This is a genomic window from Bifidobacterium choladohabitans, from assembly GCF_016102005.1.
GTDB classification, from domain to species: domain Bacteria; phylum Actinomycetota; class Actinomycetes; order Actinomycetales; family Bifidobacteriaceae; genus Bombiscardovia; species Bombiscardovia choladohabitans.
Genome location: NZ_JACFPL010000001.1, coordinates 576,082 through 691,424, shown reverse-complemented (window position 1 = coordinate 691,424; position 115,343 = coordinate 576,082). Strand labels below are relative to the sequence as shown.

Genomic DNA, 115,343 nt, shown 5'->3' with positions numbered 1-115,343 from the left:
GGCGAAGGCGAGGACAATCCCCATGGGGTGGGGATGCGCGGTCATTTCCAGCGCTTCAAAGCCTGAGTTAATCAGAGACTTGGCGAATGCGGGCACCAGCAGGCATCCCGCCAAACTGCCCACGAGGGCGGCCAAACCTACCGGAATCATGAATTCCAACAGGGAGATGAGTCTCACCGTGCGGGGAGAAGCGCCTGAAAGCCGCATCATGGCGTACTCGCGACGACGGCGCTCGATCAGGAACCCCACAGAGGTGATGACGAGGAAGATGGAGACGAACCCGCATATGCAGGCGTACATTATGGATATTAGTGTAGCGCCGTCTTGTAAGGACAGGGTCATAGCGCGGTCGTAGGAATTCATTGCGCGAGTATCTGGCATCCCGTCGCCCTTCCGGGCGGCAATGGCTACCTGGGCCCAGGCGCTGGTAAGGACCGAGGCGGCCATGACCGCCAGGACCATGACCGTGTAGGAGGACCGATGCTCATGCAGAAAGGATCGCACCAGGGAGGCCAGGCCAGGAGTGCGTGCCTTGGCTCGACCTGCGGTTTGCGAGCCACCCCCGCCTGTCGGTCCTGCGGCCCCGGTTCCTGCCAGTGATCTACCCAGGGAAAGGGACTTGCCCTCCATGGTGTGCTCCTTTCTCACCCTTGAATGCTGCTGTTCTTATTGCAACACCGGGAGATAGCCCACTCAGGGTGTTTTCAGGGTCAGACCAGGGGAGAACCAGGGTGGCGACGAGCGATTAGGCGCCCTTGTGCAAGAGGCGGGGCAAGAGGATAGAGGTCGGGAGGATAGAGGTCGGGAGGATTACAGACCATGGGGATCGGTCCGCCAAGCTCTATGGCATCGCAGAGTCAGCAGTTTCTATAGCGACGTTTCATAGCCAGCCTATCCTCGCTGACGGGGTAGGGGAGGAAAGCCTGGTCCATCTTGCGCAGCGTCCGCCGGGAGGGCCATCGAATACCGCTGAAAAAAGGACCCGAATCGCGCAGGATTCAGGTCCTTGTCAGGGATGGGATTCGTGCCCCCATCAATTCGTTGATTCAGTCGATGACGCCATAGAGGCGGTCGCCGGCATCGCCCAGGCCGGGCACGATGTAGGCGTGCTCGTTCAGTTTCTGATCGACTGCGCAGACCACCACCTTGAGGTTGATGGAGGGGTCCATCTCCTCTTTGAGGCGGTTCAGGCCTTCGGGAGCGGCCAGAATGTTGATGGAGGTCACATCCTTGGCGCCGCGCTCGGCCAGGTACTTGGTGGCGGCGATCAGGGTGCCACCGGTTGCCAGCATGGGATCCAGCAGGAAGCACTGACGGCCGGAGAGGTCCTCAGGCAGGCGGTTGGCGTAGGTGATGATGTCCAGGGTGTTCTCGTCGCGCTTGAGACCGAGGAATCCGACCTCAGCGGTAGGCAGCAGACGGGTCATGCCGTCAAGCATGCCCAGTCCGGCGCGCAGGATGGGGACCACCATGGGGCGCGGGGAGCAGAGCTTCTTGCCCACCATGGGAGCGACCGGGGTCTCGATGGGGTGGTCCTCGATGTCCAGATTGCGGGTGGCCTCGTAGGCCTCAAGCATGACCAGTTCGCTGATCAGCTCGCGGAAGGTGTTGGAAGGGGTGTTTTTGTCCCGCAGTACGGTCAGCTTGTGCTCGATCAGCGGGTGTTCCAGTACGTGAAGTTCCATACCTCTCAGCGTAGCTCAGCGGGTCGGCTTCTGGTAGCGACCGGCAAGCCATGCTGGCTTCGATTTGGGAATGAAAATGAAAACGCCGAACCATGCAAGCGCCTGTCGGCGCAAACGCCGCTCGCAGCGGCAACAAACGGAGCCCGGGGCTTAGCCATGGTCCGACGCAGTCCTCATTGTAGGGCATGCCGGGGTCTGATCCGTGTTCACGGCGCGCTTACGCTTCCGGCATGAAAGGGTGGCGGATTCTACTCCAGCCGTCCCCGCCGCCAGAGCGATGCGCCCCGCATGAAGTCACGGGCCGTCTGGTTGAGGGAGTTGACGGTGCGCTGGGCCGCGTCCACCTCCTTGGCCTCCTGACCGTCCAGCTGCCGGCTCTGGGCATCCCGGATGGTGGTCTTGATGCCGCGGGCGATCACGTCGCAAAAGGCTCCGGCCCGTTCCAGGGCTATGGCGAAGTCGCCGGTGAAGGCTCCGGAGAGGATGGAGTCGGCGGTTCGGATGATGTCGTCGGCCTCCGGGGCCTGATCCACCCCGGCTATAGCTGATGCGGCGGTGTCGGTGGGTTCGCCCAGCCTCCACAGACGACTGATTCCATCAGCGTCCTTACGCATCCAGCTGCGAAGCATGTAGAGTCGCCAAAGAATGCCGGGCAGAGAGTCGGGGTCGCTGTCGCTCCAGAGCTCGGCTACGACATCCACGCCCTCACGGTCTACCAGGGTCAGAACCCGTTTGACGATGGCTGGATCGGTGCTGTGGTGGACCCGGTCCAAGAGGGAGGCCGCCGAAACATGGCTCATTTCGCTGATCTGCTGGGGGTCCATGCCTCCGGAGAGCTGATCGGCGATGGCCGGGTCCAGCTGGCCTGGGCGTGAGGGCCGGGATGCTCCGGTGCCGGAGGCCACGAATCCTGTGCGGGAGGAGCGGATTGAGGATGAGCCGATTCTGGAGTTGCTGTCAGTAGACAATGGGAGTCACCTTCTGTATGTCGATGATGGTCGGATGATTGGGATTGCCGGTCAGACTGAGGACGATGGCGTTGCCGGTGGGCATGAAAGGGGAGTCGTCGGGCAGCCGTTTGGACAGCGATCCGCTGGAGCAGAGCCCGCGCAGCTTTTCAAAGATACCTCCCAGGACCGGGCGATGCATGCAGATCATGGTGGTCCGGTTGCCTGTCAGCAGGTCGGCCATCTGCCTGTCCAGCCAGCTGTGGGCCTGGTCCGGGCGTCGGTGGTAGGAGGTCTCCGTCAGGCAGGCCACCATCTCCATGGGCAAGCCTACTTCGTCGGCGTAGGGTCGCAATGTCTGCACACAGCGGATCCAGGGGGAGGACAGGAGGCGGTCGGGCGCGAAGCAGGCCAGTTCCCGAGCCAGGGCGTAGGAGGTGCCAGCGCCCTTGGGGGTCAGAGGACGATTTGCATCCTTGCCTGTCCACTCCTTCCGGGCAACTGCCTTGCCGTGGCGGACAATGATCAGCTGACGAGCCCGGATGCCGCCCTGCTCCACCCGGTCCACGAAGGCGTCCAGTATGGTTCTGTCGCTGGGGTGGGTCAACAGTTTGCGGGCTTCGGAGGCTCCGACCCATCGTATCTGGTCGACTTCCCTGGAATCAGGCCGGTGGATGGGCCCCAGCAATGCGCTCTGACCGGCGGCATGTTCCGGGTCGGTCGGTGTGGCCATCCAGTAGCAGATATGTTTGAGCCTGCCGCCTTTGCCGCCCCTGCGCCGGCCCTCGTTGTTCAGCGGATATTCGGCATCCCCCAGATAGGGCCCAAGCCGGACAAGACAGCCTGTCTCCTCACCGACCTCGCGCACGGCCGCCCGCATGTGGGTCTCACGATTTTCCAGTTTGCCCTTTGGCCAGCTCCAGTCGTCGTACTTGGGACGATGGACCAGGCAGAGCTCCAGCTCATCGAGGTCGGATCGGGGGCTGGCTCCAGGGGCTGCCCGGCCGTCGTCGCTGAATTTCATCCATCCCTGGAAGTTTGTGCGCCACCGGTAGAGGATGGCTCCGGCTGCCTCGACCGTCCTGCTCATGGTTGGGTGCCATTCCTATTGTCCACCTTGGCGGCGGACCTGCCGGCCTGGAGGCGCATCATCATCGCCTGGCCCTGGGTGTTCGGGCGTGACGGTCGATCAGATACTCCTGCGAATCGACCAGAGGCCGACCCTGATCATCCCGGCTGTGTCGTACGTAGGTGCCGTCAGGCTGCATGTGCCAGGAGCTGGTGCTGTCGGCCATCTGCAGATCCACGTAGTCGATCAGTCCCTGCACCTGCTCGGGCGCAGTGATGCGGACCAGCGCCTCTACACGGCGGTCCAGGTTGCGGTGCATCAGGTCGGCAGAACCTATCCAGACCTCCGGCCCGGCCAGGGGGCCCTCGCCAATCTGGGGACCCTGGGAGTTGGCGAAGGCGAAGATACGGCTGTGCTCCAGGAACCGTCCCAGGATGGAGTGGACTCGGATATTCTCGCTCAGCCCGGGCACACCTGGCTTCAGGGCGCAGATGCCCCGCTCCACGATGTCGATGCGGACCCCCGCCTGGCTGGCCCGGTAAAGGGCGTCGATGATCTTTTCATCCACCAGGGAGTTGACCTTGATCCGTATCCACGCAGGCTTGCCGCTCAGAGCGGTCTCTTCCTCGCGGGCGATTCGCTGCAGCAGCCCCGAGCGTACCGTGCGTGGAGCTACCAGCAGACGGTGGAAGGAGGACTTGGGCGCATAGCCTGACAGCTGGTTGAAGAGCCGGGTCAGGTCCTGCCCCACCACCGGGTCGCAGGTGAGCAGGCCCAGGTCGGTGTACTGGCGGGCGGTCTTTGGGTTGTAGTTGCCGGTGCCCACGTGGCAGTAACGACGCAGGCCGTCCTGCTCCTGACGGACCACCAGGGAGAGCTTGCAGTGGGTCTTGAGCCCCACGATTCCATAGACCACATGGACGCCGGCCCGTTCCAGCTGACGGGCCCAGGCGATATTGGCCTCCTCATCGAACCGGGCCTTGATCTCGACCAGGGCCAGGACCTGCTTGCCGGCGTGCGCGGCATCCACCAGGGCATTGATGATGGGCGAGTTGCCCGAGGTCCGGTAGAGGGTCTGCTTGATGGCCAGCACTCGCGGATCGGCCGCCGCCTGCTCCAGGAAGGCCTGGACCGAGGTGGAGAAGGAGTCATAGGGGTGGTGAAGGAGGATGTCATGCTCGCGGATGGCCGCGAAGATGTCCTGGGCCTGGCTGGATTCCACCTCGGCTATCTGTCGGTTGGTGGTGGGAATGAAGGGACGGAATTTGAGATCCGCCCGGTCGATGGACTGCAGCTCGAACAGGACCGTGCAGTCCAAGGGGGCTGGAAGCCGATAGACCTCTTCCTGGTTGACCCGGAGCTTGCTGGCCAGCAGCTGGGAGAGGAAGGGAGAAGCGGAGTCGGAAATCTCCAGGCGGATGGGCGGTCCGAACCGCCGCTGCAGCAGTTCCTTCTCCATGGCGTTGAGCAGGTTTTCGGCGTCGTCCTCCTCCACATCAATGTCTTCGTTGCGGGTGACGCGGAAGGAGCGGGCCTCCTTGATGATCATGCCTGGGAAGAGGTATTCCAAGTGGGCGATGATCAGGTTCTCCATGGTGATGAATCCGTAGCGTTCTTCCCGGCCCTCCTCATCGGTCAGATCGTCCACAGGAACCAGACGGGAGAGGTTGTCAGGAATCTTGACGCGGGCGAAGTGGGTCTTGCCCGAGGTCGGGTTCTCCACCAGGACCGCCAGATTCAGGGAGTTGCCTGAGATATAGGGGAAGGGATGGGCCGGGTCGACAGCCAGCGGGGTCAGCACCGGAAAGACCTGGTTGCGGAAGAAGTTGGTGAGCCGTTCCTGCTCCTGGCTGCTCAGTTGTGTCCAGCTCAGCAGAATGATGCTTTCGGTGGCCAGATCCGGCAGGATGTGGTCGATGACATAGTGGGCATGCTCGTCCTGAAGCTTGTGCGCCTGCTCGGAGATGGCCCTCAGTTGCTGGCGAGGGCTCATTCCGCTGGCTGCCGTCACAGCGATGCCGGTGTCTACGCGACGCTTCAGACCCGCCACGCGGACCATGAAGAACTCATCGAGATTGCTGGCGAAGATGGCGGCGAAGTTGGCACGCTCCAACAGTGGCACGCTCTCGTCTTCGGCCAGTTCAAGCACGCGTTTGTTGAACTTGAGCCAGCTCAGCTCCCGGTCGAAATAGCGGTCCTCAGGCAAGGGCGAGACCGGGTGATCCGAGTGCCTGGATACATGTCGTGCCTGGCCGTCGGTCTCGGCAATATGCTCCGCGATCTGGCTGCGTAGCAAGGCCTTGGAGGGTGCGTCAAATTTCTGAACCATACCATAGCACTCTATTCGCAGGTGCCGTCCTCTGCAATCGTTGATAAAGCTTGTGGATAAATAGGAACGGCCCCCCGCAGGAGGCCGTTCCCACAAGGTCGGTCCAGATGGAATCTCTGCACAACATCATCGTTGCAACGGTCAAGTCTTATACACCCGTCCAACGTATCGGTCCTAGTGGCCATACACTTTGTGGGCTTCCGTGCTCTCGAACCGTCCTTGTATAAGCTATTATGCCAGGTTCGAGGCCGATGGCAAGCATGTTCATCCCGTTGGAGCGCAGAAGGCTACAGGCTTGGTCTTTTGTGCGATTGCGTGCATTCAGGCAGGTCGAATACGCCGGTTTTGGAGGAATCTGTCGCTTCCATGTGAGCATCTGTGGCCTTTCATGGGTATGGTCTCAAAAATGCTGCAATTCGAGGCGTGTCGCGGTGTTGATGCATTTGTGCACAGAGAGGGAGCAGCAATGTGGAAGCATACGGTCGTTCGACCACATCGGCTCCGTGGACTGGTGCTTATGCCAGGAGGCGGGTGTACTGGTAGCCATGACTGGAATGAGCATAGACAGACCGCCGACGATGATAAAAGGCCACATGAAAGGGCGGGAGCCTGAATGGACTCCTCGCTCTTTTAATGCAGTCGGGTCGTCTTTGGAACACCGGCCAGAGAGGGCGGCGGGCGGAGATGCCCGCATCGGACGGAGTGGCTCAGAAGCAGAATATGGGTCCGCTATGACGGGGCTGGTCTTTCTCTCAGCCTCGGGAGGCATTGGGCTGACGACCATGACGGCCCTGATGGCCAAACAGCTTCGGGACATGGCCCTGTCATGCGCTCTGGTGGATCTGGACCTGGATGGCGGAGGGATGGATGTCCTGGTCGGCATCGAGGGGGCGCCTGGAATGCGGCTGGGACGGATCCGCGCTCCCCTGGGCCGGGTGGATCCTCAGGCCCTCCGTGAAGAGCTGCCGGTCTGGGATGGCATCCCGCTGCTCAGCAACGATCCCTGGAGTGCTCTGCCACAGGGCTGGTGGGACGTGGACGCAGCCGTGAGCGCTATGGCTGGATTTGCTGATCTCCTGCTGATTGATGCCGGTCGGGGCCAGGGCCTGGGTAATCTGCGCTCGCTGAAGGGACTTCCTTCGTTGTTGATGGTGGACATGACCGTGCTGGGCCTTGCGCGGGCGAAGGCGCTTCTCCATGCTCTGAACGGCCGCAGAGGTGCTGGTGATCGAGACCAGGACAGTCAATTGGTCTCCTGTAGACCTCCCATGGCTCTGATTGGGATGATGCCCACTCAGCATCGGGTCAGCCATGGCGTCGACCCGGAACAGGCGGAGGAGTTTCTGGGCCGATCGGTGGACGTGGTCCTCAAGCCACAGCCGAAGCTGTCGGCATCCGTTCTGGATGGTCGTGGCCTGGAACGGGTCCCTCGTGCTTACGCTCGGGCCCTTCAACCCCTGGTGGAGCGGATCGCGGGGATGGTCGTCGTCGGCGAAAGAAAGGAAGAGCCGGTCTCTTCTCGCGGATTGACTCGGTCTGAGGCTGTCAAATGAGCAGGGGAGGTGGGGAAATCCTTGAAGGTTCATTCCCCGATGAAGATTCGGTTCAGCCGCCTACGTTCGGCTACTTGGATGGGCTGGTGAGCGATTCTGCGGTGACTGATATCGCGGTGACCGGGCAGGGCGATGTCTGGATCGACCGGGGTTCGGGCATGGAGGAGGTTCTGATTCGGCCCGGGTTTACTGGACCTCGAGCTGTAAGGGACTTCGCTGTGCAGTTATGTGCTCAGCTGGGGCGTCGCCTGGACGATGCTCGCCCCATGGCTGATGCTTCCAGCAGGGAGGGGATCAGAGTCCACGCCGTGCTGGCCCCGCTTGTCCCCGAGGGTGCCGCCATTTCCATCAGACTGCCCAACAGGCACCCGCCCGGCCTGGAGGAGCTGGCTGCTGCCGGACTGTGTCCCGCCAGCTGGCTCTTCATCCTTCGGGCGCTGGTGGTCAATCGGGCCAGCATTCTGGTGACCGGTGGCACGGGTGCCGGCAAGACCACGCTCCTGCGGGCCTTGCTGGGCATGTGTCCACAGGAGCAGCGGCTGGTCGTTGTGGAGGAAGTCCGTGAGCTTGGTCGTATCGCCGGCCACAGGAATACGGTTTCCCTGGCTGTAAGAGAGCCCAACGTTGAAGGGGCAGGGGGCGTGGGGCTGGTCGACCTGGTCAAGGCCACACTGCGCATGCGGCCCGATCGGATAATCCTGGGTGAGTGCCGGGGTGAGGAGATAGCTGATTTGTTGCGGGCTTTCAATTCTGGTCATCGGGGCGGCATGGCGACTCTGCATGCCGACAACGTGGAACGTGTTCCCGCGAGACTGGCAACCCTGGGGTTGCTGGCGGGGCTGCAGCCGAAGGCACTGGCGGCTCTGGCCCAAGGGGCGTTTGACGTTGTTGTCCATCTGGAACGTTCCGGCGGCCATAGACATATCGCTCAGATTGGCCGACTGACAACTGCCGCCGACGGTCGGCTTATCGGGGAGGCCGTCTGTACCTGGACGGGCCGAGGGACCGCTACTTACGGAACGGCTTGGTCGAAGTTTGCCAGGCGGTGGGGCATTGTGACCAGCGCCTCGGCGAGCGATCCCTAGTTGAGGTGGATTATGAATGACGAGATTGCAGCCTGGCTGGCTGCGATGATGACGACTATTGCCTGTCTGGCCCTGCTTGCGCATAGCGGCGATGCAGCTACAAGACTGAAGGCCATGTCTGTCAGGCCCTCCGCACAGTCGGACCGGCCTGGTATGGCGGTGCTGATCACTTCCCTGCTTGCCTATGTCGACAATGGAGGAGGTCTGGTAGAGGCTTTCGAGGAGGCATCCGGGCGACGTTTCGCCACCCGGGAGGTCACGCCGGAACATGTCATGGCCATGTTGGAGAACCGATGCCTGCCCCAGGAACGGGGGCCGACTCTGACGATTATGGCCCAGGCTCTGATGGCCTGCTATGGGCTCAGCGCCATCCTGGGTTGCCGGGCTTCGGATGGGCTGCGGACCGTGGCAGCCATGCAGAGGCGGCGGGCGGCACTGGATGAGGCCCGGGAAAAAGCCTTTGCTGTGCCCAAGGCCACGATTCGTCTCCTGTCGACCCTGCCAGCGTTGACAATCATCATGGGAGAGTTTATGGGTGCGCGACCACTGGCCTTCCTATGTCGCCCAGGCCCGGGAACCATCTGCCTGATCCTTGGTGCGGCCTTCTATGTTCTTGGTCTGGTTTGGATGCATCTGCTGATGAATGATCTGGACAGGGAGGATCTATGGATCTGAAACCGCTGATTGTTGCTCTGTCGACCATAATGGCCCTTCTGCTTATGGAATTCGACGGCTCGAGTGAGCGATTAGTCGATGAGCAGGTCTCCCCGCCGCCCTTGAGCCTGGTGCTGGCCCTGCTGGGAGTCGCTGTTCGTCAGGGGGCCTCCCTGCCCAGGGCCCTGGGTGTGGTTGGCAGTCTGCTGCCAGGACCTTATGGGTTTCGAATGGTTCGCGTGGCTCACCTGCTCGCAGGTGGCAACGGATGGGATCTGTCCTGGTCAGGAGCGATTGGCGATCCTGATTACGGGCGGTCCATGCAGGTCCTGGCTGACTGTCTGGAGCCCTCCTGGCGTTTGGGATCATCGCCTTTAACACGTATCGAGACGACCATGCGCCAGCTGGATCACCGTGCCCGCAGCGTGCTGGCCCGGGCCACGGCGACGATCACCGTCAGGCTTCTGGTGCCGACAGGGCTGTGCATTCTGCCGGCCTTCGTGCTGATCGGAGTCATTCCCTGTATTGCGGCTTTTGCGGGTGGGATGTCCTGAGGGTATGGAGCTCTTGCGGGCACAGTTGTCCACAGGCTGGCGGTCAAAGCTCCGCTCGTCCACATGTATCTGACAAGTCGACCGAAGCGGACAGGAACGGGCACAGTGAAAGGTACCGGATGCCGATTCCCTGAGGAACGGCCATTCGCCGGGGCGGGGAAGACAAGGAAAGGCAAAGGTGAGAACGATGACATATTCACAGGAGGTTGCGACGGTCTTCCATCTGCAGAACAGGCAGGCAGGAGGTCAGTTGGTGCCGGCTGCGACATGGCCTGCTGCAGGTGCTGGATCCGGGTTGTTGCAAAGAATAAGGCAGCGTTCTAACCGGTACATGACGGCTTTGTATGTTCGCATCAGCCAGGCTGTGGATTCTGGAGTGCGCACCCTGCATGCGCGGCTGAGCGTGGTGCTGGCCAGGCCTGAATCGGGGGCTATCACTGCTGAATATGCCGTGATCATGGTGGTGGCCGCCACGCTGGCCGGTGTACTGCTGGCCATCGTCAAATCCTCTTCCACACGCACTTTGCTGATGGGACTGGTGAAGAAGGCACTCAGTGCCGTCGGCTGAAAGACGGTCCGAGCGGAGACGACGGTGGCGATCCGATAACGGTACGGTGACAGCCGAGTTCGCCATCGTTCTTCCCGCTGTCATGGTTCTGGCTCTCATACTGCTGACGCTGACCCAGACAATCAGGGTCGGCATGGTCTGTCAGGATGCAGCCAACGCGGCTGCCAGAGACCTGATCGTCACCCAGGGCAAGGGCGATTCCCAGGAGCTGGTGAACAGGATGGCTGGGCCACATGCCCAGGTGAGGTTGAGTCCATCAGCCGGACAGACGGCAGTCAGGGTGTCATGCCCAGTGGTTTCCGGCCCCATGGGCGTGCTGCCTGCACAGGTCCATGGCGACGCCGTAGCCATATTGGAGGAATGAGTCATGCCCGAACATGCCAGAAAGACGCGAGTCGAGCGTGCAGGTTCATGGATTAGGGGTTCGGATCCGGGCTCCGGCACGGTTCTGGGCATCATGCTGATGGCCCTGGTTGGCCTGGGTCTGGTTCTGGCGGCGCTGCTGGGCAATCTCATGATCTGTCGGACGCGTGCACGCACCGGCGCCGATATTTCGGCTCTGGCTGCAGCTTCTGCCCTGGATGAAGGACAGACGAAGCCCTGTACTCTGGCTTCCCGGGTCGCCCATCTCAACCGTGGGGTCATGACGGACTGTCAGGTGGATGGCGGCGATGTGAGGGTCTCGGTGAGTGTAGACACCGGAGTCCCGATGATACCCCGTCTGGTCCAGTCTGCCCGGGCAGGCCCCGAGCCCTGTGGATGAGAGGAGGAAGCGGGGCGAAAGCCCTAGGAAGGAAAGTGAACGTGTCTAAAGAAATGGATAGCCTTGAACCATGGCACTAGCACTCTATCGGCGGTATCGGCCTGACACTTTTGACGGAATCATCGGTCAGAAGCAGGTCACGGTGCCCCTTACCCGAGCTCTGGATGAGAACCGGCTGACCCATGCCTACCTCTTCTCCGGCCCCAGGGGATGCGGCAAGACCAGCAGTGCCAGGATTTTTGCCCGCTGCGTCAACTGCGCCAAGGGGCCGACCAGCCATCCCTGCGGCGAATGCGACAGCTGCAGGGATCTGGCCACAGGAGGCCCTGGTTCCATCGATGTGGTGGAGATTGACGCCGCCAGCCACAATGGAGTTGACGATGCTAGGGAACTCAGGGAGCGAGCAGGCTTCGCCCCCGTGCGTGACCGCTACAAGATCTTCATTCTGGACGAGGCTCATATGGTCACCCAGCAAGGATTCAATGCCCTGCTGAAGATCGTCGAGGAGCCGCCGGAACATGTCATGTTCATCTTCGCCACCACAGAGCCGGAAAAGGTGATTGGCACCATCCGCTCCCGTACCCACCATTACCCCTTCCGTCTGGTGCCTCAGGAAGTCATGGGGCCTTACTTGGAGGGCATTTGCGATAAGGAGGGCATTAAGGCCGAGCCCGGTGTACTCAAGCTGGCCATGCGGGCCGGAGGCGGATCGGTGCGTGACACCCTTTCCGTGCTGGATCAGCTCATGGTAGGCGCTGACGAGCACACCATCACCTATGATGCTGCGGTTGCTTTGCTGGGGTTCACTCCTGCCGCGCTCATCGGCGAAGCTGTGGATGCACTGATCGCCCACGATGGAGCTGGCCTCTACGGGGTCATTCAAAAGGTGGTCGTCGGCGGGTTTGAACCCCAGCGCTTCGTTGAGGATCTGCTGGCCCATGTCCGCGACCTGCTGGTTCTCAAACTGGCTGGAGAACGGGCTGAAAGCGTGCTTAGCGAGGATGCTGACGACGACCAGGTGGCCGATCTGCATCGTCAGGCGAATGCTTTGGATTTGCAGGTCCTGACCAGAATGGCCGACATCATCAATGATGCGCTGGCGGGAATGAACGGGGCCACCTCGCCCAGGATGCGCTTGGAGCTGCTGGCCGCCAGGCTGCTGGCAATTGGCTGCGAACCTATGGAGCAGGCACCGGCCGAAGCGGCAGCTTCCAGCGCTGGTGCAGCCCCGTCGCCCGCCCGCGGCGGGTTCATTGGCGCCAGCAGGTCTCAGCAGAATGGTCGGCCGTCCAGAGCATCCCAATCTGGTCGTACTGACGGGGCTGAACGCCCCGAACAGCCTGACAGGGCAGGCTCGCCGTCTGCTGCAGCACCCACGACCCTTGCCGGGCCGCAGAACATGGCCGGTTCCCATTCCGATTCCTCTGCTCAAGGACAGCAAGAGGGCGAAGGACGGCCCACCCATTCCGGCTCAGGGTCTGCCCAATCCGAGCGCAAGGAAGCCCCCTCCTCGGCGACTCGACGGCCGGCGGGGCAGGCCGGATCACCCAATCCTGTCCGGCCCGCCCGATCTGTTGAACAGCCTCGGTCGGCCCAACAGGAGGCTACGCAAGGGCAGACAAACGAGGTGCCGACCGGTACGGAACTGGATAAGCGCTGGGATGCCCTGGTGGCTGCCCTACCCGATGAGGTACGCCAGTATGTGGTGCGGGACCGGGTGCCTACCGTAGCCATGCAAGCAGACCCCTCCGGTCGCAAGCGACTGTCTATGACCTTCGACCGTCCACTCAGCCAGCATGCCTTCGCCATGGCCGTGGCTGCGCAGTCGGTTGACGGGGAGACCAAGGTGCCGCGTATCGTCATGGTCCGCGCTCGCCAGGAGTTTGGACAGGCCACCATGATCGCCCCATCAGGGACGGCTGCCAACGGCGAGACGGTGGAGTCCGTCAACAGGATGTCTCCGCAGCGTCGGGCAGAGGTCAAGAAGGAGGTGGCTCTGGCGCGGGCCGGCTTGGCCACCATGAACCTTGGAGCGGCGGTCATGCCTCATGCAGCCACGGAGCAGGGGCATGCCCCTAGGGAGATGACGGCCTCGGCTGGTCATCAGGGTGAGACCGGAACATCGGCATCAGCGCCGGAGGGAAGGTCCACCCCTGGGGAAGCTGCAGGCGACGGGAATTCCGACGACGCCCACCACCCGGTCGGCGGTCCGGTCCAATCGTCTCCGGAACCGCTGCCGGCGGCAGGCTTTGGCTCAACGGCTTCTACCGTGTTGCCTGACGATGATCCCTGGGCCCACCCCATGCCAGCGACTCATGCGCCGCAAAAGACTTGGCAGCCCGGTGAGGGCAACGACGGATCCGATGGACGGAAAGACCATGAGTCCAAAAAGGTAGCTCTGCCGGACATGAGCGATGACACGGATCCTTGGGCCGTGCCCGGTTCCGGGACCAACGCCGCAGCCTTTGCAGAGTCCTCCGACAGTCAGGGCCATGAAGCTTCGGATCAGGGGCTTGAAGTTTCGAAGTCGGTTGATTCGTCCGGTCAGGGAAGCGCTACGGGTGTAGCCTCGGCTCCGGTATTGGGGACCGAATCGGTTTCCGATGAAGGGGCCATGGCGACTGGCGTATCAATTTCGCCGGACCTGCAGAGCGACGAACACAGTTCCGATGCTGTCGGTGGCCCGGATGGTCCTCAGGCAATGGCAGATGCATCCGGATCTGATGACAGGAAGATGCCAGCAGGCTTCGCTAGTGCAGCCTCTGGCGGTTCTGGCCAGGATGGAGCGTCGTCTGCCTCAATCTCCTCCCAGATTTCGAGGCCTTCCGTGGATCCCGAGGACGATGTCTATTCCATGGACGATGCCAGGCTCGGGGCGGACAATGCCATGAACCAGGATGAACTGACCAAAATGTTCGATGTGACCAAGGTGGAGGATTTTGCTGCTGACGATCCCCAGAATCCGATCAACGTCCAAAAGCGCCGGCAGGAACAGGCGCAGCGACAGGGAGGTGAATGATGGCTGCTACCTATGATGGGGCCATTCAAGAGCTGATTGATGCCTTTGCCCAGCTGCCGGGCATTGGTCCCAAGGGCGCACAGCGCATCGCCTTCTACATTCTGGGAGCCGATCGGCGCAGCGCTCAGGATCTGGCCGATGCCATCGTCGCGGCCAAGGAGAAGGTTCGGTTTTGCGAGATCTGCGGCAATGTTTGCGAGACCAGCCCATGCCCCATCTGTCAGGATCCGCGACGTGACCGCAGCATTATCTGCGTAGTCGAGGAGCCCAAGGACGTCATGAGCATCGAGCGTACCGGAGAATACCGGGGTCTTTATCATGTGTTGGGCGGGGCCATCGACCCTATGTCCAACGTCGGGCCGGGAGATCTGCGCATTCCCGAGCTCTTGAAGCGGTTGGGCACCGATCAGGTCAAGGAGGTCATGCTGGCCCTGGATCCCAACATCGAAGGTGAGGCCACCACCACCTACCTGGGACGGCTGCTGGGTCCGCTGGATCTGCGGGTCACCAGGTTGGCCAGCGGTCTGCCTGTCGGTAGTGATCTGGAATACGCTGACGAGATCACCCTCGGCCGGGCAATATCTGGCCGTCGCGATCTGTAAGGCCTGCAGTTATTGTTTCGCATGTTGGTGGAGAGGGTCTGATAGAACGGTGTCGTTCGTATAATCCATATAATCAACATGTTGCAGATGATGGTCTAGTGGCTTAACCGTCGCGGGATGGAACAGCAGTGGCACTTATCGTTCAGAAATATGGCGGGTCCTCAGTGGCGGACTCGGACTCCATCAAGCGTGTGGCCAAGCGCATCATTGATACCAAGCGCGCTGGTAATGACATCGCAGTGGTGGTTTCCGCCATGGGGGACACCACTGACGATCTGATCGATCAGGCCATGGATGTGGATTCCAATCCTCCGGCCCGCGAGATGGACATGCTCATGACGGCGGGGGAGCGCATCTCCATGAGTCTGCTGGCCATGAGTATCCATGCACAAGGCGAGCATGCCCATTCCTTCACAGGTTCGCAAGCGGGGTTCATGACTGATGCACGTTACGGTGCAGCACACATCCGCCATGTCCGCCCCCAGCGGGTCATGAAGGCTTTGGACCGAGGCGAGGTGGGGATTGTGGCAGGCTTCCAGGGGGTCAACGCCGACGGCGATGCGACCACCCTGGGCCGTGGCGGATCGGACACCTCGGCTGTGGCCCTGGCTGTGGCACTCAAGGCGGATGTCTGCGAGATCTATACCGATGTGGACGGCGTCTTTACCGCCGACCCGCGCATTGTGCCCACCGCCAGAAGAATCGCTCGCATCTCATACGAGGAGATGCTGGAGATGGCGGCCGGCGGATCCAAGGTGCTGGCTCTGCGCTGCGTGGAGTATGCCCAGCGCTTCCGTATGCCCATCCATGTGCGCAGCTCCTTTTCCCATCGTCCGGGCACGCTGATCATGCCCGACGATGTCGATGTCGACAAGATTCCCAATCTGGAGACCGGCCAGCTGCCGGATCGCCCCGCTGCGCACACCGACAGGCAGCGGGATTTGACGGAAGGAAGGTCATGACCAACGGCGAATCCATGGGCGACTTGTTCCCGGACCTGAACGGCCCCGAGTCACCTATCATCTCAGGGGTTGCCCACGACCGCAGCGAGACCCAGGTCAGCCTGCGGGCTGTGCCCGACCGACCCGGCGTGGCCGCACAGCTCTTCACCATCCTTGCCGAGGGCGGCATCAACATTGACATGATCGTCCAGGCTGGGGCGGCCACCGGAACCGTGGACATCTCCTTCACCCTGCCGTCCGCCCAGGCTGATCAGGTGGTTCCCATGCTGGATGACTCCCGTGAGCAACTGGGGTTCCGCTCGGTCGACATCAATCCCGAGGTGGGCAAGGTGACCCTGGTAGGGGTGGGCATGAAGACCCACTCAGGCATCACCGCCACCTTCTTCCGGGCCTTGAGCGACCGGCATATCAACGTGCTCATGATCTCGACCTCCGAGATCCGCATCTCCGCCCTGGTGCCCATCCAGGACTTGGACGAGGCGGTACGGGCCATCCATACGGCCTTCCACTTGGATGCCGATCAGGTAGAGGCGGTCGTTTATGGCGGCACGGGTCGCTGAGAGGAGAGAGAGCAATGACGGATAAGGCTGATTTGGCGAACAATGGTCGCCGTGGCATCAATGTTGCCGTTCTGGGCGCCACCGGCCAGGTAGGCATGGTCATGCGCCGCATGCTGGACGAACGGGACTTCCCCGTGGCCGACCTGCGATTCATGGCCTCCTCCCGGTCTGCCGGCGAACAGTTGCGATGGCGTGACAGGACCATCACGGTCGAGGACGTGGAGCAGGCCGACCTGAGCGGTATCGATCTGGCCATCTTCTCCGCCGGCGGTTCGACCTCAGGAACCTGGGCTCCTCGTTTCGCTGAGGCCGGAGCCTACGTGGTCGACAACTCCTCCCATTGGCGGATGGATCCCGAGGTCCCCCTGGTGGTGTCTGAGGTCAACCCCGAGGATCTGGACCTTATCCCCAGGCGGATCGTGGCCAATCCCAACTGCACCACAATGGCCTGCATGCCGGTGCTGAGCCCCCTGGCCAAGGCATACGGTCTGCGCCGCCTGATCGTCTCCTCCTACCAGGCTGTGTCGGGGGCTGGTCGTGCCGGCGTACTCCAGCTGCGCGACGAAGCCAAAACGGCCGTGGAGCAAGGTGCTGACCGGCTGGTCTTTGACGGATCGGCCATCGAGTTCCCCCCGCCCACCAAGGTGGTGCGCACCATCGCCTTCAACGCTGTTCCTTTTATAGGCGACTTGGTCGATGACGGCAGCGGGGAGACCGACGAGGAGCAGAAGCTGCGCAATGAGAGCCGCAAGATCCTGCACCTGCCCGATCTGGCCGCCTCCTGCACCTGTGTGCGGGTAGGGGTCTTCACAGCCCACGGCATGAGCATCAATGCCGAGTTCGAGCACGACGTCACCCCTGACCAGGCCCGCGACCTGCTGTCCAAGGCCCCCGGAGTGAACCTGGCGGAAATACCCACTCCTCTGGACGCAGCCGGCAAGGACCCCAGCTTCGTGGGCCGCATCCGCCAGGACCAGGCCGTGGAAGGCAAGAGGGGATTGTCCATGTTCGTGGCCAACGACAACCTGCGCAAGGGGGCGGCCCTCAACGCAGTGCAGATCGCCGAGCTGATCGTCCGTAAGCACTTCGCCGACAGGATCTGAGATGCCCGGTTCGCTTGCGGGCACCGATTAGACTGGAGACCATGACCAGATCTTCCCAAGAAGTGCAGCGGCAACTGGATCGGATCGTGGCCCTGGGCTATCCGGATGTGGCGGACATCAGCGCCGCCGCGTTCAGAGCCTTGGCCCAGCCCCTGATCTCCGCGCTGGAGTCCACTGAGCTGGGCGAGCAGATCCTGCTCATCCCTACCAGGGAGCTGGTCTCACCCGAGTCGCTGATCGCCCGGACCAGCATCAATCGCATGGCCGGCTTTACCACTATGCCGCCGCGCGACATCGCCAGCTTCCTGCCCCAGAACGGGTTCGAGCCGCCGGAGGGGCCCTTCTACCTCGTTCTGGAGCCACATACCGGCACCTGCTACACCAACCGTGAGCCTGATGTGGCCCGCAAGCTGATCGACTCCGATGATCGTCTTCCCCTGACCTTGGAGGAGGGTCTGGCCATCGCCACCCAGCATCCCGATTGGCTGGCGGTCAAGAACGGCTTCAACCTGCTGGGTTCCCACAGCGCCGATGGGCGCGTGCCCAGCATCTGGATGAGCCAGAACGCACCCCGTCTGGGTTCGGTCTGGCCCAACTCGCGCCACACCTGGCTGGGCAACGCCTACTGCGAGGGCCGTCGCGGCGTCTCCCTCTTCCAGTGAATCTCTTCCACCGAATCTTATGAATCCTATGCAGTGAGCACTCTGTCAGTGCTTGCATTGTGTAGTGTTCGCACCCTTGGCAACCTTGCGAATTATGCCAGGCTCTGTGCGCTCGCCTTCCCCTGCGTCGGAATGCGGACCCGGACCGCATGTCCCGGCTCTCCTCCGGTAAAATAATGGCACCCCCGGCACGGTTTTGGTCTGCCCGAACACCCATGGCCGGGTGACATTGTGGTTTCCGACGAACGAAAGAAGGAGGAGAGATGGATCAGGATCGTGCATCCGTGTTTGATCTTGCGGCCCAGGCCGCGGCATCCAATGGAGGGAACAACGACCTGCTGCTGCCTCCCCCCAGGTTCGTGGGTTCGCCGCAGAAGCCCAGTGCCATGCCCTACAACAAATATGTGGCCTACAACAAGCAGGTCCCCTTTGACTATCCGCAGCGCACCTGGCCGGGCAAGACCCTGAAGCGGGCGCCCCGTTGGTGTTCGGTCGATCTTCGCGACGGCAACCAGGCCCTGGTCGACCCCATGGATTCCGAGCGTAAGCTGAGATTCTGGAATCTGCTGATCTCCATGGGCTTCAAGGAGATCGAAGTGGGCTTCCCCTCGGCCTCCGAGACCGATTACGACTTCATCCGCCTCCTGATCGAGCGCGAGCTGATTCCCGACGACGTGACCATCGTGGTCCTGACCCAGGCCCGCGAGCACCTGATTCGCCGCACCTATGAAGCCCTGCGTGGGGCCAAGCGGGCCGTGGTCCACTTCTACAACTCGGTCTCGGTCCTGCAGCGGGAGGTCGTCTTCCACAAGGACAAGGCCGGGATCAAGAAGCTGGCCACCGACGCCGCCGAACTCTGCCGCTCCCTGGAGGCTGATGCCGGGGGCACTGATCTTTCCTATGAGTATTCGCCCGAGTCCTTCTCCGGCGCAGAGCCGGAGTATTCCCTGGAGGTCTGCAACGCGGTCATCGACGTGATCCGGCCCACGCCGGAGCACCCCATGATCATCAACCTGCCCAACACCGTGGAGATGACCACCCCCAACGTCTTCGCCGACGAGGTGGAGTATATATCCACCAATCTCAAGGACCGGGATGCGGTGGTGCTCTCCCTGCACCCCCACAACGACGAGGGCATGGCTGTGGCTGCCACCGAGCTCAGCCTGCTGGCCGGGGCCGACCGGGTGGAGGGCTGTCTGCTGGGCAATGGCGAGCGCACCGGCAACGTCGACATTTGCACAGTGGGGCTGAACCTGCTGGTCCAGGGGATCGACCCCCAGCTGGACTTCTCCGACATGCCCGGCATCCGTCGGACGGTGGAGTACTGCAATCAGATCGCCGTCTCCGAGCGGCACCCCTACGTCGGCAACTTCGTCTTCACAGCCTTCTCCGGCTCCCACCAGGATGCCATTAAGAAGGGCCTGGATGCCCGGCAGCAGGCGGCACTGCGCGCCAACGCCAACCCCGACGACTTCCTCTGGCTGGTGCCCTACCTGCCCATCGATCCCAAGGATGTGGGCGGCAACTACGAGGCCATCATCCGGGTCAACTCCCAGTCGGGCAAGGGCGGCATGGCCTACCTGCTCAAGGCCAACCATCATCTGGATCTGCCCAAGCGCCTCCAGGTGGAGTTCGAGCGGCTGGTCCAAAGCTATGCTGACAGGACCAAGCGCGAGGTCAAGGATGCCGACATCTGGCGGCTCTTCAAGGACGAGTACCTGCCCGTGGAGGCCGGCGGGAGCGTGGTCGGCGGCGAGTCCATGGCCGACCAGCGCGACGAGACCCTGCAGCAGTGGGGCCGCTTCAAGCTGCTGAATGTGGCAGTCACCTCCGGCGAGGACGGTTCCGACACAGTCCTGGATGCCACCCTGCTGGACCGTGGGCTTGCCCCGGGCGATCCCGAGGAGCGTCGTCGTGTTCAGGGACATGGGAACGGTCCTATTGCGGCCTTCCTGGATGCACTCAAGTCCCTGGACCAGACCGTCTCGGTCCTGGATTACGCCGAGCACGCCATGACCGCCGGCACGGATGCTCTGGCGGCTTCCTACGTGGAATGCCAGGTGGGCGAACCGGCCAGGTCCCGGGTGATCTGGGGTGTGGGCATCGACTCGTCCATCTCCACCAGCTCCCTCAAGGCCATCATCTCGGCGCTCAACCGCTTCCAGCGCGGCTGAGGGCCAGAAAATCCAATACCCGTCATTCAGGTCCGATCCGGACGCACAGCTACGCCCGGGTCGGACCACATTGTCTGAACTGGTATACCGCTGGCTGGTTTACTCCTGGGTTGACTCGGTCCCTGAGTTGCCCTGAGTGCTGCCTTCGTTGCCGCCCTCATTGCTGCCGCTGTTGTCTTCGTTCTCCGTTCCACCTCCAGCGCCAGCGCCTGAACCACTGCCGGATCCGGACTGCCCCTGCTCGGAGTTCTGGCGCTGGGAGCGCTGCTGGGGGGCGTATGAGTATTCACGGTTGCGCGTGGACGAGCTGCTCTGCCTGGATCCGGTGCCCCAATTGCCTTCCGGGCCACCGACCTTGCCGTGGTCCTCTGCATCCGGGAAACGCTCCACCGGACTGTTGCCCAGGGCCGACTTCATGTATTGGGTGAAGAGCTGGACCGCATAGAAGTCGTCGTGATAGCGATCCGGCACCTTCAGGGCCCCGCCGTCCTGCCCCTGGTTCCAGACGGCGAAGGTGGTCAGGAGCGAGGGGGTGAATCCGATGAAGGAGATGGCGGTCTGGTCATTGGCCGTGCCGGTCTTGCCGGCGATGGGCCTCCCCAGGGAACGGGCATAGGACGCAGTGCCACGCTGGACCGTGGTGGTCATGGCCTTCTGCAGCAGAGCCACCTGATCGGCGTTGAAGACCTGATCAGACTGGATTGCGGCCGTGTAGAGCTCCTGATCCTTGGCGTCCTTGACCTGAGCGACCAGGTGCAGTTTGGGTCGTTGCCCCCCGTTGGCCAGAGTGGCGTAACCCTGGGTCACGTCATAGACCGAGAGAGCGTCCACACCCAGGGTGTCGAAGGTGGTCGTATCGTCGATTTTCCCGGTGATGCCGGCTGTGTGGGCCACTTGGGCAACCTTTTGCGAGGTCACGTGCTCGCCCAAGTCCATGAAGACCGTGTTGACCGAATTGGCGAATGCCGAGTAGAGGTTGATGTACCCGTAGCTGACATTACCGGCGTTGGCGACGGACTTGCCCACGCTGGAGAAGGTACGCGGTGAATTGCCGTTGAAGACCGTGTTCAGGCTGACCCCGTCCTGGATGGCGCCCAGGAGTGTGTAGGCCTTCATGGTCGAACCCACCTGGAAGGTCGCCTGATCCACGTTGTTGAGCTGGTGGGTCAGGTAGTCGTCACCGGCGTACAGGGAGATGATGGCCCCGGTCTTGGGTTCGACCGAGAGCCCTCCGATCTGCAGGGTGGGCGGCAGATGCTTGTTGCCTGTGGACGGACTGGCCACCTGGAACATCAGATCCTGTTTGTCCTTTTGTATGGTGGTGATGATCCGGTAGCCGCCTGTATCCAGGTCGTCCGCAGTGAAGGGGGCCTTTTTGCCGGAGGACAGCTCGTTGCGGACCATGCGCAGCAGGTAGCCGTTGGGTCCCTGGTAGACGTTCTGCGGCATGTATTTGATGGTCTGCGGCATTTGGGCGCTGGCCCGGTCCTGATGGCTGATGTAGTGGTCCTCCTCCATGATGGCCAGCACGCGGCGGAAGCGCGACTCGGCCTGCTTGGGGTTGACCGCCGGGTCCCAGGAGGCCGGGGCGGGGATGATGCCAGCCAGCATGGCTGACTCAGGCATGGTCAGGTCCTTGGCGTCCTTGCCGAAGTAGTTTTGGGCGGCGGCCTGGATCCCGTAAGCGCCACGGCCGAAGTAGATGGTGTTCAGGTAGTTGCACAGGACGGTGTCCTTATCCTCTGTCCTGGAAATCTTCAAGGAGAGAATGGCCTCGCGCAGCTTGCCCTTGTAGGTGGTGGTCTCGCCCAGATAGTAGCGCTCGGCATACTGCTGGGTGATGGTGGATCCGCCCTGACGGGTGCCTTTGGTCACGTTGTTGAAGAGCGCTCGGCTGATGCCTTTCAGGTCGATGCCGTTGTCCTTGTAGAAGGTGCGGTTCTCCGAGGCGACGACCGCGTTGCCCACATACTTGGGCAGGACCGAGCAGTCGATGATCTCCCGGTTCTGGTTGGCATAGGTTCCGATGGGGGTGGTGCCGTCCGCATAGTAGACCGTGGTCTTCTGTGCCAGGGCCTGCTTCTCAGGCGGGATGATTTCAGTGGTCAGATACAGGTATGCGAAGGCCGCCGCCCCGGCGACCAGCACCAGTCCCAGCAGGGCCAGGGTCCACTTAAGCACGCGATGCGACTTGTGGGGCCGTCTGCGACGTGGTCCGCCGCCCCGGGGATTCCGGTCGGCATGCCGCGAGGTGAGCCTGTCGGCACGATTCCTGCTGCCGCGCGCTTCGGACCGGGTCCTGCGTGTGGGCGAGGTCGAACTGACTGAACGAGTCTGATTGGCCATGCCAACCACGCTAACCGGCGGGGCTGAAAACTGTTCGACCTAAGGCTGAACGTTCATCATTTTCGTACGTTTGCGCCATCCTTGGCGGTCTGTACTGCCCATTCCACCATCCTATCTACAGGGAGAAGGTATGCTTAGGTTGGAATAACTCAGTAAATCAGAGGAGTTTGTATGAGCATCCGTGTAGCTATAGCGGGCGTGGGCAACTGCGCTTCCTCGCTGGTACAGGGAGTCGAATATTATAAGGACGCCAAGGATGATGACAAGATCCCGGGCATCATGCACGCCAATTTCGGCGGCTACCGCATTCGTGACGTGGAGTTCGTGACCGCCTTCGATGTGGATTCACTCAAGGTCGGCAAGGACCTGAGCGAGGCCATCTTCGCCTCGCAAAACAACACCTACAAGTTCTGCGACGTTCCCAACAAGGGCGTGGAGGTCCTGCGCGGGCCGACCGGCGACGGGCTGGGCGAGTACTACAAGAAGATGATCACCGAGTCGGATGCCGAGCCCGTGGATGTGGCCCAGGTCCTGCGCGACAAGAAGGTCGATGTGCTGGTCTCCTACCTGCCCGTCGGCTCTGAGCAGGCCGACAAGGCCTACGCCACCGCCGCCATCGAGGCCGGGTGTGCCTTCGTCAACTGCCTGCCTGTCTTCATCGCCTCCGACCCCGAATGGGCCCAGAAGTTCCGCGATGCAGGTCTGCCCATCGTAGGTGATGACATCAAGAGCCAGGTTGGCGCAACCATCACCCACAGGGTCATGGCCCGCCTCTTCGAGGACCGCGGCGTGCGCCTGGACCGCACCTATCAGCTGAACGTGGGCGGCAACATGGACTTCATGAACATGCTGCAGCGCACTCGCCTGGAGTCCAAGAAGGTTTCCAAGACCCGTGCAGTCACCTCCATCGTCCCTCACGACATGGATCCCCACAACGTCCACATCGGTCCTTCCGACTACGTGGCCTGGCTGGATGACCGCAAGTTCGCCTTCGTGCGTCTGGAGGGCACCACCTTCGGTGACGTCCCGCTGAATCTGGAGTACAAGCTTGAGGTCTGGGATTCGCCCAACTCGGCCGGCATCGTCATCGATGCCCTACGCGCCGCCAAGATAGCCCTGGACCGCCATCTGGCGGGTCCGGTGCTGGCACCTAGCTCCTACTTCATGAAGTCCCCCGCTGTCCAGCATGAGGACAACGAGGCCCGTCAGCTGGTCGAGGATTACATCGCCGGCAAGGTGGAGGGCGACGAGAGCGCCCTGGATGCCGATGTCAAGGCCGCCAAGGAGAACGGCAAGGACGTCTGGCACGCCTGAGTAGAACTCCGCCAGTTGCCATCGGGCATCTGATATGGACATGTGGCCGATCCCCCGAAGGAGGGACCGGCCACATGCTGTTTATATGGTTGGTTTGTAGATTTGAATCGGCGGATTGCAGGCATGGTGCCCAACCCAGCCGATTGCTGCTGTTGACCCTCAGACCATGGCCAGGTCAAGCACATTCACTGAGGCCGGATCCAGGCGGACTGTAATTTCACGTCCTTCGGGGATGTCCGAGACATCGGCCTGGCGGGCCCTGACCTGGTTCGGGTCGGATCGGGTGTTGCAGGCATGTGGATCCTGCGTTGAAAGGCTTTGCATGCCCGCAGGACGCACAGGCTCGGGCAGGGTCAATGTCGCTTCGGCGGCCGAGGCCATGTCGGCGTTGACCAGATCCACCATGATGTGTCCGTCCTTGACCGAGGCAAAGACGTGCAGGGAAGGGTTGTCGGCCTCCGGCAGGCTCTGTATCGCGCGGGCCCCCTGGTGGCACCGGTACATCATGAAGACGTCGTAGTTGGGGGTCAGGATGGTGGCGTCGTCCTCGGTCAGGATCAGCGAGTTGAGGACGTTCAGGGTCTGGGCATTGCAGGCCATGGACACCTTGTCGCACCTGGATTGGAGGATATCCAGCGTCAGGGCCGAGGTGACCGCGTCGCGCATGGTCACCTGCTGCCGGAGCGCCGGACGAGCCGTGAAGGCATCGCCATGCCAGTTGCCCCATTCGCCCATGACCAGATCGACCTTTGTCAGCCTGGAATCCATGGTGCTCTCAGGGTGGGGCATGGTGGCCAGACAGGCCTGCATCAGATTCCACTGCTGGTCGATCACCTCACCAAGTTCGAGGGCGCCTTGAATCACCCGATCCCAGCCGTCCTGATCAAACCGGGTGGAAGTGTCGTCGGGATGGTCGATGTTCCAGTTGTAGAAGTGCAGGTCGTAGGCGGCGATGGGCGGCTGGCGGTACTGGGCCAAAGCCTGGAAGAAATCCCTGGTCCAGCGCACCCGTTCCATGGGCTTGTTGCCGTCCGGGCCGCAGGCGATGGGCCGGATCATCGGGGGCTGGTCCCCGTTCTCGGCGAAGGTGGGCATGGCCGAGGCGAACATCCGATAGCGGTCCGCGTACATGGACGGGGTCATCGTCCCCCCGCCGGCCCAGGGCTCGTTGCCCAGACCCCAGAACTTCACGCCATAGGGGGAGGGGTGGCCGTTGGCGGCCCGCATGGCTGACATGGCCGTGCCCGATGGACGGTTGCAGTACTCCATCCAGTCGCGCATCTCGGCCACGGATCCGCTCAACATGTTCACGTTGATCCAGGGTTCGGCGCCAACGGCCTGGCACAGTCTGAGGAATTCGTCGGTGCCGAAGCCGTGTCCGTCGGGTTGGTAGGTGCCGAAGTTCTCGTTGTACCCCACCGGACGCTGATCGCGTGGCCCGACCCCCTGACGCCAGTGGTAGGTGTCGGCATAGCAGCCGCCGGGCCAGCGCAACAGGGGAGGCTTCAGTGCTTTCAGGGCCTTGAGGGCGTCCGTGCGGATGCCGTCGGTGTTGGGAATGGAGGAATCCGTTCCCACCCATAGTCCCTGATCGATGCACTCGCCGAGGAATTCGATGAACTGGCCGTGCAGGTAGGGGCTGATGGTGCCGGTAGTCAGGCGCGGGTCGATGTGGATGCTCACTGTTTGGACTCCTTACTTGATGGTGCGGATGCGGCTGATGAAGATGCAGGCCAGCAGCACCAGGACGATGGCGGTGGGGAAAACCAGCTGGTAGGACTTGGTCACCGAGACGATCAGCGATGTCACCATGGGCCCCACCATCTGGCCCAGGGTGGTGGCGATGTTGAGGATGCCCAGATCCTTGCCGGCCTCCTCGGCATTGGGCAGGACATCCACGTTGAGTGCCTGGTCGACCGACCCATACATGCCGTAGCCGAAGCCGCCGATGGCGGTGAACAGGATCATGCCCAGGGGGCTGTGGATGATCCAGGGCATGGCATAGCCCAGGGCCAGAAGCAGGCTGGCGATGACCACGGGCATCTTCCTACGGCCGATCCTGTCGGAGACCGGGCCGGCACCCAGGGCGGCGATCATGGAGACCACAATCAGCACCAGGGACATGGTCGACATGGTGGCCGCCGAGTCCTTGACGGACTGGCCCATGTAGTCCTGGAGGATGAAGAGCTGGTAGTTGAGGATCATGTAGTAACTGAACAGGAGCAGGGAACGTCCCACGAAGGCCATCCAAAAGTCGGGCGCATGGCGAGGCGGGCGGAAGGATTCCAGAATGGAGCGCAGGCTGCTGCTCAAGGCGGGCATGTCCTTTGATGAGGGCTCCTTGGGCCAGATGACCACTGTGACCAGTCCGGCCACGCCCATGACCATGCCGGACATGATCCAGCCTGGGATCTGCATGGTGATGAAACGGGCGCCGACCAGCGTACCCAGGGAGTTGCCCACCAGATTGCCTGCCGATATGAATGCCGACATGGTGGCCCGCTGTGACTCGGGAACACGGTCGGAAAGGGATGCGACCACTGGCGAGATCATCATGTTCAGGCCGACCATGGCCAGGCAGTAGAAGATGCCGATGGCCCAGACGTTGGCAATGATGCCCATGAGGAAGAGCGAGATGCCGGCTATAAGGCCGCCGGAAACGACCCAGGGGGTTCTGCGGCCAAAGATGGAACGGGTCCTGTCGGACAGGTTGCCCACGATCAGGTTGGACACCAGGGAGGTCAGGGCCGTGGTGGCGTTGAAGACCCCGGATATGGCCACCTTGGACCCCGGAGCGATGTCGGTCAGGCGTTGGGGCAGCAGGACCGAGGCGACGATGGACAGGGCCATCATCCAGAACAGATTGAAAACGAAGAAGGCAATGCAGTATCGGCTTTTAGCTGCGGTGCCGAGCTCTTGCCTGCCTGCTGAATCGGCTTGTGTCATTATCCAACTCCCTCTCTTTCGGTGCGTCTGTGCACAGTGGGGAAGCGCCGTGCTTCCTGTATTGTTTTATATCTTAAATATATGAAATAAGCAAGAGGGCAGGTCATTGTGGGCGGTTCCGTCAAGGGAGCGTCTAGGGAAAGGGGCTATGTACGGCTTAGGACGGTCTGTCGGCCAACGGTATGATGATTCTGATGAGTGATGCGAATAGGAAGACCACCAGTAGGGCGGGCGGAGATCAGGTTGGACGCCTTCCGGGCCGCCCGATTGGCGCCCGCCAGCGGATGGCCCCCGGTGAACGCCGCAGACAGATAGCCCAGGTCGCCGCCCAGATGATCGCCTACTATGGCACCTATGGTGTCTCCATGCAGGCCATTGCGGATGCCGTCGGTCTGACCTTGCCGGGACTGCGTCATTACGTCCGCACGCGCGAGGAGCTGCTCTCCCTGGTCATCCAGGTCTACTACGACCAGGGTTCCTTCACCTTTGGGTCCAAGCCCGGCGAGCGCGATGAGCTGGCCATTGGTCGAGACCGGGAGGGGCATCCCCTCTATTCGCTGCCGGGTTATCTGCGTCGTCTGGTCAAGGAGAACGCCGAGCGTATGGTCCTGGTCATGCTCTTCATGCATTTGGCTGTAGAGGCTCACGATCCGGCTCATCCCGCACACGAGTACTACCGTAATCGCCATGCCCGGATGATCGACTTTATGGATGGGATCCGTTGGAAGCTGCCTGAGCCCTATCGGGATCGGTCGGCCTTCCACCGGTTGATTAGAACCGTTTATTGCACCATGGATGGAGTGCAGATCCAGGCACTGACCAATCCCGACGACGACATGATCGCCCTGTGGACAAAGGCGGAACCCATTCTCTTCCCGTCACCCCAGTGGGATGATTGCCGCTAGAGGGTCGACAGGAATCGGGTGCTGTTTCAGTCCTTGGCGGGGCCTACCAGGGGAGCGATCCGCTTGTCCCAGGCATCCAGGGCCGAGTTGATGACCTGGTGCATGTCATAGTAGGCGTAGGTGCCCAGGCGGCCGCCGAATACCACCTTCGGCTGTTGGGCCGCCAACTGCTTGTACTGGGTATAGAGGGCCCGGTCGTCGCTGGTGTTGATGGGGTAGTAGGGCTCGTCGCCCTTGCCGGCGAAGCGGCTGTATTCCTCCCAGACCACAGTGCGCTCATGGTTCTGCCGGTCGTAGCGTTCGGGGTTGAAGTTCTTGAACTCGATGGCGCGGGTGTAGGGCACGTCAGGATCGGAGAAGTTCATGACCGGGCAACCGAAGTGGTCGTCCTCGTCGTAGCGGCGCTCCTTGAAGTCCACGGTCCGCCACTTGAGCTCGCCCAGACGATAGTCGAAGTAGCGGTCGACCGGGCCGGTGTAGACCACGGGGACCTGTCCCACCAGAGCATCCCGATTCCAGGGCTGGGAGTTGTCGAAGAAGTCGGTTTGCAGACTCACCTGGATGCGGGGGTCGTCGATCATCCGCTCGAACCAGGCCGTGTAGCCGTCCTTGGGCAGTCCCTCCCAGGTGTCCTTGAAGTAGTGGTTGTCGTAGTTGAACCGCACCGGAAGCCGCTTGATGATGGAGGCGGGCAGCTGGGAGGGGTCGGTCTGCCATTGCTTGGCCGTGTAATTCTTGATGAAGGCCTCGTACAGGGGCCGGCCGATCAGAGAGATGCCTTGGTCATTCAGGTTGCTCGGGTCGGTCCCTGCCAGCTCGCCAGCCTGCTCCCGGATCAGTTCCCGGGCCTGCTGGGGGGTGTAGTGGGCGTGGAAGAACTGGTTGATGGTGCCCAGGTTGATGGGCAGGGGGTAGACCTCGCCCTTATGGGTGGTGTAGACCCGGTGGGTGTAGTCGGTGAATTCGGTGAAGCGGTTGACGTACTCCCAGACCTTGCGGTTGGAGGTGTGGAAGAGGTGGGCACCGTACTTGTGGATTTCGGCTCCGGTCTCCTCATCCATGTAGGAGTAGGCGTTGCCGCCGATGTGGTCGCGCACGTCGATTATGCGTACCCGGGCTCCGCTGTGCTCGACGGCCTGCTGGGCCACGGTCAGACCGAACAGGCCAGCACCCACAATCACCAAATCAGCATCCATATCAGCCATTCGTCTTCAGCCATCCATCCCTTGTCGCTGTGATGCCGGGCTATTTACTATCTATTGCCATCGTCCGGCATGATCCGTGATCGACCGCTGGATTACGGCGATCCTGTTGCCTACATGTTAGCGAACAGGTCTGGTCAGGGAAGCTGCGGGCGGCAATATCGACCGAATACGCACCTGACATGGATGGGTCGGCGCTTTCCAGTGGACAAATGGAGCCCGTCTGCTATCATAGTGACTTGCTCTCACGTGGCGTTATGTCACCCAATCCCCCCAGGGCAGGAATGCAGCAAGGGTAAGTGGCCTCTGGCGGGTGCGTGGGAGTTTTCCATGTGTGTCCTGCCCGAGCTGGCTGGAGTCGTGAAAACAACGCGTTAGTCGGACGGGGTGTCGGCTGTCGACCCAGGGGTTGGATAGAGTCTTGAGGTATGACCAACAAGCACAAGCAGGGCGAAGCGCAGCAGACCTGGTACCGGAGCCCGAATGAGCAGACCGAAGAGGATGGCAGTCATATTGACCGGGATCCCTTGACGTCTCGCCCCCGGATTTCAGCCCTGGTCCTGTGCCTGGTCGCCGGCCTGGCCTGCCTGGGTCTGTCAGTTTTGGTTTGGTGGGCGGCCGTCTGGACTGTGCCCGGGCAGACCTATGACGACATGGCCCTGACCAACTTCCGAGGTTTCCTTGACCAGGCGCCCCTGGTCAAGGCCTACCTGGGACTGTTCACCATTCCTTATGTGACTGTGGTGATCTGCGTGGTGCTGGGTCTTGCAGCCCTGGCGGTACTTCTGGTCCGACGCCGGTGGTGGCTGCTTGGCCAGGTTGCGGTTTATGCTCTGGTGGTTTACGGGGCTGCACGCATTCTCAAACGCTTCCTGCCTCGCCCTGTGCTGATTCATGCCCAGGCCTCCGCAGCCAATTCGGCTCCTTCGGGGCACACCATCCTGGCTCTGGCGGTGGTCCTGGCCCTGCTCTGTGTGGTGCCGCGCGTTTGGAGGGCCCCGGTCGCCTTGATAGGGTTCGCCTTTGATCTGTCCGTGGGCTGCTCGCTGGTGCAGGGTGGCTGGCACCGACCCTCAGACGTGATCATGGGCATTCTTATTCCGGCCGGCCTCTGTCTTATTGCTTTGGCCGTTACCCGGGGAAGCGGGATGGATATCCCTGGGACCAGAATGTCATCGGCTTCGATCCAGATTGTCTCCACACTGATGTTGGTTGCGGGGTTCCTGGGAGTTCTCTACGCCTGCTATGTCATCTGGCAGGTCAGTCCTGGTCTGGAGATTGGAGCCCGGTGGACGGCCTATGGGGTGCACTGCTCGGCTGTCATAATGATGGCCTCGGTTCTGTCGCTGACCCTGGGACTGGTTCTGGCAATGAGGCAGATCACGGCCTCGCCTCTGACCAGGATGGGCCTTGTCGGTCGGCCTCCGGCTCCGCCTCAAAATGACTGAAACCAATCCCTGAGCGTACTGAGCACCTCTGATTCATCCACCATCGGACTCAGGGATCCACAGCCGTGCACATAACCCCTTGATTTGCATGGTGACGGAATCTCGTGAGTAAGATGGCGTGCGAAAGACCACAATATAAGGAGAGGCCATGGCATCCGGCAATAAGCTCGTCATTGTTGAGTCGCCAACCAAGGCAAAGAAGATCGGCGGGTACCTGGGCAAGGGCTATACGGTCATGGCCTCAGTGGGCCATATCCGCGACCTGGCCCAGCCATCGCAGATCCCGGCCTCCCAAAAGAAGGCTTACGGCAAGTTCGGCGTAGACGTGAACGATGGTTTCAAGCCCTACTACATCGTGGACGACAAGAAGAAGCACACGGTGTCCGAGCTCAAGAAGGCGCTGAAGAACGCCGACGAACTCTATCTGGCCACTGATGAGGATCGCGAGGGGGAGGCCATCGCCTGGCACCTGGTCCAGACCCTCAAACCCAAGGTGCCGGTAAAGCGCATGGTCTTTCATGAGATCACCCCGGAGGCCATCAAGAATTCGCTCAAGCACACCAGGGACGTGGATGCCCACATGGTCGATGCCCAGGAGACCCGCAGGGTGCTGGATAGGCTCTATGGCTACGAGCTTTCTCCGGTGCTCTGGCGCAAGGTGGGACCGGGGCTGAGCGCCGGGCGTGTCCAGTCTGTGGCGACCCGGCTGATTGTGGAGCGCGAACGTGAGCGCATGGCCTTCGTCAAGGCCTCCTACTGGGATTTACTGGCGCGTCTGATGCAGGAGGATGCCGGGGAATCGGCGTCGTCGAACGGTTTTCAGGCACGGATGATCGGCCTGGGGGAGCAGCGGCTGGCGGTCTCCAAGGACTTCACCTCCGAGGGCAAGCTGACACAGGCCGCTGCCAAGGAGCAGGTCCTGCAGTTGGATGAGCAGGATGCCCGGAACCTGGCTGAGGCGCTGAAGGATCAGGACTTCACGGTGACGGGTATGGAGACCAAGCCCTATCGGCGGCGTCCCCAGCCCCCATTCACCACGTCTACCCTGCAGCAGACGGCTGGCAACCGGCTGGGCATGAGTTCACGGGCCACCATGCGCGCAGCCCAGGGGCTCTATGAGAACGGGTTCATCACCTACATGCGTACGGATTCGGTCACCCTCTCCCAGGAGGCCATTGCCGCTGCCCGCAAGGGGGTCGAGCGTGAGTATGGTGCTGAATACCTTTCGGCTGAGTCCAAGCAGTATGTGACCAAGACCGCCGGCGCCCAGGAGGCCCACGAGTGCATCCGGCCCGCCGGCTCCACCTTTCATAGGCCCCAGGATTTGGCCGACCGTCTGGCTCCTGACCAGCTCAAGCTCTACACCCTGATCTGGCGGCGCACCCTGGCTTCGCAGATGGCCGACGCCACCGGGTCCACGGCCACCATCCGCCTGGCGGCGAAGGCCGGCAAGGAGGGAACGGCCCTCTTCCAGGCTTCAGGCACCGTCATCAAGTTCCCTGGCTTCCTCAAGGCCATGGGCGCAGGCTCTGAGCAGAACGATGAGGATTCATCCCTGCCTCCGGTCCAGCAGGGGGACGTACTTCGTGCTGCCTCGGTAGAACCTGAGGGGCATGAAACCCAGCCGCCGGCCCGTTACACCGAGGCCTCTCTGGTCAAGACCCTGGAGGCCAAGGAGATCGGCAGGCCTTCCACCTACGCCAGCATCATTTCGACCATCATCGACCGCGGATACGTCTACGAGCGTGGCCGTGCCCTGATTCCCTCCTGGTTGGCCTTTTCGGTAGTCGGATTGTTGGAGACCAATTTCCCCAAGTACGTGGACTACCAATTCACGGCACAGATGGAGAACGGTCTGGATATGATCGCCCACGGCAAGGAGCGAGGCAAGGACTGGCTGACTCGGTTCTACTTCGGTTCGGGCCTGGGTGCCGCTCAGAACGCCGACCAGGCCCATCAGGGTCTGCAGGAGCAGGTGGCCCAGCTGGGTGACATCGACGCCCGCAAGATCAACACCATCGAGATAGGCGATGGCCTGCAGGTGAGGGTCGGCCGCTATGGCCCCTATCTTGAGGATACGGCCGACCTGGATGCCGACGGCAACCCCAAGCGGGCCTCACTGCCGCCCACCATGGCTCCGGACGAGCTGACCGTGGCGGCGGGCCATGAACTGATTGCATCCAACGCCGGCGGTCCCCGTCAGCTGGGCAAGGATCCGCAGACCGGCGGTCGGGTCGAGGTGCGTAAGGGCAGATTCGGACCCTATGTGGCCCTGATCAGTCCCGAGGAGGAAGCTTCTGAGCAGAAAAAGCCGACCGGCAAGACCGCACGGACAGCCAAGCAGACTGGTCCTAAGCCCAAAATGGCATCGCTCTTCAAGACCATGGATCCGGATACGGTCACCTTGGAGGATGCCCTGAAGCTGCTCAGCCTGCCCAGGACGGTGGGCAGCATCGAACTGACCGATGCCAAGACGGGAGAAACCAGTCAGGCCACCGTCACAGCCAGCAACGGCCGTTATGGCCCCTATCTGACGGCCACCAAGACAGACGGCGGCACCGAAACACGTTCGCTGACAGACGAGGGGCAGATCTTCACTATCGACCAGGTCGGGGCCAAGGCCCTTTTCGACCAGCCCAAGTACGGACGGCGTTCCCGAAGCGCGGCCAAGCCCCCTCTTCGTGAGCTGGGTACGGACCCTGACAGCGGCAAACCCGTCACCATCAAGGACGGGTTCTACGGCGTCTACATCACCGACGGGCAGACCAACAGGACCCTGCCCAAGCAGTACACGGCCCAGTCCATCGAGCCGGAGGTGGCCTTCCGCCTGCTGGCAGAGAAGCGCGCGGCCGGACCCACCAAGCGGCGCGGCCGGACCACCCGCAAGTCGACTGCCCGCAAGTCGACAACGCGGAAGTCGGCGTCCAGCAAATCTACAGCTGGCAAGTCGGCCACCCGCGCCCGCAAAACCACAAAGAAGACTAAAACTACCAAGACTTCCAGGACTAGGGAGCATCAGGCATGAGCGATGGTTTGTTCATTTCCTTCGAGGGCGTGGATGGTGCAGGCAAAACCACCCAGGTCCAACAAGCGCACAACTATCTGCAGGAACGTGGCCTGCGATCCCTGGTTACCCGCGAGCCGGGCGGCACCCCTGTCGGCTTGACCATCCGGGAACTCGTCCTTCATGGCTTGGCCGCTTTTCCCTCGGTGGCCGTGACCGGGGGCACCGACGTGGTTGACGCCTCCGACGATCTTGCCCCAAGGACCGAGGCTCTGCTCTACGCGGCGGACCGGGCCGAGCATGTGGCCCAGGTGGTGCGTCCGGCTCTGGATCGCGGAGATATTGTGCTCTGCGACCGTTATCTGGATTCCTCAGTGGCCTATCAGGCCGGAGGCCGTGATCTGTCGGAGGACGTGATTCGTCGGCTGAGCCTGTGGGCCAGTCAGGGCCTTATGCCCAAGCGCACCTACCTGCTGGACGCGGATCCGTCCCAGTCCGAGTCGCGTCTGGATCATGAGCCCGATCGGCTGGAGTCGGCTGGCGATGACTTTCAGCAGCATGTGCGTCAGGCATTCCTGCAGTTGGCTCAGAATGAGCCCGACCGGTTCCTGGTTATCGATGCCACCCAATCCATCGACCAGGTCTGGCAGATCATCCAGGACGATTTGGACAAGTTGGTCGAAGGGCGCGAGCCAGATCTGCCACAGGTCGACGATGAACTCCCGGATGTCGATGATGACAATGACGACGCTGACACCCATGACGATGCCGACGCGGATGAATCGACGGCAGGCTATGAGGACGATGAGCAGGATGCCGAGTCGGATTGGACCGAGGCTATGGATACGCCCGATCAGGCACCGGAGGCTGATGCCGACCAGGACGACCAGGACATGGAGGCAGCGACAGTCGGAGGGGATGCTGACGACGATTCGGTTCCTGTAGGTTCCCGCGCTCGGCGGCTGCTCCGGTCCCGACTCCTGCGGAAGACCCGATGAGCGTCTGGGATGCCATTGTGGGCCAGCAGCCCACGGTTGATCTGCTCAAGCGGACGGTGGCCGCTCAGGCGCAGGGTCATGACGAGGTGGCGCAGTCCTGGCTGATCTGCGGCCCGCCTGGATCAGGGCGATCCAATCTGGCCAGGGCTTTCGCGGCGGCCCTGATCAGTCCGGATCAGGGACTGAGCGACCAACCCACCCGCGTCACCCAGCAGGTCCTGGCCGGAACCCATCCGGATGTGACCATACTGTCCACCAACAAGGTCACCATCGGCATCAACGAGGTCAGGGAGCTGATCATGACCTCGGAGCAGATGCCTTCAACCTCGCCTTGGCGGGTCATCATCATCGAAGACGTGGACCGGATGCTGGAGCGGACCACCAATGTGCTGCTCAAGGAGATCGAGGAGCCTGCCGAGCATACAATCTGGCTTCTGTGCGCACCCAGCGCCCAGGACGTGCTGCCCACCATCCGATCACGGACCAGAGTGCTCAACCTGGCGGTGCCGTCCAACACCGCAGTGGCCGATTTCCTGACTGACCAGGTGGGGGTGGACCGGCCCCTGGCCACCAAGGCCGCCCGTCTGGCCCAGGGGCACATCGGCATCGCCCGTCTCTACGCCACCAAAGATCAGGTCCTGGCAGACCGTGATGAGCTGGTAGTGGGCCTGCTGGGCCTTAGACGCGCTTCGGATGCCGTGATCCTGGCTGGCCGGGTGGTGGATGCGGCCCGGGACCAGGCCACTGCCACCGTGGACGATGAGGTGGCCAGGGACGAGCGGGAGTTTCGGCAGATCAACGGTCTTAGGGACAAGGAACGTATTCCCCGTCAGCTTCGTGGGGCCTATCATGCCTTGGGTGGCAAGGATCAGGTTCGCCGTAGGGTCACCAGACTGACCCGGGATGTGCTGGATCGCAATTTAAGCACCCTGTCCAGCGTCTACCGGGATGTGGGCGTCCTGCAGAACGGCGCTGAGGAGAAGGCTGGCCTGGTCAATTTGGAGAATCGGGCGGCAATTGCTGATCTGTCCGTCAGGCTCTCCAGGCAGGGGGCCATTGAACGCATCCAGCTGATTGCCCGGGCTCGCAGGAGACTGGCTGCCAACGGTTCGCCGCTCCTGGTCTTCGAGGCTCTCTTCTGCACTCTGCTGGTCTGAGTATGACACAATTGCCGCAATTGTCGGCCAAGGATGAACTTGACCTCGTCGGCTGGGCGGGCGAGAATCGAATCATGAGGATTATCACTGATTTCGGCACTATTCCCGATCGGTACGCCAAGCGCGCCCCTCAGTCCCTCACGCGCAAGGGACGTCCTGTAGTCTCCTTCCCCTTTCGGCTCGAGGATGTGCCTCGGGAGGCCCGCTACCTGCACTGGATGCTGGTGGACCCTGACTCCGTGCCCGTGTGTGGCTTCCCCTGGATTCACTGGTCCCTGGCCAACCTGCCCGTAGACGCTCTGGCTGCCCTGCAGTCTGATGTGGGCGGAAGCTCCGTTTTGGCCATTCCCGAAGACTTCTCCAGGAATCTGTCTAATCTGATTCCCGGCGTGCCCCAAGGACGTACCTCGGCGGCCTCACCCCTGGTCATGGAGGAGGAGATCGCTGACGACCCCGCCGTGCTTATGCGTTACAACGGTCCTACGCCTCCGGACCGGGTTCATGACTATGTGCTGTCGGTCTGGGCTACACAAGAGGCTCTGCCGGGTCTGGAGGAAGGGTTCTGGCTGAATGCCCTGGCCCATGCCATCCATTCCGCCCAGCCTGTGGCCGCAGCGGCTCGTGCCTGGCTGCCTGCCGATGCATGAGAATTTGATTTAGCGCACATCCTCTGATATTGGGACTGATATTGGGGTTGTCTGGCACTAGAGTGAGGCCATGCCCCAAGTGCGCAGACGGCCGTCATCCCTGTCTGCACACGCAGTCGGGTGGGACAGGGGTCCCCCGACCTTTGGGCTGGTGATGACAGTTGACCGCGACCAGATAAAGGAAGACGTTTACATGCCCTGCACCACGCTTCTGATAGGCAAGCACGCCAGTTACGACGGGTCCACCATCATCGCTCGGAATGAGGATTCAGCCAACGGGGAGTTCCGTCCCAAGCGTTTCGTCCTGGTCACTCCCGACCAGCAGCCCCGACACTACCGCAGCGTGATCAGCCACCTGGAGATTGATCTGCCCAAGGATCCCATGCGTTACACCTCGGTGCCCAACGCCGTGCTCGATCAGGGGCTCTGGGCCGAGGCGGGCGTCAACAGCGACAATGTGGCCATGTCGGCCACCGAGACCATCACTACCAACGAGCGCGTTCTGGGCGCCGATCCGCTGGTGGAGCTCACCCCTGCACAGGGCCGTCCCGGCGATGAGGGCTACCTGGCCGAGGTGCCCGGAGGCATCGGCGAGGAGGATCTGGTCACCATCGTCCTGCCCTATATCCACTCGGCACGGGAGGGTGTCCAGCGGTTGGGCTCCCTGCTGGAGCGCTACGGCACCTATGAGATGAATGGCATCGCCTTCAGCGACGTGGATGAGATCTGGTGGATGGAAACCGTGGGTGGCCACCATTGGATAGCCAAGCGGGTGCCCGATGACTCCTATGTGACCATGCCCAACCAGCTGGGCATCGACGAGTTCGATCTGGACGACGCTTTCGGGGATCAAACCGACCACCTCTGCTCGGCCGACATGCGGGAGTTCATTGCCGACAACCACCTGAACCTGGCTGTGGAGACAGCTTCGCCCTTCAATCCCCGCGATGCCTTTGGTTCCCATAGTGATTCAGACCATGTATACAACACGCCTCGCGCCTGGTACATGCAGCGTTTCCTCAATCCCTATGACGAGATTTGGGATGGGCCGGACGCCGATCATGCTCCCACCAGCGACAACATCCCCTGGTGCCGCCAGCCCGAGCGTCTGGTTACAGTGGAGGATGTCAAATACTTGCTCAGCTCCCACTATCAGGGCACGCCCTACGATCCTTATGGGCGGACCGGCGACGAGCACACCAAGGGGCTCTACCGGCCTATCGGCATCAACCGCAACGACCAGCTGGCCCTGATCCAGCTGCGCCCCTACCGGCCTGAATCCTGCCGGGCCATCCAGTGGATGTCCTACGGGTCCAACGCCTTCAATGCCTTGGTTCCCTTCTATGCCAATGTGGAACGGACGCCTGATTATCTCGCCAACGCTACGGATCGTGTCTCCACCGACAGCCTCTACTGGTCCGATCGGTTAATTGCTGCACTGTGCGACTCGGCTTTCGCTGGCACTTCAGCTGCAGTCGAACGCTACCAGCAGAGCGTTGGAGGCGAGGGCCATCGTCTGATCGCCGCTGCGGATGAACAGGTGGCCAGGCTGGAGGGCGCCGATAAGGGCACGGATAACCCCGAGGTCCGCCAGGTGCTGGAGGCTGCCAATCAGGACATGGCCGACCGTCTGCGCAAGGAGACCGACGACCTGCTGAGCCAGGTGCTCTATACGGTCAGCATGGGCATGCGCAACGGCTACCACCTGTCCGACAACTGAGCCATCCGATTGACAAGGATCATAAAGGAGGAGAGCCTCATGACGGGCTTCGACGATTACGTCAGGCCGTACGGCCTGTTTGACAAGATCGACGCCTTCGGCTACCTGAAGGATCTGCAGGATCATCCGGATATGCCGCGCAAGCATGGCCGGGTGCTGCTGGTTACCGCAGACACCCCGCTCAAGGCTTCGCGAGGGGAGGGCAAGACCACGACCACCATCGCCCTGATCGACGCTCTGCGCGCCCGGGGGGTGGACGCCGCAGCCGTCCTGCGTCAGCCCAGCATGGGCATTACCGCTGCCGGGTCCAAGGGTGGCGCCTCCGGTGGCGGCAAGTCCTCCCTGACTCATCCCGAGCTGGTGGACTGGGGTCTGTGCGGGGAGATGGCGGCCATCGAATCCGCCCAGAACCTCTTGGTCTCCTTTGCGGAGAAGGCTGTGGACGAGGGCCGGTTGGACACCGTCCTGGTGCCCCGCGTCAGTGAGGTGCCCTCACGGTCCTTGCGGCAGATCACCGTGGACCGAGGCAAGGGCGACCTGCCTGAGCGGACCGTGCTCACTCCCACCTGTGAGCTCATGCAGATTGTGGTGCTCTCCCGGAGCATGGAGGAGATCGAACGGCGTGTGGCCGCCATGATCGCAGGGACCTTGGATGGCCGTCCGGTCACCTTCGGTGAATTTGTGGACCTTTGGCGTATCACCGGCATTCTGACAGACGCGGTCAAGCCAGCCTTCACTCAGACCTTGGAGGGCTCTCCGGTCTATGTGCATGGCGGGCCATTCGCCAACGTTTCCATCGGCATCCCCAGCCTGGTGTCCGTGGAGATGGCCTGCGCCAGGCACGATGTGGTCGTCGTCGAGGCAGGCTACGGAGCCGATGCCGGCGCCCAGAAGTGGCTGGACATCGCCGCCCGCGAGTATGGGGCCCAGTGGCCGGCCGCAGCCGTGGTCGTCACCCGTGCCACCACCTGGCGGGACGATCCCAAGCTGAGCTGGCGCTACCCCTTCCACGTGCACCGTCTGGAGGGACTGGGCATCCCCACCTTCCCGCTGATCAACCTCTGGGAGGGTGAGGACGACCAGGTGGATTCCCTGCGACAGACCGCCGACGGCCTGGGCTTCCGCAGGCCCATCGCGGGCAATCTCTTCCGTGACGGGGGCAAGGCCCTCGAGCCTCAGCTGGACGATCTGATCAAGGCCTTGCAGGAGCCCGTGAACGCCCAGGCGGATACAGCCAGCCTGCATGATATGTCCGTGCCGGATCGGATTCGCTGGATCGCCCAGAGCGCCTACGGTGTGCCGGCTGATCGGGTCGTTGAGCGTGAGGGCTTCCAGGACAGCCTCCAAGCGGCCTCCGACCTCTGCAACAAGGCAGGCATCTCCCTCGACGATTTGGTGGTGGTGGCGGTCAAATCGCCGGCTACCATGACCGACGACGACCGGGCCGACCAGGACAAGCGCACGGTCACTCTGAAGAAGGTCGAGGCCCATACGGGCGCCGGCCTCCTGCAGGTGAACCTGACTACTTCCCTGACCACGCCCATGCCCAAGATCGTCTGAGCAACCTATGCATGGATTCGACAGGTCTGTGACGCGCCGTGTTGCGGGCCTGCCGAAACCGTGTATAGTATCTACTTGGCTCTTGAAAGTGCCCTGCCCCTATAGCTCAGTTGGCTAGAGCAGCTGACTCTTAATCAGCGTGTCCGGGGTTCGAGCCCCCGTGGGGGCACAGAGTCAAAGCCCAGCAATCGCAGTGGTTGCTGGGCTTCTTCATATCCTGGCAATATTCGAAGAATCCAAAATGTATGCTAAATGTATACCAAATAGCATCAGGGGAATTCTGGCACTCTCGGCCTAAAACGAGACCTTGCCGAAACGGGACACACTGGGGTCTGACGATGAATCGGGTGGCGTGTTCCTCGCGTCGCCTGTCTGCATCCTTCACGGGCACGGCGGTGGTCGTGAGGTATCTTGATGATGGCAGAAGAGTAGGGAGCCTGCTCTCTTGGGTAGGCATAAGGGGGCTGGCGTTGACGTATGTGACCATTCGCGATGTGGCTGAACGGGCGGGGGTATCACCCACCACCGTCTCGCAGATCCTGCACGGCAAAGGCCGCTTTTCGCGCAAGACCAGAGACTTTGTGCTGAGCATGGTCAAGTCCATGGGCTACGTGCCTGATTCCCGGGCCCGGGCCATGCGTTCTGATCCGGTCAAGACCGTGGGGCTGTTGGTGCCGGACTTGCGCAATGCCTATTTCGCAGACATGGTTGCCTCCATGGAGGAGGAGCTCTATGCCCGTGGCATTTCGACGCTGATTGGTTCTTTCGGCGAGGATTCGGCCCGACAGGATTCCTTTTTGCGCAACATCATGGGACAGCGGATCGACGGGGCCATCGTTGTGCCCAAAGGGGTGCCCACCCACGGCATTGAGGATGTGGTCAGGTGGGGGCTGCCCCTGGTCTTCGTGGACCGGCGGGTGCCTGGTCTGACTTCGGTGCCCTACATCGTTTCAGACCCCGGTCAGGGTATACGTCAGGCCCTGCAGGCTCTTTACCGGAAAGGCCATCGCCGCGTCGGCTTCGTCTCGCATTCCTCGCTGGCTTCGACCACCCTCTATGAGCGGGAGAGCGCCTTCCGTGAGCTGACTGCCGAGATGATGCCGGACTGTGACTGCCCGGTCGTGGATTGCCAGGGGGAGTACGACTCGCGTGTGGCGGGTCTGGATGTGCTGATGGCCCACCATGTCACGGCTGTCATCTTCGGCTACTCGCCGGACGCCATCACCATGATCGGGTTGATGCAGAAGCGTCAGCTCGTCATCGGGGCGGATATCTCGGTGGTTTCCTTCGATGACATCGAGGTCTTTCGGCTGATGACCCCGCAGGTGTCGGTCATATCCCAACAGGCCCAGGAGATGGGTCGCCGAGGTGTGCGGGAGGTGCTGGAGCTGATCGGGGCCCGTGAGGATGCCGCTGACGATGACGGGAAGGTTGCTTCGCCACAAGAGGCCAACGACAGCATGGAGCGGCACATGGTCGCTATTCCTACCATCTTCATTGCCAGGGATTCGATCGGCCCGATGCTTCGGAACTGATTGCAAGGCCATATACCATACCTGATATTGGACATCCGGTATTGACGCGCCGCTGTTGACAGCGATGATTTAACGTTTTATCGTAATCATACGACAGCGGTAAAACGTTAAACCAATGGCGTGAACGCTGTACACCGGATGATGACGAAGCGTCGACTTTCCGTGGAATTGCGGGGGAGAGTAATGCCGGCCATCAAGCCTCACGGTCACGACGACCGGGCGGTGGATGACTGCGGATGCGGGAATCGATGCTGACGAGAATGTCGCGTGGCAGCTCGTCTGATTCCGGTTGACGGAAGTTCCGAGAGGAACGGAAACGAGGAAATCAATGGAGAGCCGGAAGAAATCAATTCTATGCGTTGACACGGGTGTGGACGATGCCCTCGCACTTTGCTATGCCCTGTCTCACGAGGATCTTGACCTGATCGGGATCTGTGCCTCCTATGGCATGGCTACTGTCCCCAAGACCTACTCCAACACCAAGCACATTGTGAACAGTCTTGGCAAGGGCGACCAGATTCCGGTTTACATGGGATCTGAAAAGCCATTGCAGCGTGATCGAGAATATTCGGGCACTTTTCATGGCATGGATGGACTGGGCAATCAAAACCTTCCTGATATCAGTGGCGATGCCACTCCGGAAGAGTCGGTCGACTTTATCGTTGACAGCATCAAACGTTACGGGGAAGACCTGCAGATCATCACCACTGGGCCCATGACCGACATGGCCAAGGTGTTGCTGCGATTCCCCGACGGTCCCCTTCCAGGTTTCAGCATGGTCAGTATGGCTGGTGCAGCTATAACCCCGGGGAACTGCAATCTTTATTCCGAGGCGAATGTGATGGTGGATCCAGAAGCGGCCAAGATCTGCTTCGAATCGGGAGTCCCCATCACCATGGTTGGCTTGGATGTCACCAGGAAGACTCTGCTTACTGGGAAGGAATTGAAGGTCTGGCAGGGTTATGACAGTGAAAGCGCCAAGATTCTCAGTAAGGCCGTGGGGTTTTATCTTGAGGCCTACCGGGTTCACCACCCCTATCTGGCGGGCTGTGCTTTGCATGATCCTCTGGCTGTTGGTGTAGCCATGCATCCTGATCTGGTCACTACCATCCCGATGAACATCACCGTCGTGACTTCTGGGGAAGCCGATGGCGATACCGTGGAGAACCTCGACAAGGTGGCCGAAGAGCCTACCACCAAGGTGGCCCTGAGCGTGGACGGCGAGCGGTTCATGAAAGACTTCTACGCCCACATGGACGCGGTACTTCGCTAGGAAAGGCAATTGAGAGCAATGAACGAGAAATCTACCGACGAGCTTGAGGAGTCGTTGATCCTCAAGGCTATGCCTTTCATGATCTTCATCTGCTTCATGCAGGTCTTCAGCGATAAGATGTTTGGCATTGTTTCGCCTGACATTGCCGGGACTTTCGCTCTTTCCCCGGCTCAGGTGGGTTGGCTGACGACCATAGCATCCCTGGTATTCGGCGTGGGCGGCGCCATCTATTCCACGCTGTCGGACGATGTATCGCCGCGTAAGCTATTCACTGTCGGAACGGCTATGTTCGGCATCGGCTCCATCCTGATGGTTGCCTTCCAGTTCTCTTTCTGGCTGATCATCGCCGCCAGATCGGTGCAGGTAGCCGGCGCTGCTGTTATTCCTGGATGTTTCGTAGTCTTCGTGCGCAAGTATCTGTCTGCCGATAAGCAGGCCAAGTACCTTGGTTTCAATACAGCCATGTATCAGCTGTCAGCTGCCTTGGGTGCTGTGTTCGGCGGATTCGTCAGCAAATACCTGTCATGGCAGATGACCATGATCGTGCCTGTTATAGTGCTCATCGCCCTGCCGGCCGTTCGCAAATATCTTCCTGACAAGGCCAAGGAGACCGGCAAGCAGCCTGCCGAACGCATGAATGTGGTTTCCATTGTGATCTTTTCGATCGCTTTTGCGTTGATTCTTATGGCCATCAACAAGAATACGATTATGTGGTGGGGCTTGGCGCTTGCATCCGTCGTGGTCTATGTGATCTGCTCCAAGATGGTCAAGAACCCCATTATTGATATCACCCTGTTCAAGGTACCTAAGTTGGTGTCGGGTTCGCTGGTCGGCGCCATCGTCTATGGGGTACAGATGTCTTTCTTCTTCGTCTTCCCCTTCCTTATCAAGGCCAATTACGATGTGAGCAGCGCGACAGTCGGCATGATGTATTTGCCCGCTAACATCTGTGCATTTCTCTCTGGTATGTCATCAGGATTCATCACCAATAAGATCGGGTCGAAGAAAGGCTTCCAGTTGGGATGCCTGATCATCCTGCTCTCACAGTTGATGTTCGGATTCTGCCTGGGCGGAAACATCATCTTCATGTGGATAGCCCTTGCTCTCTTCGGGGTTGGATATACGGTTATCTACCCGGCATATAATTCGATTCTGCCGAATTCTCTGCCCAATGATGTTGTAGGGCGGTGCATGGCGGTCAACAATCTGCTCAACCGACTGATCAACACGGCCATGATAGCCGTTGCAGGCGTGCTCATGTCGGGCTCTGGTCTGGCCAAGAAGATCATTCCTGCCATGGGCCACACAGATAAGTCATTCATCTATTCCAATGTCTGCTTCATCTTTGCGGTGGTCATTGTCATTGGCATGGTGTCCTACTACTTCGTCTTCAGGAACGTGAAAGAGGACAAGCAGCAGGCCTGACGAGAATATTGCGAATTCATCGGCATTTCCATGACCGGTTCCCTGCTGTCCCTTGGACTGGTGGGGAACCTGGCATGGACCCGTAGCGCCGGGAGTGTACCTCTTGGCGCGGGAAGGAACCATGATGAAACGTGGTTTGCGATATGACTTCTCGCTGTTGGCCCTTCTGCTCATACCAGTAGGCGTCTCGGTCAATGTGGTGGGCTATCAGCTGTCCTCGATTCTGAAATTCCCTATCTTTATCGACCAGATAGGCACCCTCTTTGTGTCAATGCTCGGCGGCCCTTGGGTGGGCTTGGTGACGGGGCTCATGGGCAATGTGATCAACGGCATGCTCAATCCTGTGGCCTTCCCCTACGCATTGGTTGCCATGGCTACAGGGTTTGTGGCCGGGCTGCTCTCCCGCTGGCGGTGGTATACGAACATCGTCGGCGCAGTGGCTGCCTGCTTCGTGATCAGCATTGCGGCGGCCGTGGTCAAGGCGCCGGTCACCATAGCTGTCTTCGGCGGAGTCACCGGTGCCGGCAGCGATCTGCTCACGGCAGCCTTGCTGGTGACGGGGACCAGCCTGATCAAGTCGGTTTTTTCGACCAGCATCTTTACTGCAGTGGCCTCCACAGCCATCGACGTCTCGGTCAGCTGGGTGATTCTGCGCAAATTGCCGGACAGGTTCCTGATCAAGTTCAATTACGGATCCCCCTATGTCAGGAAGGTTGCCGCGGCATCATGACTGGTTTCATAGACCGACTGTATCCGTCCTCCAAGGCGGCCCTGGTGCTGCTTGCCATTATTGTCGGCATCTTCACCCCTGGGTACATTCTGCAATATGCCATGTTCCCGGTTTTCTTGTTGCTGGCGATTATGGCCGGTAACGGCATGAGGTTCTTCAAGGCCTTCCTCTCATCCGTGGGCACTGTCGTTCTGGTAATCTTCCTGGTGCAGGTCTTCATCGTCCGCTATCCAGACAGCGCGCATATCTGGGCATTCATTGCCTTGTCTCCGACGGGTCTGGACAAGAGCCTGGGAATCACTTCCAGAATCGTATCCAGCGCTTCGGCCATCATGTGGTACTTCCAGGTGACCACGCCCAAGGACATGGTCTACGCCATGGAACAAGCGCATCTGCCCAAGAAGGTCACGTTCGTGATCATGTCGACCATTGGCATGGTCCCTCAGGTGATCAACCGTTCCAGGACCATTATGGATGCGCAGAAATCCCGCGGCATCGAGACCGAGGGCAACGCCTGGGCACGGGTGAAGTCCTTCGTGCCCATGCTGGGACCATTGATTTTCTCCTTGATTCAGCAGACCGAGGAACACGCTCTGGCCTTGCAATCCCGTGCTTTCTTGGCGCCTGTTCCCAAGACCTCCCTCTATCGCCTGGACAAACACACGATCGACCGGGTGATTCAGGTGATCTGCTTGCTGCTGTTGATCCTGTTCATCGTATGGAGGGTCTGGAAATGAGTGTCATCAGTCTGGAACATGTGGGTTACCGTTATCCTCTGGGCCGTGAGGATGCCGTGCGTGATGTCTCCTTCCAGGTGGAGCAGGGGCAGGTCTGTGCGCTTCTGGGTGCCAACGGATCGGGGAAGACCACCATCTGCAATCTGATCCGCGGCTTCATACCGCGCTTTTATCGGGGAGAGCCAACGGGTCTGGTTCAGCTGGCCGGAAGGCCTGTGGAGCAATACGATGACGCGGAACTGACCGAAACCGTCGGCTACTCCTTTCAGAACCCTTTTACTCAGATGTCCGGTGTCAAGGACAATGTGCGGGAGGAGATCGCCTATGCGCTGGAGAACCTTGGCATAGAGAGGGAGGCGATGGCCGCACGAGTGGATGCCATGATAGAGCTGCTTCACCTGGGCGACATCGCCGATGCCAATCCGCTGGAGCTTTCCGGCGGGCAGCGGCAGCGCGTGGCCATTGCTGCGGTGTTGGTGACGGACCCGCCCATCGTCGTTTTGGATGAACCCACCTCCCAGCTGGATCCGCAGAGCACCGAGGATGTATTCAACATCATCGCTCTGCTCAAGCGCCAGGGCAAGACCGTCATCCTGGTTGAGCACAAAATCGATCTGGTGGCCCGTTATAGTGACCTGGTCATCCTCATGGAAGGCGGCCGGGTGGCCATGAGTGGGCCAGCGCGTCGTGTGCTGACCGATCCGCAGGTCTTGGATCATGGTGGTCAGTTGCCCGAGGTCACCCGCTTCTTTCTGGAGCGCAACAAGAAGCTGGGGTTGAATGATCCCGCGCCGCTCTCGGTCGAGGATGCCATAGAACGCTACGGACGGAAAGGGGCCTGAGGATGGCCTATCTTGAGTTGGATAAGGTCAGCTATACCTATCCAAATGGATATCAGGCTTTGCGGGAGGTCAGCCTGTCATGCGAGCTTGGGGAAGCTGTTGCCATCATAGGCCGCAATGGGGCCGGCAAGACCACCATGGTCAAACTCATGAATGGACTGCTCAAGCCCACTCATGGTCGCGTCATGGTGGACGGGACCGCCACGGATCAAGAGGATGCCGCCCATGTGGCAGCCAAGGTCGGCTATGTCTTTCAGAATCCGGACGATCAGATCTTCCAGGACAGCATCCGCCGGGAAATAGCCTATGGGCTGGTGAAAAAGCATGTTGCCCGGGAACGTATCGGGGGGCGGGTCGCTTGGGCCGCTGAAGTCTGCGGTTTGGAAGACAGCCTGGATTCCCATCCCTACGACCTCCCGTTCTCGCAGCGGAAGTTCGTCACCATAGCATCGGCTTTGGTCATGGATCCCCAGGTGCTGATTCTGGACGAGCCTACCGCCGGTCAGGACAGGGCTGCTACGGACCTGCTGGCAGGGATAATCCAGCAGGTGACGGCAATGGGTAAGACTGTCATCACCATCAGCCATGACATGGAGTTTGTTACCCGTCATTTCCAGCGTGGCGTCGTCATGGCCGACAGACAGATCCTCATGGATGGGCCCATCGCTCGGATCTTCAGGGATGATGATCTGCTTGAACAGGCCCATCTGGCCCGTCCCTACCTGGCGCAGCTAGCTCAGGCCTGGGGCTTCCATGACGTGCTCACCTCCGAGGATTTCATGGCAGCCCTGCCGCAGACATCGTTACTGACGAATCGGTGACACTGCCCCCCCCCCCCCCTGGGGTAATGTTCCTGCAGTTTACGCAGTCCAAGTGATTGGTTGAGTGGAATTCAACGAATTATTCGGATCAATGGGGATCGTGAGCGCTTCTCGGACTGGTGTCACCACATGTTTTTATTGAATGATGCCCATGCCTTGGCCCATGTATGACCGGTTGGTGTGAAGGATCGAGTGGAATATTCGCTCATGACCAGGTTGGCCGCTGAATGTGTCGGGAACGACGCGGTCGCCGACGTGGATCTGGAGGGCGCCAAGGGCCACCATTCCGGTTGGCTCACTATTGCCGTGGCATGGGATATGGCTTCGGAGTCATGTTTCCCGTGCTCATGCCCGGTGGGATATCCGGAGCCCACATCAATCCGGCCATGACTTTGGGGCAAGCCATCATCGGCATCTTCCCATGGAGCCAGGTTCTGCCTTATATTCTGGCGTAGCTGGTCGTCTACGTCTGCTACTTCCCGCACTACCGCGTAACCAAGGATCCTGCGCCGATTCCGGGCACCTTCTGCACCACTGATGCCTCGGAATCGCCTGTCGATTATTTTGTCAATGAGTTCTTTGGCTTGGCACCCCCGGTGCTGGTCCTGGGAGTCCTCTGCTGTCTGCAGGGCCATGGGGATCTAAGGGGTTGGCTGCCGCCTCCATCGTCGTCGGCTTGATCGTCTGGGGGGGGGGGCACCTCTCTGGGCGGTCCCACCGTCCCCGGTCTGAACCACACAGGCGATTTGGTGCTGCGCTTCCTGCACTGGATTCTGCCCATGCCCAATAAGGGGGACTCACGCTGAGGCGAGGCTTGGATTCCGGTGGTGGCGCCCATCATCGGTGCCATCGTCGGAGCGATGATTTCCAAGAATCTTTTCGCCGCCTGATCAGCGGTTTGGTGACAAGGTCCCGTGCTTCATTTTGGAGGCTCAGGACCTTATTCATTGCGTAGTCAAGCCTGTGTGTAGTCAAGCTTGAATGGTTCGTACTGGCATGGATATGATTGACCATATATGCCCGATTCCTCGCAATGAGTGCATCGGAGATGGGAAGGCAGGTACGACCATGGGGCGTCTTCAAGGCAGGAAAAAGCGCGAGCCGTTTGTGCTCGAGCACGCCAGTATCGCGACCGGTGATGAAAAAGGCACGGTCCAGAAGGATATGTCTGTTCTGGTGTCCGCGGACGGCCGGATAGAGCAGGTCTGCCCAACCCCGCTGGCCTACGTGCCTTCCGGATACCACCGGATCAACGCTACGGGCAAGTTTGTGGCACCTGGACTCATCAATGCCCATACCCATCTCTTTGCCGACGGCAAGCCCCTGTCTGGCGGTACGGACCTGTCGCCGCGTGTGGTCGACGCAGCCTTGAAAGTGGTGCACAGCCCTGCCGGCAGAGTCCTTATGGATGCCAGGATCAAAGGCACCGTTTCCACGTTGCTCAACTCGGGAGTGACGACCATTCGCACCCTGGGTGATGTGGGTTATGAGGCGGTTCGTCTGCGTGACAGGATTGACGCCGACGAGCTGACCGGTCCACGCATGCTGGCCGCCGGCCCCCTCCTGGCGATTCCCGGAGGACATGGCGATCCCTTCATCGCCCTGTCCTGCTCCTCTCCAGAAGAGGCTAGGCGTCGGACCAGGGAGAACCTGGACCATGGGGTCAATGCCATCAAGGTGGCTGCGACCGGAGGCGTCACCGATGCCACCAAGCTTGGTGAGGCCGGCAGTCCGCAGATGACCGAGGAGGAAATGGCTGCCGTCTGCGATGAGGCCCATGAGTTTGGCGTGCTCGTCGCAGCACATGCTCAGAGCCCCGAGGGGGTCAAGGCCGCTCTCAAGGCAGGCGTGGACACCATCGAGCATGGCAGTGTTCTTGACGACGAGATGATCGGGCTCTTCCTTGACAATCCGCGCTCGCTTCGCGGCTTCTCAGCCCTGGACCCCACGCTGTCCGCCGGACTGCCGCTGGTCAAGATCAGCCAGCAGGAGCTGGGAATCAGCGACATAGTTCGTGGCAACTCCGAACTGGTCGTCGACGGCATGGTCAAGAGCGCCAAGCAGGCTCATGAGAACGGTATTGCCGTCGGTGTCGGCACCGACACCGGCATGACCTTCGTGCCCCAGTACGGCACTTGGCGGGAACTCGACTATCTGGTGCGGTACGCTGACTTCACTCCGGCGCAGGCCTTCCACGCCGCCACCCAGGTCAATGCCCGAAACCTGGGCTTTGACAATGTCACTGGCTCGGTCGACACGGGTAAGGATGCGGATCTGATCGTCCTTGACGAGGACCCTGCCAAGAATATACGGACCCTGGCTGATCCCAAGCTGGTCATCGTTCGTGGCAAGCCGGTCTGGCGTCCTGAGGTCAAGCACTTCGAGGAAATCGATCGCCTGCTCGACAGCTTCTGATCATTTGCCTTGCGCGACCATTCAGGGGCGCGTGGCAGTTTGGCTGCCTGATGGTTTCCCGATGACCGGATGGTATGCAAGCATGTCGGTATGCACAAGGGAGAACCGAGAGTGGACCAGGCCGGCCAGGCCAAGGTCGTAGGAAGGTTGGCGCCTTCGCCGACCGGGCGAATGCATCTGGGCAATATCTATGCATGTCTGGCGGCCTGGCTTGGTGTCAGGTCACAAGGGCCTGGCGGGGTTCTGCGGCTTCGTATTGAAGACATAGACACGCCGCGGGTGGTCAAGGATGCCGATTGCTGGATCATGGACGACCTGGCCTGGCTGGGATTGGATTGGGATGGCGAGGTGGTCTACCAGTCCCAGCGCGCCGATGCCTACACTCAGGCATTGAATCAGCTGGAATCGCAGCAATTGGTAGGCGGGCAGCCGCTGATTTACCCCTGCTTCTGCTCCCGTGCCGACATCCGTGCGGCATCGGCGCCGAATGAAGGCGACGGATTCATCGTCTATCCGGGCACTTGCCGAGGACTTTCCCCTCAGGTGGTCAGTGAAAGGCTGGCTCGGGCGCAGAGGCACAGCCTGCGAATCGCAGTCCCTGATCAGCCCGACGAATCGGATGCCACCTGTCGTTTCGACGATTTGGTTTTTGGCCCCCAGTCCTTCGATTTGTCCAGGCAGGTCGGTGATGTGGTCGTCAGACGTTCGGATGGTTTGGTTTCCTACCAGCTGGCGGTGACGGTGGATGACCTGGCCATGGGTGTCAACCAGATTGTGCGGGGAAGGGACCTGCTGAGGTCCACGGCCATTCAGATGTGGATCCGGAATCATCTTCAGCCGCAGGCTTCTCGCGTTCAGTATGCCCATTTGCCGCTGATCGATGGCGTGGACGGCAGGAGGATGTCCAAGCGTTTCGGCTCACCGGACCTGGGATCACTGAGAAGAGACGGCTGGTCGTCCAGGCAGGTGTTGGGGGTCTGTGGCTGGCTTCTGGGACTCCTGGACCGTCCCAGACCTGCCAGTGCGCAGGAACTGTTGGATGGTTTCACGTGGAACACTCTGGCTGCTGACCGCAGGGACCGACAGCTGGATCTGAGCAAACTGAATGTTGCTGCCGCAAAGCCGAGTCTGTAAGCTCTTCGACCTGAATTTCGTCGTTGATTCCCTCCTTCTGCTTTCTTCCGGGCTTGTGGGATTGCCGGTATGAGCCACTGGCTACCATGGCCTCAGTCAAGGCTTCCGGATTTTTAAGGAGGTAGCCGGTCATGGTCGCCTATATGGACCACAAGGATCTGGGCAATCGGCAGGTCAGCCAGGAACGGGCCAGGCAGATTGCGGATGGTGTCAAGCGCGTGGCTGAAAGGATCGCCAAAGCGGAGGACTCCGCCGGTCGAAAAGAGGGCTCGGTAACCCTGCTGGCGGCCACCAAGACCCGCGATGTGGGCGAGATCATGGCAGCCATTGATGCAGGGGTGCGTCGGATCGGCGAGAACCGTCCCCAGGAGGTCACCGCCAAGGCCCAAGGATTGTTGGACCTCTGTCGGGATAGGGAACTGGCTCTTGGCGCCAATGCAGCAGACAGTGATTCACTAAGCGCCAGCGTGGGCTTCCATCTGATCGGGCAACTCCAATCCAACAAGATCAATAAGATCCTGCCATATGTCGACACGGTAGAGTCGGTCGACGGGCTCTCGCTGGCCCGGAAGCTGGCCACGCGGGCACTGGCTGTGGGCAGAACGGTGGGCATACTCCTGGAGGTCAATGAGTCCGGCGAGCAGGCCAAGTCGGGATGCGCTCCAGACCAGGCCCTGGATCTGGCTTATGAACTGGCTGCTATGGAGGGAATCCGGCTTAAGGGCCTGATGACCGTCGGTGCACATGTGGACGACGAGGCTGTCATCAGGAGCGGATTCGCCCATCTGCGCGGTCTGCGCGACCGTATCAGGGATTCTGGAGAGCCGGGCACCGACACCTGCGCCATGCTGTCCATGGGAATGACCGGAGACATGGAGTATGCGGTGGCTGAGGGGTCGACCGAGGTTCGTGTAGGCACAGCTATTTTCGGCCCAAGGGCTTTTATCTGACCAGCCACCATCTGTTTGGGAGCCCGATTCTGTCAAGAGGCCCGGTCTGGGGCTAGACTGTGCCCTATGAGAATCGCGCGTTTTTCCTACAAGGACACCCCACGATACGCCTTCGTGCAAACCGACAAGCAGGACGGCAAGGATTATCTGGTCGAGCTGAGCGGCTACCCCCTGACCGGTCAGCAGGTCGAACCCACCGGCAAGCGTTACCCCCTGGACGACGAGGATGTGCGGCTGTTGGCCCCGGTCATCCCCTCCAAGATCTACGGGGCGGCCAAGAACTACCGCGCCCATGCCGCCTACATGGCTGAGCATGGCCAGTCCTCGAACCCGGAGCCACCGGAGAAGCTCATGCTCTTCATGAAGCCCTCCACCTCGGTCATCGGTCCTGACGACCCCATCGTCAAGCCCTCTTACAGCAAGGACATGAATTACGAGCCCGAAGTAGCCGTTGTCATAGGCAGGATGGCCCGGAAGGTGAGCGTCAACGAGGCCATGGACTATGTGCTGGGCTACACCTGTGTCAATGACGTAACCCTGCGCGACCTGCAGAAGAACGACCCCATGTGGACCCGTTGCAAGGGCTTTGACACCGCCTGCCCCCTCGGGCCTTGGATCGAGACCGACCTGGACTATCGGGATGCGAAGATCTCCTTCAAGCTCAACGGGGAAGATGTGCCTGAGGCCAGCGGTACCACCGCCAACCTGATCCACTCCATCCCTGAGCAGATCGCCTTCATCTCCAGCTTCGCCACCCTGCTGCCTGGCGATGTCATCATGACCGGTACCCCTAACGCCACAGGTTCGTTGAAGAACCGTGATGAGGCCACGGTCCAGGTGGAGGGAATCGGATACCTGCGCAATGTGGTCATCGATGAGTAGCAAATAATAAGGAAAAAAGCAAGGTAAAAACTTGAGTCGTTTAGGCTCAAGTTTGGGAATAGGTATCCTCCTTTCGCTGTTGTAGAAGACAGATGAAACCGTGACGAGGCCGGGTGAGTGATTTGGCTGGCCCCGCCAAGAATGTTGGAGGATGCTCTATGAACGAAAACTTCACCACCATGGCTCAGCAGGCCATCGGCGATGCCATCCAGTCGGCCTCGGCGGCCGGCAACCCCCAGGTGGATGTGCTCCACCTGCTGGACTCCCTGCTGCGTCAGCAGTCTGGCGTAGTCCCCGGACTGATTCAGGCAGCAGGTGGTGACAGTCAACGGGTCGGAGCCGAGGTCCGTCAGGCCCTGGTGGCTCTGCCGTCAGCCAGCGGATCCACGGCTTCGCAGCCCGATGCCAGCCGTCAGCTCAGCATGGCTCTGGCTCAGGCCGAGAAGGAAATGCAGGCCATGGGGGACGAATACGTCTCCACCGAGCACCTGCTCATCGCCATCGCCCAGGGTCCCTCGCAGGCCGCCGATATCCTGAACCGGAACGGCCTGCAGGCCGACACCCTGCGCAAGGCCGTGCCCCAGGTGCGCGGCGGTGCCAAGGTGACCAGCCCGGATGCCGAGGGCACCTACAAGGCCCTGGAGAAGTACTCCACCGATCTGACCGCCCAGGCCAAGGAGGGTAAGCTGGACCCGGTCATCGGCAGGGACCAGGAGATTCGTCGTGTCATGCAGATCCTGTCCCGGCGGACCAAGAACAACCCGGTCCTTATCGGCGAGCCCGGTGTGGGCAAGACAGCCGTGGTCGAGGGTCTGGCCGAACGCATCGTGGCCGGTGATGTGCCCACAACTTTGCAAGGCAAGAGGCTGATCTCCCTGGACCTGAGCTCCATGGTGGCTGGCAGCAAGTACCGTGGCGAATTCGAGGAGCGCCTCAAGGCCGTCCTCAACGAGATCAAGAGCGCCAACGGTCAGGTCATCACCTTCATCGATGAGATCCACACCATCGTCGGGGCGGGTGCCGCCGAAGGGTCCATGGACGCAGGCAACATGCTCAAGCCCATGCTGGCCAGGGGCGAACTGCGCCTGATCGGCGCCACCACCCTGGACGAGTACCGTGAGAACATCGAGAAGGACCCGGCTCTGGAGCGCCGCTTCCAGCAGGTCTTCGTGGGTGAGCCCTCCGTGGAGGATACCGTGGCCATCCTGCGTGGTCTCAAGCAGCGTTACGAGGCCCACCACAAGGTGACCATCGGGGATGATGCCCTGGTGGCTGCGGCCACCCTGTCCAACCGGTACATCTCGGGTCGTCAGCTGCCTGACAAGGCCATCGACCTGGTTGATGAGGCCGCTGCCCACCTGCGGATGGAGCTGGATTCCCAGCCTGAGGAGATCGACGAGCTTCAACGCCGCGTCACCCGTCTGGAGATGGAGGAGATGCAGCTGAAGAAGGCCGATGACCCGGCCTCCAAGGACCGCCTGAGCAAGCTGCAGGCCGAACTGGCGGACTCCCGCGAGAAGCTGGGCGGTCTCAAGGCCCGTTGGGAGAATGAGAAGGCCGGTCACAACAAGGTCGGCGACCTGCGTGCCCAGCTGGACGCCAAGCGGGTCGAGGCCGACAAGGCCACCCGCGAGGGTGATCTGGAGAAGGCCTCCCGCATCCTCTACGGGGAGATTCCTGGCATTCGCAAGCAGCTGGCCCAGGCGGAGAACGCCGCCGAGCAGGCCAAGAATACCGCCAATGATGCTGGTCCCGATGGGGCTGACATCGCCGGCGGTCCGGCGCAGGAGCCCATGGTTCCCGACCATGTTGATGCGGATTCCGTGGCTGAGATCGTCTCTGACTGGACTGGGATTCCCGTAGGACGGCTCATGGAGGGCGAGAACGAGAAGCTCCTGCATATGGAGGACTACCTGGGCAAGCGGGTGGTCGGCCAGCAGGAGGCCATCCATGCGGTATCCGACGCGGTCCGGCGCTCGCGTGCCGGCATCGCCGACCCTGACAGGCCCACCGGATCCTTCATGTTCCTGGGCCCCACCGGAGTAGGCAAGACGGAGCTGGCCAAGGCCCTGGCCGACTTCCTCTTCGACGACGAGAAGGCCATGGTCCGCATCGACATGTCAGAGTACATGGAGAAGGCCTCGGTCTCTCGTCTGATCGGTGCTGCTCCCGGCTACGTGGGCTATGAGGAGGGCGGCCAGCTGACCGAGGCCGTACGTCGGCGGCCCTACTCGGTGGTCCTCTTCGACGAGGTGGAGAAGGCCAACCCTGAGGTCTTCGATCTGCTCCTGCAGGTTCTGGACGACGGCAGGCTGACCGATGGCCAGGGCAGGACGGTGGACTTCAAGAACACCATCCTGATCATGACCTCCAACCTGGGCTCGCAGTTCCTGGTCCGGGACGACCTGGATGAGGAGGCCAAGCGCAAGGCCGTTATGGACGCGGTGCACGCCAACTTCAAGCCCGAGTTCATCAACCGGCTGGACGATCTTGTCATCTTCCATCCGCTGACCCGCGACGAACTGGGTTCCATTGTGGACATCCAGGTCAAGCAGGTGGCCCAGCGGTTGACCGACCGGCGCATCACCCTTGATGTCACCGACTCCGCTAGGGAGTGGCTGGCCAACATGGGCTACGATCCGGCCTTCGGCGCTCGTCCTCTGCGTAGGTTGGTCCAGACCGAGGTGGGCGATCAGCTGGCCAGGATGCTGCTGGCTGGCAAGGTCCACGACGGCGACACGGTCCTGGTGGACCAGACCGGTGGCGACCATCTGGAGTTGACCGCCTGGCCCACTGAGAATCTGGTCGATGACTCGGTCACGGTCGACGATGTGACTGCTGATGGCGATGCCGATGCCGGCGATGGCGGACACGATGGTGGTCGTGGCCGTCATGCCGCGCGGGGCGACGATCAGGATCAGACCCAACCTCGCTGAGATCAGTGGGGGTCGGCGCCGGGATCATTCCCGGATGCCGACCCCAATTTGCATCCTATGGTTTTTGCCGATTCAATCCATGGCTGCAGCCGGGTCCTTGCCCTCTTGCATGGACTCCCACTGGCTGTCGACGATGATCTGAGGGCGCCGTGCAGCGACTGTCGGAAGCTGGTCCGTGTCGATCAGGGCGAGGTGCAGCCAGCGGCGGCGCAGGTGCCGCAGCCGGTGCAGACGACGAACGTTGAGCATGGCCAGGATGGTGGATAGGGCCCCTGTTACTGCTGCGATCATGGGGTTGAGCATCCAGCCCAGGAAAGGTTGGCAGATTCCGGTGGCAATCACCAGGGCGATGATGTTGTAGATGGTGGACCAGGTCAGGTTCTGCCTGATGACCCGGGTGGTGGCTCGGCTCAGTTCTATGGCCCTGCTGGTCCCGTCCAGGTCGCCCTGGTGCAGGATCAGGTCCGGCTGCGGCAGGGCGATGTCGTCTGCGGCATCGTCCGTGTCAGCCTGGAGTTTTGGACCCAACGTGATGCCCACCTGTGCTCTGTCCGTCAGCCCGGGATCCGCTGTGGTCCCAGCCGCCAGAGCCACCAGGCTGGTTCGCCCCTGCTTTGCGGCGGAGGCGGTGTCTTGACCGGTCCGATCCGCTGGGATGCCTCTGCTGGTCCGGGTCAGGTCGTGATTGAGCCGATCCATGCACTCGCGCTTGCGCTCGGGGGTCAGACGGGTGATCAGCATATCCACACCCGCCTGACGGGCTGCCCGCTCAATCCTGTCGTCCGGCTGTCGGCTCCCATCCAGGATCAGGCTGCGTACCCGCAGGGAACGTAGATGGGTGGCGGTCCGGGTCAGGGATTCCGCCTTGACCCCCTGGCCCTCCGAGTCGCCGGGATCCAGCAGAGAGGAGTCGTCCAGGATCAGGCTGCGTACCCGGCCCAGGTGGTTCATGGCCCGTGGCGAGGTGAAGAGCAGACCATGGGCCAGGCCCGTCTCCAGGCTGGTTCGGAAGGCCATGGGGATGGTCATGGCTGCGACGGCGGGGCAGGCGATGGTCAGCACACAGACGGCATTGCCTACAGCGTGGGCCAGGTGAGGTTGCGGTCCCAGCATGAGCCAGAGCATGAAGGTCCAAGCAGCCAGAATCATGATCAGGGCGATGGCTGTATGGACGATACGATCCAACCTGCGCATGGCGGGGGATCGCTCGACCAGGGCCTGGGGGATGATTTTCACGAGCCTGGCTGCATAGGTGTTGTCGCCTGCGGCATCCACGCGGATGGACAGTCGGCCCTCCAGGACCTTGCTGGAGGCCAGGATTCGGTCGCCGGGTCCGCATGGCCGGGGTCGTTCACCGCCGGTCAGCTCGCTGTCGTCCACCAGGGCCGACCCTGACTCCACAACCCCATCGGCGGCTGGACGCTCTCCTGTGCGTACCAGGAGCAGATCGCCTGGGCGGATCCGGTCACGTGCACGGATTTGGGCGGGAACCGTCTGCGGATGTTCGGAATCGGCCACCAGACCTGAGGCTGGACGGATCTCTGTCAGGTGGTTCAAGGAGGCCACCAGGGAGGCTTCCATTCTGGTGCCGATGACCCGGGCCAGTAAGAGGAGGGTGATGACCACGCCGACCAGATCGAAGTAGGGGGATCGGGAGCCCTCAGGCAGCAGGGACCCGGCCAGGCAGGTGGCAAGGCTGTACAGGTAGGCCAGGCTTGTGGCCAGCATGGCCAGAAGATCGGGGCTGCAGCGGTGCTCGGTCATGGCCGTCCACCCGTCCATGAGTATTCCGCGGCCGCAGTAGAAGATGACCGGGGTTATCAGAATGGCCTGGACCCAGGGGCTGGTCAGCCAGGAGGGAATCAGATCGGGGCCGAAGCGGTCGAACAGATCCAGAACCAGAACGGGCGCGGTCAGCAGGGCACTTACGATGGTCGGCCTGAGCAGACGGTGGCTGCGGGAGTCCAGATCGGCCCCCCATTTGCCCCAGTCCTCGGGATCGCGCCAGGAGCGGTTGGTCGGGGAGTCCGCGGCTGCATCCTGGTCGCTGGTGTGGGCCGACGGCATAAGGAAGTACCAGATGATCAGCCAGGTGACCGCACAGGCCACGACCAGATCGGCTATCGCCAGGAAGATATCGATACCCACGGATCTCCTTCGGTCTTGCTCCAACCCCTTGATATTTCCTATTCTGCCCTTTATTGCGGTCCGGCACCGGTCTTAAGGCCGATTCCTTGCGGAAAAAACGAATTCTCCAATTATCACCGGCAGCCTGCCGCGCCGATCTGGTTTCCGGGTCCAGTGCAGGAGGTTTACTAGAACATATGTTCGATTCTACGTCATCGGTGGTCATGGTGGTGCTTCTCCTGCTGATCGGTATAGTCCTGGGAGGACTGGCCGGATATGTGCTGGGTCGCGCCCAGGGTCGAAGGGCCGTCGGCATGGGGTCCGACGGCCAGGTGGATGAGCTGCGCTCGCAGCTGGATCAGGCCCAGGAACGGCTCCATGGATCCGATGCGGCTCTGGTGGAGGCACGGACCAAGGTGGACGGCCTGAACCGCGAGCTCTCCTTTGTCAAGTCCCAGCTGGCCCAAGCCCAGCAGGCCGAGCAGATCAGAATCGAGCAGGAGCGCCGCCGTGCACAGGCTCAGGAAGAGGAGAAGCGGCGCAGGCAGGCTCAGAATCTCGAGGAGGAGAGCAAGGTGCTCTCGGCTCTGGCCCCAGTGCAGAAGAATCTGGACGCCCTCCAGCACAAGGTGGCCCAGATCGAGGAGGGCCGCAAGCAGGAGATGGGCTCCCTGGGGCAGCAGCTGAAGAGTCTGGGCGAGCAGCAGGGGAGACTGGACAAGGAGACCAGCTCTTTGGCTTCGGCCCTGCGCAACAACAAGGTACGCGGCGCCTGGGGCGAGGCTCAGCTCAGGAATATTGTCGAGTCTGCTGGGCTCTTGGAGCATGTCGACTTCGACACCCAGGTTGTGGTCACCGCCTCGGATGGCCGCGTTCTGCGTCCCGACATGGTGGTTCATCTACCCGGCGGCAAGACCATTCCTATCGATGCAAAGGCTCCCTATTCCGACTATCAGCGGGCCTGCGAGATCCCCGACGCCGCTTCCGATGACGAACTGCACCGTCGTGACGAGCTGCTCAAGGCGCATGCCCGGGCCCTGCGCGAGCACGTCAAGGCCCTGGCCGACAAGGAGTATTGGAACGCCTTCGATACGGCCCCGGACTTTGTGGTGGCCTTCATCCCCAACGACTCCCTTCTGCAAGCCGCCCTGGAGGTGGATCCCACCCTGATGGACGACGCTTTCGCACAGAAAGTGGCCCTGACCTCGCCGGTGACCCTCTGGGCTGTGCTCAAGTCGGTGGCCTACGCCTGGCAGCAGCAGAACCTGTCCGAGGACGCCCGCACCCTCTTTACGCTCACCCACGAGCTCTATGACCGTTTTGTGGTTCTGGGCGATCGGGCCAACAAACTGGGCCGTTCCATCACCGCCACGGTGACCGCCTACAACAAGTTCGCCTCCTCTTTGGAGTCGCGCGTTCTGGTCACCGCCCGCAAGCTGCAGCAGATGGATCCCTCCAAGGTCATCGATTCGGTCGACATGATCGATTCAGACAAGGGCAATATCAGGGAGCTGACCGCTCCGGAAGTTTTGCCTGACCAAGGGCAGTGAGTGCCGCTTAGGGGCCTCCGGCGCTAGTCTGATAAGCATGAACGAGGCAACGAAGAGACAAGAGGGTTCATCCTTCAGGCCCACCGGGTCGCCTGATCTGGTCGGGCGCAAATCCGACGTGGACCTGCCTGAGCCGGTCGATCAGCTGCGTGAACTCCTGACCCAGGAGATTGGCGGGCGTCCCTTCACCGAGCTGAGCGGGGTTACCTTCCACCACCGCGGGGCCGAACTTGCCGGTCATGTGCTTCTGGACACCCTGGAGGATGCGGGCTATTCAGTCGACGATTTCGATGCGGTCGGGGCCCTGACCGCCGCTGCCGTGCCACTGGCTGATGCCATGCTCCATGCGGCGGCTTCACGCGGTCAGGATCTGGACGCTTTCGTTATGGACTTCGTCTACCCCTCCATCAAAGGCCCCTCCATCGAGGGCAGGCGGGTCATCCTGCTGGATGCCTGGCTGGGCCGGAAATCCTATGTGCAGACCTCGTCCCTGGTTACCTTGGGCAAGAATAACGAACTCAATCTTGACTGCGGGATTATCCAGCGTCAGGGTGCCAAGACGCTGGCCATCGCCTCGCTGGTGGGTGGCCGGACCGATGGCAGCATCCAGGTGGTCGATCCGGTGGACGAATCCCGGCAAAGGCTGCCTTTCATCTGTGCCTACCAGGAGGATCAATTCGTCGGTGCCGCCGATGACTCTCCGGAGCGGTCATGAGGGAGCCTGACCCGGTGACCCGAGCAGCCATGGCCTCAGATGAGCCTGTTTTCCGGGAGGTGGGGGTCGGCCCTTGGCGGGAGGAGCATCCCGAGCGGCCCCTGCCGACGGAGCCGTGCTATGACCCTGAACTGCTGGAGCAGGGGGATCGGCGCAACGTCCTGGACCGGTACCGCTATTGGAGGGTCGAGGCCATTCGGGACGACCTGGATCGCCGGGGTCGCCATGATTTCGAGGTGGCTGTGGAGAACTGGACCCACGATTTCAATATCGGCTCCATGGTCCGAACCGCCAACGCCTTCGCAGCTCGCCGCGTCCATATAGTCGGTCCTCACAAATGGAATCGCAAGGGGTCGTTGATGACCGAGCTCTATCAGCATGTGGTCCACGACCCCGACATAGCAACCATGACGGCCACCCTGCAAGAAGAGGCGGCCGGACAGGGGGAGCCCGCCCCCCGCATAATCGCCATCGACAACGTCCCCGGGGCTATCCCCATGGAGACCTACCGCTTTCCTCGTCGCTGCCTGCTCATGTTCGGCGCCGAGGGGCCGGGGCTGTCCAAGAAGGCCTTGGAGCTGGCCGACGATGTGGTTTACATCTCCCAGTTCGGATCGGTGCGCTCCATCAACGCGGGGGCTGCGGCTGCCGTGGCCATGCACTCCTGGATCTGCCAGCATGCCGGAGTTGCGGGTCAGTCGGACCGGGGGACTCTGCCATGATTGTCGTCGACTCGCTGACCAAGCGCTTTGGCTCCCGCAAGGCGCTGAACCGCGTCTCCTTTACGGCCAGGGACGGTCGGGTGACCGGGTTTGTGGGGCCCAAAGGGGCCGGCAAGTCGACAGCACTGCGCATTGCTCTGGGGCTGGTTCGCCCTGACACAGGCAAGGCCCTGTTCGATGGCCAGCCCTTCGTCCGGCTTTCATCGCCCATGCGGACAGCGGGAGCGGTACTGAATCCACGCAACGCCCATCCTGCCTGCAAGGCCAGAGATCACCTGCTGGCCTTGGCTGTGGTCAATGGCATTGATCATCGTCGGGTGGACCAGGTGCTTGAGATGGTCGGTCTGCAATCGGTCGCCGACAGGCCGACGGGATCCCTTTCTCTGGGGATGAGTCAGCGGCTGGCCCTGGCCGCTGCCCTGCTGGGTGAACCGCACAACCTGGTTCTGGATGATCCCCTTGACGGTCTGGATCCGGAGGGAGCCGACCGGGTGAGGGACATCTGGCGCGGCCTTGCCTCGCAGGGCAGGGCGGTCCTCCTAAGCTCCCGTAAGATAAACGAGGTGGCTCAAATCGCCGACGATCTGGTCATCATCGCCAAGGGAAGGGTCCTGGAGAGAACGACAGTGGCCCGATTCATCGGCGAGCACTCCCGGGACTCCATCTATGCGGTAACGCCGCAGCCCGACCAGTTAAGGGCCGCCCTGGCCACGGCTGCCGGAATCAGCATCACCCGTCTGCCGCCAGACGAGAGCTGTCCGCCGGATGCCGCCCGTTTCCGCATCCAGGGCGCGCCCCTGGCTTCGACAGCCTCGATTCTGGCCCAGGAGGGCGTGGTGCTCTACGACTTCCAGCCGGAGAAAGCCTCCTTGGAGCAGGCCTACAAGGACATGATTCACGGCAGAAGGGATGCGCGGCCATGAGTGCCGACAGCGGCCGCCGAGTCCGCCGGAGTCGGCGAGAGGTACCCGCAGGGCCTGATAATGCAACCCCACGGCATGGCTCCGCCTTCACGCGGCTGCGTCGGACTTCGGTGCTGTCCTTCCTGGATTCGCGTCGTCCGTCAGGTCAGCTGACCCTTTTCGGGGCGGTCCGAGGGGAGCTGCGCAAGATGCTCTCCCTACGATCTACCTGGGTCCTCCTCCTGATCGTCATGCTGTTACAGCCATTGAGCGCCGGCCTGATGGCCTGTGCGACCCGGGTCCTGGCTGGCCCGGGTCGGCAGACCAATCACCTTCCGGATCACCTGCTGCCTGCCTCCGGTGACGTTTTCCGGTCGGCCGTCGTTTCGGGCCTGTTCCCGGCCATGATTGTGGCGGGCATTCTGGGTGTTCTGGTCCTTACTCGCGAGTTTTCCGGAGCCAACATTGAGAGCACGCTGACGGCCAATCCTCGTCGGGGCATGGTCCTGATGGCCAAGGGTCTTGCCTTGGCCTTATTGACTTGGTTGGCGGCACAGATAGGCCTGCTGCTCAGCTGGATTTTGGCGACACTGCTTCTGTCGGGCGGATCGGGGGCCTTGCCTGCCTACAAGCCCGGGCTGGTCCTGATTGATTTGCTGGGTGGCCCGCTCATGGTGGTCCTCTTTGCTTTGATGGCCCTGGGTCTGGGGGCCGTGAGCCGCTCCAAGGCTGGTGGGATCGGCCTGTTCCTGGGGCTGACCGTGATTCTGCCATTGATTCTGGGACTCCTGGCGGGTTTGGTCCCTCATGCCGACTGGCTGCAGATTCCCTTCAGCCTGACCCCAACCAGCCTGCTGAGCACCTTCCTTTCAGGTCTGGGCCAGGCAGCAGGGGCAGGCAGCGGATGGTGGCCCACCTGGTGGCAGTCGGGCCTGATCATGATGGTCTGGACGGCCCTATGCTGTGCTCCGGGAACCCTGGTCTTTCGGCGCGCAGACATCGGTTGACCCTGTCTTCTGCGTGTCATAGAGCACCCATATGATAAGTGGTATGCCAACTTTTACACGTGAAGAGATCAAGCACTTGGGCGATCTGGCCCGGATTGCCTTGACCGATCAGGAGGCTGACCGCCTCAAGGGCGAACTCAACGTGATCGCCGATTCCATTACCAAGGTCCAGCAGGTGGCCGGCGACGACGTGCCCCCCACTGCCAATCCCATTCCTCTGGAGGCCTACCTGCGCCCCGACGAGGCTGAGGAACCGCTGACCCAGGAGGCTGCCCTCTCGGGGGCGCCGGTCACTGAATCGGGCATGTTCGTGGCCCCGCGCATTCTGGGTGAGGAGTGAGACGATGAGCGCACAGGAAGAATTGGTCAAGCAATCCGCCTCCGACATGGCAGCACAGCTGCGGTCGGGGCAGGTCTCCAGCCGCGAGCTGGTTCAGGCTCATCTGGATGTGATCGAAGCCGCCGAGCCCAGCATTGATGCGTTTCTGCAGGTCAGCGCCGATCAGGCCCTGGAACAGGCTGACGCCTTCGACCAGCGCCTGGCCAATGAAGGCGCCGAGGGGCTGCCGGAACTGGCCGGCGTCCCCATTGCCATCAAGGACATGATCGTCACCAAGGGCATTCCCACCACAGCAGCCTCCAAGATCCTCGAGGGATGGGTGCCGCCTTACGACGCTACCGTCATCAAGAAGCTCAAGGCCGCAGGCATGCCCATTCTGGGCAAGACCAACCTGGATGAGTTCGCCCAGGGATCCTCCACTGAGCACTCGGCCTTCAAGCCCACACACAATCCCTGGGATACCGAGCGGGTTCCGGGCGGCTCGGGCGGTGGTTCGGCCTCGGCCGTCGGCGCCTTTGAGGCCCCGCTGGCTCTGGGTACCGACACCGGCGGGTCCATTCGCCAGCCCGGATCACTGACCGGCACCGTGGGCGTCAAACCTACCTATGGTGGTGTCTCCAGGTTCGGGGCCATCGCCATGGCCTCCTCCCTGGATCAGATTGGTCCGGTCTCCAGGACCGTGCTGGATGCGGCCCTGCTGCAGGAGGTCATCGGTGGCTATGACCGCCGAGACTCCACCTCCATTCCCAAGCCGGTTCCCCCTCTGGCCCAGGCCGCTCGTCAGGGCCAGAAGCGCGATTTGAAGGGCCTCAAGGTGGGGCTGGTCAAGGAGTTGGGCGGCGAGGGCTACCAGCCCGGCGTCGAGGCCCGCTTCAACGAGGCCGTCTCGTTGCTGGAGTCCATGGGCGCCGAGGTGGTCCAGGTCTCCTGCCCGCACTTCCCCTATGCGCTGGCCGCCTACTACATCATCATGCCTTCCGAGGTCTCCTCCAATCTGGCCCGTTACGACGGCATGCGCTACGGACTGCGGGTCATGCCCCCAGAAGGCGTTCCCCAGACGGCTGCCAACATGATGGCCGCCACCCGTGAGGCCGGGTTCGGCGACGAGGTCAAGCGCAGGATCATCCTGGGCATCTACGCCCTGTCCGCCGGGTACTACGACGCCTGGTACGGCTCGGCCCAGAAGGTTCGCACCCTGGTCATCCGCGACTTCGAGAAGGCCTTTGAACAGGCCGACGTCCTGGTCTCGCCGACTTCGCCGACCACGGCCTTCCGCTTTGGCGAGAAGATGGACGACCCGCTGGCCATGTACCTGAACGACGTGGCCACCATTCCGGCTAATCTGGCCGGCACTCCGGCCATGTCGATCCCCGCCGGGCTCAGCGACGACGGGCTGCCTGTCGGCTTCCAGTTCTTCGCCCCCCAGATGCGCGACGAGGTCATGTACCGGCCTGCCGCAGCTCTTGAGGCGGCACTGGAGGAGCAGTGGGGTGGGCCCATCTCCAAGAAGCTGTCCACCCCCTGGCTGGATGGCCTGGCTCAGGATTCGACCAAGTAGGCATCGGAAGGAAACGGAATCACAATGGCTGAAAAACTTATGAAGTACGCCGATGCCGTGGCCAAGTACGACCCGGTGTTCGGCCTGGAGGTCCATGTCGAGCTCTGCACCAACACCAAGCTCTTCTGCCCGGCCCATATCGAGTTCGGCGGCGAACCCAACACCCAGCTGACCCCGGTCTCCCTGGGCCTGCCCGGCAGCCTGCCCGTGGTCAACAAGACCGCCATCGACTATGCGGTCAAACTGGGCCTGGCCCTGCACTGCAAGGTCAACGAGTGGAGCCAATTCGCCAGGAAGAACTACTTCTACCCGGACATGCCGCGCGACTACCAGATCTCCCAGTATGACAAGCCCCTGAATGGCGAGGGCTACCTGGATGTGGAGCTGGACGACGGCAGCATCTTCCGTGTGCCCATCGAGCGGGCCCATGTGGAGGACGACGCCGGCAAGAACACGCACGTGGGCGGGGCCGATGGCCGTATCGAAGGCGCCGACCACTCTCTGGTGGACTACAACCGTGCCGGTGTCCCCCTGGTCGAGATCGTGACCAAGCCCATCGAGGGTGCCGGGGCGCGTACCCCCGAGGTGGCCGGGGCCTACGTCCGGGCCATCAGAGACATCGTCCGGGCCCTGGGCATCTCCCACGCCCGGATGGAGCAGGGCAACATGCGTGCCGACGTCAACGTCTCCCTGCACGCCGGGCCGGATGCCCCTCTGGGGACCCGGTCGGAGACCAAGAATGTCAACACCTTCAAGGGCATCGAGAAGACCCTGACCTATGAGATCCGCCGTCAGGCCGCCCTGCTGGAGTCCGGTGGGGAGGTGCTGCAGGAAACCCGCCACTGGGACGAGTCCACACAGACCACTGCCGGCGGCCGGGTCAAGACCGATGCCAACGATTACCGCTACTTCCCTGACCCTGACCTGGTCATGGTCCATGTGACCAAGGATCATATCGAAGAGCTCAGGGCCCAGATGCCTGAGATGCCGCGCGAACGTCGCGCCCGTCTCAAGAAGGAGTGGGACTTCACGGACCGGCAGATGCAGGACGCGGTCAACGCCGATGCCGTGGATCTGATCGAGGATACGGTCAAGGCCGGCGCCACAGCTGCCGGAGCCCGTAAGTGGTGGCTGGGCGAGATCTCCCGCGAAGCTAACGCCCGTGGGGTCAGCCTGCAGGAGCTGCCCATTTCGGCTCAGGATGTCGCTGATGTGGAGCAGCTGATCGCTGATGGCAAGCTCAATGACAAGCTGGCCAAGCAGACCGTCTCCGGCGTGTTGGCAGGCGAGGGCAAGCCGGCCGAGGTCGTCAAGAAGCACGGCTACCAGGTGGTCTCGGATGACGGGGCCCTGGATGCAGCCGTCGATCAGGCCCTCAAGGACAACCCGGACATCGTGGCCAAGCTCAAGGGCGGCAATATGAAGCCCATGGGCGCTATTATCGGAGCGGTCATGCGGGCCACCAAGGGTCAGGCCGATGCCAAGGCGGTCAGCAAGATCGTCATGGAGCGCATCGCCAAGTCCTGACCGCGCCCGGTCCGCCGGCCCGGTCCCATCGGGTTCGGACCGGCGGATTGCCTGGCTTCTCATGGTTTTCCCAGGGGCGAGGGATTACAATTGATTGCCATCGCAAGGTGGCGATCATGGAGGTGACGTGATGTCTATGAGCGGCAGGGGCAATGACCAACCGCAAACGCAATCCGAGGGATCCGAAGACGCAGCGAACAGACAGCTGCCCGACCGGATCGAGATTCCCTACATCCGCGGCGAAATGTTGCACCTGCGGCCGGCCGTCATCGCCGATCTGACGGCAATGGACCAGTTGGAGGCTTTCTACAATTCCACCGGCATCACCGGTAAGGGGCCTAGTGCCGAACGAGCCGTGGTCAATGCCTGGGTGCGTCGGTCGGTGGCCTGGTCCAAGGGCCTGGCTGCCCGTGATTCGGGTGTGGGCGATCCCGAGTCCCGCCGCACCCTGGCCTGGGCCATGGTCACTGACGCGGACACCGACCAGGACGGCTCTCCCGATGCTGATGCCACCAAGGGGGTCATCGGCATGATCTTCCTGATCGACGTGGACGGCTGGTCCCGTTCGGCCAGGATCCAGGTGGTCCTGGGCAGGCACTTCCGCGGACGCGGCTACTCCCGGGATGCCATGCCCAGAATCATGACCTACGGGTACGCGGCTGCTCCTACAGGGCTGGGCCTGCACCGGATCTGGGTGGCTGTGCCAGAGAAAAACACCCGCTCGATCTCCGTCTATCAGTCCCTGGGATTCATGATCTCGGGCACCTCCCGTGATGCGCTCTGGGACGCCGAGAACGGCAAGTATCAGGATCAGATCGTCATGGATGCCCTGGTCGACGAGTACGATCCCATCCGTTCTTTGAATGCTTTCGGCATGCATGTTATCCGTGAAAATCCCGGTGTGGCCGAAGCCCTTGTCGCACACGGGTACACCGCGGATGAGGATGGCGACATAAGCGGGTCCGAGTCCGGGGAGTCCACTCCGGCATCCCAGAATTCACAGACATCAGGTGACCAAGCCAATCCGTCCCCGAAAAGTAGTTCACATTCAGGGAAACCTGCTGAGGACCATGCAGGCTCCAACAGCAGGACTGACAAGACGGCGGGCCCTGGTCAGACGGACGCCAAGGATGCGGGGAAGAAGTCCGGTTCCGAAGAACCCGTTGCCGAGCAGTCTGGCGAGGAGCATACAGCGTCGGATTGGGCCTACGGGTCGGCTGAGGCCAAGCGATCCAAGCGCGCCTGGTGGCGTACGCTTGGCCATGGCCGTGATCGCGCGAATGGAGGTAGTCGATGAGTGCTGAGGATCTCGACAACTACGAGACCAATGCCGAATTGGCCTTGTATCGCGAGTACCGTGACGTGATCAAGCTGTTCACCTACGTGGTCGAGACCGAACGGCGGTTCTACCTGGCCAACAAGGTGGACTTCAACGTCCGATCCGCTGGGCAGGACGTCTACTTTGACGTCCGACTGACCGATGCTTGGGTCTGGGATGTCTACCGGTCCAGCCGGTTCGTCAAGAACGTCCGGATCGTCACTTTCAAAGACGTCAATGTGGAGGAAGTGCAGAAGACGGACATCGATATCCCTGACTCGCTGGGCTAGACAGCGCGTGAGGGCGAGCATCATCACGTTTGTTCCACGCAATGGCGGGAATTCGTGTGGGAAGTCGCTCGGTAGCATCTGACTGGGGACGAGCCGGGTACAGTGGTGATGATTTCATACGGTTTTCAGGAGGTTGGCATGGAGCGCAAACAGTCCGTGGTTGTCATCGGCGGAGGGCCCGCCGGCTTGACAGCGGCATGGGAACTGGTCAAGGACGGCGGCGACGAGCGCTATGACGTCACTGTGCTGGAGGCCACCAACGCTTTTGGCGGCATCTCCCGTACGGTCCGACACAACGGCAACCGCATGGACATCGGCGGCCATCGGTTCTTCTCCAAGGATGACCGGATCATGGACTGGTGGAAGGAGGTCCTGCCCCTGCAGGGTGCGCCCTCCTATGACGATAAAAAGCTTGGTCGCCACCACGACCTGGAGCCCGGCGGCCCCGACCCGGAGAAGACCGACCGGGTCATGCTCAAGCGTCACCGCGTCTCCAGGATCTACTGGAACCACCACTTCTTCGACTATCCCATCTCCTTGACGCTCAATACACTTAGAGCTATGGGCTTCAAGCTGACCATGCAGGCCGGATTCAGCTACCTGAAGTCCGTCGTCCACAAGCTGCCCGAAGACAATCTGGAAAACTTCTATATCAACCGCTTCGGTCGCAAGCTCTACTCCATGTTCTTCGAGGGCTACACCGAAAAGCTTTGGGGCCGTCACCCCCGCGAGATCAGCGCCGACTGGGGCGCCCAGCGGGTCAAGGGGCTCAGCATCATGGGCGTGCTCAAGAACGCCTTCCAGAAGCTGCTGCCCAAGAAGCGCGACGCCCATCAGGTCGAGACCAGCCTGATCGAGGAGTTCTGGTACCCCAAGCTGGGTCCGGGGCAGCTCTGGGAGACCGTGGAGCGACGCAATGTGGAGCACGGAGTCCACGTGATCACCGATGCCCGTGTGATCGGACTGACCCAGCAAGACGGCCACATGACCGGTGTGGTCTATCGCAACGCTGATGGCAAGGAGGTGACCCTGAAGGCTGATCAGATCATCTCCTCCATGCCCATCAAGGACCTGGTGGAGGCCATCGCCCACGAGGAGCCCTCCACTGACAAGGAGATGGTCAGGGTGGCTCAGGGCCTGCCCTACCGCGACTTCGTGACCGTTGGCCTGCTGGTGCGCCACCTGCGCATCCGCAACACCACCTCCATCAAGACCCTGGGCGACCCGCCCATCGTTCCCGACTGCTGGATCTATGTGCAGGACCCAGGCTACAAGATGGGCCGCATCCAGATTTTCAACAACTGGAGCCCCTACATGGTCAAGAATGTGGACGGCACTGTCTGGATTGGCCTGGAGTATTTCTGCAAGGAGGGTGATGACTTCTGGAGCATGAGCGATCAGGAGACCACTGACTTCGCCATCAAGGAGCTGACCCGGATGGGCATCATCAACGGACCTGCCGACGTGCTGGATTCGCACCGGGAGCGGGTGGTCAAGGCCTACCCGGCCTACTTCGACACCTACGCCCAGATGCCCGAGCTGGTCAATTGGCTGGACTCCTTCGGCAACCTCTACTGCGTGGGCCGCAACGGGCAGCACCACTACAACAACCAGGATCACTCCATGGCCACATCCATGGAAGCCGTGGCCAACATCAAATCGGGGCGTACCGACAAGTCCAACGTCTGGAACGTCAACACCGAGAAGTCCTACCACGAACAGAAGTAGGCAGGCCACGGCCTTCGTTTCCCTTCAAGCCTCCGACCGCAGGGCCGGAGGCTTTGTCATTCACGACAGGGCTATAGCTGGCGCCTTCAGGGGCAGGCCCAGCAGCTGCGAGAAGAAGGCCACGCTTTCGCGGACACGCTGGCGGACCAACTCTCTGATCTGCGGATGACCTGCCGCCCCTCTGCCATTGCTGACGATGGACGAGAGCCCGTCGGCCATCAGCCACGCCACAGTACGGGTGCCGGCTATTTGGATCAGCTGGGTCTGCGGCAGGTCGCCCCGATCCAGCCAGCGGTCCAGGGCCTTGGTCAAGGGGTCGATGATCTGCCTGACGAAGCCCTCCATTACATTGCTGTTGGTGCTCAGGTAGTTGTACCAGTTGGCCTTATCCGCGAAGATGACATCCATCTTCCAGATGGCCCTTATCAGGTGCGGGCAGATGTCGTCCAAAGCCTCTTGAACGCTCAGGTCAGGATTCTGCAGAATGTCGACCACATTGTCCACGTAGGAGGCCAGGTAGGTGCGCACGCAGGCATCTATCAGGTCGTCCTTGGATTTGAAGTAGTAATAGAAGACGCTCATGCCCACGCCCTTGCCGTGGTTCATGGCGTGGATTACATCGCGCAGGGAGGTGTTCGCAGCGCCTTTGCGGTCGAAGACCCGCATGGCGGTGGTTACGAATTCGCTCCGCCGTTGCTCACGCAGAGATGATCGATCATTCATACGCCCAGTCTAGAGGCTTACCCATGAATTTCTGGACACGCAGGCCGATTCTTGCACCCGTCGGCCGCACGTTGTAGGCTTATGGAAGTTCGATAAGCCGAGTCGGCATCGAATTTTCACGAGCGGTACCCCCGCACTATTCTCAAGCTATTTGCCTAGCCTAATTAGGCATAGCGAAGGAAAGGCATTACAACAGTGGCAACAAGCCAAGATATTCATTCCATGAAGCTGCCCGAACTCAAGGAATTGGCCAGGCAGCTGGGGTTGCGCGGTATTTCCGGCATGCGCAAGCCTGTCCTGATCGAGACGATCGAGGCGGCACGCTCGGGCGGCAAGGCCCCTGAGGGAGTAACCGTTGGTAAGCCCAAGGCTGCGGCCGCCGTGGCCAAGGGGGGCCAGGCCGCCGATCAGCAGCAGTCGACGAAGCAGGAGGCGAAGTCCTCCGCGGAAGGCGGACCGGAGACCACGGATACCAAGGAATCCGAGGAATCCAAGGACGATCGTCCTGTCGGAGACCTCTTCGATGTTTTGGGCATTGACGATCATAAGAGCGGCCATAGCGAGCGCCGGACCCGCTTCCCCCATACGGTGGCCGACGAGGAGAACGTGGTCATATCCCGTCGCCGTCACCGCAACACGGATTCATCCCGAGGCTCCCACACCAACCGTGGTCGGAGCGAGCGGGAGCATGATGATGAGCGCGCAGGCTCCGGTTCCGGTTCTGTGCGCAATCTGGACGACATTCTGGCGGCACTGCCCTCACGGAATGACCGGCCCCGTCGACGCAGCTACGAGGATCGCGGCGAGGAAGGCCGTGACTACCGTCATAACGGCTATGATCGCCGGAACCGGGGCGATCGCAATGACCGCAACGATCGCAATGACCGGCGCAACCGCAACAACCATCGCAGCAACGGCCGGGATCGTGACTATGAGCCCAGGGAGAACTTCAAGCCCGAGGATCTGGTCCCCGTGGCAGGCATTGTGGATGTGCTGGACTCCTATGCCTTCGTTCGCACCTCCGGTTACCTGCCCGGCCCCAACGACGTCTACATCTCCATGGGCCAGGTCAAGAAGTACGGCCTGCGCAAGGGCGATGCCGTGCACGGCTCCATCCGTCCCCCCCGCGAGGGCGAGCACCGCAATCAGCGGCAGAAGTTCGTTCCTCTGCAGGCCATCGATACCATCAACGGTATGAGCGTGGAGGACGCTGCAGGACGGCCCCACTTCAACAAGCTGACCCCCCTCTACCCGCAGGAGCGCATGCGGATGGAGACCCAGCCCAAGAACATCACCGGTCGTCTGATCGACATCGTCGCCCCCATCGGCAAGGGTCAGCGCGGTCTGATCGTTTCGCCGCCCAAGGCCGGCAAGACCTTGACCCTGCAGTCCATCGCCAACTCCATCACCGCCAACAATCCCGAGGTGCACCTGATGGTGGTCCTGGTGGACGAGCGGCCCGAGGAGGTCACCGACATGGAGCGCACGGTCCAGGGCGAGGTCATCTCCTCCACCTTCGACCGCCCTGCCAGCGATCACACCACCGTGGCCGAGCTGGCCATCGAACGGGCCAAGCGCCTGGTGGAGCTGGGGCAGGATGTGGTGGTCCTTCTGGATTCCATGACCCGCCTGGCCCGCGCCTACAACATCTCGGCCCCCGCCTCCGGCCGTATCCTCTCCGGCGGCGTGGACGCGCAGGCCCTCTATCCGCCCAAGCGCTTCTTCGGCGCCGCCCGCAACATCGAGAACGGCGGCTCTCTGACCATCATCTCCTCGGCCCTGGTGGAGACCGGATCCAAGATGGACGAGGTCATCTTCGAGGAGTTCAAGGGCACCGGCAACATGGAGCTGAGACTGACCAGGGATCTGGCCGATAAGCGCATGTTCCCCGCCATTGACATCAATGCCTCCGGCACCCGGCGTGAAGAGCTGATTACTGCCCCCGAGGAGCTGGCCGTGGTCTATCGGCTACGTCGCCTCCTGGGCGGTATGGAGACCGAGCAGGCCTACCAGACCCTGGTGCCCAGGCTGAAGAAGACCGCCACCAACCGAGACTTCCTGGCGGCCATCAACCAGTCCATGCTGGCGCAGAAGTGACTCGGGCCTGACGCCTGACATGTTTATTGGGCCCCATCCGCGATTCATTTCGCGGGTGGGGCCCAATGCATAAGCAGCGCCGAAACAAGACAGTCGTTTAGGACCATGATCTATTCGAAGCCTGTCAGTCCTGGTTCTTCATAGATTCGTCTCCGCTCTGTCATGCTGTCATCTTGTTTTCCCGCCGCTGGAATCTGGCAGCCATAACAGCTCCCATGGCCAGCAAGCCAGCCATGACCAGCAAGATTATGCCGGTGCTGCCGGTCAGGGGCAGGACGGCCAACTGATCGTAGGTGTAGGGCAGGGTCTGATCCTGCTGGTCCACGCCGACCAGGCTCCATTGAATGACCGTATCCACCTGTCCGGGCCTGTAGCGTGGAGTGAGTACCAACCAGGCGCCATTCTGGTACTGCGGTGTTCCTTCTGCAGACAGTCCCGCGAAAGTGACCGCTTTGACCAGGCTTCTGATCACGACAGCCTGCGGCGTCTTGCTGTTCAGGTCCGGTCCGGACTGATCGTCACCCAGCTGACCGGAATCGTCGGCGCCCCATCCATAGGCCAGACCGTCGGAGCCCAGGGCCAGTGAGCTCGGGTCGCCCGTGCAGACGGCAGTGAAGCTGAAATCTGCAGGCACGTCCTTGGGTTTGGCCAAGAATGCGGGATCAGTCCCTTCTGCGGCATTGCTCCAGGTCAGGATCCGTCCGTCGGAGCCCAAAGCGGAGGATTCTCCGGTGCCGGCACTGATCTGTGTAATGGCAAATCCGGTCGGCAGTCCGTCGGGAAGGGTCAATAGGGCAGGGGTTTTCTTGTTCTCGCCCTTGACCTGTCCCCAAGCCCAAATGCGTCCTTGGGAATCCAGGGCCAGAGCCTGGTGGTCTCCGGCGCTGATGGCGCTCATCTCGCCCGTCAGTCCTTGAACGGCAGACGGTGTGGGGTTGGCGCCGTCGGCATTGACCGGCAGGCTGGGATCGCCCAGCTGGCCGGAATCATTGGTGCCCCAGGCGTAGACTTGTCCATCCACGGTCATGGCCAGTGAATACCGGCTTCCGGCGCTGATTGCCGTTATGGTCGTCGGGATTCCGGTCACCATGGCAGGGCTGGTTCGCCCGTCTGGCGAGACGGTATCGCCACCGGCGTTATCCAGGCCCAGCTGCCCGTACTGGTTGGCACCCCAGGACCAGACTCGTCCCTGGGAATCCAGAGCCAAGGCATGTCCGCCGCCTGCACTGATGGACCGGATCTTGGCCGGCAGGCCGGGTACAAGGTGGGGCCGGCTTTGGGCATTCAGGGTGGAGTCGCCCAGCTGGCCGACATCGTTGTTGCCCCAGGCATAGACCTTTCCATCGGATCCCAGAGCGAGGCCATAGTCGCGGCCCGCGCTGACCTGGGTGAAGACGAAGCTGGCTTCCGCTTTCTCGGGCATGTCCACTCGGACCGGCATGGTGCTGGTGCCGCCCCTGGCGATGTTCGCATTGCCCAGCTGGCCTCTGTTGTTCTTGCCCCAGGCGTAGGCCTTCCCATCGGACCCTAGGGCCAGGGACCAGTGGGAACCGGCACTGACCTGGCTGAAGCGAATGCCCCGCAGGGCTGGCGGCGTCAGGGTGACCTTCGTCCCGCCCATCTCGGTTCCATGGTCCGGGGTCATGCTCCAGTTCTGATTCTCAGGGCTCCAGTGGGCCTTGAGCGTCATGGAACTGGTGACTGGCTTGGAGAAGTCGTAGGCGGTCTTGCCTAGGAACCAGCCATCGAAGCGATAGCCGGCCTTGGTCGGGTCAGCACTTGGGCGGATTGCCCGCTCTCCCGCTTCCAGACTCTGGCTGGGAGGCGCTGGTGAATCGCTTTGCGACTGGAAGGTTACGGTCACCCCGCGCGCCAGGTAGCGGAAGGGCAGGTGGACCAGGGTCTGTTCTTGATCGTTCAAGGTCCATGTCAGGGCCACATCCACTAGCCCTGGGGCGTGCGGCGGGGTGGTGGCCGTCCAGGTCCCGTTCTTTTGCGCCTGCATTCCGGTGGTGATATCCGTAGTGTCGAATTGGAGTCCGGTCAGTTTTGCCGGCCAGGGGAAGGCGACCGCGGAGGGTCGGCTATGGCCGGCATCACCGCTAGTGCCTTGACCCAGCTGGCCCTCGTCGTCACGTCCCCAGCTGTAGGTCAGGCCGTCGTCGCAGATAGCCAGGTTAAAATCCTCGCCAGCGTCGATACTGATCCAGTGTCGGCCGGCAAGGTTCGGATCCTCCAAGCGTTCCGGAGTGGTCTGGGGGCTGTCTGCTGCGGAGGTTTTGCCGTCGCCCATCTGTCCGTAGCTATTGTCGCCCCAGGTCCAGATATTGCCATTGGAATCCAGAGCTATGGCATGGTTGGAACCGTAATGGCAGCCACCAGCGATGGCGGTGATTCTGGTCCCCTGGGGGAAGCTGACCTGGACGGGGTCTTTGAACACCTCGGTCTTGCTTGCACTTGACCCGTTGCCGATCTGGCCGTTTTCGTTCATCCCCCAGGTCCAGACCCTTCCCTGGTCATCCAGGGCCAGGGTGTTTTCGAAGCCGTCTGCGATGGCCACCACATGGACCTTGTCAAGGCCGTGGATCTTGGTCGGCGTATAGTTTCCTACGACCGCGACGGCGGATGGATCCAACTGGTGGTAAAGGTTGCTTCCCCATGACCATACCGTGCCAGCGTCGTCGAGAGCTGTTGAGTAGTTCATTCCTGCCTGTACAGCTATGATTTTGTGGTTCTTATCGAATCCCTGGATGAGGCTGGGCGTGGAGTCGCATATGCCGTCGCACTTATGGCGGCCGGTTTCTCCTTCACTGCAGGTTCCCCAGCCATAGACGTTGCCATCCGATCCTATGGCCAGGGTGTGATTGTAACTGCCGGTGACGGCCTTGTAGGTGAATCCGGCCGGCGCTCCTTCAGGCAGCATCACCTTGACCGGGTATTCCGAATAGTTATGCATGCCGCTGTCAGCCACATTAGGGTTGCCCAAGGTCTTCAGATAGTTGTATCCCCAGGACCAGAGGGTGCCATGGTTGTCCAGGGCCATGCTGAAGAACCGACCAGCGTTGACGCTGACGAACCGAAAATCCTTGTCATTGCGGACTTCTTCGGGCCGGGGCACCCTTATGGGCGTTGACTTGTTGACAACAGTGCCATCGCCCAGCTGAGCACCAGCATTATAGCCCCAGGCGTAGACGTTGCCATCTGATCCCAAAGCCAGTGAGAACCGGATGCCTGCACTGACCTGGCTGAAACGGACACCGGAGGGCGGGGGCGGGGTAAGGGTCACTCCGGTGCCTCCTGATTCTGGTCCCTCCTGCGGCTGCATGGTCCAGGTCTGGTCGGCCCGGGCCCACTTGGCTTTCAGGGTCAGGTCTGTGTGCACAGGAGCGGAGAAGTCGTAAGCGACCTTGCCTGCGAACCAACCTTCGAGAACGAACCCTCGGCGGGTGGGTTCAGGACTGGGGCGCGCAACCTGGGCGCCATCGACCACAGTCGAAGTTGTCGGAGCCACGGACTGCATGTTGTAGTCGAAAGTGACCGTGTGGCTGGTGGCATTCGATGGGGAAGAGGCGGTTGAGGTCGGCTCCGGGGAACCTGCGGTGCCGGGCGAAGGCGAGGACGGCGAGGTGGGCGATGTGCTGGCAGCAGGCGCTGATTGTCCTGTTGCCGTCGCACGAGAGCCATTGGCCAGGGTGGGAATGCCGGATGGCGATGATGACGGACCGGGGGAAACCGAGGGAATCTGTCCGGGAGTATTGGCTCCAGTACCAATTGCTCCAGTTCCCTGAGTTGCGACTGCGGTCCCGTTGGATTCCGGCGCTGCCTGGCCAAACTGCAGGCCGAGCATGCTGCAGGCGACCAGGACGCAGCATAGACTGACGAGCACTGTGACGCGACGACTACGTACCATCTTCATGTGAGGCATCCTCCCCCATGCGTCCGGCACTTGCCTAGGCAGGTGTAGGCGAACGAGACTCTCCCCAAGAGTCAATAATCCCATCCATTACAATAACACCAGTGTCACAGTGGTGGCAGGGCATGGCGCAGTCGCCTGGAGTGCTTGATTAGACTGGTGTCTTATGAGCGATGCGAAAATGGAAACAGTGATCGATGATCAGGCGCAGGGCGGGGGTCCACGGGCCCAGGCCGCCCGCCAGGTGGAGGAACTGCGTGCCGATGTGGACACCATCGATGCCGCCATTGTCGCCATGCTGGCCGAGCGGTTCAGGGTGACCCACCGCATTGGGTTGCTCAAGGCCCAGGCAGGATTCGCCTCGGCAGATATGCACCGGGAGAGCACACAAGTAGCTGCCTTGCGAGACAAGGCTGATGATTACGGGCTGGATCCTGATCTGGCCGAGGCCTATTTGCATCTGGTGGCCGACGCTGCCAAGCGCGACCACGAGCGGTTGGCCAGCCAGGCCAATTCACGCTGATGTGGCTTAAATGCACAATCTTGCCGGCGCTGCGAACTGGTCGGCGCCTGAGCTTCTTGGCCGATATGGCGATCAAGGCGTCAGTCTTGCCTTTGCTGCCTGTGAAATTATGGAGCTCAAGAGGGATTTGACCTTATTCATAGAGGGTAGATTCATAGTGGGGTAGTGGGGTGGTCCCGTTGTACTTGGGGGTTGGCGGGACCACCCTGTGTCGGGATTGTTGAGTGTGCTCCCAACTTTCCTTACTCGCGTCAAGAATGGTAGTGGGACGCCTTCAGGTTCACATGATACCGTGGACTTTTTGGCTCATGCGATGTCGTTTGGCGGCCAGTCCGCTGCTAGCAAGCATGAGTCCGACTAGAAGAGCGGTCATGATGCCTTGCTGCCCAGTCAGGGGAAGAACCCCTAACTGTATGTATTTGTAAGTGTTAGTGGTGTCGTCCGGTTCCGCGGAACCATTCAGGGTCCATGCAATGGTGACAGTGACTTCTTCAGGTGCGTGCCAGGGAGTGGTGACCAGCCAGGTGCCATTGTGAAGATCAGTAGGAGTGCCTGGGCTGGGGGTCTGTCCGAAAGTGACGCTTTCAGCTTTGGGCTCGCCAGGGAAGATAGCCTTTACGGGGGTATTCATATAGGTGGAAGGGTCGTCCCATATAGATGGGTCGCCATGCTTTTTGTTGCCGAGTTGACCGGAGCTGTTCTGTCCCCAAGCGTACAGCTCGCCATCTTCGCCGATCCCCACGGTGTGGTATCCGCCTGCTTCCAGTCTGTTAAATGCGTGTCCGGCGAGAGTCTGAGGAGATGACGGGCTGGTAGTAATGACATCGTTAGCCCGCCACGAGGTGCTGTTTCTCCCATCGCCTAATTGGCCTGACGCGTCCAGTCCCCAGGTGTACCACTTCCCGTCGGTGCCTTCGAGAGTGGAATGATAGTAGCCAGATGCAATGCGGGTTGCGGTGACATCGGAAGGCAGCTTGACCGCTGTGGGTTTGCTCAAGCTTGCCTTGGTATAGTCCCATATGGAGGAAGCGCCCGTGCCCATACCCAGCTGACCTGAGCTATTGAGCCCCCAGGCCCAGACCTGTCCTGTGTTGTCCAAGGCCAGCGAGTGGTAGGCTCCTGCGGCGAGCTGGGTGATTCGGGTGTTCCCATCCATTGAAACGCGCGTCGGCACGCTCTTGCTTTTTGAGTTAAGACCAACAGCCCCGGCATTCTCGCCATTGCCCAACTGTCCCGTTCCGTTCAGTCCCCAGGTCCAGACCTTGCCTGTGTCATCCAATGCCAGTGAGTGGTATGCTCCAGCGGTGATTTGCGTGAATTTGACTCCGGTGGGTGACTTCACTTTAGTTGGGACCTTGGCAATGACCGTATTGTCATCTCGGTCCGATCCCAGATGTCCGTCGCCTAGCTGACCTGCACCATCCAGTCCCCAGGCCCAAACCCCGCCCTGTTCATCCAAGGCCAGGGAGTGATAGTAGCCGGCGGCAATCCGTGTAAATCGGACACCCATTGGCATTTGGACTTTTACAGGAGTGGTACTGTTGACTGAATCGTCTGTGGTACCCGAACCGCTTCGGCCGTCTCCTAGCTGTCCCGAACCGCTTCGGCCGTCTCCTAGCTGTCCCGAACCGTTCATCCCCCAAGCCCAGGCTTGTCCAGAACTGTCCAAGGCCAGAGAATGCAAACCTCCCGCGCTGACGGCGATGAAACGTACCACCTGGGGTGCTGCGACTCTGGTAGGCGTGTCTCTTAATGCGGAATTGTCTTTTGAACCAGCACTGCCGATTCCAAGCTGGCCCTTAGCATTCGATCCCCACGAGTACAAGGCTCCATCGCTGCCAAGGGCCAAGGAGAAGGCATCACCGCCGCTGACCTGGCTGAACTTGATGCCTCGGGCAGCCGGAGGTGTCAAGATCACATTGTCACCGCCAGTTGTTGCCCCTTGCTTGCGATCTGTGCTCCATGATCCATCCCCCTTAGTCCAATGCGCGGCCAAGGTCATATCACTGACCACAGGATCAGCGAAATCGTATGCGACCTCATTTAAAAACCATCCGTCAAATAGCCAGCCTGCTCGGACGGGATCGGAAACAGGGCGAACTGCCTGCCCGCCATCGTCAACCCACTGGGATGGAGGCGCGGATGAATCTTCGCTGGTCATGAAGGTGACCTTGTGCTTGGTGGCAGAGAGGTAGCGGTAATCGAATTGCTCGGTTGGGCGGGTTCCCTCCATACTCCAGTCAACATCCAGCTTCACCAGTCCCTCGGGGTGGGCAGGTGATGTTATCCTCCACGTCCCATCGGCTTGTCTGGATGGGATGGTCGTACTGGGTATCCCATCAAATTTGGCACCGGTGATACGTGCTGGTTCCGGGAAGAGCACTGGGTTTGGATGGGAAGTGTCCTCTTCCTCGCTGGTATCATCCCAGATCCCGCCTTGAATCGTATTTCCATTGCCTAATTGGCCAGAGGCATTGTACCCCCATGAGTATGTCTGCCCATCGCTGCCAAGAGCAATAGAGTGTGAGTATCCAGCACATATCTGGACGGCATGGATGTTGTTGGGCATCTCCACCTTGTTCGGCTTGGCGACGCTGACTGAATTGTCGATATAGTTGCTCCCGCTTTGTCCGTTGCCTAGTTGGCCAGAGCCATTGAGTCCCCAGGCCCAGGCTTGACCTGCCTCGTCAATGGCTGTGGTGTGGTAGGCGGTGGCGTTGATTTGCACGAACCTGGTGCCGATTGGTGACTGAACTTGAACTGGTTTGTTTGTATCCGCACTTGTGCTTTCCGCATCCCAGATTCCTTTGCTGCCCTTAGCGCCGTTGCCTAGTGCGCCTGAACTATTCAGTCCCCAGGCCCAAGCCTGTCCTGTGTTGTCGATTGCTAGGGAGTAGTAGGCTCCGGCACTAATCTGCTTTATGACGACTGTATTCGGTAACTGCGAAAGGGTAGGAGTGGGGGCGTTGACGCTCCCATCCATATAGCTGGTGCCATTCTTTCCGTTGCCGATTTGGCCTGATCCATTCAGTCCCCAGGCCCAGACCCTGCCCTGTTCATCCAAGGCCAGGGAATGGAACCAACCGGTGCTGATGGCAGTTATTCGGGAGTCGTCGGGAATCCGTATCTGAACAGGTTTGTTCTGTACCGGATTGTTCTTGTCTCCCGCCCCTGTTCCCAGTTGACCGGCATTGTTGAGTCCCCAGGCCCAGACCCTGCCCTGATCGTCCAGGGCCAGCGATTCTACCCCTCCGGCGCTGATATGGGTGAAGTGAACTCCAGTTGGCATGACTACCTTGGTGGGCTGATCCTTGTCTGCGGTATTGTTGAAATTGCTAGTGGCGCTTGTTCCGGGATCAACGCCGATACCCAGCTGTCCTGTTCCGTTCAGTCCCCAGGCCCAGGCGTTACCGTCGTTGTCCAAGGCCAGGGAGTGGTAGAAGCCGGCGGAGACTTTCGTAAAACGTATATTGGCTGGTGACTGGATCTTGACAGGCGTTGCCTTACTGGCGCTATTGTCCGTATAGCTTATGTTCTTATTCCCAGTAGCGTGTTGACCGTTGCCTAGTTGCCCGGAGCCGTTGAGTCCCCAGGCCCAGGTGCTTCCGTCGGATGCCAAGGCCAGGTTGTGGTATGCTCCTGCACTGATCTGGCTGAAGCGTATGCCTCGAGGCTGAGGAGGCGTCAGTGTCACCTCGGTGCCTCCTTGGGTGCTTCCGTGGTCTGGATTCATGCTCCAGATGCCCTTGACTGGTGTCCAATGAGCTGTCAGAGTCAGATTTGATGTGACGGGCTGGCTGAAGTCATAGGCAACATCATTGTTGAACCAGCCATCGAAGGCGAAGCCCTGACGGGTGGGGTCAGCCGGGCGTTTGGCATTTTGCCCGCTTTGTGGGTTTTGCGTTTCAGGCCCAGGCGAACCGCCTGCCGTATTGAACGATACTTGGTAGCTGGATTCGATTTGCGGGACTGGAGCAGATCGCATACTCAAAGGAGAAGGGGACGATAGAGTCGGGGATGATGGAAATGGCGAGTATGAGTTCAGTTGCGAGGAGGATGGTGAGGGGATAGGAGATGATGTCGGAAACGAATGGGTGGTTTTATCTTCGGTTCCAGCTTCAACATTATTAGGATAATAAGGTATACTTAACTTCGACCCCCCCCCCCCCCCGATTCTCATATGAACTTTGTTCTTGGGAAGCGGGAGCAAAATCCTGAGCCGCGTTAGCGCAGGTCAAACCAGCAACAGCGCATAGGCCGAGCGTGGTCAATACCGTGAAAACGCCGCGAATAAGCTGTTGCTTCCCCATGAGTTCCTCCTCCAAGGCACAGACCAGCCCAAAATCCCCGATTGAAGCTGAAAATGTGCCGCCTGCGAAACAGGCATTACATTAAATAGTTTAGCAGAGCACCTGCGCTTATATCAATAAGGCATTAGCTGGCCGTCTGTCACCTCAAAGGAGTAGATAGCGGTCAGAAAGGATCCTGTTTAGCGGATCATCATTATAAAGAGTTTTCAAGTACGAAGTTACAAGAAAACCTGCCCTTATGGCCGATGGCTCGGGTCAACTCCTATGCCATCGGCCATAAGGTATCAGTGAGTGCTGGCTAGGGTCTGATGGGCTGTTTCCAGGTAATGTTGCCTCGCTGCCAGGACTGTCACCGTCACGAAAAGTCCTACAAGCAGTATGACGAGCAGACCCTGGCTGCCGGTCAGGGGCAGAATATCCCTGTAGGTAAAGGGCAGGCTCTCAGTCTGAGAGCTGCCTTGGCCCACATCCCAGGTGATATTGACTGTTGTTTGGCCTGCCTTGAAGGCTGGGGTATAGAAGGTCCAGGTATTCCATGATCCCCATGTGTCGGCTGTGCTGCTCCGGGTCAGTTCAAGAACCGATGCAGTATGCGGATCCGTGCCGACTGTGGCCGAGCTGATGGTCAATTGCGGCGGGCAGACCAAGGTGGCCGCCTTGACTGAGTCGCTGTCCAAATTGGTGCCGAGCTGCTTGCCGCCATTGTCACCCCAACCGTAGGCCATGCCGTCGGAGTCGATGGCCAGGACTTGGCGCTCGCCTGCACTGATCTGTATGGTGCTACCGTCCTTGCTCACCAAAACGGGGGATGTGCTGATGGATCCTGAGATGGAGACATTGCCCAGGGCGTTTTGACCGTTGTTGCCCCAGGTGTAGATTCGCCCTTTGTCGTCAATTCCTGCGCAGAACCATCCTCCGGCGCTGATCTCGGTGGGTTTGAATCCATCGCTGCCTCCGTCGGGATCGGCCACCGCGGTTGGTATTGCGGCATCATTGGTGTCTCCGGTACCCAGTCGCCCATCGGTATTCGCACCCCAGGCGTAGGCTTTGCCGTCTCTGCCAATGGCCAGGGAGTGCGAGCCTCCTGCGCTGACCTGAGTGGCGAAGAATCCCGTTGACCCGTCCTCGTATTGCACGGGTGACGATACCGACACAGGAGTGGCCTGTGAGGATTTGGCATTGTTGCCCAGTCTACCGCTGTCGCCGTATCCCCAGGCGTAGGTTTGCCCGCTTATGCCGATAATCAGAGAGTGCTGATATCCCGCACTGACCTGTCTGGCCTGGAATCCAGGACTGGTGGCGCTTGCGTTGACGGCTACTGGAGCAGGGGCATTTCCGGTCGTGTTGCCGTCGCCCACCTGTCCGCCGTTGCTCCTGTCTCCCCAGGCGTAGACCTGATGATCCTTGCCGATGGCCAGGGAATGATAGCCTCCTGCACTTACCTGGGTGTATGCGAAGTCGGTACCTGCGTCGGATGGCTTCTTCACTTGGACGGGCGTCTTGCTGCTGTCCTTGCTGCCGTTACCGAGCTGTCCCCTGCTGTTGTCTCCCCAGGCGTAGGCGTTGCCGTCACTGCCGAGTGCCAGCGAGAATCCATATCCAGCGCTTACCTGAATGTAGGCGAAGTCGGTACCTGCGTCGGATGGCTTCTTCACTTGGACGGGTGTCTTGCTGCTGTCCTTGCTGCCGTTACCGAGCTGTCCCCTGCTGTTGTCTCCCCAGGCGTAGGCATTCCCGTCGCTGCCGACAGCCAAGGAATGGTTTTTGCCTGTACTGACCTGGGCGAAACGGATGCTGCGCTGTGAGGGTGGAGTGATGGTGACCTGGTATCCGCCAGTGGACGGACTGACGGTTGGGTCGACGGTCATTGGGGTCGAAGGCGTCCAGTGTGCGACCAGGGTCAACGGGTCTGTGACCGGCTTGCCGAAGTCGTAGGCCACATTGGAACTGCCGTCAGCCGCTTTGACGAACCACCCGTCGAACAGGAAGTCCGTTTTGGCCACGGTCTGTCGGGGTACCAATTCGCCTTCCTCGATGTCCTTGCTCGTCCATGCAGCTCCAGTGCCTCCCTCAGGGTCAAGCGTTATGCGTTTCTTGGTCCGATCGAAGGTGTAGTCGAACTGCTGTGTCTGCCTTGAGTCTCCGGTATCGTCGGCAATAGTCCATGTGATGGTGAAGCTGGAGGGGCCGTAGGGGTACGCGGGCGTGACAAAGGTCCAATCCTGGTTTGTATCCCAGGTGTCTTTGCCTGTCTGGGTCAGATTCGTGGCCGGCTTGGTGCTGCTGGCCATGGTGCCGAAGATGACCTTAATCAGGGTGATCTGCGGTGACTGTGTGGTGCCGGGCACTGAGGTCGCTCCGGTTCGTCCAAGCTGGTTGTAGTAGCTGTATCCCCAGGTGTAGAGCAATCCGTCAGACCCGATGGCCGTCTGGTGATGGCTGGAGGTGGACACTGCGGAAGCCTTTATTGACTGAGCCAGTGTGATGGCTTTCGGATTGGTTTGCCATGCCGTATTATCGTTCACACCGTTGCCCAGCTGGCCGTAACCCTCCTTGCCCCAGGTAAAGATCCTTCCGCTGTCATCTATGGCTTCCGATCCATCGTCGCCTGCGCTGAAGGCGGTGATGTTGACAGCATCGGCTCCGAAACTGATCGCGGTGGATCCTCTCGTACTGACATTGGTATCTGTGGTGGAGCCGATGGCGGTGCCGGAACCCCATCCATAGAGGTCATGATCCGTATCCAGCGCCAGCACGTGCTGGTAGCCTGCGCTGATGGCGATATAGAACCGGGTATCAGGCTGTCCGGTGTCCAGGTCTTGGACACGTGTCGGTGTCGGACTGTCATTAGGGGCGCCGTTGCCAAGCTGCCCCTTGTCGTTCTGGCCCCAAGTCCAAGCGTGGCCTTGACTGTCCAGGGCCGTGCCCGAGGTAAATCCTGCGCTGATGGCGGTGATGTTAGACAGCGCCGTGACCTTGGTAGGGGTGGAATGGCTGTCATAGTTGCCGATGCCGAGCTGGCCGTAAGTGTTGTCGCCCCAGGTGTAGACCGTGCCGTCCGAGGCCAGGGCCATGGCATATGCCCGTCCTGCGCTGATGGCGGTGATTTTGGCATTGTCTGTCTGTGCTTTTACTGGTTCGTTGGAATTATCGGTAGTGCCGTTGCCGAGCTGTCCCTTGCCGTTGCTGCCCCAGGTGTAGACCGTGCCGTCCGAGGCCAGGGCCATGGAATAAGCATCCCCGGCGCTGACGGCTATGAAGATCTTTCCTTTTATGGCATCATTTTCGGTGATCCGCACCGGCGTTGTTGCCGTGCCTGAGTCTTTGCCGTTTCCCAGTCCGCCGCTGGCCTGATTCCCCCAGGCGTAGACGTGTCCGTCAGAACCCACAGCCAGGGTGTGGTAGCGCCCGGCGCTGGCCTGGGCAAATCTCACTGCTCTGGGCTTGGGGGGAGTCAGGGTGATTTTGGAGCCCCCGGTGTCGTCGCCATGGAGGGCATCCGAGGTTTTCCATTTCATGTCTGACGAAGACCAATGCGCTTTCAGATTCAGCGGTTCGGTGACCGGACTGCTGAAGTCATAGGCCACATTGGAACTGCCGTCTGCCTCTTTGACGAACCAGCCGTCGAACAGGAAGCCTGCCTTGGTGACGGTGGGAGGCGAGGCCTGCTTGCCTGCGGTGACGAACTGGTCCGAGGCCGATGAACCCCCGTCCGAATCAAAGGTGACCTTCTGGGCAGTGGGTGTGAATGTATAGTTGCCAATGCTTTGCCCCTGTTGTGCAGCACCGCCAATGGACCATTGACCGTCGTTGATCCTGATCTTGGTGGTTCCGTAAGTGTGGTGCGGGGTAGTGACCGTCCATGGGGTATTTGAACTCCAGGTGTCGTCGCCTGCTGAAGTTCGGCTAATCGGGCTGTTGGTGTCGGTCTTTGCTACATCTGTCCTGCCAAAGGTCACCTTGGCCAGATCTATCTGGGGTGGGCCGACCGCTGCAGGCTTGGTCTGCGAACCGCTTTGAGGTCCCTTGCTGCCCTGTCCCAGCTTGCCGCTTTTCGCTTCCCCCCAGCTGTAGGGGAGCCCGTCCGAGCCGATGGCCAGGCTGTGCCGGCAGACATCGAATGCGGCGACTGTGACGCCTGTCAGGCTCACCTCGGTCATAGTTGATTTAGGCTTTGTGGTTCCGTCGCCCAGCTGACCGCTGGAATTGCTTCCGAACATATACAGGCTGCCCTCGGAGTCGACCACCGCAGAGGAGTAGTCCCCGGCGCTGACCGAGACAGGCACCGCCGCTCCTGTGGGCAGACTTACCTGGCTTGGATAGAAGGAGTGAACGCTGTCGGCATTGGCGTCATTGCCCTTGGTCAGCGGATAGCCCCAGTAGTTCACGTTGCCTGTATTGCTCAGTGCCAGGACGTGCAGGTACCCCGCATCGATGTCGGTGTAGACAGTGCTGTCTGCGGCACCGGTCGAGTCGCCGAGAATGCGCTCAGGAGTGTAGACATTGGAACCGCTGCTGGTACCGTCCATCGTGCCGATGCTGAGCTGGCCGCCCTGGTTGCGTCCCCAGGCGTAGGCATGACCTTGGCTGTCCAACGCCGTTTGGAAATCATATCCGGCACTGATGGTGGTGAAGGTGACGCCGGATGGAGAGGCCACCGCCGCGGGTGAAGGGTTGACGTTGACACCCGTGTGCCCGTTGCCAAGCTGGCCGTATTGATTGTCTCCCCATGTGTAGATCGTCCCGTCCGAGGACAGGGCCATGGCATGCCAGTATCCGGCACTGATGGCGGTGATGGTGGCGTTGAGATTCGCCTTTACCGGCACTGAGGAATCCGTGGTGGAGCCGTTGCCGAGTTCACCACGGTCGTTGTTGCCCCAGGTGTAGACGGTGCCGTCCGAGGCCAGTGCCATGGAGAACGTGGTTCCCGCGCTGACGGATACGAAGATCTTTCCCTTGATAGCGTCATTCTCGGTGATCCGAACCGGCGTGTTTCTGTTGATTGTGGTGTCGTCGCCGAGCTCACCCCTGCTGTTGTCTCCCCAGGCGTAGACGTGGCCGTCCGAGCCTACGGCCAGGGTGTGATCGTGGCCGGTGCTGACCTGTGCGAATCTGACCCCTCTGGGCTTGGGGGAAACCAGGGTGATTGCCGAGCTCCCGGTGTCGTCGCCGCTGACGTCGGCTGTCGTCCACTGGGCGTCGTTGACCGACGACCAATGGGCCGTCAGCGACTGCGCGCTGGTGACCGGCTTGCCGAAGTCATAGGCCACATCGGAGCCCTTCAGGAACCATCCGTCAAACAGGTAACCTGATTTGGCGACGGTGGGAGGGGATGCCAGATGGCCTGAGGTTACTGTCTGGCTCAAGGCCGGCGAGCCGGACGTCAGCGAGCCCCCGTCAGGCTCGAAGGTAAGGGTATATGAGGATGAATCCCTGGTCTGTGGCGACTTGGCTCTCGGTGAGCTGTTCCTGATGGGTTTGTCTGTCTTTTTCTCACTGAACGGTTGGATGGACTCGAAAGGCGAGGGATTGTTGCTGGCCAGCGGCGATGGTGTGGCGGTCGGAGCAGCGGCCCCGGCCTGTGCTTCGCCGCCCGTCCTGAGCAATGGACTCACGCTGCTGTACGGGCTGGGAGAGGGCGTTTCCGTGGTAGGCGAAGGTGCCGTATCGCCTGTGGTTGCGTATGCGCCTGTTGATGCTCCGATCAGCGCCAGCCCTATCATGGCTGTCAGCGTCATCAGTCTGCGGATGCCATGAGCATTCCCCATTCGATTCTTCCTCCCCAAACGTGCCGATTCCCCAGGTCGTAGCCCCAAAATCTGCGTCGGTGCACACTAAAATAAAGTCCCTCTATAACTTCTACTGTAGCATTGCAATCTTCGAGCAGTTCATAGTGTCGTGATCAGGCCCTTGCAGGACAAATTCGTTGCAAGAGGCATGCCGTTGATTGTGGAAGCCGCACTTTTTGTATGAGCGCCGAAGGTTCGATTGGCATTGCGGATTGCCACGATGGTTGCACTGATAACGGCCTTGTCGCCAGTGACGCCGACAAAAAACCGGGGCGGTGCCTATGGCTGAACCGCCCCGGTTGCATTGGGAATTGTGAAGCCTACTTGCGAGGCTTCTTGGCGGGGGGCTCGCCCAGCTGGCTGGTGGTCACACGGATGCCCGCCTCATCCTCGCCGGCTCCCGTCGCCTCGGACTGAGCGGTCTCCTCGACCAGATCCAGATCTCCGGTGACCCTGCCCGCTTCGGCTATGTCGTCCAGGGCGGCCTTGACGGCTTCCAGGCCCTCCGGCGCCACGCTCAAGGAGGCTGAGAGGATGGGGGTCTTCATGGAGACCTTGGCCTCGGACTTGATCCGCCGCAGGGAGGCCAAGGCCGTGCCTGCCCAGGCCAAAAGAGCCGGATCCTGGCCCTGGGCAGCTGCCCGATAGGATTCCGGACGTGGCCAGGAGGCGCGGTGGACCGATCCGTCCCCCTGGTGCATCCACTGCCAGGCCTCTTCGGTGGCGAAGGGCAGGAAGGGTGCCAGGAGACGATCCAGAGCATCCAGGACCAGCCCCAGGGTTGTGCGGGCGCTCAGCACCTGGGCCTCGTCAGGGGTCCTGCCGGTGGCATCCGCGGTCCCATAGGCCCGGTTCTTGGCCAGCTCGATGTAGTTGTCGCAGAAGTCCCAGAAGAAGGATTCGGTCACCTCCAGGGCCTTGGAGTGCTCGTAGGATTCCAAGGCCCTGGTGGCCTGGTCGATCACCTGGGCAAGGCCGGCCAGAACCGCGCGATCCAACGGGACCGTGACGTCAGCGGGGTTCCAGGTGGCCTCCGCTGACCGGGTGACCTTATGGTTCTCATCCTCCCGACCGATGGCCAGGGCGAACTTGACGGCGTTGAGGAGCTTGACGGCCAGGCGGCGGCCGATTTTCATCTGCCCCTCATCGTAGGTGGCATCCAGGCCCAACCGGGCGCAGGATGCCCAGTAGCGCACAGCGTCGGCTCCATACTTCTTGATGGGTTCGTCGGGCACCACCACATTGCCCTTGGACTTGCTCATCTTCTTATGGTCCGGGTCCAGGATCCACCCCGACAGAGTGGTGTCGCTCCAGGGCAGGCAGCCGTTCTCCAGGTGGGCGCGGTCCATGGAGCTGAAGAGCCAGGTGCGGATGATGTCCTGGCCTTGGGGGCGCAGGTCCATGGGGAAGGTGGCCTTGAAGAGGGCCTGGTCCTGTTCGCCCGGCTCGGCCCAGTGGGTCACGATCTGGGGGGTCAGGGAGCTGGTGGCCCAGGTGTCCATGATGTCCTTCTCGGCCGTGAAGCCGCCAGGCTGGTCTCGCTGGGATTCCTCGAAGCCCTCGGGCACATCAGTGCTGGGATCGATGGGGAGCCTGTCCTCGGCCGGGGTGATGGGATGGGCGTAGTCGGTCTCGCCGTTCTCCTTGACCGGATACCAGAGGGGGAAGGGGACTCCGAAGAAGCGCTGCCGGGAGATCAGCCAGTCGCCGTTTAGGCCCTCGACCCAGTTGTTGTAGCGCACCCGCATGAAGTCCGGGTGGAAGTTGAGCTCCTTGCCGCGCTCCAGCAGCTCCTGGTTCAGTTTCTGGTCGGTGCCGCCGTTGCGTAGGTACCACTGGCGGGAGGTGACGATCTCCAGAGGCTTGTCGCCCTTCTCGTAGAAGTTGGTCATGCGCTTGGTGGGCTTGGGCTCGCCGTCCAGGTCGCCGGACTCGCGCAGGGCGTCCACGATGATCTTGCGGGCTGAGAAGGTGGTCTTGCCCTCGGTCTGCTCGAAAATGCGCCGCCCGCCCTCATCGGTGATCCAGTCCGGCACGTCCATGACGATTCGTCCGTTGCGCTGGATGATGGACCTGGTGGGCAGATTCAGATCCCGCCACCACTGCACGTCGGTCACGTCGCCGAAGGTGCAGCACATGGCGATGCCGGCGCCCTTGTCCATCTCGGCGGCGGGATGGGCCAGGATGGGCACCTCCACCTTGAACAGGGGGGAGTAGACCTTCTGCCCGAAATACTTCTGGTAGCGCTTGTCATCCGGGTGGGCGATCAGGGCGCCACAGGCCGCCAGCAGCTCAGGCCTGGTGGTCTCGATGTATATCGGCGTGCCGTCCGCAAACCGGAAGGCCACCCTGTGGTAGAAGCCGTCGTACTCGCGCGACTCCAGCTCGGCCTGGGCCACGGCGGTCTGGAAGGTCACGTCCCAGAGCCCGGGGGCCTCCTTCTGGTAGGCCTCGCCCCTGGCCAGGTTCCGCAGGAAAGCCTTCTGTGCCACACGGCGGGGATGCTCGCCGATGGTGTGGTAGGTCTGCGACCAGTCCACCGACAGGCCCAACGACCGCCAGAGCTGCTCGAAGAGCTTCTCGTCCTCGGCGGTCAGTTCCTCGCACAGTTCGATGAAATTCTGACGGGAGACGGGCACCTGGTCCTTGGCGCTGATCTTCTTGCCCTTGGTCCCATGGAAGGGGGGTTTGAAGTCCGGATCGTACTTGAGCGAGGTGTCCACGCGGACACCGTAATAGTTCTGGACCCGCCGCTCGGTGGGCAGGCCGTTGTCGTCCCAGCCCATGGGGTAGAAGACGTCGTAGCCCTGCATCCGCTTGAACCGGGCGATTACGTCGGTATGGGTGTACGAGAAGACGTGTCCGACGTGCAAATGCCCCGAAACCGTGGGCGGCGGGGTGTCGATGGAGTAGACGCCGGAGCGCTCGCGGGTGTTGCGGAAGCGGTAGACGCCGGACTCGTCCCAGTCGCGGCACCACTTTTCCTCCAGGCCATCCACGCCCACCCTCTCGGGCAGGGGGGTCAGATGGGCATTGACGATTCCTTGGTGTTCAGCAGACATACCAGCATTTTATGGACGAACAGTGACAAGGGGCACCGGCCTTTTCACCCCTGGATGCGCAGGTTCCACAGGGGCAGGTAGCGGTCCAACAGAGAGCTGGGCATGCCCTTCAGGCGCGGGGCGGTGAGGACCAGGGGCGTACGCTGATACAGCCAGTCGCTGGGGGAGAGGTCGCTGACCTGTCGGGCAAAGGCCTTCAGCCGCTCGGCATAGGTGTTCTGGTCGGTGCAGTCCGTCACCTGCTTCCAGGAGTTCTGAACATCGACGTTGTCGAAGAGCATGGTGGAGTCGGGGTCGGCGAAGCGGTCGATTTCATCATTGTCCATGACCATCAGGGCCATGTCGTAGTCGCGGCGGTTGAGTACTTGGTCACGGAAGGTGGGCTGATCCACCATGGATACCTGGGTGGGGATGCCTGCTGCTTTGAGTTGTGTGCGCATCAGGTCGCCCACTTGGCTGCCGAATTCGCGTGGATAGACCAGACGTAGACCGTTCTTAAAGAAGGAAGGGCGGTAGTAGGAGGACCGATGAATCGCCTGGGCACGGTCGAAGGGGAAGGCCTGCAGGTCGGGATCGTAGCCGGGGCTCAGCTGGTTGAGCGGTCCGCCCAGCGCCTTGGCCCCGCCTCCCCCCAGTTTGGCGATGGATTCTCGATCCAGGGCGTAGCGGACGGCCTCGCGCATGTGCTGGTCGGACAGCGGGCTGGTTGCTATGTTGTTGAAGGCCAGGACCACATTGTCTGTGCTGGGCGTAGCGGTCGGCGTCCTGTGGGCCTGCGCGGCGGTGGCGGAATCCATGTCCACTACAGCGTCCAGGCGTCCCTGGTCCAGATCCTTGATGGTCTCTTGTGGGCTGCCGGTGTAGCTGAAGATTACCTTGCCGATGGCGGCCTTGTCCGGGCCTTTGTAGGATTTGCTGGCGGTCAGGGTAAGGCTGGTGCCCGGCTGCCAGTCATCCACCTGGTAGGGGCCTGAACCAGCTGATCGAGTGGAATAGTTGACCCTGGCCTGGCGGTCGTAGACTATGCCTGCCCGACCGCTCAGGGCGGTCAGCAGTCTGGCGTTCGGGCTCTTCAGACCGATCACCAGTGTGGCATCATCGGGGTTGGTGACCCTGGCCAGTCCGTCCAGATCCCGATGGCCCTGGTACTGATGGTCGATGATCTGGTGCAGGGACCAGAGGGCATCCTCCGAGGTCAGGCGGCGGCCGTCGGCGAAGCGGGCGTCATTGCGCAGATGAAAGGTATAGAGCAGGCCGTTTGCGGAGATCTCCCAGTTCTGGGCCAGGCCGGGCGTCGGCCGACCTTTGGCGTCGGGCCTGGTCAGGGTCTGGTAGACGTTGCCCATCAGGGCCTGGTCGGTGGCGCGTCCTGGTTCGGTGCGGATGTCCAGGGAGACGGGGGCCTGGCGGGCCCGGATGCGTACGATTCGGCCTGAACCCTCCTGGGCCCAGGGCAGCCGCCAGCCTCCTTGGCCTGTCACCAGCGGCCAGGCCATATAGGTGCCCGCGGTCAGGACCGCCAGTACCAGGAAAAAGATGATTCCGGATCTGATTTGCTTGTGTCTGCCGCGTGCCATGGTCTCGATTCTACCGAGAGGCTGGTCCGGCCAGGAGCTCGGCGCTGGGGCATGTTTCGGCCAGGGGGCAGTGGAGGCAGTCGGGCTTGCGGGCGTGGCAGGTGGCCCGGCCATGCAGAATCAGCCTGTGCGACAGATTGGTCCAGTCCTCGGGCGGGAAGCAGTCGCAGATCTCATGCTCGATCTTCACCGGATCGGGGTGGGTGCTGCGCCAGTCGGTCCGCCAGCGCAGACGGCCGGTGACCCGGGTGACGTGGGTGTCCACCGGGAATCCGGGGATGTTGAAGGCATTTCCCAGGACCACGTTGGCGGTCTTGCGCCCCACGCCGGGCAGGCTGGTCAGCTCCTCCATGGTCTGGGGGACCTTGCCGCCGTAGTCTTCGGTCAGCATCAGGGAGAGCCCCAAGAGGTGGCGGGCCTTGGTATGGTAGAAGCCCACCGGGTGGATGATGGCCTCCAGTTCGGCAGGCTGGGCCTGGGCCATGGTCGCGGGGTCGGGGTAGCGCTCGAAGAGTTCGGGGGTCACCGAGTTGACCCGCTTGTCGGTCGTCTGGGCGCTCAGGACCGTGGCAACCAGCAGTTCAAAGGGGTTGCGGAAGTGCAGGGCGCAGACCGCCTCGGGAAAGACCTGGCAGAGGATGCGGTACTCCTCGTGCATGCGGGCCAGGCGTCGGGCCTTGCTTTCCCTGCCCTGAGGGCGCTTTCGATTTGATGATGCATCAGTCACTGTGATTGGTTTTCTTCTTCTGGGAATCCTGGGATTGTTCCGACTGGCTGTCCTTTTGCTCGGCTGGGTCTGGGCCGGTCTCGGCATCCGGCTCGGGCTTGGGGACTGAGGCCGTCCGTGCCGACGAGGGCGGATCGAACCGGTAGCCCACGTTGCGGACCGTGCCGATCAGGTGCTCGTACTCACTGCCCAGCTTGGCCCTGAGCCGCCGCACGTGCACATCCACCGTTCTGGTGCCGCCGTAGTAGTCATAGCCCCAGACCTCCTGGAGGAGCTGGGCTCTGGTGAAGACCCTGCCTGGATGCTGAACCAGGTATTTGAGCAGCTCGAACTCCTTGTAGGCCAGGTTGATGGGCTGACCGTGGATCCGGGCCGTGTAGCTCTCGGTGTCCACAACCAGGTCACCCGAGCGGACCTGACCGGTGGGCACCTGGTCCTCTACCTCTTCTGGCTGGACATCCGGCTTGCGTGTCGGTGTCACGCGCTGGCAGACCAGACGCAGCCGGGCCTCGACCTCCGCGGGGGATGCGGACTGAATGATAATATCGGCCACGCCCCAGCTGGCATTGACCACAGTGAAGCCGCCCTCGCTCAGAATAAGGATGATGGGCGTGGACAGGCCCGAGGCCCGGGTCAGGTTGCAGAGGGTCTTGGCCTCGGCCAGGTCGTCGCTGGCGTCAATCAGCAGCACGGTGTCCTCGGGCATTCTTACCAGGGAGGCGGCATCCAGGGGCAGGACGCGCACCCGATGGGAGAGCAGGGCCAAGGCTGGCAGAACCGATGCCGGGTCCTCGGCGCAGGTCATCAAGGTCAGATCCGTCACGGGGGTACCTTCTTCCCTGTCCGTTCGTCCATAGCGGGGGGTGGATTCGTTGAACAGTCGTCATCATTGTACAATCGGCCCGTCACAGGGGCTCTGAGTTCACAGGATGGCCTTGCCCTAGGATGTGACGTATGGCTCCCCGACGGGGACAGGCAGGAGGACCCATGGCGCAGACAGTAAAAGAAACCCGGGATGGGCACGCGCCCGCCCTGACGCAGCTGCTGGCCCTGGCGGCCCTGATCCTGCCGGGAGTGGCGACGGGCTTGCTGGCCGAGCCCCGGGTCGCTCGAGGGGTGCAGGCCGTTCTGGTTCTGGCGCTGGCATTGGCCATGCTGGCCTCTTGGCCACTGGTCGGCCAGGGTATCCGACCCGGTCCAGACCGGGCTGTGTTCGGTCTGCTTGCCTTGGCAGCTCTGGTGCCGACCCTGGCCGTGCAGGGGCCTGGTGCCCTATGGGCCTGGCTGTCGACTGCGGCATTCCTGCTGGCCCTCCTGGCCGTATTCATGTTCGTTCGGCAGATGCTGCGTCGGGACCGGCGGATGGTCATCCGTGGCATTTCTGCAACCGCCATGGGCGGGGTGACCGCTGTCGCCGCCTCGGGGTGGGTCTTTCTGCCGGAGCTGGTCAGAGGCCTCCATCCCGACCTGATGCCGATTCTGGTGATGCTTGTGGCCTTGCTGCTGCTGGTCGGGCTCATGACCTCGGGTTACCGCTGGGCCCAGGAGGCAGCTGATCGGCGTGGGGCCGTTGGTCTGGCGCTGATGTCGGTTCTTCTGGCCGGATCCATCGTGGTTCTGGCCGCTATGGTCTTGCAGACGACGTTCTGAGTCAGGCATTCATCAGGTGGTCCAGAAGGATCTGGATGCCCATGACGATCAGAATGATGCCGCCGGCGATTCTGGCAGGCTTGCGCCAGCGGGACCCGACCGCGTATCCGATGCGCAGCCCCAGAATGGAGGCCGCAGCCGTCACCAGCCCGATGACCAGTGCGGATAGCCAGATGTTGATGCCCAGCAAGGCCAGGCCTGCGCCCACGCCGAATGAGTCGATGCTGGTGGCGATGGCTGCGGGAAGCATCTGCCGCCAGGAGAAGCTCTCCTCGCCGTTCGTTCCCCCTTCCTCGCCATAGACGCCCTCGCGGATCATATTGACCCCGATGGCTGAAAGGATACCGAAGATAATCCAGTGATCCACGGCGGCCAGGGAGTCCTGCAGCATGGAAGCGGCGAAGTAGCCCAGCAGGGGCAGCAGCGTCTGGAATCCGCCGAACCAAAGTCCGACCAGCCAATGATGGCGGGCCCGCAGTCGGTCCACGGACAGTCCCTTGCTGATGGAGACGGCAAAAGCGTCGGAAGATACACCTAAAGCGATAAACAACAATCTCAAGAACACGGCATTCCTTGAAAGGGTTCATCCCCGGTGGGATGGGCCTCGACCAGGTCTCCTCAAACCCGCCTACGCCTCGGGAGCGTCGAGCGCGGAACTGCCGATTGGAGTCGGCTTTGAATTCGTTGAATGCCGTTCACATGCTACGCCATAACAGTATGGACATGGATTTTACCTGTCATCGCTGGAACAATCAAGCATGACATGAGACTGGATTTGGACTTTCAACGAGCCACGGTCACAGTCAGGCTGCCCCTGCTGAGTGGATGGCGTTACTGGTCCTGGTAGGTGACGGCATAGAACTCGCCGTTCTGGAAGCGGGCCATGTACACATCGCTGACCTTGTGGATGCCCTGCTTGGCCAGTTGTTCGTCAAGCCAGTCCTCGTCCCGTCCCATGGTGTCAAGAACGTCGGGATTGACCCGCCCGTCCATGACCACCGGGTAGCGCACGTCCTTGTCGCCCTCGGAGATGATGGTCAGGCCGCCGTTCTGCTCGACGATGCCCCGCTTGACGTCGCGGATGTCGTTGATGCCCTTGGTGCGCAGCTTGAAGTCCACCTCCTTGGCCGTCAGGTTGACCTTCAGGCAGTTCTGGACCAGCAGTTTGCCATTCTTGATGATGGTGACCGGTTCGCCGTCGATGTACTTGCCCACCGCGTGGATGTGGGTCTTGGCGTACCGGGTGATGAGAATCAGCGCAGCCCATATCAGCAGGATGACAATGTACTGGGCCATGGAGATGCTGTCGCTGTAGATGACCCCGCCGATGATGCCGCCCAGGACGTAGTTCTGCAGCTGGTCCATGGGCGAGGTGGGCGCCAGGTTCCCCTTACCGGTCACATTGATGAGCAGGGTGATGAAGAGCAGCCCGACAATCAGCTTCAGGGCCACGTTGACGTAGAAATTGATATCCATGGGTCACTCTCCGATCACGGTGATGTCTGGGTGGTACAGGTCGGCCCGCTGTAGCAGGAACTCGGAGCCGGAGCTGTTGAATACCAGGGTGTAGTAGCCCTTGGGGGTCTTGATGATCATGTCGTTGTTGCGCGAGGTGTCGTTGATGCTGATCTGCTCGGGATTGACCTTGAGCTTGGCTGCCGACTTGTCGATGACCGTGGTCAGCTGTCCGCTCTGCAGGCTGGCCGTGCGCAGATTGGTGTAGTCGCTGTACTGGATGGCCGCCGCCAGCAGGAGCAGGGTGGCCAGGATGATGGACAGATCCTTGTACTTATGGTTCCAGCGATGGCGGGAGTACATGAATAGGAAGAAGAGGAAGGCCAGGGCCAGAAGGACGACCACGATGATCCTGATCATGGTCCAGTTGGTCTGCCCGCCCTTGAGGTATTGGTACGTATAGAAAGTCATAGCCGCTCCTACCCTTGCGCGCGCACCCGCAATTCGCAATCGTAGACGGCTGGAGGCGTTTTGGGAGGATTTGGGCATGCAAAACCCCGGTTCGGGCGCTCGATTGGGCCCTTGCCGGGGTGGTTGAGACCGCTGGGCGGCCTTGAGAGGTCAGTGCTGGGCGGCCAGGCGCTCGCGTGCAGCCTTGATCTGGGTCTCGGCGGCCTCGGCGTTGGTCCAGTAGTCGCCGGGCATGACCTCCTTGCCCGGCTCCAGGGCCTTGTACTGCTCGAAGAAGTGCTTGATCTCCTGCTTGTGGAAGTCGGAGACGTCGTCGATGTCCTTGATGGCGTCGAAGCGGACGTCGGCGGGCACGCAGAGGACCTTGTCATCCCCGCCGGCCTCGTCGACCATGTGGTAGAGACCAACGGCGCGGCATTCAACGATGCAACCCGGGAAGACCGAGTCGGGAATCATGACCAGGGCATCCAAGGGATCCCCGTCCTCGCCCAGGGTGCCATCGATGTACCCGTAGTCATCGGGGTAGCCCATGGAGGTGAAGAGGGTGCGGTCCAGCCTGATATGGCCGCTGTCGTGGTCCATCTCGTACTTGTTGCGGGAGCCCCGGGGGATCTCGACCAACACGTCGAATGTCTCTGCCATTGTCCTGTCTCCTTTTCGGTCTGGACGGCATAGGTATGTCTCATACACAGCATAACCGTCCCGCGGCACATTCGACCACAGTCTCCCGCTCACGCACCTATATGCCCGTCGGCCGCTCATACTCAAGGCATGGGCGGGTGAAGAGTGAGGACGAGTATGAACAAGCATAGATGGATCGGCCTCTTGGCGGCTCTGGCTGCCCTGGCGACCCTTGCCGGTCCGGCGGCTCCAGCCGTGGCTGGCGGGGGATCAGGTCATGCCGGCGGCAGACCGGTGCCTCCCGGTGGCCAAAAGGTCCGGCTCTGGCAGGGTTGGGCCTACAAGGATGACGATCATGGTGCCTTTGGCGGCTATGAGATAGGCAGCGTAGACAGGGCGTTCTCCCAGATGGGGGTGGTGGACGGAGGCAATGCCACCACGGCACGGGTCAAACGGCAGGCTCTGGATGAGGCCAACGGCAACTGCCAGGCGCGCTTTAACGAGGCCCATGCCGACCAATCCGGACAGGGCCACTGCCGGGTGACCGGCGTGGGCGTGGTTGCCGGCTACCGTGGGTCCCGGCGTATCTTTGACGGGATCTCCGTGGCTATTCACAAGCTTTGGATGGATAACTGGCGCAGCCAGGTGGCCAACAGCACCTTCAGCAACCGTGGGGTGACCTATCGGACCAGCGACTCCTTCTGGGATCAGTCCAACGACAATCTGGACAAATTCGCTGACGAGTATGCGGGCAACGAGAAGGGCATCTCCCTGGTGGTGATCATGCTCAACGACTACGAGCCCAAGCCGGCCGATCTGCCGCCGGATCCACCTGACAAGCAAGTGGATCGTGGCACCAGCGCGGATGGGATGACCAATCGCACCCATATCGTCACTGGAACCGGTCGGGGCGGTCGCGAACTGACCTTTACCGATGTCTTCAACCCTCAAGGCAAGCAGTACCGTATCAGCGGTCAGCATGTCAAAGACCAGACCAGCGGCGAAGACCTGACCGACAAATTCGTTTTCAACACGGACGAAGGGACCAGGCCGCCTGGAGACCGGGCCACAGCCACCTGGAAAGGCGGTGCTCTGCCGGAGGAACACCGCTGGGCATGGCAGTTGGATGTGACCGTCGACCGGCCGGAGACCGGGGTAATCCTGGACCAGGGGAAAGTCCATTGGAAAGGCGGCGCCCGTGAGGTTGACCAGTCGACACCGGAGCGTCGGACACCCACCTGGAAGCCCAGGCCGGACAAATCCTGGATTCTGCGAGACACAGCCACGGGGGCGTGGAAGAGTGTTGTAGACCCCCAATGGAGTAACGGGACCGGTGCTGACGGACACGTCTTTCTGGACGGCGACCGGGTGGGGTCGGTGGTCAACGCCACTGTCGAAGCCCATCTGATTGAGGCCCCTAAGGTTTTCGCCCTGACCGACGACTGGAGCGCCGCCGACTATCTGGTTGATCAGGATGGGGCTCGGGCCATTCGTATCTTCATGGCCAAGGCTAAGGCGGATGCAGACGGGCACTATCGCCGCAGCAGCGTCGGAGACATCGTGACCAAGGGCAGGGATGTGACCGACCGTTTCGAGATCAGCGTGACAGGCACTCGGGCTCGGGCCCAGGCCAAGAGCGGGTGGCTGAACGGCCTCAAGGGGATGGAGGACCCTATGCAGGTCACCATGCTGGTTCCCTTCACGGTCCGATTTGCCAACGGCGGTGGTGCGGCCAAGGTTCGCAAGGATCTTGGCGGAACACCCGACCAGGAGCTGACCTTCTGCAAAGCGCCTGACGGCCATGGCAACCAGGGCGAGGCCCTGACCAATTCGGGCTCCCAAACGGTCAACACGCAGAGTGTACGGACCAACAAGCCAGGCATCTGCGGATACCTGCCTCCGGTGCGCAAGGATGTCATCTCGGAGGCCGGCCAGGGCGGTCAGCAGGCCAGTGTTGATGGCAAGGTGGTCTTCCCTGGTCAACGGTTGGAGTATCAGCTGGATACCCAGCCCAGCCTGCCCGACAAGCTGGCCTATCCTGTCAAATCAATCATCCTGACGGATGTCTATGATCGCTGGTTTTTGCCCGACAAGCAGACTCTTGAGGTGACTGACCTGCAGAGCGGCGATGTCATCGCCAAGACCGGATATGCCACAAAGTGGAAGGACAAGGACCATAGCCTGCGGGTGACCATTACCGACCCCGCCCGTATCGGCCGGTGGCGGGCCGGGGGCAACCCCAGAATCCGCCTGCGCTTCGAGGGCAGTGTTGATCCCAAGGCCCCAACGGATCATCGTGTGGACAATCAATGGGTGCTGACGCTGAACAACTCGCTGACTCCCTCCAACCGGGTGAGCAACCCGCCGGCTGACTTCCATCCTTCAAAGAGCGATGTCAGCTGGCATGACCCAGGCATCAGCATCGATGGCAAGGTGCTTTTTGTGGGCGACCGTGGTGTCTATCGGATCAGTCTGGACGCCCGCCGAAAAGACACCGCCTATCCGGTCTGGCGGTTGGGCATGACGGATGCCTACGACGCTCGTCACCTGGATATCGATCCCAAGGGCATCGAGGTTCTGGGTTCCGATGGCCGTGATTACACCAAGACCTTCAACATTCAGGTGGCTGACGGCATGGTCCTGGTCTTCGCCAAAACCGTTGATACCTATGTTCCGGCCACAGGTGTGATCCTTAAAGGGGATCCCCAGCCTGCCGACCTGGCTGCTTATGCCGCCGCCCGAGGCCATAATCCCCTCTTGGAACCGTCTATTGACCAAGGGCTGCTGGGGCGCACCTACAATCTGGTCCTGCCATACATGGTCATCCGTGCGGAAACCGGTCACGTGGTTCGCAATCAGGCGACTCAGATTGTCAACGACCTACATAAAGCGACCAACGTGGTCGCCAATCCGGTCAAGCCGCTCAATCCCGCCAAGGATGTGGTAGTCGCAGTGGGTGGAGGAAGCGCTCATGGTGGCAGTATCTACCGTGACCGACTCTTCCTCTACCGTCTGGACTCCAGTCTGCTGCCGGCCGGACGTGCCTATCCGCAGGTGAAGACCTGGCGGATTGAGGATCAGCTGAACCCAGCGGTGGATCGGTTCACTGGCCATTGGGCCGTCTACGCAACCCAGGACCTCTACGGGAATGGGCGCATCCTGATTCATCATGGACAGATCATGGCTGGTTCAGACATGTCTGCAGATATCCATGGCGGTCCTTTGTTTACGATGACCGCAGACCCTGCAGGTCTGATCAAAGTGGAGGCTACATCCCGGTATCTGGCCCTGGTCAGCGCTTCAGGCGACCGCCCGGTCGGTTGGAGGGTCTACCTGCAATGCAGGCGGCTGAAGAAGGTGGAGCGTCATGAGAACCGATTCACTGAGTTCTATCAGGACAAGACCCTGGTCTCCAACACGGTCTGGACCAGAACGCCCGATATGACACCGGCCCTGCATATTGAGAAGTTTGATCAGGCAGGCGGTATGCCCAAAGGGGATCGGGATCAGCCGGAACAGGCTCTCCGGACTCATGACGATGTCCCCATCGTCTTCCGAATCACCAATGATTCTCCTCGTGATCCCAGCGATGGAACCGGAGCAGTCTTCCCTGCCCGACAGCTTCATCTTGAGGATCAGACAGTCGTGGGGCAGGGGCGGGTGACCGGGATCCGCTATCCCGATAATTGGTCGACCCTTATGCTCCGTCCTGGCCAGTCAGTGGACGTGCATGCTAGGGTGACGGGCATATCAGGTCGGCACACCGACAGGGCCAGGGTGATCGGCAGTCCTCTGGTGCCCTGTCCGGTAGAAGATGAGGCGTCCCTTCCTGAACGGGAAGATACCGGCAAGGCTTCTCTACAGCCTGATTCTCGGGGCGTGATGGTCGAAGGTCATCTGCTGTGCTCGGATCGGGCCGTCCGTTCCAATAGCGACGATTGGAACGCCCTTGGGGAAGCACTGCCCAAAACCGGGGAAGCAGTGGTCCTTCCTCTGGCCATTGTTGCATTGGCAGTCGTGACCGGCTCGCTTCTCTCCGGGATGGCCAGGAGGGTGTCCAAGGGCCACGGGGGATGGAAGTGATCGCCGATTTCAGGCACCCAGCCCATGCGTGTCCCCTGGTCTGTCGGCTTTCTAACGGGGCCACTGCTCATCCAAGGGCGGCCGCGTTCCATCGCAGGCCAGGTAGACACGGGCGATGCGCATGCCGGCCCGTTCCGGCTCCAAGGTCAGGACGTGCCGGCCGTTAGTCAGTTGGACGGCGGTCATTTCCGACCATCCCCAGACATGCTCGGTGGCAAAGGTCATCAGTCTTCCCCCTCGGGGGAAGAGGTCGGTCCGGTCCAGCGGGTCACCGTCCAGAATCAAATGGCAGGAGTCCTCCAGGTCGGAGGCGAACTGGGCCAGCAGCCAGATCCGGTAATTGCCTGGCCTGCCAACCTGGAAGGACAGGTTCATGCCGGGAGCCCGACCGGGATCGGGCCAGAGCCGTTGCCTTGGCTCGGCCCGCATGGCCAGTCCCCGGCCCCTGTGAGTGGGGGCGTCGGTGGGGACCCAGCAGCCCTCCCGTGGCTTGCCATTGTGCGGCCCATCCTGTGACAGCCAGGCGTTTTCGTCCTGTCTCAGGCAGGCGGCGGTCTCAAGGTAGATGCGCTCTGGAGCCTTGTTGGCCTCGTTGTTCTGCCTGAGCTCCTGGTCCTGCTGATGCCCGGCAGGCCAGACCAGCTTCGGGCGCGTATACAAACCGCCGTGCAGCCAGTAGTCCTGATCGAAGTAGGGTACAGGTACGTTCGGAGTGCAGTCCGGGTCGATTCCGTAATCCTTGATGGCCAGGTTCCGCAGAGGGCGGTCCAAAGTCTCGGCCGTGGGCGTTGGCTGAAGGTCTGCAATCTGATTCCCGGTCTGAGCCCTGTCTATGTCAGATGAGTGAGAGCTCCCATTATCAGCCTGTTCGGAGGGCCGGCCATCTGTCACCCAGGTACTGAAGGCCGGTCCCAGCCGGCTGGACCGTTCCCTACCTGTGTTGATCACGACTTTGTCGATGCCGAAGGAGTCGTCCACGGCTATCAGATGCAGCCGGTGGGGTCCTGCCTCCAAATAGGGCAGAATCATGGTCAGTTGCTCGGCGTTGTATACGATGGTCTCCTGCCAGTCGCCACGGAACTCGTCGGTGGTGGGCGATTCCAGGATTTCGCCCCGGTTGCCATCAAGGCTGACACGTAGGCGAATTCGGCCACGTGAGTTTAGGGTGGGCAGGCGGTGAACCTCCAGACGATGGCGGCCGGGGGTCTTCAGCCAGAAGTGCAGACTCAGACAAGCCCCGCTTCCTGATTCCGGGTCGCTCCATCCCCGGGTCTGCATCAGGTCCGGGCCGAAACGCCCCAGGTCTTGGGTCGCCAGCCAAGTAGTGGCCTCGGTGAGGTCGTGGTTGACGCGTCCGCGTGAAGGGTCCATGCTGATGTGGCCGTCCGCCTCGACGTAGCCAGTGAATCCCTGTTTGAGGACAGGATTCTCACCTACCAGAACATCGACTCTGATCGGGGCCGACCAGGCTTTTTCGGTTGTCTCCGGGTTGCAGGGACGGGTGATGATGGTTAGCGTGCCCTGACAATCCGCATGGGTTGAGGGGTTCTCGACCTGTACATGGATTCGCCACTCGTCCCTGACGATCCGCCGCTCCTCTGGCAGACGGATCCAGTCCTGATTGGCGCTGATGCACACTTCCTGTGCGGGGCATCCCATAAGGTCCAGGTCAATCCAACGGTCGGTGATGCCATAGGGGTCAAAGACCAGCTTGACGTGATCGTTATCGCCGGGGACCATGGCGCCCTCCTGTGCTCCTTGTGGCGTCAGGATTAGCCTCCGGTTCGGTTGGACCTTGACCGGTCTGCAAGCCGGGTACTGAGGCAGCGTGGGGGGAGGGAACCTGTTTGGAGTGAGGATGCCATCCCAGCAGCCCTGGGTAAGTTCCTCGTTGTACCAATGGAGCAGAGCCCGGATCATCCCCTGGAAGAGATGGGAGATCCTCATCTGCCTGTCGGCGGCCGGCATAGCGCCTCGGGCGGCCTCAAGACGGCTGCGGTCCGCATGGTAGAACTGTGCGTTCACGTAGTAGGCCATGGCAATCTTCAGATCCACCAACGATCGGTAGGATTCGCGAAACTCTGGTTTCATGCTCCTGCCAAGATTGTGCGAGCGCTCAGCCAGTTCTCGTAAGGCTGCCAGGCGGCCGCCGGCCTCGTCGTCGTAACCTATCTGGGTGAAGGAGTCCTCGTGCAGGTGTTCGATTTTGGTCTGATTGTTGATCCGGTAGTAGCTCATACACAGGTCGGCAGCCTCAGATCCGCGATCGTCGTCGAAGGTCTGATCGAACCAGGCGGCCACGAAGTCCCGGGCCGACAGACTGTGGTGATCCTCGTCCGCATTCCAGGCCAGGTGGAGGAAGTAGGACCCCTCCAACTCCAGGCGCTTGATGGCTCCCAGATTATCCACCCATACCCGGCGGATGCCCCGATCCCAGCACTTGCCCAGCTGGTCGTTCATCAGAGCCAGGGGAGTGGATGAAGTGCAGCGGTAGCTGGTCCTCGGCGGCGCCCAGTAGGAGCTGTGGTAGTAAACCCCATTGCCTCCGCTACGTGCCCGTTCGGCCTGATTGGGGAAGCGGCGCATATACCCGTAGTTGTCGTTGACCCACATGATGGTCACGTCTTCGGGCAGGTTCAGGCCCGCATCGTAGAGGGGCAGCACCTCCTTGTATGGAATGAAGAGCTGTGGGATCTCCTGTGGCGGTCGGTCCAGGTGCTGACGCAGGATGTCCCTCTGGTCGTGAATGATCCGACCGAGCAGATCGACTCGCGCTCGCAGACGACCCTCCTGATCCAGATTCGGATTCTCGTCGATGGCGCGCGTGGTCAGGCCCGTGTCGTGGATGCCTCGCATGCCCAGGGTCCAGGTGACCTCGTAGTTCCGGTTCATGTCCACGCTCTGCGACCAGTAGCGCCGAATCATATCCCGGTTGCGTCCGGGCAGCGAATAGTCATAGTCCACATGTGCGCCCTGCGAGGCTACCCAGGGATCCCACTCATGTTGGTTGCTCCGAAGGAGCATGTCGCAGTGGCTGCTTCCGATGACCAACCCCATGCTCTGGGCTAGTCTGCCGTTGCGCGGGTCGGAGTTGAAGGCGTTGACGTGCATGGCCGGCCACAGATAGTTACCACCCAGTCGCAGGATCAGATCGAAGACTTTTTCGTAGGTCGCCGGTCCGATGGTTCCGTCCGGGGTGTGCAGGCGGGCCCAGTCGTCTAGCTCCTCCTCGTCGTTGATGAAGAAGCCTCGGTATCGGACCGAGGGCCAGTCGAAGACGCGCAGGTCGTCGGGCAGACATATCCGTTCATGGCGGCGGGCTGGCACGTTTCCCCACCAGTGCAGGGGTGAGATGCCGATGGCCCGGCTGAGAGCGTAGATTCCGTAGATGGTTCCGCGCCGGTCGGCCCCGACGACATTGAGGGTGCCGTCGACGACCTGCAAGGTGAAGCCTTCCCAGCGGTACCTTCCTTGGGGGTCCTTGAGTGGAGTCAAATCAAGCTCGTCGGAGCAGACAGCTGAATCGATCCAGCTGGAATGACCCAGAGTGCCCAAGCGGATGTTCGGGCTGCTTTCGGCGATCTGATTGGCCGATCTCTGGGCCCGGCCTGTCACGGTCGCAAAATCACGCATCAGGTTGCCGGCCGCAATTTGCACGGCAGAATTCTCCCCATGATCCAGTAACCAATTGGGCCGGACCCCTGAATCGGCCAGAACTGCGCCCGACACGGCGGTCACTGGGATGGTTCCGGGCTGGGGATGAAACAAGGTGACCATGTGGCGCTCCCACTGTCTGCGGATCAGGCGGATGATCTGCCGCCCGTGTTCGGACATCCATAGGCTAACACCGGATTAGGAAAATTTTCAATGAGGAAAAACTAATGCGACCGGGAGGGCCTGATGGCCGCTTTATTCCGTTACCATGGTTGGAGACGTTCACAGTCCAGCAGAGCCGGGAGGCGATCCGATGAGCAAGAAAGTGACGCTGGCCGACGTTGCCGCCAAGGCGGGGGTTGCGGTGTCCACGGCCTCCAAGGCGCTGCGCAACAGCGCACAGGTCAGCGGTCCGACAAGGGCCAAGGTGTTCAAGGCTGCGGCGGAGCTCTCCTTCTCGCTCAATGAGCGTCAGAAGCAGTCCCAACCTCCCAGCCTGCCCAAGTCGGTGGGCCTGGTCACTTCGGACCTGGACGGCCAATTCTCCATGCCCATCCTGATCGGCGCGGAAAGCTACTTCGGGGTCGAGTCCATTCCTGTTTTTCTCTGCAATGCCGGCAGGGACCCGGCTCTTGAACAGCATCACATAGACAATCTGCTGGCCTATGGTGTCAAAGGTCTGCTGATGGTCGGATGGCGTACCGATCCGCGGCCAGCGCTGACCGGTTGCCCGGTGCCGGTTGTCTATGCCAACCAGGCGTCCCTGGATCCCCATGACTGCTCGGTCGTCACCGACAACGAGGATATCGGGCGGTTGATGGTCCGGCATCTGGTCGAGGGAGGATCGAAAAAAATCGTGCTGATTGCCGGCGATCCGGCCTTTCAGTCCTCGGTCAGGAGACTCAAGGGCGAGATGGCCGAACTGGATAGCCATGGGTTGGCGCCCGTGCGTACGGTTCGGTATGGGGGCTGGAACGAAGAGACCGGACGTCGCACCATGGTTGGCTTGCTGGATGAGGGCATCGACTTCGATGGGGTGGCTTGCGGCGACGACGAGATAGCCCGGGGATGTCTGGATATCCTGCATGATCGCCAAGTCTCCGTGCCGGATAGGGTTTCGGTAGTTGGGGTTGACAATCGGCAGGTCATTGTCGGCAACTCGCGTCCCCCGCTGACCAGCGTTGACCTGAACCTGAAGGCCATCGGCACCAGAGCGGCCAGCTGTCTGGCTGAGATGATGGACTGCCGAGGTCACCAGGGCATCGAATATGTCAAGGGCACGCTGGTTCAGCGAGCCTCTACCAGAATGCCGTTGTAAAGCAGTCCGTCGGCAGATTTCAGGGGGTCATACAATTGCGACCTTACTGATACGAGCGAGTATCTCGCTCTTTAACTGTCAGAAACTTTTGCATTTAACAAACTTTCTCCTTGCCATGACCAGTGTCGGAGCTGCCGCTCAGAATCCAGCCAAAGGCCGTCTGGTCTGGTCTGGTTTCCATCGTCAGCGATCTTGATCCTTTCGGCGTCTCGTATTCCACTTGATGAAGAAAGGACATGCCATGGCCTTGCACCTTACAAAAGCGCATTGGACGGAGATTCCGGCTCATCGCGTTTCCTGCGGGATCGGACCCTTAGTGAGATGTCCGCACCATGTTTGGCGCCACTGCTGTTGGTTCCGCAGTGCGTAAGACCTGCGCACAGCTGGGGAAGCCGATTTCGAAGCGTTTGCCGTAGAAAGTCCTGACGCGGAGGGATGTTGGCAGAGTCAATTCTCCTCTGCATCCAGCAACACCACGCCCTGGGGAGGATTGCTGTCGATGGCTCCCACGGTCTCATGTGGCAGGTAGGGCTCCTCCATGGAGGTGATTTCCTCGGGTGTGAGTTTCAAATCCAGTGCGGCCGCCGCATCGTCAAGGTGCCGGGCTTTGGTGGCTCCGATGATCGGTGAAGCAACGCCTTTGGCCCACTGCCAGGCTATGGCTACCTGGGCCATAGGAACATCGTGCTGCTCCGCCACTTTTTGTACGCGGTCAATGATGGCCAGGTCGTTGTCTTCGGCCCGGTCATACTTGCCGCGAGAGACCTTGTCGGTGGCGCTGCGCAGTGTGTCAGCGGTCCAAGTGGGCCGTGTCAGGTGGCCGGCGGCCAGAGGGCTGTAGGGCATGAGTGAGACGTTCGTCTTTCTGCAGAAGGGTATCAGGTCCTTTTCGTCCTCCCGGTAGAGCAGGTTGTAATGGTTTTCCATGGCGCTGTAAGGGGCCCAGCCGTTGTCTTGGGCGACTGTCTGCATATCCTCTGAAACTGGCTGGCGTGCATGGCCGAGGCGCCCAGCGCTCGTACCTTGCCAGCCTGGACCAGATCGTTCAGCGCTTCCGTGGTCTCCTCGATGGGCGTTTCATAGTCGAACATGTGGATGATGTAGAGGTCCAGGTAGTCGGTGCCCAGCCGTTTGAGCGTCCCATCAATCTCCCGATGGATGGCCTTGGATGAAAGTCGCCCCTCATTGAAATAGACCTTGGAGGTGATGACCACCCGGTCGCGGCTTGTATGCTTTCTAAGCGTCTTTCCAAGATATTCCTCACTGGTCCCAGCAGAGTAGCCATTGGCCGTATCGAAGAAGGTGATGCCCAGATCCAGCGCATGCGCAACGACCGCGTCAGTCCCTCCCTCATCCAGTGTCCAGTCGTGCATGGTGCCTGGTTTGCCGAAACTCATGCACCCCACGCAGATTCTCGATATGTCGATGCCCGTTTCGCCCAGTTGTGTGTACTGCATTTGAGCTCCCTCGGCCTTTTCCCGGTGCAGATGCAATCATGCTAGCAAGTTCAAGTCGGTGGAAGTCTATTTATGAGATAGATGCAGTGTTTAGTTCACTGAGCGGAAGATGATCTATGCCTGATGAACGCTGAAGCCTACTTTGGTGCGCTCCGAGCCAGTTTAATTTGAAAATTACGATGTTGACAATGTTTGTGCGTTATCGATATCGACCGTGCAAGCATGCTGATGTACTTCCATTAAAGTCAAGGCGAGCTTTTCAAAATGCACGTTAAGAAGAGTAATGGAAGTACATCGTTTAACTTTTATAGTGCTTCAGTTATTGCTGCATCATTCAATCGCGCTTGACCATAAAGACAGATATACGGGAATGTTCCCGCTTATGGGTAGCTTAGTTCCATCAAGCGAGGAAGTACTCTGGTCAACGGGCAAAGTAGATTTGAATTCCTTCGCCAGGGTATAAATTCCACGGTATAACCAATAGATATGATGATTTTTAGGACAGACGTAATAAGAGAATAAGTGCACTCTGCTTTCTAAAGTTGTATTCAATTGGGGAAGAGATTGACTGATGAAATAGCTGGTTTTGGGAGTATCGGGATTATTAGGAATAGAGGAACGAATTGTATTGTCCTTTCCCGGAAACAGTGCAAAGCATGTCTCGTTTTTAGCCGGACCATGTATTCGCCAAGCTACATCACACATACCAGAATCATAAAGTGGTGATTCGTTCGTAATTAGCTTTTCGGCCTCTTTGTTTTCAGTCATGAAATCGATAGCAAGAGACGGCTTTGTATAAGGCTGATTGATGGGTGGCACATTTATTTCTACGTGTGCATCGACGGAGAATAGTTGCATTGCTTTGCCCCTTTTTTACCATTATGATTTGCTGAATTCATTCGAGTGCTTTTGTAACATCACTATGAATCGTTGTGATGGTGCAACTCTGCAAATTCAATTATATCGTATCTATATCGCTCGGAAACGCATAATAACTGTGTCTGAATACTTATATTATTAAGCTGAAATGAACTACTGTTGTTTTCGTCTATGGTTAATTATCCATGAACCATGGGTTCGAGACCTATTCTCCACGCTCAGGCGATCTTGATAGCGTTTTAAGTAAGGATGTGCATCTATCGAGAAGTGGGTTAATATGAAAACCGCTTCGAAATTAAAGATCAGCTCTACAGTCACGCGATCAGTCAACATCAAAAAAGGCTAGAGCTAAGAAACTCCTATAGCTCTACCTATGTAAATGGTCCAGCATGCCAGACTCGCGAACGCATATATTGCTCTTTGCAGGGTAAGTTTGTAGGCGCAATGCAATGTGCGAGCTGAAGGTACTGTATCGACCAGACACTTACAAGAGCCACGGCAAGTGGGCTCAGAGTATTTTCCTTTGCATTGTGTTTTATGGTGACACTGGTGAAAATGCCGGTGACCCAAACGCACCCGGCCAGAAATAGGGTAGTAAGCACAAACCCATCTCCCAGTCTCATAGATGTGGCCTGAGCAATGCCATCAGACTAATTGCCAACGGCACATGCTATTATTCACTGCTAATATAATTAACGTAAAAGTTGAAGTTAACCTTTAATGAAGAAGGCTCACGTGGCAAGTGGAAACGATATGAGCTGTGCTGCTTTTTCGCATTTGTTGCGTTTCAAGCGCTCACATTATCCGTATTCCGATAGGTACCTTAGCGAGGTGCACAATTCGCCGGATACGCATGCAAGAACAGAAAAACAGCATATGGTGCAGTGGTTTGAAGATAACGCAACCCATGGATTGGGTGCCTATTCCCGGCAGAGGCCGAATAAAAGTGCAAAAAATTGTTATAACAAATTGGAGAACGCTGCCTCGCTGCTGTGGATTGCTGAGGCGGCTGGCCTTGAAGAGTCCATCGTAGCAGCAGCTTTTGAGGCTGCGAGGCAGGCGGGAGACCATCGCCGAGCTTGCGGCGCAATCCGCAGGATCATCACCTGGTCCATGATTATTGAATCCTTGTAATGGCATTAACGTAAATCAAATATAGTTTTAATAAGTGTCTAAGTATCGTAGGTACTCGGCTTTCAGCGGAGACTGCTTAGAGCAAGGGTAATTTTTTACACAGGTTCGTACAGAAAAGGTTGCATATGCCCGAGATTATTTGTCCCAAATGCGGAACCGCATTCACCATTGACGAGGCCGGATATGCCGATATCCTGAAGCAGGTTCGTGATAAGGATTTTGACAGGCAGCTTCATGAACGGCTTGAGCAGACTGAACGTGAGAATAGCAAGATCCGCGAACTGGATAAGGCGCAGGCCGAGCAAACCTTGCAGAAGACCAAAAGCGCCAAGGATGCCCAGATACAGGAGCTGCAGGCAAAGCTGGAATCCGAGCAGGCTGCAAAGGAATTGGCTGTTTCAGAAGCCTTGCGGAAGGTCGAGAAGGAGAAAGACGATCTGAGTGCCAAACTGGATAAGGCCGAGTCGGAGAAGCAACAAGCGCTCGATTTGGCAGAGGCCAATTCCAAAAGCGAGCTGCAAAAGGCGACTGCGGACAAAGAGGCCGAGATCGTCAAATTGCAGAATCAGCTTGATGCTTTTGAGTTGCAGAAGAAGCAGGAGCTTGCCCAGGCTTTGATTCCGGTGGAGAAGGAGAGGGATGATTTCAAGGGTAGGCTTGAGAGGTTGCGGCTTGAAAAGGAGTCGGAGGAGAAGCTCTCCAAGGAGCAGCTGAAATCGCAGCTGCAGGCGGTCGCCGCGGGCAAGGATTCCGAGATAGCAGAGTTGAAGAGCAACCTGGACAAGGCTGAGCTGCAGAGCAAGGTCGAGGCCAAGTCCCTCAAGGAGCGTTACGAGGTCCAGATCCAGGATCGTGACGAGCAGATTGAGCGGCTGCGTGATCTGAAGGCGAAGCTGTCCACCAAGATGGTGGGGGAGACGCTTGAGCAGCATTGCCAGATCGAATTCAATAAACTGCGGTCCACGGCCTTCCCCAATGCCTACTTCGAGAAAGACAACGATGCGCGTACGGGCAGCAAGGGCGACTTCATCTTCCGTGACAAGGATGATTCCGGCACGGAGATCGTGTCCATCATGTTCGAGATGAAGAATGAGACGGACACCACCTCCACCAAGCATAAGAACGAGGACTTTTTCAAGGAGCTCGACAAGGACAGACGGGAGAAGGACTGCGAGTATGCCATCATGGTCTCCCTGCTGGAGCCTGACAGTGACCTGTACAACACGGGTATCGTGGATGTCTCCTATCGCTACCCGAAAATGTATGTCGTCCGTCCGCAGTTCTTCATACCGATAATCACCCTGCTTCGTGATGCCGCCAAGAACTCTTTGCAATACAAGAACGAACTTGAAGAAATGAAGGCACAGAACATCGATATAACGCATTTTGAGGAAGAGCTGGACTCCTTCAAGAGTGCCTTCGGCCGCAATTACGAAATCGCCTCGAAAAAGTTCAAGAGTGCGGTAGAGGAGATTGACAAATCCATCAACCATCTGAATAAGATCAAGGACGCCCTACTGGGTTCCGAGAACCAGCTGCGTCTGGCCAACAACAAGGCGCAGGACGTAACCATACGAAGACTGACCAGAAACAATGAGACGATGAAAGCCAAATTCGACGAACTAAATAAGTCCAAATCCATAGGAAGCTGAGAACTTGAACGGTGCAGCCATGTAAGGAACTGGATGTAGAGTCTGTCTTTAGTTTACGTTCGAGTTGTCGTAGTTATCACCGTTACGCCACGCAGTCTATAAGAATCTAATTTGAGAAAACAGTAAATCTTTGGAAAAGGTAAAACAATAAGGGATGAATACGGTCAATAATCTCAGAACTAAAGCTTGAAACGGTTAGTCCAGGTCCACGCGATTCATAAGTTGTGTTCGTCAGAGTGTATACGGTGTATACAAAGACTGGCATGAGAAAGATCAAAAGCCTGCGTTAGTCGTTCTCTGATTGCATTAGATTTCGAATTTAAAGCTGTGTTGGTAGAATTGCAAGAATGTGGTCTCACATATAGATATAGATTAGCAGTGAATTATGAACGTTATACAATTACAAATTTATCTGATTTTAATACAGAATCGGCTTATTGCTACTGGTCATTTTTTCTAGCTCTATTAAGTGTAAATAGAATTCATAGGTGAAGGATGACTAAGTAATGTAATTCAGAGTAAATTATCGAATGTAAATTCAAACATATGTAGTTTCCTTGAGTAAAACTGATACTAATGACACACGGGTTACTGCATCAGCTGTAGTCGTCTCGAGGTCAGGGAGAGTAAAGCCTAATTAAAGGCGCAGCTAATCATATACAAGCAGAAGTTTGACAATACCAAAATTAGCTAATTGTGTACGCTTCCAAAGCAGGCGAATATCTTTCAGCATAATTTGAGACGTTAACTCTCATTGTCCTTATATCCACTAAAATGTGATGGTCTAGTCATGAAGATTAATTAGATTGCAAATTATCTGGGCGGAAGTCGAATTTTTCGGTTCAGCTCTAGCGATTACTAAAAAAGTAAAATTGAAAATGATTGCATCCATAACATACCTTTAATTCCCAAACACAAAGAGTCTATGAGGTTGTGTTGTAAGTAAGGTGTGAGGATTGGCCGGACACAACCCTTGCGACTCGTGAGAAGATATCGAGTGATTCGAACTAGATCGGTGAAATCATTAAATTGGAAGATTATCAAAGCACGTCCGATTTTGTTCGTCCAAGAATTAGGAGCGATGAGCAAAATAGTAAAATTACTGCAGTATGGTTCTGCAAAGTTATAGGGGTGTAAGAGTGGGCTCGGTATTTGGTCTGAGATTACTCAGGTCCTTAAGCATCGCGTCATGTTGATAAGTATCATGGTAAGCATAAGATATTTTATGTTCTTAAGATACAATCTAGAATTAGAAGAGCAGTTCTCATGATAGTTAGAATGTTGATTTAGGATGTTGTATTCCTGGAGCGTGGTGCGTAGTCGCTACTCGAGACTCAAATGCTCGGGGAATAGTTAAATGTCCGATTCTGCTGTTTGTAGAGAAGAAGCTCTTTGGTAGCTTTAGTCGAAGACAAAGGAAGTTCCTCGGTATGGGAAGAGGTTTAAATAGAATGAAAGTTCACCAATTTGCGTACAGATGAGAAATCGAGTGGAACTGTAACAGAATAGGCACCGTCGCCACTTTTGGAAACTCAGTTTTGCTTAAATTAAATAGCTCGTGTATGGAGTTAATGACCCCAGGAGCATTTAATCTAGACTTGACTTTGAGGGACTAAAATATAACTTTGAATTGCCCCCCCCCCAACCCAAGGGGTACTTCGAAAGAAAAAGAATAACCATGTTGAAGATTCAGCGCTAAATGCAACACAAGCATCTTGTTATCGGCATAGATCATATGATTGCTTCTAGCAAAATAATCCAACGGACAGAACATCCGATAAGTTAGAAACTGTTTGTTTATATCAGATTATGAGCTGCTGCCTGATGAAATACCTCAACACTAAAGTAATATTAAAATACTAAAGCGCTCGATGTATAGTATCTGCAACTTGTTCAGTTGTTGGAGGTTTATGATAAACAAATCAAAAGAGTAGCTTTATTAGACTGTTACCTTTTCTAAATGAGTTTCGCTCATTGTCAAGCTGGTTAGTTATTCCAGTTGCTTCCGAGTATCTTTCTTGCTATTTCTATATTTTCCTTTAAGGACGTAATCACTGAGCCTTGGTTTAATATCAGCACTTGAGGATGTTTTATTTTCCAAAGAGATATTAGCAGATAATAGGTCGCAAGGAATGCAAAGTAAGGATGCGTGTATGTGCGGAGGCTTGCCGCACTACTGATAAAGGGTGAAAAAGTAGAACCGTGGACTCTTTCGTTCCTGGCAGTATACAGGAAGAGCGAAATAAGGATTTGTGCCTTCGAATTGCTGCCCAAGGTAACAAAAGTAACACCCGAGCTGTTCGCTAACTTGAGCTGCTCACCTTCTAATGCTCGGCGAATTAGTAGAGCACCATTTCTGCGTGTTACACTAGAACCTTTCTTATATTGTAATTCTAAATGCTCTAAAAGTTGGCAAATTTGTTGATTATTTTTTGAGTAGTTTATTCTATTTTTAAGACCATAATTTACGTTTTTATCCACGACGTCAGAGATAAGTCGTTTGTAAAGGTATTCGCATGATTGAACAGGAAAGTTCGAGCAAATCAAATCAATAACATCTTTATCTACAGCTTCGACAATAGTTCTAAGGCGATCGGTAATGTTTTGTCGCGGAGCAAATTCTCTAGTTTCGAGTTCGAATGCTTTCCACGTTGAATCGAAAGCGATATCGACTCGTCCCGGAAGAGAATCAAAGGCATCGATCAGATAACTCAGTTGTCGATTGAACTCAACCGAATTGAGCTCGCCGATTTGTATGGGTTTGAAAAAGGTGTTGGTCTTCGCCTCAACTCTTTTCATGAATATTTCTTCAATTGAAAACAGCTCGCGTGGTTTTAGTACCCCTACTTTTGCCCATTGTGCAATTGCTCCTAAGCGCGCCTTACGTTCGGTGGTTGCATTATGTTTATTAGAAGACATGTTATCAACCCTATCCTTCAATAAGCTGAATGGAATAGCTTCTAAACAATCGATGCTAAACACTCTGCTTATAATACTCTTAGTTATAATAATGTTTGTGTATGTTGAAATGCTTGTATATACCTAAAACAGCTTGTTTACAGAAAGGTCGAAGAGTTTGTACAAGTAAAAACCAATTTCATATTGAGCATACATATAACGTCTGAGAAATCATATTGACTGTATAATCTTTTATACACCTAATAGAGCTGTTGTTCAGACCAATGTCTGATGAGAAACTCACCTTTGGTTGGCGGGGCTTCGGTGCTGGGAACGAAAACGCATATTACCTTCCTTACCGGCTTTGATGTTCCTTGGGCGCTATATGACGGATCTAAGGCAGCATGGCCTTAAAGAAGTAGGCGAACTCAAGTTGATGGTTGCGATGGAATGCTCCAGTTGAGTGAAGGTGTTCCACCGTCCTTGTTGTAATGTGCTTCTTCGGTTCGCTAAGCCCTCAGGCTTTTAGTGGAAGTCTCAAAACAGCTCGCTTTTAATCTGGTAAACAAACTATGGCACGGTGCTTTACGATTCTACAGACAGTGTACTTTTAAATCAGATTAAAGGACATGCGTATCGATACGAATTGTTCCGTCTAACGCGGATGCGTGCGGCCGAGCTTGCGAATTACATTCGCGCCCTTGATGGTGTCATTCAGGACACCCGATGTTGCCTCGTTCAGTAGAATATCTGCAGAAAGCTTGTTTTGCAGCATGTTTGAGACGTAGCCGAGCGGATTGTTGCCACGGCTGACAATTCCATTGTTGTTCGTTTCCGACTTCCAGCCCATCCGAATAGTTTCGGAGACAGCATAAGCTACTAAACAGCTTGAACTTAGCTCACAGCGCCTAACGGCATGCCCCCCCCCCTCCCCACGCCCTATTCGTCTTGTTCTGCTAGAAGTAGCACCTCTAGCTTCTTGCACATCTATCACAGCTAGAATCACAGCCGCCGGATACATAAACGATGCAATATTGACTCGATAGAGCTACCTCAAGTTCCACTTCATTGCATAAAGGCCACCAGCCGCTCTAAACTCGAAATGCGGTAGTAAGAATAGATGAGAGGGAGAGAAATTACGACTTGGGTTGAATGGGCTAGTTTCGGTATATCGATAGTCAGTCTCATTGCGTCTGTTACAACGTGCGTAACATTTGCTATAACCGCATGGAAATGGGCTAAAGACAAGTCACGTATCGTTGATGCTTTCCCCGACATCGCAAATATTGGGACTTGGACTGCCAAACGAGGGACCGAGTTGCTTAAACAGGGATCGTATCTTCGTATCCAAAATATCGGAGCGACTGGCGTGTGCATCCAAATGATATGGATGAAGAGCTGCGAGGTGTCGTTCAAAATGATGTCTCTCAGGAAAGAGACGATCAGTAATATTCTCATGCCGGGGCAATCGATGAATATACCATGTAAGAACATAGGAGAAGACGCCACAGTAGTGCTCGAATACGTTACTCACAGCGACTCGAAGACAATCAGATTCGAACGATTCAAACTTAGCGAGCTCATACCCACAACATATTTGCTCCAGCTGTATTCAAAGCCAACCAGAAGACAGAAGAAAAAAGAAGAATACGCCGGAGGTCAACTTTTTGATGAGGCAGTAACTGGTGATCGGCGTAGATATATTCATGACATCACTAAAGACAAAATGTCAGCGTTTGATAATGCTACAAACTGGCTTGGTGCAAACCACTATAAGTATGTAGTGGTGGGCACAGGCATGCTTTCTGAAAACAATAACGAACCACGCACTCCCGTTCCTTGAACGCTTTCACTAAGTCAAGAAAACTTTAACTAGTTTTCTTTGTTGCAATAAACTCCTTTTCAATCTCCATATATTCAGAAGGAAGGGTAAATTTCAACCTTAATTTCTGATTTTGTTGATATATGCGAAGTTGAATCTATCTTACTAAGTCTAAACTACACGGCCGCAAAGTTTCTTTAAAATGAGAGAGTAATTCTCTAAGACTGCAAGCTAAATCTGATTCGACGAAGAGACTGAGAAGACATCTTTGTACTTTCAAAGTTATCGAATGGATATGAAGTTATGCAGTAAAGCTATACTCCATATCTCACCGAAAAGGATGTAATTTCCTCCTAAGGGGAGATTTTGGCGATTGATTTACAGTTTACATTGCGGCTAAACAATGAAACTGCGACACAAAAAACAAAATATAAACGCCAGCTATGAGTGCTATTGCGAGTACTGAGGTTTGTATAGCGGGTAGAGCGGGGATGGGAGGGAACGAATCAGGCTGAACTGTCCACAATT

81 protein-coding genes, 1 tRNA gene, 1 other RNA gene and 2 pseudogenes (1 of these 85 running past the window's edge) are annotated in these 115,343 nt (G+C 59.8%); 57 read left to right on the top strand and 28 right to left on the bottom strand.

All coding sequences use genetic code 11. From position 1 onward, the window contains the following. From H3S97_RS02915 to H3S97_RS02895, 5 genes are all read right to left on the bottom strand, one after another. A protein-coding gene (locus H3S97_RS02915) for an ABC transporter permease (protein WP_198219554.1) crosses the window boundary here: on the bottom strand, positions 1-648 show its beginning. Its footprint begins 1,440 nt before the window's first position; only the first 648 of its 2,088 coding nucleotides appear in the window; the start codon lies at positions 646-648; its stop codon lies beyond the left edge, outside the window. 398 nt (positions 649-1,046) lie between these two features. Next, on the bottom strand, positions 1,047-1,685 hold the full coding sequence (upp, locus tag H3S97_RS02910) for a uracil phosphoribosyltransferase (protein WP_015022561.1): 639 nt from the start codon (positions 1,683-1,685) through the stop codon (positions 1,047-1,049). 248 nt (positions 1,686-1,933) lie between these two features. Continuing rightward, positions 1,934-2,629, bottom strand: a complete 696-nt coding sequence (locus tag H3S97_RS02905; protein ID WP_045936230.1) for a thymidine phosphorylase — start codon at positions 2,627-2,629, stop codon at positions 1,934-1,936. Positions 2,630-2,642: 13 nt separating this feature from the next. After that, positions 2,643-3,722, bottom strand: coding sequence for an NUDIX hydrolase (locus H3S97_RS02900; protein ID WP_198177171.1), 1,080 nt, complete (start codon positions 3,720-3,722; stop codon positions 2,643-2,645). A 61-nt stretch (positions 3,723-3,783) separates the two neighbouring features. Continuing rightward, positions 3,784-6,030 (bottom strand): RNA degradosome polyphosphate kinase, encoded by a 2,247-nt coding sequence (locus tag H3S97_RS02895; protein ID WP_198177172.1) that lies wholly within the window; start codon positions 6,028-6,030, stop codon positions 3,784-3,786. A gap of 731 nt (positions 6,031-6,761) precedes the next feature. Here H3S97_RS02895 and H3S97_RS02890 point away from each other — a divergent pair. From H3S97_RS02890 to leuA, 14 genes are all read left to right on the top strand, one after another. After that, entirely contained in the window at positions 6,762-7,583 is an 822-nt protein-coding gene (locus H3S97_RS02890) for an ATPase (protein WP_198219553.1), read from the top strand. Between the two features lie 86 nt (positions 7,584-7,669). Next, complete coding sequence (locus H3S97_RS02885; protein WP_408610413.1) at positions 7,670-8,668, top strand: CpaF family protein; 999 nt, start codon at positions 7,670-7,672, stop codon at positions 8,666-8,668. A gap of 12 nt (positions 8,669-8,680) precedes the next feature. Continuing rightward, entirely contained in the window at positions 8,681-9,343 is a 663-nt protein-coding gene (locus H3S97_RS02880) for a pilus assembly protein (RefSeq protein ID WP_198219551.1), read from the top strand. Continuing rightward, positions 9,334-9,876 carry a type II secretion system F family protein gene (locus tag H3S97_RS02875; RefSeq protein ID WP_198219550.1) on the top strand — a complete coding sequence of 181 codons (543 nt, stop codon included), beginning with the start codon at positions 9,334-9,336 and terminating at the stop codon, positions 9,874-9,876. Before H3S97_RS02880 ends, H3S97_RS02875 begins: the two co-directional genes overlap by 10 nt. A gap of 331 nt (positions 9,877-10,207) precedes the next feature. Continuing rightward, entirely contained in the window at positions 10,208-10,444 is a 237-nt protein-coding gene (locus tag H3S97_RS02870; RefSeq protein WP_198219549.1) for a DUF4244 domain-containing protein, read from the top strand. 46 nt (positions 10,445-10,490) lie between these two features. After that, the gene (locus tag H3S97_RS02865) at positions 10,491-10,808 is read left to right on the top strand and encodes a TadE family protein (RefSeq protein WP_052690793.1); all 318 of its coding nucleotides are present in this window, start codon (positions 10,491-10,493) and stop codon (positions 10,806-10,808) included. Positions 10,809-10,811: 3 nt separating this feature from the next. Next, entirely contained in the window at positions 10,812-11,207 is a 396-nt protein-coding gene (locus H3S97_RS02860) for an Rv3654c family TadE-like protein (protein WP_198219548.1), read from the top strand. A 70-nt stretch (positions 11,208-11,277) separates the two neighbouring features. After that, a complete protein-coding gene (gene dnaX, locus H3S97_RS02855) occupies positions 11,278-14,226 on the top strand; it encodes a DNA polymerase III subunit gamma/tau (RefSeq protein ID WP_198219547.1) in 2,949 nt (982 codons plus the stop codon). Next, the gene (recR, locus tag H3S97_RS02850; RefSeq protein WP_015022549.1) at positions 14,226-14,828 is read left to right on the top strand and encodes a recombination mediator RecR; all 603 of its coding nucleotides are present in this window, start codon (positions 14,226-14,228) and stop codon (positions 14,826-14,828) included. The genes dnaX and recR overlap by 1 nt, the downstream gene beginning before the upstream one ends. 128 nt (positions 14,829-14,956) lie before the next feature. Then, positions 14,957-15,790 (top strand): aspartate kinase, encoded by an 834-nt coding sequence (locus H3S97_RS02845; protein WP_198219546.1) that lies wholly within the window; start codon positions 14,957-14,959, stop codon positions 15,788-15,790. Next, the gene (locus H3S97_RS02840; RefSeq protein ID WP_015022547.1) at positions 15,787-16,350 is read left to right on the top strand and encodes an ACT domain-containing protein; all 564 of its coding nucleotides are present in this window, start codon (positions 15,787-15,789) and stop codon (positions 16,348-16,350) included. The genes H3S97_RS02845 and H3S97_RS02840 overlap by 4 nt, the downstream gene beginning before the upstream one ends. A gap of 14 nt (positions 16,351-16,364) precedes the next feature. Next, complete coding sequence (locus H3S97_RS02835; protein WP_198183158.1) at positions 16,365-17,453, top strand: aspartate-semialdehyde dehydrogenase; 1,089 nt, start codon at positions 16,365-16,367, stop codon at positions 17,451-17,453. 41 nt (positions 17,454-17,494) lie between these two features. Beyond that, complete coding sequence (locus tag H3S97_RS02830; RefSeq protein WP_198177187.1) at positions 17,495-18,115, top strand: DUF5701 family protein; 621 nt, start codon at positions 17,495-17,497, stop codon at positions 18,113-18,115. 263 nt (positions 18,116-18,378) lie between these two features. Then, entirely contained in the window at positions 18,379-20,289 is a 1,911-nt protein-coding gene (gene leuA / locus H3S97_RS02825) for a 2-isopropylmalate synthase (RefSeq protein WP_198219545.1), read from the top strand. Positions 20,290-20,388: 99 nt separating this feature from the next. Here leuA and H3S97_RS02820 read toward each other — a convergent pair whose 3' ends face one another. Then, positions 20,389-22,635 (bottom strand): transglycosylase domain-containing protein, encoded by a 2,247-nt coding sequence (locus H3S97_RS02820; protein WP_198219544.1) that lies wholly within the window; start codon positions 22,633-22,635, stop codon positions 20,389-20,391. Positions 22,636-22,806: 171 nt separating this feature from the next. Here H3S97_RS02820 and H3S97_RS02815 point away from each other — a divergent pair, with 171 nt between their 5' ends. Then, positions 22,807-23,949 (top strand): inositol-3-phosphate synthase, encoded by a 1,143-nt coding sequence (locus tag H3S97_RS02815; protein ID WP_029678243.1) that lies wholly within the window; start codon positions 22,807-22,809, stop codon positions 23,947-23,949. A gap of 159 nt (positions 23,950-24,108) precedes the next feature. On the opposite strand, the gene H3S97_RS02810 is transcribed toward H3S97_RS02815, so the two are convergent. Together H3S97_RS02810 and H3S97_RS02805 are read right to left on the bottom strand one after the other, a co-directional pair. Continuing rightward, positions 24,109-25,632, bottom strand: a complete 1,524-nt coding sequence (locus H3S97_RS02810; RefSeq protein WP_198219543.1) for an alpha-N-arabinofuranosidase — start codon at positions 25,630-25,632, stop codon at positions 24,109-24,111. A 12-nt stretch (positions 25,633-25,644) separates the two neighbouring features. Next, on the bottom strand, positions 25,645-26,895 hold the full coding sequence (locus H3S97_RS02805; protein ID WP_198219542.1) for an MFS transporter: 1,251 nt from the start codon (positions 26,893-26,895) through the stop codon (positions 25,645-25,647). Positions 26,896-27,089: 194 nt separating this feature from the next. Between H3S97_RS02805 and H3S97_RS02800 the strand changes: the two genes are divergently transcribed. Next, positions 27,090-27,800: a TetR/AcrR family transcriptional regulator gene (locus tag H3S97_RS02800; protein WP_198178373.1), complete on the top strand. Its 711-nt coding sequence runs from the start codon at positions 27,090-27,092 to the stop codon at positions 27,798-27,800. Positions 27,801-27,826: 26 nt separating this feature from the next. Here the strand turns inward: H3S97_RS02800 and glf are convergent, their stop codons facing one another. Then, positions 27,827-29,005 carry a UDP-galactopyranose mutase gene (gene glf / locus H3S97_RS02795; protein WP_198178372.1) on the bottom strand — a complete coding sequence of 393 codons (1,179 nt, stop codon included), beginning with the start codon at positions 29,003-29,005 and terminating at the stop codon, positions 27,827-27,829. A 236-nt stretch (positions 29,006-29,241) separates the two neighbouring features. Here glf and ffs point away from each other — a divergent pair. The 22 genes and pseudogenes from ffs (at position 29,242) to clpB (ending at position 55,216) form a co-directional block, all read left to right on the top strand. Continuing rightward, an RNA gene (gene ffs, locus H3S97_RS02790) (signal recognition particle sRNA small type) lies at positions 29,242-29,332 on the top strand. Positions 29,333-29,430: 98 nt separating this feature from the next. Further along, a complete protein-coding gene (locus tag H3S97_RS02785; protein WP_198219541.1) occupies positions 29,431-30,450 on the top strand; it encodes a phosphatase PAP2 family protein in 1,020 nt (339 codons plus the stop codon). Positions 30,451-30,598: 148 nt separating this feature from the next. After that, positions 30,599-33,475 (top strand): type I DNA topoisomerase, encoded by a 2,877-nt coding sequence (topA, locus tag H3S97_RS02780; protein ID WP_198219540.1) that lies wholly within the window; start codon positions 30,599-30,601, stop codon positions 33,473-33,475. Further along, positions 33,472-34,125 (top strand): annotated as a pseudogene (gene tmk, locus H3S97_RS02775) (dTMP kinase); the annotation flags it as partial. The gene topA and the pseudogene tmk, both read left to right, overlap by 4 nt. Positions 34,126-34,448: 323 nt before the next feature. Next, a complete protein-coding gene (locus tag H3S97_RS02770; protein WP_198219538.1) occupies positions 34,449-35,609 on the top strand; it encodes a DNA polymerase III subunit delta' in 1,161 nt (386 codons plus the stop codon). Positions 35,610-35,683: 74 nt separating this feature from the next. Beyond that, positions 35,684-36,256, top strand: a complete 573-nt coding sequence (locus H3S97_RS02765) for a YbhB/YbcL family Raf kinase inhibitor-like protein (RefSeq protein WP_198219537.1) — start codon at positions 35,684-35,686, stop codon at positions 36,254-36,256. A gap of 193 nt (positions 36,257-36,449) precedes the next feature. Beyond that, the gene (locus H3S97_RS02760) at positions 36,450-37,976 is read left to right on the top strand and encodes a C69 family dipeptidase (protein WP_198219536.1); all 1,527 of its coding nucleotides are present in this window, start codon (positions 36,450-36,452) and stop codon (positions 37,974-37,976) included. Between the two features lie 39 nt (positions 37,977-38,015). Continuing rightward, positions 38,016-39,536, top strand: coding sequence for a formate--tetrahydrofolate ligase (locus H3S97_RS02755; protein WP_198178361.1), 1,521 nt, complete (start codon positions 38,016-38,018; stop codon positions 39,534-39,536). A 95-nt stretch (positions 39,537-39,631) separates the two neighbouring features. Next, positions 39,632-39,705: transfer RNA gene (locus H3S97_RS02750), tRNA-Lys, on the top strand. 325 nt (positions 39,706-40,030) lie between these two features. Next, positions 40,031-41,071, top strand: a complete 1,041-nt coding sequence (locus H3S97_RS02745; protein ID WP_332468256.1) for a substrate-binding domain-containing protein — start codon at positions 40,031-40,033, stop codon at positions 41,069-41,071. 328 nt (positions 41,072-41,399) lie between these two features. Beyond that, entirely contained in the window at positions 41,400-42,344 is a 945-nt protein-coding gene (locus H3S97_RS02740; RefSeq protein WP_198219534.1) for a nucleoside hydrolase, read from the top strand. Between the two features lie 18 nt (positions 42,345-42,362). Continuing rightward, positions 42,363-43,769 (top strand): MFS transporter, encoded by a 1,407-nt coding sequence (locus tag H3S97_RS02735; RefSeq protein WP_198177200.1) that lies wholly within the window; start codon positions 42,363-42,365, stop codon positions 43,767-43,769. A 124-nt stretch (positions 43,770-43,893) separates the two neighbouring features. Continuing rightward, on the top strand, positions 43,894-44,499 hold the full coding sequence (locus tag H3S97_RS02730) for an ECF transporter S component (protein ID WP_232342754.1): 606 nt from the start codon (positions 43,894-43,896) through the stop codon (positions 44,497-44,499). Continuing rightward, positions 44,496-45,236 (top strand): energy-coupling factor transporter transmembrane component T, encoded by a 741-nt coding sequence (locus H3S97_RS02725; protein WP_198205760.1) that lies wholly within the window; start codon positions 44,496-44,498, stop codon positions 45,234-45,236. The genes H3S97_RS02730 and H3S97_RS02725 overlap by 4 nt, the downstream gene beginning before the upstream one ends. Beyond that, positions 45,233-46,078, top strand: coding sequence for an energy-coupling factor ABC transporter ATP-binding protein (locus H3S97_RS02720; protein ID WP_198219532.1), 846 nt, complete (start codon positions 45,233-45,235; stop codon positions 46,076-46,078). Before H3S97_RS02725 ends, H3S97_RS02720 begins: the two co-directional genes overlap by 4 nt. 2 nt (positions 46,079-46,080) lie before the next feature. Next, positions 46,081-46,899 carry an energy-coupling factor ABC transporter ATP-binding protein gene (locus H3S97_RS02715; RefSeq protein WP_198219531.1) on the top strand — a complete coding sequence of 273 codons (819 nt, stop codon included), beginning with the start codon at positions 46,081-46,083 and terminating at the stop codon, positions 46,897-46,899. 192 nt (positions 46,900-47,091) lie between these two features. Continuing rightward, positions 47,092-47,789: pseudogene (locus H3S97_RS02710) on the top strand (MIP/aquaporin family protein). Between the two features lie 178 nt (positions 47,790-47,967). Beyond that, entirely contained in the window at positions 47,968-49,314 is a 1,347-nt protein-coding gene (locus H3S97_RS02705; protein ID WP_198219530.1) for a metal-dependent hydrolase family protein, read from the top strand. Between the two features lie 90 nt (positions 49,315-49,404). Then, entirely contained in the window at positions 49,405-50,448 is a 1,044-nt protein-coding gene (locus tag H3S97_RS02700) for a glutamyl-Q tRNA(Asp) synthetase (protein ID WP_198219529.1), read from the top strand. A 131-nt stretch (positions 50,449-50,579) separates the two neighbouring features. Next, a complete protein-coding gene (locus H3S97_RS02695; RefSeq protein ID WP_198219528.1) occupies positions 50,580-51,398 on the top strand; it encodes a YggS family pyridoxal phosphate-dependent enzyme in 819 nt (272 codons plus the stop codon). 66 nt (positions 51,399-51,464) lie between these two features. After that, positions 51,465-52,280, top strand: coding sequence for a fumarylacetoacetate hydrolase family protein (locus tag H3S97_RS02690; protein WP_198219527.1), 816 nt, complete (start codon positions 51,465-51,467; stop codon positions 52,278-52,280). A gap of 158 nt (positions 52,281-52,438) precedes the next feature. Beyond that, entirely contained in the window at positions 52,439-55,216 is a 2,778-nt protein-coding gene (gene clpB / locus H3S97_RS02685; RefSeq protein WP_198219526.1) for an ATP-dependent chaperone ClpB, read from the top strand. Positions 55,217-55,288: 72 nt separating this feature from the next. On the opposite strand, the gene H3S97_RS02680 is transcribed toward clpB, so the two are convergent. After that, positions 55,289-57,364: a P-type ATPase gene (locus H3S97_RS02680; protein WP_198219525.1), complete on the bottom strand. Its 2,076-nt coding sequence runs from the start codon at positions 57,362-57,364 to the stop codon at positions 55,289-55,291. Positions 57,365-57,540: 176 nt separating this feature from the next. Between H3S97_RS02680 and rmuC the strand changes: the two genes are divergently transcribed. The 11 genes from rmuC (at position 57,541) to H3S97_RS02625 (ending at position 69,000) form a co-directional block, all read left to right on the top strand. Then, positions 57,541-58,893, top strand: a complete 1,353-nt coding sequence (gene rmuC / locus H3S97_RS02675) for a DNA recombination protein RmuC (protein WP_198177210.1) — start codon at positions 57,541-57,543, stop codon at positions 58,891-58,893. A gap of 37 nt (positions 58,894-58,930) precedes the next feature. Then, positions 58,931-59,608, top strand: a complete 678-nt coding sequence (locus tag H3S97_RS02670) for a type I phosphoribosyltransferase (protein ID WP_198177211.1) — start codon at positions 58,931-58,933, stop codon at positions 59,606-59,608. Further along, entirely contained in the window at positions 59,605-60,330 is a 726-nt protein-coding gene (locus tag H3S97_RS02665) for a TrmH family RNA methyltransferase (protein ID WP_198177212.1), read from the top strand. Before H3S97_RS02670 ends, H3S97_RS02665 begins: the two co-directional genes overlap by 4 nt. Continuing rightward, positions 60,327-61,253 (top strand): ATP-binding cassette domain-containing protein, encoded by a 927-nt coding sequence (locus tag H3S97_RS02660; RefSeq protein ID WP_198177213.1) that lies wholly within the window; start codon positions 60,327-60,329, stop codon positions 61,251-61,253. Before H3S97_RS02665 ends, H3S97_RS02660 begins: the two co-directional genes overlap by 4 nt. Next, positions 61,250-62,239 carry an ABC transporter permease subunit gene (locus H3S97_RS02655; protein ID WP_198187876.1) on the top strand — a complete coding sequence of 330 codons (990 nt, stop codon included), beginning with the start codon at positions 61,250-61,252 and terminating at the stop codon, positions 62,237-62,239. Before H3S97_RS02660 ends, H3S97_RS02655 begins: the two co-directional genes overlap by 4 nt. 43 nt (positions 62,240-62,282) lie before the next feature. Beyond that, positions 62,283-62,579, top strand: coding sequence for an Asp-tRNA(Asn)/Glu-tRNA(Gln) amidotransferase subunit GatC (gene gatC / locus H3S97_RS02650; RefSeq protein WP_198178342.1), 297 nt, complete (start codon positions 62,283-62,285; stop codon positions 62,577-62,579). Positions 62,580-62,583: 4 nt separating this feature from the next. Then, on the top strand, positions 62,584-64,137 hold the full coding sequence (gatA, locus tag H3S97_RS02645; RefSeq protein WP_198187879.1) for an Asp-tRNA(Asn)/Glu-tRNA(Gln) amidotransferase subunit GatA: 1,554 nt from the start codon (positions 62,584-62,586) through the stop codon (positions 64,135-64,137). A gap of 24 nt (positions 64,138-64,161) precedes the next feature. Continuing rightward, entirely contained in the window at positions 64,162-65,664 is a 1,503-nt protein-coding gene (gene gatB / locus H3S97_RS02640; protein ID WP_154312871.1) for an Asp-tRNA(Asn)/Glu-tRNA(Gln) amidotransferase subunit GatB, read from the top strand. Between the two features lie 136 nt (positions 65,665-65,800). Next, positions 65,801-66,961, top strand: coding sequence for a GNAT family N-acetyltransferase (locus H3S97_RS02635; RefSeq protein WP_408610418.1), 1,161 nt, complete (start codon positions 65,801-65,803; stop codon positions 66,959-66,961). Then, entirely contained in the window at positions 66,958-67,272 is a 315-nt protein-coding gene (locus tag H3S97_RS02630; protein WP_015022511.1) for a DUF2469 domain-containing protein, read from the top strand. Before H3S97_RS02635 ends, H3S97_RS02630 begins: the two co-directional genes overlap by 4 nt. Before the next feature lie 138 nt (positions 67,273-67,410). After that, a complete protein-coding gene (locus H3S97_RS02625) occupies positions 67,411-69,000 on the top strand; it encodes an NAD(P)/FAD-dependent oxidoreductase (RefSeq protein WP_198219524.1) in 1,590 nt (529 codons plus the stop codon). Positions 69,001-69,060: 60 nt separating this feature from the next. On the opposite strand, the gene H3S97_RS02620 is transcribed toward H3S97_RS02625, so the two are convergent. Continuing rightward, a complete protein-coding gene (locus H3S97_RS02620) occupies positions 69,061-69,723 on the bottom strand; it encodes a TetR/AcrR family transcriptional regulator (protein ID WP_198178339.1) in 663 nt (220 codons plus the stop codon). Between the two features lie 222 nt (positions 69,724-69,945). On the opposite strand from H3S97_RS02620, the gene rho reads away from it, so the two are divergent. Further along, on the top strand, positions 69,946-71,820 hold the full coding sequence (gene rho / locus H3S97_RS02615; RefSeq protein WP_232356216.1) for a transcription termination factor Rho: 1,875 nt from the start codon (positions 69,946-69,948) through the stop codon (positions 71,818-71,820). A 160-nt stretch (positions 71,821-71,980) separates the two neighbouring features. Here the strand turns inward: rho and H3S97_RS02610 are convergent, their stop codons facing one another. Further along, positions 71,981-75,736 carry an RCC1 domain-containing protein gene (locus H3S97_RS02610; RefSeq protein ID WP_198219522.1) on the bottom strand — a complete coding sequence of 1,252 codons (3,756 nt, stop codon included), beginning with the start codon at positions 75,734-75,736 and terminating at the stop codon, positions 71,981-71,983. Positions 75,737-75,899: 163 nt separating this feature from the next. On the opposite strand from H3S97_RS02610, the gene H3S97_RS02605 reads away from it, so the two are divergent. After that, positions 75,900-76,256: a chorismate mutase gene (locus H3S97_RS02605; RefSeq protein ID WP_198187887.1), complete on the top strand. Its 357-nt coding sequence runs from the start codon at positions 75,900-75,902 to the stop codon at positions 76,254-76,256. Positions 76,257-76,536: 280 nt separating this feature from the next. Here H3S97_RS02605 and H3S97_RS02600 read toward each other — a convergent pair whose 3' ends face one another. The 6 genes from H3S97_RS02600 to H3S97_RS02575 all read right to left on the bottom strand — a co-directional run bounded on the left by H3S97_RS02600 (position 76,537) and on the right by H3S97_RS02575 (position 92,544). Next, on the bottom strand, positions 76,537-80,436 hold the full coding sequence (locus H3S97_RS02600) for an RCC1 domain-containing protein (protein ID WP_198219521.1): 3,900 nt from the start codon (positions 80,434-80,436) through the stop codon (positions 76,537-76,539). Positions 80,437-80,850: 414 nt separating this feature from the next. After that, positions 80,851-86,334: an RCC1 domain-containing protein gene (locus tag H3S97_RS02595; RefSeq protein WP_198219520.1), complete on the bottom strand. Its 5,484-nt coding sequence runs from the start codon at positions 86,332-86,334 to the stop codon at positions 80,851-80,853. 341 nt (positions 86,335-86,675) lie between these two features. Next, positions 86,676-89,417 carry a valine--tRNA ligase gene (gene valS, locus H3S97_RS02590; protein WP_198177223.1) on the bottom strand — a complete coding sequence of 914 codons (2,742 nt, stop codon included), beginning with the start codon at positions 89,415-89,417 and terminating at the stop codon, positions 86,676-86,678. A 44-nt stretch (positions 89,418-89,461) separates the two neighbouring features. Next, positions 89,462-90,994 (bottom strand): ABC transporter substrate-binding protein, encoded by a 1,533-nt coding sequence (locus tag H3S97_RS02585; protein WP_198177224.1) that lies wholly within the window; start codon positions 90,992-90,994, stop codon positions 89,462-89,464. 10 nt (positions 90,995-91,004) lie between these two features. Next, complete coding sequence (nth, locus tag H3S97_RS02580; protein ID WP_198177225.1) at positions 91,005-91,652, bottom strand: endonuclease III; 648 nt, start codon at positions 91,650-91,652, stop codon at positions 91,005-91,007. Between the two features lie 61 nt (positions 91,653-91,713). Further along, a complete protein-coding gene (locus H3S97_RS02575) occupies positions 91,714-92,544 on the bottom strand; it encodes a winged helix-turn-helix transcriptional regulator (RefSeq protein ID WP_198177226.1) in 831 nt (276 codons plus the stop codon). Between the two features lie 164 nt (positions 92,545-92,708). Between H3S97_RS02575 and H3S97_RS02570 the strand changes: the two genes are divergently transcribed. Next, the gene (locus H3S97_RS02570; protein WP_198177227.1) at positions 92,709-93,371 is read left to right on the top strand and encodes a hypothetical protein; all 663 of its coding nucleotides are present in this window, start codon (positions 92,709-92,711) and stop codon (positions 93,369-93,371) included. Between the two features lies 1 nt (position 93,372). Here H3S97_RS02570 and H3S97_RS02565 read toward each other — a convergent pair whose 3' ends face one another. The 4 genes from H3S97_RS02565 to H3S97_RS02550 form a co-directional block, all read right to left on the bottom strand. Then, on the bottom strand, positions 93,373-93,936 hold the full coding sequence (locus H3S97_RS02565; protein WP_198177228.1) for a manganese efflux pump MntP: 564 nt from the start codon (positions 93,934-93,936) through the stop codon (positions 93,373-93,375). A gap of 266 nt (positions 93,937-94,202) precedes the next feature. Continuing rightward, entirely contained in the window at positions 94,203-94,847 is a 645-nt protein-coding gene (locus H3S97_RS02560; RefSeq protein ID WP_198177229.1) for a DUF421 domain-containing protein, read from the bottom strand. A 3-nt stretch (positions 94,848-94,850) separates the two neighbouring features. Continuing rightward, complete coding sequence (locus H3S97_RS02555; protein ID WP_198177230.1) at positions 94,851-95,297, bottom strand: DUF3290 family protein; 447 nt, start codon at positions 95,295-95,297, stop codon at positions 94,851-94,853. A 150-nt stretch (positions 95,298-95,447) separates the two neighbouring features. After that, positions 95,448-95,939 carry an inorganic diphosphatase gene (locus H3S97_RS02550; RefSeq protein ID WP_015022497.1) on the bottom strand — a complete coding sequence of 164 codons (492 nt, stop codon included), beginning with the start codon at positions 95,937-95,939 and terminating at the stop codon, positions 95,448-95,450. 156 nt (positions 95,940-96,095) lie between these two features. On the opposite strand from H3S97_RS02550, the gene H3S97_RS02545 reads away from it, so the two are divergent. Next, positions 96,096-100,001 (top strand): LPXTG cell wall anchor domain-containing protein, encoded by a 3,906-nt coding sequence (locus tag H3S97_RS02545; protein WP_198177231.1) that lies wholly within the window; start codon positions 96,096-96,098, stop codon positions 99,999-100,001. A 51-nt stretch (positions 100,002-100,052) separates the two neighbouring features. On the opposite strand, the gene H3S97_RS02540 is transcribed toward H3S97_RS02545, so the two are convergent. Continuing rightward, positions 100,053-103,835 carry a glycosyl hydrolase 115 family protein gene (locus tag H3S97_RS02540; RefSeq protein ID WP_198177232.1) on the bottom strand — a complete coding sequence of 1,261 codons (3,783 nt, stop codon included), beginning with the start codon at positions 103,833-103,835 and terminating at the stop codon, positions 100,053-100,055. Positions 103,836-103,968: 133 nt separating this feature from the next. Here H3S97_RS02540 and H3S97_RS02535 point away from each other — a divergent pair, with 133 nt between their 5' ends. Next, the gene (locus H3S97_RS02535; RefSeq protein ID WP_198177233.1) at positions 103,969-104,973 is read left to right on the top strand and encodes a LacI family DNA-binding transcriptional regulator; all 1,005 of its coding nucleotides are present in this window, start codon (positions 103,969-103,971) and stop codon (positions 104,971-104,973) included. Between the two features lie 447 nt (positions 104,974-105,420). Here H3S97_RS02535 and H3S97_RS08475 read toward each other — a convergent pair whose 3' ends face one another. From H3S97_RS08475 to H3S97_RS02525, 3 genes are all read right to left on the bottom strand, one after another. Beyond that, positions 105,421-105,900, bottom strand: coding sequence for an aldo/keto reductase (locus H3S97_RS08475; protein WP_269749234.1), 480 nt, complete (start codon positions 105,898-105,900; stop codon positions 105,421-105,423). Beyond that, positions 105,852-106,430, bottom strand: coding sequence for an aldo/keto reductase (locus H3S97_RS08470; protein WP_269749233.1), 579 nt, complete (start codon positions 106,428-106,430; stop codon positions 105,852-105,854). Before H3S97_RS08470 ends, H3S97_RS08475 begins: the two co-directional genes overlap by 49 nt. 330 nt (positions 106,431-106,760) lie before the next feature. After that, a complete protein-coding gene (locus tag H3S97_RS02525; RefSeq protein WP_198219519.1) occupies positions 106,761-107,288 on the bottom strand; it encodes a hypothetical protein in 528 nt (175 codons plus the stop codon). 756 nt (positions 107,289-108,044) lie between these two features. On the opposite strand from H3S97_RS02525, the gene H3S97_RS02520 reads away from it, so the two are divergent. Both H3S97_RS02520 and H3S97_RS02515 read left to right on the top strand, forming a co-directional pair. Beyond that, a complete protein-coding gene (locus H3S97_RS02520) occupies positions 108,045-108,443 on the top strand; it encodes a hypothetical protein (protein ID WP_198219518.1) in 399 nt (132 codons plus the stop codon). A 125-nt stretch (positions 108,444-108,568) separates the two neighbouring features. After that, the gene (locus tag H3S97_RS02515) at positions 108,569-110,095 is read left to right on the top strand and encodes a DUF2130 domain-containing protein (protein WP_198219517.1); all 1,527 of its coding nucleotides are present in this window, start codon (positions 108,569-108,571) and stop codon (positions 110,093-110,095) included. Positions 110,096-112,081: 1,986 nt separating this feature from the next. On the opposite strand, the gene H3S97_RS02510 is transcribed toward H3S97_RS02515, so the two are convergent. Next, positions 112,082-113,077, bottom strand: coding sequence for a hypothetical protein (locus H3S97_RS02510; protein ID WP_198219516.1), 996 nt, complete (start codon positions 113,075-113,077; stop codon positions 112,082-112,084). A 571-nt stretch (positions 113,078-113,648) separates the two neighbouring features. Next, entirely contained in the window at positions 113,649-113,843 is a 195-nt protein-coding gene (locus H3S97_RS02505) for a hypothetical protein (RefSeq protein ID WP_198219515.1), read from the bottom strand. Positions 113,844-114,113: 270 nt separating this feature from the next. On the opposite strand from H3S97_RS02505, the gene H3S97_RS08350 reads away from it, so the two are divergent. Continuing rightward, entirely contained in the window at positions 114,114-114,836 is a 723-nt protein-coding gene (locus tag H3S97_RS08350) for a hypothetical protein (protein WP_232356215.1), read from the top strand. Positions 114,837-115,343: the final 507 nt, after the last annotated feature.

Coding starts and splice junctions, on each gene's coding strand:
- upp (WP_015022561.1), bottom strand. CDS start 1,685: ATGGAACTTCACGTACTGGAACACCCGCTGATCGAGCACAAGCTGACC.
- H3S97_RS02900 (WP_198177171.1), bottom strand. CDS start 3,722: ATGAGCAGGACGGTCGAGGCAGCCGGAGCCATCCTCTACCGGTGGCGC.
- H3S97_RS02895 (WP_198177172.1), bottom strand. CDS start 6,030: ATGGTTCAGAAATTTGACGCACCCTCCAAGGCCTTGCTACGCAGCCAG.
- H3S97_RS02890 (WP_198219553.1), top strand. CDS start 6,762: ATGACGGGGCTGGTCTTTCTCTCAGCCTCGGGAGGCATTGGGCTGACG.
- H3S97_RS02880 (WP_198219551.1), top strand. CDS start 8,681: ATGAATGACGAGATTGCAGCCTGGCTGGCTGCGATGATGACGACTATT.
- H3S97_RS02875 (WP_198219550.1), top strand. CDS start 9,334: ATGGATCTGAAACCGCTGATTGTTGCTCTGTCGACCATAATGGCCCTT.
- H3S97_RS02870 (WP_198219549.1), top strand. CDS start 10,208: ATGACGGCTTTGTATGTTCGCATCAGCCAGGCTGTGGATTCTGGAGTG.
- H3S97_RS02860 (WP_198219548.1), top strand. CDS start 10,812: ATGCCCGAACATGCCAGAAAGACGCGAGTCGAGCGTGCAGGTTCATGG.
- dnaX (WP_198219547.1), top strand. CDS start 11,278: ATGGCACTAGCACTCTATCGGCGGTATCGGCCTGACACTTTTGACGGA.
- recR (WP_015022549.1), top strand. CDS start 14,226: ATGGCTGCTACCTATGATGGGGCCATTCAAGAGCTGATTGATGCCTTT.
- H3S97_RS02840 (WP_015022547.1), top strand. CDS start 15,787: ATGACCAACGGCGAATCCATGGGCGACTTGTTCCCGGACCTGAACGGC.
- H3S97_RS02835 (WP_198183158.1), top strand. CDS start 16,365: ATGACGGATAAGGCTGATTTGGCGAACAATGGTCGCCGTGGCATCAAT.
- H3S97_RS02830 (WP_198177187.1), top strand. CDS start 17,495: ATGACCAGATCTTCCCAAGAAGTGCAGCGGCAACTGGATCGGATCGTG.
- leuA (WP_198219545.1), top strand. CDS start 18,379: ATGGATCAGGATCGTGCATCCGTGTTTGATCTTGCGGCCCAGGCCGCG.
- H3S97_RS02820 (WP_198219544.1), bottom strand. CDS start 22,635: ATGGCCAATCAGACTCGTTCAGTCAGTTCGACCTCGCCCACACGCAGG.
- H3S97_RS02815 (WP_029678243.1), top strand. CDS start 22,807: ATGAGCATCCGTGTAGCTATAGCGGGCGTGGGCAACTGCGCTTCCTCG.
- H3S97_RS02805 (WP_198219542.1), bottom strand. CDS start 26,895: ATGACACAAGCCGATTCAGCAGGCAGGCAAGAGCTCGGCACCGCAGCT.
- H3S97_RS02800 (WP_198178373.1), top strand. CDS start 27,090: ATGAGTGATGCGAATAGGAAGACCACCAGTAGGGCGGGCGGAGATCAG.
- glf (WP_198178372.1), bottom strand. CDS start 29,005: ATGGCTGATATGGATGCTGATTTGGTGATTGTGGGTGCTGGCCTGTTC.
- H3S97_RS02785 (WP_198219541.1), top strand. CDS start 29,431: ATGACCAACAAGCACAAGCAGGGCGAAGCGCAGCAGACCTGGTACCGG.
- topA (WP_198219540.1), top strand. CDS start 30,599: ATGGCATCCGGCAATAAGCTCGTCATTGTTGAGTCGCCAACCAAGGCA.
- H3S97_RS02770 (WP_198219538.1), top strand. CDS start 34,449: ATGAGCGTCTGGGATGCCATTGTGGGCCAGCAGCCCACGGTTGATCTG.
- H3S97_RS02765 (WP_198219537.1), top strand. CDS start 35,684: ATGAGGATTATCACTGATTTCGGCACTATTCCCGATCGGTACGCCAAG.
- H3S97_RS02760 (WP_198219536.1), top strand. CDS start 36,450: ATGCCCTGCACCACGCTTCTGATAGGCAAGCACGCCAGTTACGACGGG.
- H3S97_RS02755 (WP_198178361.1), top strand. CDS start 38,016: ATGACGGGCTTCGACGATTACGTCAGGCCGTACGGCCTGTTTGACAAG.
- H3S97_RS02740 (WP_198219534.1), top strand. CDS start 41,400: ATGGAGAGCCGGAAGAAATCAATTCTATGCGTTGACACGGGTGTGGAC.
- H3S97_RS02735 (WP_198177200.1), top strand. CDS start 42,363: ATGAACGAGAAATCTACCGACGAGCTTGAGGAGTCGTTGATCCTCAAG.
- H3S97_RS02730 (WP_232342754.1), top strand. CDS start 43,894: ATGAAACGTGGTTTGCGATATGACTTCTCGCTGTTGGCCCTTCTGCTC.
- H3S97_RS02725 (WP_198205760.1), top strand. CDS start 44,496: ATGACTGGTTTCATAGACCGACTGTATCCGTCCTCCAAGGCGGCCCTG.
- H3S97_RS02720 (WP_198219532.1), top strand. CDS start 45,233: ATGAGTGTCATCAGTCTGGAACATGTGGGTTACCGTTATCCTCTGGGC.
- H3S97_RS02715 (WP_198219531.1), top strand. CDS start 46,081: ATGGCCTATCTTGAGTTGGATAAGGTCAGCTATACCTATCCAAATGGA.
- H3S97_RS02705 (WP_198219530.1), top strand. CDS start 47,968: ATGGGGCGTCTTCAAGGCAGGAAAAAGCGCGAGCCGTTTGTGCTCGAG.
- H3S97_RS02700 (WP_198219529.1), top strand. CDS start 49,405: ATGCACAAGGGAGAACCGAGAGTGGACCAGGCCGGCCAGGCCAAGGTC.
- H3S97_RS02695 (WP_198219528.1), top strand. CDS start 50,580: ATGGTCGCCTATATGGACCACAAGGATCTGGGCAATCGGCAGGTCAGC.
- H3S97_RS02690 (WP_198219527.1), top strand. CDS start 51,465: ATGAGAATCGCGCGTTTTTCCTACAAGGACACCCCACGATACGCCTTC.
- clpB (WP_198219526.1), top strand. CDS start 52,439: ATGAACGAAAACTTCACCACCATGGCTCAGCAGGCCATCGGCGATGCC.
- rmuC (WP_198177210.1), top strand. CDS start 57,541: ATGTTCGATTCTACGTCATCGGTGGTCATGGTGGTGCTTCTCCTGCTG.
- H3S97_RS02670 (WP_198177211.1), top strand. CDS start 58,931: ATGAACGAGGCAACGAAGAGACAAGAGGGTTCATCCTTCAGGCCCACC.
- H3S97_RS02665 (WP_198177212.1), top strand. CDS start 59,605: ATGAGGGAGCCTGACCCGGTGACCCGAGCAGCCATGGCCTCAGATGAG.
- H3S97_RS02660 (WP_198177213.1), top strand. CDS start 60,327: ATGATTGTCGTCGACTCGCTGACCAAGCGCTTTGGCTCCCGCAAGGCG.
- H3S97_RS02655 (WP_198187876.1), top strand. CDS start 61,250: ATGAGTGCCGACAGCGGCCGCCGAGTCCGCCGGAGTCGGCGAGAGGTA.
- gatC (WP_198178342.1), top strand. CDS start 62,283: ATGCCAACTTTTACACGTGAAGAGATCAAGCACTTGGGCGATCTGGCC.
- gatA (WP_198187879.1), top strand. CDS start 62,584: ATGAGCGCACAGGAAGAATTGGTCAAGCAATCCGCCTCCGACATGGCA.
- gatB (WP_154312871.1), top strand. CDS start 64,162: ATGGCTGAAAAACTTATGAAGTACGCCGATGCCGTGGCCAAGTACGAC.
- H3S97_RS02635 (WP_408610418.1), top strand. CDS start 65,801: ATGAGCGGCAGGGGCAATGACCAACCGCAAACGCAATCCGAGGGATCC.
- H3S97_RS02630 (WP_015022511.1), top strand. CDS start 66,958: ATGAGTGCTGAGGATCTCGACAACTACGAGACCAATGCCGAATTGGCC.
- H3S97_RS02625 (WP_198219524.1), top strand. CDS start 67,411: ATGGAGCGCAAACAGTCCGTGGTTGTCATCGGCGGAGGGCCCGCCGGC.
- H3S97_RS02620 (WP_198178339.1), bottom strand. CDS start 69,723: ATGAATGATCGATCATCTCTGCGTGAGCAACGGCGGAGCGAATTCGTA.
- rho (WP_232356216.1), top strand. CDS start 69,946: ATGAAGCTGCCCGAACTCAAGGAATTGGCCAGGCAGCTGGGGTTGCGC.
- H3S97_RS02610 (WP_198219522.1), bottom strand. CDS start 75,736: ATGAAGATGGTACGTAGTCGTCGCGTCACAGTGCTCGTCAGTCTATGC.
- H3S97_RS02605 (WP_198187887.1), top strand. CDS start 75,900: ATGAGCGATGCGAAAATGGAAACAGTGATCGATGATCAGGCGCAGGGC.
- H3S97_RS02600 (WP_198219521.1), bottom strand. CDS start 80,436: ATGAGAATCGGGGGGGGGGGGGGGTCGAAGTTAAGTATACCTTATTAT.
- H3S97_RS02595 (WP_198219520.1), bottom strand. CDS start 86,334: ATGGGGAATGCTCATGGCATCCGCAGACTGATGACGCTGACAGCCATG.
- valS (WP_198177223.1), bottom strand. CDS start 89,417: ATGTCTGCTGAACACCAAGGAATCGTCAATGCCCATCTGACCCCCCTG.
- H3S97_RS02585 (WP_198177224.1), bottom strand. CDS start 90,994: ATGGCACGCGGCAGACACAAGCAAATCAGATCCGGAATCATCTTTTTC.
- nth (WP_198177225.1), bottom strand. CDS start 91,652: ATGCACGAGGAGTACCGCATCCTCTGCCAGGTCTTTCCCGAGGCGGTC.
- H3S97_RS02570 (WP_198177227.1), top strand. CDS start 92,709: ATGGCGCAGACAGTAAAAGAAACCCGGGATGGGCACGCGCCCGCCCTG.
- H3S97_RS02560 (WP_198177229.1), bottom strand. CDS start 94,847: ATGGATATCAATTTCTACGTCAACGTGGCCCTGAAGCTGATTGTCGGG.
- H3S97_RS02555 (WP_198177230.1), bottom strand. CDS start 95,297: ATGACTTTCTATACGTACCAATACCTCAAGGGCGGGCAGACCAACTGG.
- H3S97_RS02550 (WP_015022497.1), bottom strand. CDS start 95,939: ATGGCAGAGACATTCGACGTGTTGGTCGAGATCCCCCGGGGCTCCCGC.
- H3S97_RS02545 (WP_198177231.1), top strand. CDS start 96,096: ATGAACAAGCATAGATGGATCGGCCTCTTGGCGGCTCTGGCTGCCCTG.
- H3S97_RS02540 (WP_198177232.1), bottom strand. CDS start 103,835: ATGTCCGAACACGGGCGGCAGATCATCCGCCTGATCCGCAGACAGTGG.
- H3S97_RS02535 (WP_198177233.1), top strand. CDS start 103,969: ATGAGCAAGAAAGTGACGCTGGCCGACGTTGCCGCCAAGGCGGGGGTT.
- H3S97_RS08475 (WP_269749234.1), bottom strand. CDS start 105,900: ATGGAAAACCATTACAACCTGCTCTACCGGGAGGACGAAAAGGACCTG.
- H3S97_RS08470 (WP_269749233.1), bottom strand. CDS start 106,430: ATGCAGTACACACAACTGGGCGAAACGGGCATCGACATATCGAGAATC.
- H3S97_RS02525 (WP_198219519.1), bottom strand. CDS start 107,288: ATGCAACTATTCTCCGTCGATGCACACGTAGAAATAAATGTGCCACCC.
- H3S97_RS02515 (WP_198219517.1), top strand. CDS start 108,569: ATGCCCGAGATTATTTGTCCCAAATGCGGAACCGCATTCACCATTGAC.
- H3S97_RS02505 (WP_198219515.1), bottom strand. CDS start 113,843: ATGGGCTGGAAGTCGGAAACGAACAACAATGGAATTGTCAGCCGTGGC.
- H3S97_RS08350 (WP_232356215.1), top strand. CDS start 114,114: ATGAGAGGGAGAGAAATTACGACTTGGGTTGAATGGGCTAGTTTCGGT.